The 115,343-nt window shown below is 52.8% G+C and carries 112 protein-coding genes, 3 tRNA genes, 4 pseudogenes and 1 riboswitch (2 of these 120 only partly in view); of the genes and pseudogenes, 34 read left to right on the top strand and 85 right to left on the bottom strand.

Features of this window, described 5'->3' with window-relative positions; genetic code table 11:
- The 12 genes from thyX to AT687_RS05300 all read left to right on the top strand — a co-directional run.
- Window positions 1–565, top strand: the 3' portion of a protein-coding gene (gene thyX / locus AT687_RS05355; protein ID WP_014319014.1) for an FAD-dependent thymidylate synthase. The gene continues 152 nt to the left of window position 1, outside the view; 565 of the gene's 717 nt are visible here — the last part of the coding sequence; its start codon lies off the left edge, out of view; the stop codon is at window positions 563–565.
- Window positions 565–936 carry a beta-sandwich lipoprotein gene (locus AT687_RS05350; protein ID WP_014319013.1) on the top strand — a complete coding sequence of 124 codons (372 nt, stop codon included), beginning with the start codon at window positions 565–567 and terminating at the stop codon, window positions 934–936. Before thyX ends, AT687_RS05350 begins: the two co-directional genes overlap by 1 nt.
- A complete protein-coding gene (locus AT687_RS05345; RefSeq protein ID WP_041740500.1) occupies window positions 936–1,205 on the top strand; it encodes a hypothetical protein in 270 nt (89 codons plus the stop codon). Before AT687_RS05350 ends, AT687_RS05345 begins: the two co-directional genes overlap by 1 nt.
- Window positions 1,206–1,470: 265 nt before the next feature.
- Complete coding sequence (locus AT687_RS05340) at window positions 1,471–2,820, top strand: IS256-like element IS1132 family transposase (protein ID WP_014319011.1); 1,350 nt, start codon at window positions 1,471–1,473, stop codon at window positions 2,818–2,820.
- A gap of 230 nt (window positions 2,821–3,050) precedes the next feature.
- Window positions 3,051–3,236, top strand: coding sequence for a hypothetical protein (locus AT687_RS05330; protein ID WP_014319010.1), 186 nt, complete (start codon window positions 3,051–3,053; stop codon window positions 3,234–3,236).
- The gene (locus AT687_RS13280; RefSeq protein WP_014319009.1) at window positions 3,229–3,363 is read left to right on the top strand and encodes a hypothetical protein; all 135 of its coding nucleotides are present in this window, start codon (window positions 3,229–3,231) and stop codon (window positions 3,361–3,363) included. Before AT687_RS05330 ends, AT687_RS13280 begins: the two co-directional genes overlap by 8 nt.
- A complete protein-coding gene (locus AT687_RS05325) occupies window positions 3,360–3,761 on the top strand; it encodes a hypothetical protein (protein ID WP_014319008.1) in 402 nt (133 codons plus the stop codon). The genes AT687_RS13280 and AT687_RS05325 overlap by 4 nt, the downstream gene beginning before the upstream one ends.
- Window positions 3,762–4,017: 256 nt before the next feature.
- Window positions 4,018–4,422 carry a hypothetical protein gene (locus AT687_RS05320; RefSeq protein ID WP_014319007.1) on the top strand — a complete coding sequence of 135 codons (405 nt, stop codon included), beginning with the start codon at window positions 4,018–4,020 and terminating at the stop codon, window positions 4,420–4,422.
- 100 nt (window positions 4,423–4,522) lie between these two features.
- The gene (locus tag AT687_RS05315) at window positions 4,523–4,906 is read left to right on the top strand and encodes a hypothetical protein (RefSeq protein ID WP_014319006.1); all 384 of its coding nucleotides are present in this window, start codon (window positions 4,523–4,525) and stop codon (window positions 4,904–4,906) included.
- A 9-nt stretch (window positions 4,907–4,915) separates the two neighbouring features.
- The gene (locus AT687_RS05310) at window positions 4,916–5,155 is read left to right on the top strand and encodes a hypothetical protein (protein WP_014319005.1); all 240 of its coding nucleotides are present in this window, start codon (window positions 4,916–4,918) and stop codon (window positions 5,153–5,155) included.
- Window positions 5,156–5,243: 88 nt separating this feature from the next.
- Window positions 5,244–5,408, top strand: a complete 165-nt coding sequence (locus AT687_RS12610; protein ID WP_167596964.1) for a hypothetical protein — start codon at window positions 5,244–5,246, stop codon at window positions 5,406–5,408.
- Window positions 5,405–6,199: an AcrVA2 family anti-CRISPR protein gene (locus AT687_RS05300; RefSeq protein ID WP_014319003.1), complete on the top strand. Its 795-nt coding sequence runs from the start codon at window positions 5,405–5,407 to the stop codon at window positions 6,197–6,199. The genes AT687_RS12610 and AT687_RS05300 overlap by 4 nt, the downstream gene beginning before the upstream one ends.
- A gap of 50 nt (window positions 6,200–6,249) precedes the next feature.
- Here the strand turns inward: AT687_RS05300 and AT687_RS05295 are convergent, their stop codons facing one another.
- The 29 genes from AT687_RS05295 to AT687_RS05165 all read right to left on the bottom strand — a co-directional run bounded on the left by AT687_RS05295 (window position 6,250) and on the right by AT687_RS05165 (window position 39,151).
- Window positions 6,250–6,612 (bottom strand): hypothetical protein, encoded by a 363-nt coding sequence (locus tag AT687_RS05295; RefSeq protein WP_016830334.1) that lies wholly within the window; start codon window positions 6,610–6,612, stop codon window positions 6,250–6,252.
- Window positions 6,596–7,033 carry a hypothetical protein gene (locus AT687_RS12410; protein WP_041740497.1) on the bottom strand — a complete coding sequence of 146 codons (438 nt, stop codon included), beginning with the start codon at window positions 7,031–7,033 and terminating at the stop codon, window positions 6,596–6,598. The genes AT687_RS05295 and AT687_RS12410 overlap by 17 nt, the downstream gene beginning before the upstream one ends.
- Before the next feature lie 5 nt (window positions 7,034–7,038).
- The gene (locus tag AT687_RS05290; RefSeq protein WP_014319001.1) at window positions 7,039–7,401 is read right to left on the bottom strand and encodes a hypothetical protein; all 363 of its coding nucleotides are present in this window, start codon (window positions 7,399–7,401) and stop codon (window positions 7,039–7,041) included.
- A 2-nt stretch (window positions 7,402–7,403) separates the two neighbouring features.
- Window positions 7,404–8,867 (bottom strand): GH25 family lysozyme, encoded by a 1,464-nt coding sequence (locus AT687_RS12990; RefSeq protein WP_014319000.1) that lies wholly within the window; start codon window positions 8,865–8,867, stop codon window positions 7,404–7,406.
- A gap of 78 nt (window positions 8,868–8,945) precedes the next feature.
- Window positions 8,946–9,737 carry a hypothetical protein gene (locus tag AT687_RS05280; RefSeq protein ID WP_014318999.1) on the bottom strand — a complete coding sequence of 264 codons (792 nt, stop codon included), beginning with the start codon at window positions 9,735–9,737 and terminating at the stop codon, window positions 8,946–8,948.
- Between the two features lie 94 nt (window positions 9,738–9,831).
- The gene (locus AT687_RS13490) at window positions 9,832–10,074 is read right to left on the bottom strand and encodes a carbohydrate-binding protein (protein WP_041740495.1); all 243 of its coding nucleotides are present in this window, start codon (window positions 10,072–10,074) and stop codon (window positions 9,832–9,834) included.
- Between the two features lie 6 nt (window positions 10,075–10,080).
- Window positions 10,081–12,036 carry a phage tail fiber repeat family protein gene (locus tag AT687_RS12985; protein ID WP_014318998.1) on the bottom strand — a complete coding sequence of 652 codons (1,956 nt, stop codon included), beginning with the start codon at window positions 12,034–12,036 and terminating at the stop codon, window positions 10,081–10,083.
- An 18-nt stretch (window positions 12,037–12,054) separates the two neighbouring features.
- Window positions 12,055–12,945 carry a hypothetical protein gene (locus AT687_RS05270; RefSeq protein WP_014318997.1) on the bottom strand — a complete coding sequence of 297 codons (891 nt, stop codon included), beginning with the start codon at window positions 12,943–12,945 and terminating at the stop codon, window positions 12,055–12,057.
- On the bottom strand, window positions 12,938–13,357 hold the full coding sequence (locus AT687_RS05265; RefSeq protein WP_014318996.1) for a phage gene 29 protein family protein: 420 nt from the start codon (window positions 13,355–13,357) through the stop codon (window positions 12,938–12,940). Before AT687_RS05265 ends, AT687_RS05270 begins: the two co-directional genes overlap by 8 nt.
- On the bottom strand, window positions 13,357–15,012 hold the full coding sequence (locus AT687_RS05260; protein WP_014318995.1) for a Gp37-like protein: 1,656 nt from the start codon (window positions 15,010–15,012) through the stop codon (window positions 13,357–13,359). The genes AT687_RS05265 and AT687_RS05260 overlap by 1 nt, the downstream gene beginning before the upstream one ends.
- Window positions 15,012–15,887, bottom strand: a complete 876-nt coding sequence (locus AT687_RS05255) for a hypothetical protein (protein ID WP_014318994.1) — start codon at window positions 15,885–15,887, stop codon at window positions 15,012–15,014. The genes AT687_RS05260 and AT687_RS05255 overlap by 1 nt, the downstream gene beginning before the upstream one ends.
- Complete coding sequence (locus AT687_RS05250) at window positions 15,888–20,651, bottom strand: transglycosylase SLT domain-containing protein (protein ID WP_014318993.1); 4,764 nt, start codon at window positions 20,649–20,651, stop codon at window positions 15,888–15,890.
- Between the two features lie 10 nt (window positions 20,652–20,661).
- Window positions 20,662–20,820 carry a hypothetical protein gene (locus AT687_RS12405; RefSeq protein WP_014318992.1) on the bottom strand — a complete coding sequence of 53 codons (159 nt, stop codon included), beginning with the start codon at window positions 20,818–20,820 and terminating at the stop codon, window positions 20,662–20,664.
- Window positions 20,821–21,085: 265 nt separating this feature from the next.
- Window positions 21,086–21,505, bottom strand: a complete 420-nt coding sequence (locus AT687_RS05245; protein ID WP_014318991.1) for a hypothetical protein — start codon at window positions 21,503–21,505, stop codon at window positions 21,086–21,088.
- A 147-nt stretch (window positions 21,506–21,652) separates the two neighbouring features.
- Window positions 21,653–22,609, bottom strand: a complete 957-nt coding sequence (locus AT687_RS12785) for a hypothetical protein (RefSeq protein WP_014318990.1) — start codon at window positions 22,607–22,609, stop codon at window positions 21,653–21,655.
- Window positions 22,610–22,619: 10 nt separating this feature from the next.
- On the bottom strand, window positions 22,620–23,078 hold the full coding sequence (locus AT687_RS05235) for a phage tail termination protein (protein ID WP_014318989.1): 459 nt from the start codon (window positions 23,076–23,078) through the stop codon (window positions 22,620–22,622).
- The gene (locus tag AT687_RS05230) at window positions 23,075–23,392 is read right to left on the bottom strand and encodes an HK97-gp10 family putative phage morphogenesis protein (protein WP_014318988.1); all 318 of its coding nucleotides are present in this window, start codon (window positions 23,390–23,392) and stop codon (window positions 23,075–23,077) included. Before AT687_RS05230 ends, AT687_RS05235 begins: the two co-directional genes overlap by 4 nt.
- On the bottom strand, window positions 23,389–23,772 hold the full coding sequence (locus AT687_RS05225; RefSeq protein ID WP_014318987.1) for a hypothetical protein: 384 nt from the start codon (window positions 23,770–23,772) through the stop codon (window positions 23,389–23,391). Before AT687_RS05225 ends, AT687_RS05230 begins: the two co-directional genes overlap by 4 nt.
- Window positions 23,765–24,178, bottom strand: a complete 414-nt coding sequence (locus AT687_RS05220) for a head-tail connector protein (RefSeq protein ID WP_014318986.1) — start codon at window positions 24,176–24,178, stop codon at window positions 23,765–23,767. The genes AT687_RS05225 and AT687_RS05220 overlap by 8 nt, the downstream gene beginning before the upstream one ends.
- Before the next feature lie 22 nt (window positions 24,179–24,200).
- Window positions 24,201–25,403 (bottom strand): major capsid protein, encoded by a 1,203-nt coding sequence (locus AT687_RS05215; protein ID WP_014318985.1) that lies wholly within the window; start codon window positions 25,401–25,403, stop codon window positions 24,201–24,203.
- Window positions 25,404–25,418: 15 nt separating this feature from the next.
- The gene (locus tag AT687_RS05210; RefSeq protein WP_014318984.1) at window positions 25,419–26,273 is read right to left on the bottom strand and encodes a hypothetical protein; all 855 of its coding nucleotides are present in this window, start codon (window positions 26,271–26,273) and stop codon (window positions 25,419–25,421) included.
- A 274-nt stretch (window positions 26,274–26,547) separates the two neighbouring features.
- Window positions 26,548–27,666, bottom strand: coding sequence for a phage minor capsid protein (locus AT687_RS05205; protein WP_014318983.1), 1,119 nt, complete (start codon window positions 27,664–27,666; stop codon window positions 26,548–26,550).
- Entirely contained in the window at window positions 27,663–29,393 is a 1,731-nt protein-coding gene (locus tag AT687_RS05200; RefSeq protein ID WP_014318982.1) for a phage portal protein, read from the bottom strand. Before AT687_RS05200 ends, AT687_RS05205 begins: the two co-directional genes overlap by 4 nt.
- A 9-nt stretch (window positions 29,394–29,402) precedes the next feature.
- The gene (locus tag AT687_RS05195) at window positions 29,403–30,683 is read right to left on the bottom strand and encodes a PBSX family phage terminase large subunit (RefSeq protein WP_014318981.1); all 1,281 of its coding nucleotides are present in this window, start codon (window positions 30,681–30,683) and stop codon (window positions 29,403–29,405) included.
- On the bottom strand, window positions 30,680–31,198 hold the full coding sequence (locus tag AT687_RS05190; RefSeq protein WP_014318980.1) for a helix-turn-helix domain-containing protein: 519 nt from the start codon (window positions 31,196–31,198) through the stop codon (window positions 30,680–30,682). Before AT687_RS05190 ends, AT687_RS05195 begins: the two co-directional genes overlap by 4 nt.
- Before the next feature lie 201 nt (window positions 31,199–31,399).
- Window positions 31,400–35,836 carry a hypothetical protein gene (locus tag AT687_RS05185; RefSeq protein WP_014318979.1) on the bottom strand — a complete coding sequence of 1,479 codons (4,437 nt, stop codon included), beginning with the start codon at window positions 35,834–35,836 and terminating at the stop codon, window positions 31,400–31,402.
- Between the two features lie 92 nt (window positions 35,837–35,928).
- The gene (locus AT687_RS05180; RefSeq protein WP_041740491.1) at window positions 35,929–36,573 is read right to left on the bottom strand and encodes a hypothetical protein; all 645 of its coding nucleotides are present in this window, start codon (window positions 36,571–36,573) and stop codon (window positions 35,929–35,931) included.
- 18 nt (window positions 36,574–36,591) lie between these two features.
- Entirely contained in the window at window positions 36,592–37,185 is a 594-nt protein-coding gene (locus AT687_RS05175; protein ID WP_148265457.1) for a hypothetical protein, read from the bottom strand.
- Between the two features lie 1,750 nt (window positions 37,186–38,935).
- The gene (locus tag AT687_RS05165; protein WP_041740489.1) at window positions 38,936–39,151 is read right to left on the bottom strand and encodes a helix-turn-helix transcriptional regulator; all 216 of its coding nucleotides are present in this window, start codon (window positions 39,149–39,151) and stop codon (window positions 38,936–38,938) included.
- 166 nt (window positions 39,152–39,317) lie between these two features.
- Here AT687_RS05165 and AT687_RS05160 point away from each other — a divergent pair, with 166 nt between their 5' ends.
- From AT687_RS05160 to AT687_RS05135, 6 genes are all read left to right on the top strand, one after another.
- The gene (locus AT687_RS05160) at window positions 39,318–39,728 is read left to right on the top strand and encodes a helix-turn-helix domain-containing protein (protein ID WP_014318974.1); all 411 of its coding nucleotides are present in this window, start codon (window positions 39,318–39,320) and stop codon (window positions 39,726–39,728) included.
- A 231-nt stretch (window positions 39,729–39,959) separates the two neighbouring features.
- Window positions 39,960–40,895, top strand: a complete 936-nt coding sequence (locus tag AT687_RS05155) for a tyrosine-type recombinase/integrase (protein WP_158308754.1) — start codon at window positions 39,960–39,962, stop codon at window positions 40,893–40,895.
- A gap of 300 nt (window positions 40,896–41,195) precedes the next feature.
- Window positions 41,196–42,128 carry a DUF368 domain-containing protein gene (locus tag AT687_RS05150; protein WP_014318972.1) on the top strand — a complete coding sequence of 311 codons (933 nt, stop codon included), beginning with the start codon at window positions 41,196–41,198 and terminating at the stop codon, window positions 42,126–42,128.
- 69 nt (window positions 42,129–42,197) lie between these two features.
- The gene (locus tag AT687_RS05145; protein ID WP_003851266.1) at window positions 42,198–43,091 is read left to right on the top strand and encodes an ABC transporter substrate-binding protein; all 894 of its coding nucleotides are present in this window, start codon (window positions 42,198–42,200) and stop codon (window positions 43,089–43,091) included.
- Between the two features lie 57 nt (window positions 43,092–43,148).
- Window positions 43,149–44,093 (top strand): amino acid ABC transporter permease, encoded by a 945-nt coding sequence (locus AT687_RS05140; protein WP_014303312.1) that lies wholly within the window; start codon window positions 43,149–43,151, stop codon window positions 44,091–44,093.
- A gap of 3 nt (window positions 44,094–44,096) precedes the next feature.
- Window positions 44,097–44,864 (top strand): amino acid ABC transporter ATP-binding protein, encoded by a 768-nt coding sequence (locus AT687_RS05135; RefSeq protein ID WP_003851262.1) that lies wholly within the window; start codon window positions 44,097–44,099, stop codon window positions 44,862–44,864.
- A 568-nt stretch (window positions 44,865–45,432) separates the two neighbouring features.
- Here AT687_RS05135 and coaD read toward each other — a convergent pair.
- Genes coaD through AT687_RS05100 form a run of 7 tightly spaced genes read right to left on the bottom strand, consistent with a single transcriptional unit; the run spans window position 45,433 to window position 52,194 of the window.
- On the bottom strand, window positions 45,433–45,912 hold the full coding sequence (coaD, locus tag AT687_RS05130; RefSeq protein ID WP_014303311.1) for a pantetheine-phosphate adenylyltransferase: 480 nt from the start codon (window positions 45,910–45,912) through the stop codon (window positions 45,433–45,435).
- A gap of 7 nt (window positions 45,913–45,919) precedes the next feature.
- Window positions 45,920–46,498: a 16S rRNA (guanine(966)-N(2))-methyltransferase RsmD gene (gene rsmD / locus AT687_RS05125; protein ID WP_014303310.1), complete on the bottom strand. Its 579-nt coding sequence runs from the start codon at window positions 46,496–46,498 to the stop codon at window positions 45,920–45,922.
- Window positions 46,495–46,716, bottom strand: coding sequence for an acyl-CoA carboxylase biotin carboxyl carrier protein subunit (locus AT687_RS05120; RefSeq protein ID WP_003851253.1), 222 nt, complete (start codon window positions 46,714–46,716; stop codon window positions 46,495–46,497). Before AT687_RS05120 ends, rsmD begins: the two co-directional genes overlap by 4 nt.
- Window positions 46,717–46,743: 27 nt before the next feature.
- Entirely contained in the window at window positions 46,744–48,858 is a 2,115-nt protein-coding gene (locus AT687_RS05115) for an ATP-dependent DNA helicase RecG (protein ID WP_014318970.1), read from the bottom strand.
- A 4-nt stretch (window positions 48,859–48,862) separates the two neighbouring features.
- On the bottom strand, window positions 48,863–50,479 hold the full coding sequence (locus tag AT687_RS05110; RefSeq protein ID WP_014318969.1) for a DAK2 domain-containing protein: 1,617 nt from the start codon (window positions 50,477–50,479) through the stop codon (window positions 48,863–48,865).
- A 54-nt stretch (window positions 50,480–50,533) separates the two neighbouring features.
- Window positions 50,534–51,202: a uracil-DNA glycosylase gene (locus AT687_RS05105; protein WP_010934828.1), complete on the bottom strand. Its 669-nt coding sequence runs from the start codon at window positions 51,200–51,202 to the stop codon at window positions 50,534–50,536.
- 2 nt (window positions 51,203–51,204) lie between these two features.
- A complete protein-coding gene (locus AT687_RS05100; protein ID WP_003851243.1) occupies window positions 51,205–52,194 on the bottom strand; it encodes a thiamine-phosphate kinase in 990 nt (329 codons plus the stop codon).
- A 91-nt stretch (window positions 52,195–52,285) separates the two neighbouring features.
- On the opposite strand from AT687_RS05100, the gene AT687_RS05095 reads away from it, so the two are divergent.
- Window positions 52,286–53,224 (top strand): DUF3515 domain-containing protein, encoded by a 939-nt coding sequence (locus AT687_RS05095; RefSeq protein WP_010934826.1) that lies wholly within the window; start codon window positions 52,286–52,288, stop codon window positions 53,222–53,224.
- 6 nt (window positions 53,225–53,230) lie between these two features.
- On the opposite strand, the gene AT687_RS05090 is transcribed toward AT687_RS05095, so the two are convergent.
- Both AT687_RS05090 and AT687_RS05085 read right to left on the bottom strand, forming a co-directional pair.
- On the bottom strand, window positions 53,231–54,328 hold the full coding sequence (locus AT687_RS05090) for a D-alanine--D-alanine ligase family protein (RefSeq protein WP_014318968.1): 1,098 nt from the start codon (window positions 54,326–54,328) through the stop codon (window positions 53,231–53,233).
- 22 nt (window positions 54,329–54,350) lie between these two features.
- Window positions 54,351–55,346 (bottom strand): NAD(P)H-dependent glycerol-3-phosphate dehydrogenase, encoded by a 996-nt coding sequence (locus tag AT687_RS05085; protein ID WP_010934824.1) that lies wholly within the window; start codon window positions 55,344–55,346, stop codon window positions 54,351–54,353.
- Window positions 55,347–55,540: 194 nt separating this feature from the next.
- On the opposite strand from AT687_RS05085, the gene AT687_RS05080 reads away from it, so the two are divergent.
- Complete coding sequence (locus tag AT687_RS05080; protein ID WP_014318967.1) at window positions 55,541–56,551, top strand: NUDIX hydrolase; 1,011 nt, start codon at window positions 55,541–55,543, stop codon at window positions 56,549–56,551.
- Between the two features lie 78 nt (window positions 56,552–56,629).
- Here AT687_RS05080 and leuD read toward each other — a convergent pair whose 3' ends face one another.
- Window positions 56,630–57,220 (bottom strand): 3-isopropylmalate dehydratase small subunit, encoded by a 591-nt coding sequence (gene leuD / locus AT687_RS05075; protein ID WP_010934823.1) that lies wholly within the window; start codon window positions 57,218–57,220, stop codon window positions 56,630–56,632.
- 11 nt (window positions 57,221–57,231) lie between these two features.
- On the bottom strand, window positions 57,232–58,674 hold the full coding sequence (gene leuC, locus AT687_RS05070) for a 3-isopropylmalate dehydratase large subunit (protein WP_003851230.1): 1,443 nt from the start codon (window positions 58,672–58,674) through the stop codon (window positions 57,232–57,234).
- 89 nt (window positions 58,675–58,763) lie between these two features.
- On the opposite strand from leuC, the gene AT687_RS05065 reads away from it, so the two are divergent.
- Entirely contained in the window at window positions 58,764–59,489 is a 726-nt protein-coding gene (locus AT687_RS05065; RefSeq protein ID WP_003851228.1) for an IclR family transcriptional regulator, read from the top strand.
- A gap of 10 nt (window positions 59,490–59,499) precedes the next feature.
- Here AT687_RS05065 and AT687_RS05060 read toward each other — a convergent pair whose 3' ends face one another.
- Window positions 59,500–60,057, bottom strand: a complete 558-nt coding sequence (locus AT687_RS05060; protein WP_010934822.1) for an HD domain-containing protein — start codon at window positions 60,055–60,057, stop codon at window positions 59,500–59,502.
- A gap of 80 nt (window positions 60,058–60,137) precedes the next feature.
- On the opposite strand from AT687_RS05060, the gene bioB reads away from it, so the two are divergent.
- Window positions 60,138–61,130: a biotin synthase BioB gene (bioB, locus tag AT687_RS05055; RefSeq protein ID WP_014301802.1), complete on the top strand. Its 993-nt coding sequence runs from the start codon at window positions 60,138–60,140 to the stop codon at window positions 61,128–61,130.
- Between the two features lie 43 nt (window positions 61,131–61,173).
- Window positions 61,174–61,563, top strand: a complete 390-nt coding sequence (locus AT687_RS05050) for a zinc ribbon domain-containing protein YjdM (RefSeq protein ID WP_014318966.1) — start codon at window positions 61,174–61,176, stop codon at window positions 61,561–61,563.
- Between the two features lie 9 nt (window positions 61,564–61,572).
- Here AT687_RS05050 and ppc read toward each other — a convergent pair whose 3' ends face one another.
- The 6 genes and pseudogenes from ppc to AT687_RS12960 all read right to left on the bottom strand — a co-directional run bounded on the left by ppc (window position 61,573) and on the right by AT687_RS12960 (window position 68,112).
- Window positions 61,573–64,326 (bottom strand): phosphoenolpyruvate carboxylase, encoded by a 2,754-nt coding sequence (gene ppc, locus AT687_RS05045; protein ID WP_014318965.1) that lies wholly within the window; start codon window positions 64,324–64,326, stop codon window positions 61,573–61,575.
- 132 nt (window positions 64,327–64,458) lie between these two features.
- Window positions 64,459–64,531 (bottom strand) — tRNA-Glu (locus AT687_RS05040).
- A 323-nt stretch (window positions 64,532–64,854) separates the two neighbouring features.
- Entirely contained in the window at window positions 64,855–65,019 is a 165-nt protein-coding gene (locus AT687_RS12600) for a hypothetical protein (protein WP_162096463.1), read from the bottom strand.
- 203 nt (window positions 65,020–65,222) lie between these two features.
- Window positions 65,223–66,683: pseudogene (locus AT687_RS13395) on the bottom strand (cutinase family protein).
- Between the two features lie 165 nt (window positions 66,684–66,848).
- Window positions 66,849–67,559 carry an MMPL family transporter gene (locus AT687_RS13595; RefSeq protein WP_420911443.1) on the bottom strand — a complete coding sequence of 237 codons (711 nt, stop codon included), beginning with the start codon at window positions 67,557–67,559 and terminating at the stop codon, window positions 66,849–66,851.
- Between the two features lie 142 nt (window positions 67,560–67,701).
- The gene (locus AT687_RS12960) at window positions 67,702–68,112 is read right to left on the bottom strand and encodes a hypothetical protein (RefSeq protein ID WP_003851210.1); all 411 of its coding nucleotides are present in this window, start codon (window positions 68,110–68,112) and stop codon (window positions 67,702–67,704) included.
- Between the two features lie 98 nt (window positions 68,113–68,210).
- Between AT687_RS12960 and AT687_RS11885 the strand changes: the two genes are divergently transcribed.
- The gene (locus AT687_RS11885) at window positions 68,211–68,399 is read left to right on the top strand and encodes a hypothetical protein (RefSeq protein ID WP_003851208.1); all 189 of its coding nucleotides are present in this window, start codon (window positions 68,211–68,213) and stop codon (window positions 68,397–68,399) included.
- Between the two features lie 76 nt (window positions 68,400–68,475).
- On the opposite strand, the gene AT687_RS05015 is transcribed toward AT687_RS11885, so the two are convergent.
- The 4 genes from AT687_RS05015 to gltX all read right to left on the bottom strand — a co-directional run bounded on the left by AT687_RS05015 (window position 68,476) and on the right by gltX (window position 71,444).
- Window positions 68,476–68,548 (bottom strand) — tRNA-Glu (locus AT687_RS05015).
- Between the two features lie 33 nt (window positions 68,549–68,581).
- A tRNA-Gln gene (locus AT687_RS05010) sits at window positions 68,582–68,653 on the bottom strand.
- 101 nt (window positions 68,654–68,754) lie between these two features.
- The gene (locus AT687_RS05005; protein WP_041740484.1) at window positions 68,755–69,792 is read right to left on the bottom strand and encodes a CE1 family esterase; all 1,038 of its coding nucleotides are present in this window, start codon (window positions 69,790–69,792) and stop codon (window positions 68,755–68,757) included.
- A 158-nt stretch (window positions 69,793–69,950) separates the two neighbouring features.
- Window positions 69,951–71,444, bottom strand: coding sequence for a glutamate--tRNA ligase (gene gltX, locus AT687_RS05000; protein ID WP_041740482.1), 1,494 nt, complete (start codon window positions 71,442–71,444; stop codon window positions 69,951–69,953).
- A gap of 29 nt (window positions 71,445–71,473) precedes the next feature.
- Between gltX and AT687_RS04995 the strand changes: the two genes are divergently transcribed.
- Window positions 71,474–72,607 carry an isochorismate synthase gene (locus AT687_RS04995; protein ID WP_014318960.1) on the top strand — a complete coding sequence of 378 codons (1,134 nt, stop codon included), beginning with the start codon at window positions 71,474–71,476 and terminating at the stop codon, window positions 72,605–72,607.
- On the opposite strand, the pseudogene AT687_RS04990 reads toward AT687_RS04995, so the two are convergent.
- The 17 genes and pseudogenes from AT687_RS04990 to AT687_RS04920 form a co-directional block, all read right to left on the bottom strand.
- Window positions 72,588–73,231, bottom strand: a pseudogene (locus tag AT687_RS04990) (class I SAM-dependent methyltransferase). The gene AT687_RS04995 and the pseudogene AT687_RS04990 sit on opposite strands and share 20 nt — an antisense overlap.
- Before the next feature lie 22 nt (window positions 73,232–73,253).
- The gene (locus AT687_RS04985) at window positions 73,254–74,051 is read right to left on the bottom strand and encodes a fumarylacetoacetate hydrolase family protein (protein WP_003851198.1); all 798 of its coding nucleotides are present in this window, start codon (window positions 74,049–74,051) and stop codon (window positions 73,254–73,256) included.
- A gap of 73 nt (window positions 74,052–74,124) precedes the next feature.
- Window positions 74,125–74,458: pseudogene (locus tag AT687_RS13390) on the bottom strand (hypothetical protein).
- A gap of 45 nt (window positions 74,459–74,503) precedes the next feature.
- Window positions 74,504–74,704, bottom strand: coding sequence for a 3'-5' exonuclease family protein (locus AT687_RS04975; protein WP_014310345.1), 201 nt, complete (start codon window positions 74,702–74,704; stop codon window positions 74,504–74,506).
- Window positions 74,701–74,874, bottom strand: a complete 174-nt coding sequence (locus tag AT687_RS11880; protein WP_003851193.1) for a putative nucleotidyltransferase substrate binding domain-containing protein — start codon at window positions 74,872–74,874, stop codon at window positions 74,701–74,703. The genes AT687_RS04975 and AT687_RS11880 overlap by 4 nt, the downstream gene beginning before the upstream one ends.
- 138 nt (window positions 74,875–75,012) lie before the next feature.
- Complete coding sequence (locus AT687_RS04970) at window positions 75,013–75,354, bottom strand: DUF294 nucleotidyltransferase-like domain-containing protein (protein ID WP_003851191.1); 342 nt, start codon at window positions 75,352–75,354, stop codon at window positions 75,013–75,015.
- Window positions 75,355–75,559: 205 nt separating this feature from the next.
- Window positions 75,560–75,658 (bottom strand): annotated as a pseudogene (locus AT687_RS12950) (CBS domain-containing protein); the annotation flags it as partial.
- A 24-nt stretch (window positions 75,659–75,682) separates the two neighbouring features.
- Window positions 75,683–75,922 carry a CBS domain-containing protein gene (locus tag AT687_RS04965; RefSeq protein ID WP_014310342.1) on the bottom strand — a complete coding sequence of 80 codons (240 nt, stop codon included), beginning with the start codon at window positions 75,920–75,922 and terminating at the stop codon, window positions 75,683–75,685.
- A 9-nt stretch (window positions 75,923–75,931) separates the two neighbouring features.
- Window positions 75,932–76,246, bottom strand: coding sequence for a Crp/Fnr family transcriptional regulator (locus AT687_RS04960; RefSeq protein ID WP_014318956.1), 315 nt, complete (start codon window positions 76,244–76,246; stop codon window positions 75,932–75,934).
- Between the two features lie 81 nt (window positions 76,247–76,327).
- Window positions 76,328–77,347, bottom strand: coding sequence for a 3-isopropylmalate dehydrogenase (locus AT687_RS04955; protein ID WP_010934811.1), 1,020 nt, complete (start codon window positions 77,345–77,347; stop codon window positions 76,328–76,330).
- Window positions 77,348–77,488: 141 nt separating this feature from the next.
- Entirely contained in the window at window positions 77,489–79,084 is a 1,596-nt protein-coding gene (gene serA / locus AT687_RS04950) for a phosphoglycerate dehydrogenase (RefSeq protein ID WP_010934810.1), read from the bottom strand.
- A 162-nt stretch (window positions 79,085–79,246) separates the two neighbouring features.
- On the bottom strand, window positions 79,247–80,677 hold the full coding sequence (locus AT687_RS04945) for a hypothetical protein (RefSeq protein WP_003851186.1): 1,431 nt from the start codon (window positions 80,675–80,677) through the stop codon (window positions 79,247–79,249).
- Between the two features lie 106 nt (window positions 80,678–80,783).
- The gene (locus tag AT687_RS04940; protein ID WP_014318955.1) at window positions 80,784–82,592 is read right to left on the bottom strand and encodes a GmrSD restriction endonuclease domain-containing protein; all 1,809 of its coding nucleotides are present in this window, start codon (window positions 82,590–82,592) and stop codon (window positions 80,784–80,786) included.
- Between the two features lie 52 nt (window positions 82,593–82,644).
- Complete coding sequence (locus AT687_RS04935; protein WP_014310340.1) at window positions 82,645–83,595, bottom strand: cation diffusion facilitator family transporter; 951 nt, start codon at window positions 83,593–83,595, stop codon at window positions 82,645–82,647.
- A 122-nt stretch (window positions 83,596–83,717) separates the two neighbouring features.
- Entirely contained in the window at window positions 83,718–84,731 is a 1,014-nt protein-coding gene (ilvC, locus tag AT687_RS04930) for a ketol-acid reductoisomerase (protein WP_014318954.1), read from the bottom strand.
- Window positions 84,732–84,850: 119 nt separating this feature from the next.
- Window positions 84,851–85,375, bottom strand: coding sequence for an acetolactate synthase small subunit (ilvN, locus tag AT687_RS04925; protein ID WP_003851182.1), 525 nt, complete (start codon window positions 85,373–85,375; stop codon window positions 84,851–84,853).
- 15 nt (window positions 85,376–85,390) lie between these two features.
- On the bottom strand, window positions 85,391–87,349 hold the full coding sequence (locus tag AT687_RS04920; protein WP_014306813.1) for an acetolactate synthase large subunit: 1,959 nt from the start codon (window positions 87,347–87,349) through the stop codon (window positions 85,391–85,393).
- Window positions 87,350–87,735: 386 nt separating this feature from the next.
- Here AT687_RS04920 and AT687_RS04915 point away from each other — a divergent pair, with 386 nt between their 5' ends.
- Both AT687_RS04915 and ilvD read left to right on the top strand, forming a co-directional pair.
- Window positions 87,736–88,221, top strand: a complete 486-nt coding sequence (locus tag AT687_RS04915) for a PH domain-containing protein (protein ID WP_003851180.1) — start codon at window positions 87,736–87,738, stop codon at window positions 88,219–88,221.
- A gap of 288 nt (window positions 88,222–88,509) precedes the next feature.
- On the top strand, window positions 88,510–90,351 hold the full coding sequence (ilvD, locus tag AT687_RS04910) for a dihydroxy-acid dehydratase (RefSeq protein ID WP_003851179.1): 1,842 nt from the start codon (window positions 88,510–88,512) through the stop codon (window positions 90,349–90,351).
- Window positions 90,352–90,427: 76 nt separating this feature from the next.
- On the opposite strand, the gene AT687_RS04905 is transcribed toward ilvD, so the two are convergent.
- The gene (locus AT687_RS04905; RefSeq protein WP_014318953.1) at window positions 90,428–91,555 is read right to left on the bottom strand and encodes a DoxX family protein; all 1,128 of its coding nucleotides are present in this window, start codon (window positions 91,553–91,555) and stop codon (window positions 90,428–90,430) included.
- Between the two features lie 79 nt (window positions 91,556–91,634).
- The gene (locus tag AT687_RS04900) at window positions 91,635–92,321 is read right to left on the bottom strand and encodes an HNH endonuclease family protein (RefSeq protein WP_003851175.1); all 687 of its coding nucleotides are present in this window, start codon (window positions 92,319–92,321) and stop codon (window positions 91,635–91,637) included.
- Between the two features lie 137 nt (window positions 92,322–92,458).
- On the opposite strand from AT687_RS04900, the gene AT687_RS04895 reads away from it, so the two are divergent.
- The gene (locus AT687_RS04895) at window positions 92,459–93,541 is read left to right on the top strand and encodes a glutathione S-transferase family protein (RefSeq protein ID WP_014306811.1); all 1,083 of its coding nucleotides are present in this window, start codon (window positions 92,459–92,461) and stop codon (window positions 93,539–93,541) included.
- Window positions 93,542–93,551: 10 nt separating this feature from the next.
- Here the strand turns inward: AT687_RS04895 and AT687_RS04890 are convergent, their stop codons facing one another.
- Window positions 93,552–94,433, bottom strand: a complete 882-nt coding sequence (locus AT687_RS04890) for a LysR family transcriptional regulator ArgP (protein ID WP_010934801.1) — start codon at window positions 94,431–94,433, stop codon at window positions 93,552–93,554.
- Between the two features lie 70 nt (window positions 94,434–94,503).
- Here AT687_RS04890 and AT687_RS04885 point away from each other — a divergent pair, with 70 nt between their 5' ends.
- A complete protein-coding gene (locus AT687_RS04885) occupies window positions 94,504–95,190 on the top strand; it encodes a LysE/ArgO family amino acid transporter (RefSeq protein WP_014310338.1) in 687 nt (228 codons plus the stop codon).
- Window positions 95,191–95,218: 28 nt separating this feature from the next.
- On the opposite strand, the gene AT687_RS04880 is transcribed toward AT687_RS04885, so the two are convergent.
- From AT687_RS04880 to AT687_RS04850, 7 genes are all read right to left on the bottom strand, one after another.
- Complete coding sequence (locus AT687_RS04880; protein WP_014303281.1) at window positions 95,219–96,316, bottom strand: aldo/keto reductase; 1,098 nt, start codon at window positions 96,314–96,316, stop codon at window positions 95,219–95,221.
- Between the two features lie 105 nt (window positions 96,317–96,421).
- Window positions 96,422–97,927 carry an Asp-tRNA(Asn)/Glu-tRNA(Gln) amidotransferase subunit GatB gene (gatB, locus tag AT687_RS04875; protein WP_003851164.1) on the bottom strand — a complete coding sequence of 502 codons (1,506 nt, stop codon included), beginning with the start codon at window positions 97,925–97,927 and terminating at the stop codon, window positions 96,422–96,424.
- A 107-nt stretch (window positions 97,928–98,034) separates the two neighbouring features.
- A complete protein-coding gene (locus AT687_RS04870) occupies window positions 98,035–99,063 on the bottom strand; it encodes an ATP-dependent 6-phosphofructokinase (protein ID WP_014310337.1) in 1,029 nt (342 codons plus the stop codon).
- A gap of 199 nt (window positions 99,064–99,262) precedes the next feature.
- Entirely contained in the window at window positions 99,263–99,970 is a 708-nt protein-coding gene (locus tag AT687_RS04865) for a hypothetical protein (RefSeq protein WP_014310336.1), read from the bottom strand.
- 107 nt (window positions 99,971–100,077) lie between these two features.
- On the bottom strand, window positions 100,078–101,142 hold the full coding sequence (locus tag AT687_RS04860; RefSeq protein WP_014310335.1) for an ABC transporter substrate-binding protein: 1,065 nt from the start codon (window positions 101,140–101,142) through the stop codon (window positions 100,078–100,080).
- An 11-nt stretch (window positions 101,143–101,153) separates the two neighbouring features.
- Window positions 101,154–101,951, bottom strand: coding sequence for an ABC transporter ATP-binding protein (locus AT687_RS04855; protein ID WP_010934796.1), 798 nt, complete (start codon window positions 101,949–101,951; stop codon window positions 101,154–101,156).
- Window positions 101,951–102,991: a FecCD family ABC transporter permease gene (locus tag AT687_RS04850; RefSeq protein WP_010934795.1), complete on the bottom strand. Its 1,041-nt coding sequence runs from the start codon at window positions 102,989–102,991 to the stop codon at window positions 101,951–101,953. The genes AT687_RS04855 and AT687_RS04850 overlap by 1 nt, the downstream gene beginning before the upstream one ends.
- A 53-nt stretch (window positions 102,992–103,044) precedes the next feature.
- Window positions 103,045–103,242, bottom strand: a riboswitch (cobalamin riboswitch).
- A 148-nt stretch (window positions 103,243–103,390) separates the two neighbouring features.
- Between AT687_RS04850 and AT687_RS04845 the strand changes: the two genes are divergently transcribed.
- Window positions 103,391–103,726, top strand: coding sequence for a hypothetical protein (locus AT687_RS04845; protein WP_010934794.1), 336 nt, complete (start codon window positions 103,391–103,393; stop codon window positions 103,724–103,726).
- 58 nt (window positions 103,727–103,784) lie between these two features.
- Here AT687_RS04845 and AT687_RS04840 read toward each other — a convergent pair whose 3' ends face one another.
- Window positions 103,785–105,200: a DHA2 family efflux MFS transporter permease subunit gene (locus tag AT687_RS04840; protein ID WP_010934793.1), complete on the bottom strand. Its 1,416-nt coding sequence runs from the start codon at window positions 105,198–105,200 to the stop codon at window positions 103,785–103,787.
- A 63-nt stretch (window positions 105,201–105,263) separates the two neighbouring features.
- Between AT687_RS04840 and AT687_RS04835 the strand changes: the two genes are divergently transcribed.
- Window positions 105,264–105,755: a GNAT family N-acetyltransferase gene (locus AT687_RS04835; RefSeq protein WP_003851148.1), complete on the top strand. Its 492-nt coding sequence runs from the start codon at window positions 105,264–105,266 to the stop codon at window positions 105,753–105,755.
- Window positions 105,756–105,856: 101 nt separating this feature from the next.
- On the opposite strand, the gene gatA is transcribed toward AT687_RS04835, so the two are convergent.
- Window positions 105,857–107,341, bottom strand: coding sequence for an Asp-tRNA(Asn)/Glu-tRNA(Gln) amidotransferase subunit GatA (gene gatA, locus AT687_RS04830; RefSeq protein ID WP_010934792.1), 1,485 nt, complete (start codon window positions 107,339–107,341; stop codon window positions 105,857–105,859).
- The gene (gatC, locus tag AT687_RS04825; protein WP_003851146.1) at window positions 107,341–107,640 is read right to left on the bottom strand and encodes an Asp-tRNA(Asn)/Glu-tRNA(Gln) amidotransferase subunit GatC; all 300 of its coding nucleotides are present in this window, start codon (window positions 107,638–107,640) and stop codon (window positions 107,341–107,343) included. Before gatC ends, gatA begins: the two co-directional genes overlap by 1 nt.
- A gap of 249 nt (window positions 107,641–107,889) precedes the next feature.
- Here gatC and AT687_RS04820 point away from each other — a divergent pair, with 249 nt between their 5' ends.
- A complete protein-coding gene (locus AT687_RS04820) occupies window positions 107,890–108,552 on the top strand; it encodes an ACT domain-containing protein (protein ID WP_003851145.1) in 663 nt (220 codons plus the stop codon).
- A 62-nt stretch (window positions 108,553–108,614) separates the two neighbouring features.
- Here the strand turns inward: AT687_RS04820 and ligA are convergent, their stop codons facing one another.
- Window positions 108,615–110,648 carry an NAD-dependent DNA ligase LigA gene (gene ligA, locus AT687_RS04815; protein WP_014310332.1) on the bottom strand — a complete coding sequence of 678 codons (2,034 nt, stop codon included), beginning with the start codon at window positions 110,646–110,648 and terminating at the stop codon, window positions 108,615–108,617.
- Window positions 110,649–110,744: 96 nt separating this feature from the next.
- Between ligA and AT687_RS04810 the strand changes: the two genes are divergently transcribed.
- A complete protein-coding gene (locus tag AT687_RS04810; protein ID WP_014301770.1) occupies window positions 110,745–111,449 on the top strand; it encodes a 3'-5' exonuclease in 705 nt (234 codons plus the stop codon).
- Between the two features lie 43 nt (window positions 111,450–111,492).
- Here the strand turns inward: AT687_RS04810 and AT687_RS04805 are convergent, their stop codons facing one another.
- Together AT687_RS04805 and mnmA are read right to left on the bottom strand one after the other, a co-directional pair.
- The gene (locus AT687_RS04805; protein ID WP_014310331.1) at window positions 111,493–112,560 is read right to left on the bottom strand and encodes a uroporphyrinogen decarboxylase/cobalamine-independent methonine synthase family protein; all 1,068 of its coding nucleotides are present in this window, start codon (window positions 112,558–112,560) and stop codon (window positions 111,493–111,495) included.
- Window positions 112,561–112,588: 28 nt separating this feature from the next.
- A complete protein-coding gene (mnmA, locus tag AT687_RS04800) occupies window positions 112,589–113,689 on the bottom strand; it encodes a tRNA 2-thiouridine(34) synthase MnmA (protein WP_014310330.1) in 1,101 nt (366 codons plus the stop codon).
- 156 nt (window positions 113,690–113,845) lie between these two features.
- Here mnmA and AT687_RS04795 point away from each other — a divergent pair, with 156 nt between their 5' ends.
- Window positions 113,846–114,694: a spermidine synthase gene (locus tag AT687_RS04795; protein WP_014310329.1), complete on the top strand. Its 849-nt coding sequence runs from the start codon at window positions 113,846–113,848 to the stop codon at window positions 114,692–114,694.
- On the opposite strand, the gene AT687_RS04790 is transcribed toward AT687_RS04795, so the two are convergent.
- Window positions 114,691–115,343 carry the 3' portion of a cysteine desulfurase family protein gene (locus tag AT687_RS04790; protein WP_014310328.1) on the bottom strand. The gene runs 484 nt beyond the window's last position, so only the last 653 of its 1,137 coding nucleotides appear in the window; the start codon falls outside the window, past its right edge; the stop codon is at window positions 114,691–114,693. The two genes, AT687_RS04795 and AT687_RS04790, sit on opposite strands and share 4 nt — an antisense overlap.

The following is a 115,343-nucleotide window of genomic DNA, read 5'->3' as shown; positions in this document are numbered from 1 at the left end:
CGTTGAAGCAACCAACACCACAGAAAAATACACTGCCAACACCCTCTTCAACCGAGGGCACTGGTCAATCGCAGAACACGCAAGCGCAACGTTCTACATCACCGGCGTATCACGAGCCTTCACACACGAACTCATCCGCCACCGCCACCTCTCATTCTCTCAGCTCTCCCAACGATTCGTTGATGAATCAAAACCAGGAGTAGTCATCCCACCAGCACTCAGGGACTACAAAGCGGGACTTGTCGCCCGAAACGGCGAGGAACTAACCGCAGAAGACGCATTGCAATGGATTTCCGAGAAGTGTGCGTTGAACTACCAAATTCTCACAGATGCACTCACCGAAGAAGGATTGTCACGTAAGCAAGCCCGCGAAGCAGCCCGTGCGGTACTGCCGAACATGGTGGAAACCCGCATCGTTGTGACCGGCAATATGCGCGCATGGAAAGAGGTTATTAACCGTCGCACGCAGCCGGATGTGGATGCTGAGATGCAAGAAGTCATGGGGATGATAGCAGATCAACTCGCCACCATTGCGCCGAATATTTTCCCAGCTAAGGAGCAGTAATGAAGAAAGTTATCATTCCGCTAATCGTCGCAGCCGTCACACTGACAGCGTGTGTTAATGATTCCACAGTGGTGAATCACAACATCACACAGGATGCTGAGAATTTCAAAATTGCCCGCCGGATTGTGTTCGTCAATGGCATCACTGACAAGTATTTGTTGTCGGTTGAGGGTTATTGCAACATCAATGATGATCAAGGCCAGTTGGAAGTGATTTGTAAGGATGGTGGGGAGTTTAAGAAGCATTTCCTTGGGTTGTCGGACAATGTGACTTATTTTTCGGAGCAGATAAGCGGCGCGAATGTGTCTGATAATTTCTACAAGGTGGTGTTCAAGCCATCGGTTATTGTCCCAGATGTTGAGGTGCATTGATGACGGCGCCAACTAGGCATTTGGTTTCTGGGAACATTGTTCTGATGGCGATTCGGTTTGGGTTGCCACGTCACGGTAAAAACCTTCAAGACACGATTAATCTTGTGAAGCGGGAGTGGGAGAACTTTTCCCTCGTGGAAAAGATCGCTATTCAAGATGACGTCCTTGTTGAGGTTCTTTACCGTGAGAAGACCCCAGAAATGTATAAGCGTGAATTAGAGCGCTTAACCGGGCTGTGCAAGTGGGTTGGGCGGAGGGTGCCATTGTGACAGTCTCCTGCCCCACACCTCATAAGCAGGGGTTTAAGTCGCGGAAAAATGCGCTGGTTCGTTTGCGTGAGGCGTGGCGGACTGGGCGGTATAAGCATTTGCCGATTCGGGCGTATAGGTGCCCGTGCGGTAAGTGGCATCTTACAAGTAAGGCGCGTAAGGGTTAGTGCAGTCGTAGTTGTGGGGCGCTTCGTGTGATACTTTCCGGGGAGGGTGTCAGGTGTTTTGTGTGTGAGGCTCTGATCCAGAAGGAGTTTCACTGATAATGACTACCGTGTCACCGAGGAAAGGTCATGACCCGAACAGGGTCAACGAGATCAGCGCTAAGCTGATGGAAAATCCGGAAATCGCCGAACTGATCGGCGAGTTGTCGACTTCCACCGATGATGCCAGCGACCTGGTCAAAGGTCTTTTGCAGGCATCGATCAACGCTGGTCTGCAGGCTGAAATGGACGCGCATCTGGGATACGCGCACTCTGATCGTACGGCGAAAGCCCAGCTGGGCACCCCGGATGGTGGCAATCACCGCAACGGGTCGTACACCAAAACCGTCAACTCTGGCTACGGCACCTTTGATGTGACTATGCCCCGGGATCGAGCTGGCACGTTTACGCCGCGGATGCTGCCTAAAGGCACCCGCCGTCTGACGGAGCTTGATGACATGATCATCTCCCTGTACGCCGGTGGGATGACCGTGCGCGATATTCAGCACCACCTCGCCACCACCCTCGGGGTGGATATGAGCCCAGATACGATCAGCACCATTACCGACGCGGTGTTAGAAGAGGTCATGATCTGGCAAAACCGCCAGCTCGACGAGTTCTACCCAGTGATCTTCCTCGACGCGCTGCGAGTGAAGATCCGCGATGGCCACCGCGTGGTCAACAAGTCTTGCTACATGGCGGTAGGCGTCGACATGGACGGCATCAAGCACATCCTGGGATTGTGGATCGCAGACAATGAAGGCGCCAGTTTTTGGGCATCCGTGTGCGCTGACCTTGCCAACCGTGGGGTCCAAGACGTGTTCATCGTCTGCTGCGACGGGCTCAAAGGCCTGCCGGAAGCCGTGGAGGCAACCTGGCCGAATTCCATGGTGCAGACCTGTATCGTGCACCTGATCCGGGCGGCCAACAGGTGGGTGTCCTACCAAGACCGCAAACCCGTATCAAGTGCGCTACGGGAGGTCTACACCGCACCGACCGAGGACACCGCCCGCGCCGCCCTGGACGCATTCGAGGCCAGTGAACTGGGCCGTAAATACCCGCAATCGGTCAAAGTCTGGCGCGACGCCTGGGACCGGTTTGTGCCATTTTTGCAGTTCCCGCCTGCGGCACGGCGGGTACTCTACACCACGAATTCGATCGAATCGCTGAATGCTGAGCTGCGGAAAGCCACCCGCAACCGCGGCCAGTTCCCGAACGATACCGCGGCGCTGAAAACGCTGTGGCTGATGATCTGCAACATCGAGGACAAGCGCGCTGCCCAGCGAGCGAAGAAAGCGAAGCGCGCCATCGAATGCAACGGCTATATTGAAGGAGCGAAAGCCACCGGGTGGAAACAAGCCATCAACCAACTAGCCGTGGCTTACCCCGACCGATTCGCGGACTACTTGTAAACCAAGCCCCCCCCGCACACAAACAATCGGACACTCTCCTTTCCGGGTGGCGCGAGGCGTTCCGCATCATTCCCCACCCTGTTGTAAACAAAACCCATGCTATACTGGTGTGTCTAAAACTATTTTGCAACACTATTTCCTCTTAGTGTAACAGGCAGCACGCGGGGCTTTGGTCCCCGAAGTCTAGGTTCGACCCCTAGAGAGGAAGCCACCCCCAACACCACACGGACATGGACCAACAACAACTTGAGCAAGAAATAAACGACCTCAAAACCACCATCAAACAAGCCCTCCACACCAGCGGAGCAATAGATGCCTGCCCATGGTTCAATTGGGACAACACCACCACCCACATCATGACAGAACTCGACAAACAAGGCTTCCTATATCTCAACGACGAGAACGACAATGGATAACGCCACAATCACCAACAAAGAACTCGCAGCCGTACTCAACTACATGGCGGCAAACGCCCCAGCCACCGACCATACCTACCTCAAACTCGCAGCAGAACGCCTTAACAAAATCGGAGACAACCAATGAACTTCGGCACATATGACGAACTCAAAACAGCCATCGAAGACACCATCGACGAGCTAACCGAAACGCCAGGCTTCTACAACCCAAACGCCATGGCAGCCGCAATCGGAACCCGCCAAGACGATGGCTCATGGGAAATCCCCGACGCCCTCACCGAACAAGAAATCAAAGACCTACTCGAAGAAAACATGTACGAGACGTTCACTTGTGGAGTTGAAATCGGCCCCGATTTCCTTGGTGCGGTTGTTTCGAATCCTGATGGCGGGTTCGTGGAAGAATTTGAGTTCCCCGTTACCGACGATGCCAGCCGGTCAAAGACTTTAGTTTCTGGGCTGTCTTCGCATGGTTATCATGTGGTTGATTCTTCGCAGCCGAACATTTTGACGTTGAAGTTAATGTAATGTTTTATGACCGCTCCCCATGTTGTGTGGGTGGGCGGTTTTTTATACCCACAATACTACAGGTTGGTGGTATCATCAGATATTATTTCTAAGAGTTAATTACATAGGGCATTAGAAAAGCCCCACCACATGGTGGGGCGCACCCTGCTAGTGCAGGGAATGTTGAGCTTTAACATCCCGGTAGAGATATTAAAAGGGCTCACCCCCGCTTAGTGCGGGGATAGTTAGTAGATTACATCAAGACTTGGAGAATGTCATGAAAAAAGTTCGTTTCCTCAAAGCTGGAACCATCGAAGGGAAAACCGTTGCGGCGGCAGCACGCAAAGTCTATGGTCGCAAGGTGAATGTGAAGCGGAACCCAAACCCTTCATCCGCCGAGTGGGGAATGGTTGTTTCCTCCGCCGCCGAGCCACATGAGTTTAATGTCCACGACAATGTGATTAGCGTGGAGGATTTCGACGCTGGTGACGCTGACGAGCTGGAGGATATTCGCGATCTTGGCGAGCGTATCAGAATCGCTAAGGCGACATTGAAGGGGCTGGAGGATGAGATGAAAGTATTAATGACTGATCCAGCGTTGAAGGGTGTTAGCGATTATGCGATGGCGAAGGCTTCCAGGTATTTGGCTCCTCGGGTGCGTCGAATTAGGGACGGCAAATAATTTTTCCCAATCAACTTGCACTACTTTAGTATCACATGATACTATTTACATGTAAGCAAGAAGCGGAGGCCGCAACCTCCATAAGCCAAAGGAACACATCATGGTCAACACAGGAACCTGCAAGTACTACCTCGGAATCGTCATGCTAGCGGAAGCCGTCTACCTCCTCCGCGCCTGCGATAACCACGCAGCAAAACGCCCCGAAAGTGAAACACAACGAGAAGCTATCTTATGGGCGGAACGCTACGCCCGTGGCCTCGCACTCCGTGAAGCGCTCAACGTCGAAAGCAAAGCACGCCACAGCTACATCCCAACAGTCCTGGGCAATGAAGGTTTCACCAAATTCGGACACGATTTCTTTAGCAACGATGTCATCGTGTGGACAGTCGCGGAAATGCTCAGACTCACCGACGACCCTATGAGCGACACCGACAAGAAAACCATCACCGAATACATTCTCGCCCACTACGGCTACACAATCTAGGAGCACATTATGTCAAACGCAGCAGTTATCACCGCCACCATCACCGACCGTACCAACGCCCCGGTCATCCGTAAGCACCTCAAAGACGCTCTCCTCACATGGCACCAATCAACACGGCAGTGGGTGCATGTATCCCCGCTGGGGGCTATGGAAACCCGTACGATCCTTGAGGATGTGAAAAAGATCAAGGGTATTGAATACCAGATTCTTTCCTCCGAGCAATGGCAAGAAATTTTAAAAAATTCCTAAGCCTCCCACTCGAAGTAAGGTAAAAACCGCACATAACCCATATGGCTGACTACCTGAATTAGCCAGCCATATGGGCCTCCATAAAACCATGATCACTATAAAAACCGATCACTTCGCATGGTCGGGCACCCGCGAAGAGCTACGCCAGCAGTTCATTGAGCTTATCCCGCAAATTCCTGATGACGGCAAGCTCCTAGAGCTTGCAGCCGTAGCACTCGACTGCCAGACACTCGACCTCATCATAGAATCATGAAAATAAAAGACCTACCCTCCCTACGTGGCAAAATATCCAGACAATACTATATCTACGATCCCGCGCTGGCGTCCCAGATCGATGAGATGGCACTGTGGTGGATCACAGATGATATGTGCACCCTAGCCGCAGGTGCCGCTGAGTCCCTGCCGGAATGGTCCCCCACACAGGCTATGCCTACCCCCAGTGGCTTTATGTGGATCGATGGGGAAAGCCCCGCCGTGAAATCAATCATCACAAGCAAGATCGCCCCGATACGGGCTATCGGGTGGACATACAATCACGACAAAGATTCCATCACCGCTGTCACATGGTACGGGGAAGGCGGCGACCTTACCGAGGGGCTGATGTTCGTGTTCCAGGCCTCGCAGATCATGACAAGGCGCTCGAAATTCGAGAAAATGACACCCCTGCCGACACGGGACGGCGACGAATTCGCTGCGGTGCAATTCCTCGGATCAATCTGGTTACTATCGCAGCAGCCAGGAGTAGCTGAGGAAAAGACAGTCAATAAATCCTCACGCCGCAACCGCAGCAGCGGTAGCAAAACACAGCCTCCTAGCGCCGTGCGGGTGATCAACGTTCGCGGCGGCGGGCGTACCGGTGATCATACTAGCGGCAGCAGCGAAAGCAGCGGGGAGCGTCACCTATCAGTGCGATTTATGGTGCGCGGCCACTGGCGACAGCAAGCATGCGGCCCAAAGCACGGACAGCGCAAGCCGCTTTTCATTCAGCCTTTTATGAAAGGCCCCGATGATGCCCCAGTACGCCCCACAGTAAGAAAGCTATAAAACGCAAAATAAGCCCCCTACCAGCAGTTACGCCAGTAGGGGGATTATTTTTAGAAGTCTTGTTCCAACTCATCAGGGACGGGGTGCATCGTGCGAGAATCAGGAAAACTCAAATGCAGGGTACGGATGTAGTGAATCGCCACATAATAGCGGCTTTTCCACACCTCCAACTTCTCCCTAAGCTCCCCCACCTCCACCTCAAGTTTTGAAATTAAAACATCCCGTTCTTTCAGCTGGGCATTCGTCCAATCCTTCATCTCCTGCACATATGCCTGCCACTCAGGGCCCTTAGCCTCCACCTCAGCAGACTCCTTTTGGGCGCGTGCTGTGACACGGGCCGTGAAATAGCCGATGATCGCGACCAACCCACCACCGAGCAGAAAATTCAGAATCGGGTTAGTCAACTCCTCCACGGGGATCCTCCCTCCGATCACCCAGATCAATCCGCACAGTGGGGTAGGCGCGAGAAAACGCCCACAACACCAGCAGCGAGGTAGACCCATAGCTAATCGCAGTCACCCACGCCCTAGAAGACTCCCCAACCAGCGTCTGCCACGTAAAAGACAGACACCACGCGGCATGCATAGAGACAACCAAGCCGACAGCTACAGGTATGACCCTATGGCAAAAAATAGCCACGACCAGCATAAAAGCAATGAAAGCCCACACCCCGCCCCACACCATCGGGGTAGTCAATGATTCCAGCCAGTGCACCGGACGACGCTGCTGATCTACCTGCCACGGAGCATAAGACCACGCCCGCAGCATCGCAGAGGTCGCCAAAATCAGCAGACCAGCACGCGTAGACCGCACCGCCCTACCAAGAAACTGCATACCACTCACCCCTGTGGGTAGATAGATCCGAACGGCGCGCCGGGTGTTTCTGGCTTCGGCTCGTCGCCCCGTCCGGCGTTGTTGACGACGTTTTGTACAGCCTCGGATAGACGGTCAATCTTCTTGAGCGCCGCGTCTAGATCGCCTTTTGTGGTCTTGTCATCAGACCCTTCGTGGGTTTTCGCAGACGCAAGCGCCAAAGACAATGACGCGAGCACACCGATAATCGAATCGAGGTTAGCGGTCACCCCGTCTGCCTGCTCTTGGGTGATGATCCCGAAAGCGACGGCCACGCCGAGCGCGACGGCTAGCGCACCGTAGATGAGCTTACGCTGAACCCACGCGGACTTGATATTAAACTTTTTCACAGTTATTTTCCTTCCAATTGTGCGTTGATACGCTTAATGGCCTCGCCTTGCTCAAGCTGGGCAAAAAACACCATTACCAGCATTTCCACAAGTGTCAGCGAGCCCTTTTCCGCGAGCTTTTTCTCAGCAATGCCCTTGAGACTTTCCATGTCCCAGCCGTTGAAAGTGGGATTGCCTTTGTTGTCGCGGCCCGCGCCTGCGAGCTGCTCAAAAGTGAGTTTCTGAAGATCAATATCCATATGTTTTTCCTGCTTGATTCGGATTTTTGTCTTTGAGTAGGCGTACCCCTTGGGGACGATCAGCGTGCAGAATTGATCAAAGCCGATCCAGTATCCGTAGGGGTAGAAGCCTGAGTCTGCGATCCAGAGTCTGCGGCCGCCCGCGTCGGAGTAGCCCATCACCGCGATGTAGTGGTAGACGGTTCCGCCGGCGTAGGTGGGGCTGATCGTGGACGGGGGAACCGCCTTGGGGTAGTTTGATGGTGGGGCCACGATGTTTGCGATGACACCGCGACCGGCGTTAATTGAGTTGGTGATCTCACCCCAGATGACGTTCTTTGCCTCTTGATTGGGGTATGCGCCTACGTCACGGTGCGTGTATTCCCCACCCTCAATAAGAGTGTTAAGCACTGCCGGAAACTGCCCGATATAGTCGGTGCCGTTAATCGTGGTGCCGAGCTTCCTAGCCAGATCAGACTCGGGAATCATCTTCCCCGTAGCCGCTGCCACCACGGTCTGAGTGGATGCAGGACCACAGTAGTAGCCGGTGTCTTGTGTGATTTGTGAGCGTGGGTAGTCGAGGACTTTCTCCACGACCGCCTCCTTTCTACTATTGAAAAGTGCTTGTAGGCGGGTGACATCGCCGCGAAACGCGTTAGCGTCCACGCCACGTACCCAGCTGGATACCAGCGCAGATGACGCGTACTGCCACAGCTCAACGGGACGGCCACCCATGGACTTATCCCACTGGGGGTGCCGGTCGCCGCCATACAATTCGGTGTGTGGAAGCGTGCTGGTGCGCGGATATGCGGCACCCCACAGGTGTGCGAATTCGGTGGTGTCGCCCCCGTGCTGCTGCCACCACGGCCAATAGGAATAAACCCCCAGCACCGTGATCCCAGCAGCCTCAAAAAGGCGCTTCACCTCACGGATATGCCCCATGGCCAGCCCCGCGTTTGTCTCGCAGTCCAGCCATATCGGTAGCCGCCAGCGATCCCCCATCACAGCTAGAGCCGTATCCACCTGTGCTTTCAGCGTGGAACCCTCACTGGGGTTACGCAGGTAGGTGTAGGCGGCGAGAGCTGCGGTACTCCTGCGTGCATCATCCACATGCGAGCGATAGCAGCGATCCCTATAATCGCCGTCATTTGTCCGCATGATCACGAAAGACAAATCGGATTCGCGCACCGCACGCAGCAGGTTCATCCCCGACTGGTGTTCGGAGACGTCTATGCCAAATAGCGTCAATTTTTATGCTCCTTGGGCATACAGAAAGCCCCCACCGTGGTGAGGGCATAAAAAATGCACCCTACGTGGGGTGCTTGGTTAGTCGAGTCGCTTCCAGCCGTCGGGGTAATCCGCCGGTGAGAAGGCATTCATCTCCATGACGTTCTCATAGACATGCCCCTCGAATCGGATTTTCTTGCCTAGTGGGTAGGCGTCATACTGACCAGTCGGTGGCTTGAAATCCTCAACAGTATTAGGGTCTTCCCATGCGTCATCCTCCCCGAATTCATCCTCTGGGGTGGCCTCCTCATAGAAATGCCCAATCAGCGTATCTGGGGTGTGGGTGGGGTCGAGGGTCTCTACATCACGGGTCACCTTGTAGAGTTTCCCGCCGTGTGTGGTGTACTGGCCTTCGTGTAGCTCAATGCCGGCTCGCCACGGGATCGGGTTTTTCACGGTGCCGGCCTCAACCTCGTGACCCGCCTCGTCTGTGATTTTGGGGATTGGGGTGATGTCCAGCCAAATCGTCGGCAGTACATCGGTAGCCCCTGGCTGCCAGTGATTCAACCCGTCGAATTGCGACAGGTAGATTTTTTCACCGACGCGCACAATATCACCTCTGCGATACATGGACGCATGATCGGTGTGCGGATTTGCCCACTCTGGTACATCCGTGAGGTCCTCCGGAAGCTTGTCTGGATCGGTGAGCGCATCGGGCTTGGTCAGTTTGCCCTCGTCTTGTAGGGCTTTCACCACCTCGGCCTGTGCTTCGTCCACTAAGGGCTGGGCTTTCCTACGCGGGTACTCGACTGTGCCACACCATGCGAAAAACTCCGTCCACTCGTCGGTGGTGAGGTTCTGTACTTGGTTTTGTAGTGTCTCAACGCTCATAAAATCTCCTCCATGTCATATTTTCCGTTTATTTTTGCTTCCACGGCTGGGGCCTTGGACTATTGGGCTTTGCGAGGCCAGCGCTACCTATTTATTAAATAGGTATCCAGAACCCACGGGTATAGGGGGTATATTCCGCATTTGATTTATGAATCTGGGTGCATTGGTAGGCCCTACCTCCGTACAGGACTACGTCACCAGGGTTGTAGTATTTTCCAGGCTCCCATGCTGGGATCTCAGGCCAGATCTTCGTAGCCCCGTAATACACCTGTCTTACCGAAGCTCGTCCGTAGTAAATCTTGCTGGGGGTTTTATCCCCGACTCTCAGTTTACCCATCACCAATCACCGAACCAGATAAATAGTCGAGTTATCTGGATGTGTCGGCATCTGCGAAACCACCATTATCTTCGGGGCAGCGTTCACCGTGGCCTGCAACTGCTGCACCTCGTGCTTGCTGGCCATGCCAGCGATCTCGCTTTTATCAGCCTTTTTACCAATCTCAACCCTACATTCGTTTATCATCCCAGTATGTTTACTGAGAACTTTTTGAAGCGCAGTTATATCCGCTATTTTGTGGGTGTGTGAGGAGCTGGCCTTATCCTGCAGCATCAAATCCAGACCACTTATGTCGCTGGTGGAATGGTAGTGGGATTCAGGGTGGAATGAGTCTGGTTTGCCTGTGATCTCAGACCACGACGTAGCAGGCTTCGGCAGGCTACTAATCTTGCCGTCCACATAGGCCTGCGTGGTCTTTTCATCCAAAGCGTCTTGCAGCCCAGTCACATCAGCAATTCCATGCTTATGTGTCTCAGGTGGGAACTTCGCGGGCTTTTCTTGCAGCTCACCCCACGTATTGACCGGCTTAGGGATGGCCTTGATTTTCTCATCTACCGTGATTAGATCGGCTTTCGCCTTGAGAGCTTCATCTAGACCAGTTATTTCTTTTGTGGCGTGGGTGTGCGCCGACGGCTTAAAATCCGCGGGCTTACCCTCCAGCCCCTCCCACGTGGGTTTCGGGATAGCGGAGATCTGCTTAGCTACATCCGCAGAATCAGCCTTCTCCCCTAGCTGCTTCTCCACCACAGCCTTATCAGCCTTCTCAGCCAACTGTGCTGTAACAGTAGCCAAATTAGCCTTCTTCGCTAATCCCTCCGTGACAGTACTTTGATCCGCTTTCGCGTCGATCTCACCACGCAAATCCTCCGTAAGCATCGACTTCTTCACCGTGTCCGGTTTAATACCAACCACCGCTGACTCAGCTGCTTGTTCAGCACGGTTAGCCTCCGAAGTTGCCTTCTCCGTTGACTTTTTAACCTCTTCACGAACCTTATCCGCCGCTTGTGTAGCCGCAGAACCAGCAGCCTCACCAGCGGCACGCTTCGCCTCATCCCGTGCCTGCTCAGCACCAGAACGCGCTTCCACAGCGCCATCCCGTGCCTGCTCAGCACCAGAACGCGCTTCCACAGCGCCATCCCGTGCCTGCTCAGCACCAGAACGCGCTTCTTTCACCCCCGCTAGTGCTTCCTCAAGACCAGCTTTAGCAGCCTTCGCCCCCTGCTCATACGCACTAGCTTGTTCTACAGACCAGGAAGCAGTCTTCGCATTCTCCCCCGCAGCACTTTCCGAAGCCAGCGCTTTATCACGCGCCAACTCCGCTGCTCGCTGTGCTTTCTGTGCCGCAGACTCACCACTCTTAGCCCCAGACGCATACTCTTTTGCTAGCTTCTCAGCCTGCAATGCTTTCTGTGCCGCAGACTCAACCGAAGTCTTTGACTCACGCACCTCATCATTGATCTGCGAGAAGCGCTTCTCAAGATTACGCCCAGCCGCATCCGCCGCCTGCATAGCCGCTTCACTTGCTGCCTTCTTAGCCTCCGAAGCGCTACGCGCCACAGCTTTTTGGGCTTCCTTCGCCGCTAACGCATTCTGCTCGGACTCACCACGGAACCCTGCCACATCACGCTTTGCAGCGTTGATGAACTGCTGAATCTCGCTTAAAACTTGCGGCTCGTAGCGGTAGGACTTCTCCAAAAGGTCAGCAAGAGTAACCAGCCCACTATCGGGGACAACCACACGGAATGGTTGAGAATCCTGAAAATTACGGCACCGAAACTCCACCATCAAAGGACCAGGGTGTACCTCAATGGTGGCCCCGCCTTTGGAAACATCCGCTGTTTGCGGTGCGGTGGAGACTACTTGTGACCCGTTTTTTCTGAATCGTGGCGCATAGTAGATGATTTTGTCACCGGGGCGGGTTTTGATACCTGCGTCGGCAACATCGATTGAAACAGTTGTCATATGCGTGTTGCTTTCTCATTAGGTCCGCGAATTGGAAAGTGGATCGGATTCTCCGTTGCCGTTCGACCAATCGCCGTGAACGCTTCTGCTGATGTGTTGAACGGATAGGCGATTACGTGAGGGCCCGGATAGGACACCACGACTGCTTGCGAGAGTGTCCACCTCAACAGTGACGTAGTAACCAGAATCTGGGACAACAACAGATGACACAATGGTTTGTGTCGTGTTTTCAGAGGCATAAAAAGTGGACTGTTGGAAAGAATAAAGCTGACCATCAGGCCTGTGGACATTAACCGACCACGTTGCCCTGGAGGTGGAGATGACAACCCATGAAAAGGTCACCTGTGCGCGAATATCCCAAAGGCCTTTATCAAGGAAGCGGATACCGTTTCTATACATCTCGCAACCTTGCATAGGCCCAATCTGTGTAGTCATTGGTAGCACCTGCGGACCGTTGACCTCTTTGCCCCTGTCCATATAAACAGACCCGTAGTCTTGGATCGGGGAAAGCAGGTCAACACGGCTATTGAGTTGTAATTGCCCGTCACGGATGTTCTTCGTGGCGTTGCCAATCTCTTTGAAGATTCCGAAACCGCCACCAGTGATAGCGCTGGCAATACCACTAATCAGGGCTGCAATCCCTTGCCCGATGCCTGCGAGAATGCCGACACCTAGTTGGACAGCCCCGCCTAAAATCTTGCCAATGGTGCCAAACAAGTTCTGGAAAAAACCACGATTGCCCATGAACTGCTCATCCAGTTCCTTACGCAACTGTGCTTTCAACGTGCCCTCAGTTAGACCACTATCGAGTTCTTTAACCTCAGTGGTGGTTTTACGGTGGCGGGCATCCTTGGAATTCGGGTCCTTCGCAGGGTTGTTCCCGTCAAGAAGGAACATCTTGTCACTCATCTGTAGCATCCTTTACGGTCGCATGGTTATCAAGTGGTTTTGCGTGTTCTGCGGTGTAATCCAGCTCGGATTGCAATTGCTGCATGAGCAGGCGTTTCTCATCAGCACTGAGGTGATCGGTGTTCGGGACGGTGTCTTTAGCGTCGAGTACTTCTTCAATTGGCACCCACCGGCCTGCCGCCCCCATCACCCAGTTATCGGTGCCATGTGGTGGCACATATTTGATGGTTTGCAGCTCATCATGGTGACGGAAACCGCACTCATAAAGGTGCTGCGACCATTTCCGCATAATCCCTGTTGGAACCAGCAGTGGTGCTTGGGCTTGCGGCCCAGCTAACCCCACGAGCGCCCAAAGAAAATGCTCTTCTGGGTTCTCATCATCTAAATGCCCTTGTAGTGGCAGACCGGCCATTAAATCACTCCTAGATCGTGTGCGGCGGATTGAACTTCTTTCACTTGGGACAAAACCTGCTCCAATGGGGAATGCTGGGATGACAAATCACCACAAACACACGACCAGCCGCGTTTTGTTCGGTTGAATTCATAAACCAATTCGGTGACTTGCTCCACTACGACGATGTCTTCACCGAGGCCTTGGATTGTGGCCCCGATTCGGTCGCCGAGGAAGTAGTGCCCTTGTCCTTGGTCGCCGATAAACCATGGGGCACCGTCGGCGACGTTGATTTTGTGGGATATTTTTTCGCGTGTCTCCCACATGCCACGGCGTAGCGCTAGAACAGCGGAAATGGTGTAGGCCTTATCAGCCCCATCAACAAAGTGCTCATAGTAGTGTGACCAGCCCAGTTCCCTTGACCTGTTGCTGGAATAACTGGTCATCCACGCAAACAAGGTGTCCGCATAAATCGGCTGTAGGAATGTATCGGCAATAGCGCCCAATGTTGGGAGCAGAATGAAGTTACCGATGTAGTTGCCAACAAGTTTCACCGTTGCGGAAATAGCTTCGTTGACACCATAGGCACTATGCCCACCTGTTACGACTTGGGTACTAGTAGCTGGTTCCCACGCGTATTCGGAGGATTCCACACCTGTAATCGGACCATCGTTGTAAACAACATAAGGGTAGTTGGGTGCTGTACCCAACCAGTTGCGTTGACGATACTGGGGAACATCACGAGGCGCGGGCAATACCGTGTTACGGGTATCAAGATCACCACCACCGAACACGGTTTGCAGGGTGCGAACAAAACCACTCTCGCGGCTACCCGACAACACAGTGCCGTCTTCCGACCAATAGCCCGACTTGTCCACAATATCGATCACCAAACACCCGTGCCGAATACGTGCACCCGGCCACGGCTCAGGATCACCCGTTAGCCAGCGCCTACACTCAACGGATAGTTGAGCATCAGCAAGTTTTTGCTTCGCCATTTCATGCCATGACTTCATGCGGGAAGAAATCACAGTCCACGGTGAAGCATCCGACGACAAGGGGCTATTGGGGGCAACCTGCACACCCCAGAACTCGGTTCCAGACACCCCAACCCACGACTTACCGTCGAGGGGGTCTTCTGGGAACGAGAAGGCTTTGCCGGCAAGACGACGAATGTTGAGCATCAAAGCGACTTTCAACACCCAGCGTGTAGGACCAACGAGGGTGAAACTGCGTGGGAACTGTACCGCCGATGGCAGATACGGGTTCGGCCACACATACACATGTTTGACTTCCTCGTAATCGTGGAGGAAGTGCAGTTCGACGAATCGTTCACCATTGGTGTCTTTTTTCAGCAAGACTTGGCAGGCGCGACCCGACCAGCGTGCACCGTCTTTATCCATCGTGACGTGAATGTTCTTCTTGCCACGGTTACGGTGTTGGATTGCCCACTGTGCGAGCCGGTCATCAATACGAAGTTTCAGGAAACCAGAACCAGTGTCGTTAAGCTTCCACTGGAACTTGCCTTCCATTGCGTCATTGACACTGCCAACAAAGTTCCAATCACCATCCCATAAGCGAACCTGTGGGAGCGCACGGCGTGCTTCAATACGCTCTTCGCGTGCACGCTTACCGTTCTCCCACAGTCGGATGATGTCATCTGATGGTTGTCCCATTATGCCCCCATCCCGTAGGGGCGTTGCCAATACTGAACCATCCGCACCATGCATTCAGCATTACGAGAACCACCCGACACACTCACAGGTAGCTCAGTTTCTGGTGTATGCGGTGGCACAGGGTGAAGGAAATCCACACCACCGAACAAACCAGCAATGTTACTGCCATCGTCGGCAACATACCGTTCCGTTCTCGGATACGTGTCAATGGTCAAGTGCTGCCCCGATGACAACCGCGGGGTGGTAATCGTGCGGCGTGCCTTTGAATCATTCTTGAAGGAATAATCCGGCAGTTTCCATGTACCAGGTGCGGTCACGGTCCACTGCAACCACATGGGCAAATCAGTGGGATTAGAGATTGTGACCGAGCCGCTTCCGGTTCCACTGGAGGCTTTAAACGAACTTGCCCACGTGTCACCTTCCCAGAAAGGATGAGGTGCACGAAGCATGACCTGCATCTTCGAATACTGTCCAATACGGGGATCATGCTTCGATTTCGTGATCGTGCGAGAAAGCTTCACCACGTCCAACGACCGCGACGTTCCCGTTTCTGGGGACGTCACACGAATCTTTGAAGTGTCCACCGGATCAAACGAACCGTAGAAACGCCCCTCAACATCCTCCCAATTGGCCCCATCTTCGGAGGCGAAAATGTTGAATGTTAACGCTAAATCCAGTGGTTCCCACGTGACACCCGTAAGTGTTGCGCCTTCTTCAAAAGCAGAAGATGACCAAATGCCCTTAAACGGTGCTTCACTGTGCAGATCATCGGGGCTGATGTCGAGTTCGACACCTTCGGCACCCATGCCGTTGCCGGACACAGTCCATATTTCGCCATGGGTGCCAATAATTTCGATCAAAAGGGGTTCTGCCATTTAGCGTGCTCCTCTCATAGAGAAAACTTGTTGCTTAGCGTGCATTTCAGCCAAACGCAGCCCCTCATCCGCATTGGACGCTTGAATCGTGTAGTTGATCTTCACATCACCAGCGTGGTGAGAGGCATTATTCGTGGTGTTGGTGAATGCCTTGTTCAGAGAGGCCGCGAAACCGGGATCGGAGTTCATGGCGGTGAGCAGTGGTCGGGCTGCGTGCGCGCTTGCGGCGTTGTTCACGAATTCGCCGTTGGATAGCACGGCTGGGATGAGGTCTTGGCGTGAGCCTCCCTTACCCCAGACGCTGCCACCGTTGGCGTATCCGTGACCTTTACCCCATACCCCAGTGAGGTCGAGGCCGTAGCGGGATTTGAAGTAGCGGAGTGCTGCGTTCATGTTCGCCCATGGGTCACGGCGATCATTCGGGAGTGTGGGGTCACGGTGTGCCGCGAATGTTGATGGGATGATCTGCAACAATCCCACACCGGCGGCGTCGCCCGTGCCGTTGATGTCAACGATTTGTTGAGCAATGTTGGGGTTACCACCGGATTCGGATTGAATCTGTTTGACCATTGCGTCAACTTGTGGCTTCGAATTGTTCAAACCAACATGCGCGATGGCTTGTGCTGCCATTGGACGCCACTGTTCCGCACCACCAGCAGGGTCCCACACATGGTGAATTACATCCCCGCCACGGGTGTTTGTTGCTACTGGTTGCAGATCAACCAGTGAGCCACCAGTGACGGTTTCGGTTTCCGCATCGGGGTTCTCACGAAGGAACCTTGCGGATTCTTGCTCCACCTCAGAGATACGGTTAGCTGCTTGTGCAGGGTTGGTTTGCTTCTTCGCTTTGATACGCGCTTTTTCAAACATTTGCCATGCTTTGAACACTGGTGGAAGTTCAGCTTGCCCCACGAGGGCATTCGCAGCGTCATCAACCCAACCAGTCAAGGCTTCCAACCCGATCTTAGACATGGATTTCAGCCACGAGGAACCCAACTCGCCAAGGGTGGTTGGTGATGATTCCCCTGTACCGTCTTCCGCACCGTAAGACATGGGGTCGGATGCTTCGGATTCACGGAAATTCACGAGGTCTTCGGAGGAATCACCACGACCGAATTCCAACCCGCCCATCTTTGGAACCTTGATCGGTTTAAACATTTCAGCCGGCAAGTGCGCATGATCGGTGAATTGTGGATCGTTAGCACCGGCTGCTGAGCCGCCGAACTGGCCGTTACCACGACCACCACCCATTTCCACATTCGTGCCGCTAGGCAGTGTGCCCGCGGTGTGACCACCCCACGGGCCACCGTTGAACCAACCAATGGTGAGAGCACCGGGGCCGCCTTTGCCGTTGCTGAATCCCATGGCGCGGAGGGCGTCGCCTTCATTGCCGGTGGCGAAGCGCCCGCCGAAAGGATCAAGACCTGCCGCGTAGCGACTGATGGCGGACATGGAACCGGAGCAGTCACCCCAGTTAACGCCACCCCACACGTAGGGTTTGCCTTCGAGACCACGGGCGAAATTGTCCATGTCTTCGACGGTGATGCCACCATCAGCGTAGGCGTGGATTCGTTGGGCTGGGCGTGGGCTAATGTTCGTGCCGTCGCGTTGGACACGTTGCCCTGTCCTGTCAACTACGTCGTAACCAAAAATGTCGGCTGTTTGGACAAGGATTTGGGTTGCGCGTCCGCGTTTGGATGGTGCGTGTGGGATGAAGGATTCGCCTTGGGTTTCGTCTTCGGCCCACACAACCCATTCGCCACCGCGGGCGATTTGGGCTTCTTGCTTCGACTTTCGTGGAACACCACCATCCGCGTATGCGGTGATGCCACCATCGGCGTAGGTGGTGTAACCGCCGTAGGCTTGTCGTCGCCCGCTGCCTCCACTGAATGGGTGACGGAGGCGGTTAATTTTGTCGTCGAACCAGTTGGATACCGACGCCCACGCTTGTTTCATTCCTTCTTGCAGGCCGTTGATGATGTTTCGCCCGGCGTTCTTGAGCCATTCTTTGGCGTTGTTGAACACTTCCTTGACTTTGGTGGGCATCTGTTTGATGGCCTCATGGAAGTTGGAGAAGCGTTGTTTCGTGGAGTTCCACCACTCAACGACTTTTGTTTTGGCATGAAGGAACGCCCCAGCGAGTCGGATAACAAACGTTTTTGCCCCGTCAACTGCCGACATGAACCCTGCTTTAAGGTAGGCGCCTAGCTTGTTGACGGCATTGCGGAATGCTTCGTTGTTCTTGTAGAGGTTCACGAACGCCAGAACCAGTAAGGTTCCCACACCAATGATAATGCCAATGGGACCCGTGAGAAGTGTCATGGCGGTTCGTAGCACTGTGAACGCTGTTTTAGCATGTTTCAGCACTGAGGTGACCTTGAGAAGCATCCCCACGAATGAACCAATCGGGCCAAGAACCACTGCAATAACCGGCGCAATTGCTGCTAACGCTGGTATTAGCACTGGCGCGAGGAACGCAATAATCGGGGCGATTGCTTCCAGAATGTGGGCGAATGCCGTTGCTAATGTGCCAATAGCAGCGCCCAAGATTGGTGCGACTGGTTGCAGGGTTTGCCACACATCACCCAAGGTTTGGAATGCGTTGGTAAGCCCCGGCCCTGCTGCCACCGTAAGTTTTTCGAAGAATGGGATGACTTGTGTAGCGAAGATGGTTCCTATGGCACCGAATACGGGCATGAGCGCGTTAATGGCGTTGCTAGCGGAGGTGAACATGGCGACGAGGGTTTCTTGCCCTTCGGCACTGTTGACCCATGCATCCATGTTTTCGACGGCCGCCCCCATCATCCCAAGGAATGGGACTCCGGCTTGTGCTGCTGCACCGAAGAAACCAGACAGAAGACTCCATGTGGTTTGGATTCCGTGGCCTAGGCGTTTAAAGGCTTGGATTCCCTGTTCGATGTTTTCGGCGAGGCTCCCATCTTGTCGCATTTGGTCGACTTTGGTTGCCCACCCACCCAAGGTTTCATTAATAGCTGCACCGAGGCGTGGTAGGTATGCGCTGCCGACTGTGGCGAAGTCTATCCAGATGTTGGATAGTGGCTTGGCTGCTTCTGCGAGTTGCGCGAACATGCCGCGTGCGTTGTTCAGCGTGGTGCTGAAATCAATGGCGGCGGTTTCTTTCGAGAACTCTGCGATGGCGTTGCGTAGCCCTGTGTTTATCTCCCCCGCAATGTTGGATAGTCCCGTTTTTAGAACTGGGAGTTGCACATTTGCCAGTGTGGTGACTGCCGCACCGAGGTCTTCGAAGAGTCGGTCTTGGGTGGCGAGTTTGAGGTCATTCCACTGGTCGCCTAAATCGCGCATGGCAAGGACGAATTCGCGGGCGTTTGGGGATAGTGCCGCGAGGGCTTCGGCGAAGGGGTCGATGCCGCCTGCTGCCACGCTGGCTGCATCGCCAACGGCTGAGAGGGCGTCTGCTAGTTGCCTGTTGGCTTCAACGAGCCGGTAGTTAGCGTCTTCGAGTTGTTCGGAGGCTTTGAGTTCGTTGTATTGGGCGTCTTCGACTTCTTTTTTCGCGTTGACGACTTTTTCTGATCCTTCAACGCCTTGTGCGTTGGCTTTGGCGGTGGATTCTGCGAGTTTGTCGTTTTCGTCTTTGACGCGTTGCAGTGTGCTGATGGATTTACGGTAGGCAAGGTCAGCTTCTGCGATGTCGAGTTCGGAGGATTTGGAGGAGGATTTGGTTTCTTGGAGGCGTTGGTAGGCGCGTGCGACTCCAAGTGTTGCGTCTTCTTCGTTGAGGGCGGCTTCTCGGAGGCGTTCGTTGAGGTCTTTGAGCTCTTCTTTTGCTTCTTTGCGGGCGTTGGTGAGGTCTTTTTGCGCTTGCCGAGAGCGTTCTTGTGCTTGGGCGAGGTTGCGTTCAGAGTCACGGATTCCTCTGTTTGCTTCGACGATGGCGCGTTCTGCGGATTCGACGGCGCGTTGGGTTTTCTCCATGGAATCCCCCGCAGATGAGCCTGCACCGGATGCTTGTTGCCCCATTGCCCCGAAAGCTTTGCCAACACCGCCAACACCGACAATGAGAGCACCGAGCCCTGCGCCCATTCCTGCGAGTGCTGCGGGTAGGACTGCTGCAACACTAGAGGCCTGCACTAGGAGAGCGACCATTGCAGATAGTGGGCCGATGGCGCCGGCTGCAAGTGCGCCGATACCACCGATTGCTGCGCTGATGACACCGAGTTTGAGGCCTGCTGCATGTAGGGCCATGATTTGTGCCCTGAGTGCTGTCAGTTTGGCTTGGGCTGCGGTGGTGTTGAGTCGCGCAATGAGGGTGACGACACGGGTTCTTGTGAGCGTCGCTAGGCGTGTGGCTGCTGTTGCAAGGTCAATGTTGACAAGGATTCGTGTGCGCCGTGTTCGGGCTGTTTCGATTATTTTGGTGCGGGCTTTGGCGGTGTCTGCGTCCACGTTGACGGTGGTGCGTCGGTCGTGGGTGGCTTCGACGATTTTGGTTTTTGCTTCGAGGGTGTCGGCGTCAACGTTAATGGTGGCGGTTTTGTTTTGCGCCGCTTCGGCGATCTTCGTTTCGGCTTGTGTGGTGTCAGCGTCAACGTTAATGGTTGTGGTGTGGGCTTGGGCTTCGAGTTCTGCTTTGAGTCGTGCCGCAAACGCCCCCATATCAGGGGTGATGTCAACGCTATAGTATTGATTTATACGTTGAATTTCGGCGCGGAGCTTTTCGGCGAACTTAGACAAGTCTGGTTTGATTGTTACGCTTGCTGAACCGGCACTGTAGTTCGCCATCGTGTTTTCCTTACGCTTCTGGGAAAAGTTGCGACTCAATAAAACTAAGTCGTTTCTTGATCTGCGTCCGCTTCACCCTCTCCATGGCGGTTTGCGGGCGTGCTACGGGCATAGGCAATTCACCTGTTTGACCAACCACATTGATAAGAACCTTGAGAAGGTCTTTCACATCGGCTAGATCACTTCGTTCATCTGTCCAACCAGCAAGTGACGGCCGGTACTGGGGATCGGGTTCCCCGAACTTGTCATAGACAGCTTGGGCTATCTCATCATCATTCTGGGCACTAGAAACATAATGGCTTCCCTGCGGAAGAAGGCCAGCGAGTTCATAGAATGTTTCCCATGAGCGCCGCCCGGTAAAGAAATCATCAATATCAATTCCGAGATAGTGGTGGAAGTCGTACCGGAGTTCTTTACCGTAGCGGTCGATGAGGTCATAGGATTGCGCGAAACGATTCTGCTGCTGCGTCTACCCCGTAGAAGTGTTCGAAGTAGGAGATGACGATTCCGGTGATGATTTCGTCACCACTGACACCGGTTTCACGCTCATATTCATCGATGACATGGAAGACACGGTTAATGTCATTCATTAGGACAAGGCGGAGAACTTTACTTACATCGCCGTTGTTCATCGCCTCAGACAGGTTGAAGCGAAGTGTGAAGTTCGGTTTCTCAATGACCACAGGAGGATCAAAGCCGTCCTCTGGGCCGAGAACGAACGGCTCATCTGTGACGATGCTGGGGGCGTTAGAGGATCGTGTGGTTTTGAGTGCGCGATCACGGAACTCTTCGAAGGATGCGATCTTCTTTGCGACGCTGGCCTTTTTAGCGGCGGCGGATTTGGTGGTAGCCATTGGCAGACTCCTTTGTAGTTATGGATTGGAAAAGCGTGGCAGACATAAGTAAGTGGGGTGCGTGGTGTCTGCCAAATCCCAACGCACCCCACTGTGGAGAGAGGGTTGTATTTGTTGCCCGCCCGACCCCAAGGCGGGGCATACCAATTATGCGACGGTGATGGTGTGCGAATCACCGCCAGACAGCGACGTGCCGGTGCCGGTCAGATTCCCCTTCACACCGGTGAGCCTGTATGGGCCACCGGCAGAACCGGTTCCCTTAATACCGGTAACATTGTTTAGCTTGTTCAAAGCGGCTGCAACGGCCGTACCGGTAGCGTCGTGCGCAATTGGGGCAGTCGTCTCACTACCCAGCGTCAAGGTAAACGTGCCGCCTGAAATGCTACGTGGAAGGGTGACGGTCTTTGTCGCGCCCTCTTCCTCTTCCTCGCTGTCGTCTGTGAAGAAACCAGCCTTACGGGCGAGTTCAGGCCAGCCTGGGCCGGCAAGCCCCATTTCGAACATCTCACCTTTTTCTTCAAACACGGACATGGTCATTGGAAGTCCCATTTCTTTGGCCTCCGCGAGGGACATCTTGCCCTTCTTGTTGAGAGATACCTTGGGGAACTTCCAGAATGGGAACACGTCGTTGGATTCATCAAGGCCGATGAGAGCGATTGACCAGTACTTCACACGGGAAGCTGCACGCTTCTTAATACGGGTGGCCTTGCCGCTGTTTTCGACGTCTTCGTCTTCGAAGCTCAGCCACATTTGCAGGCCAAGCTTTCGAATTTCTTGAAGGACAATGTCAATGTCGAAGTTTTCCTCAGTGACGAAGATACGGCGTTGTGCACGAGAGCCGTAGCCCATAACACCTTCGGTCTTCATGTCTGGGGTGAGGTCAACGCCTGCTTGCTTTTGGATTTCACCAAGGCTGAATGCACCGGATGGCATTGGTAGAAGGTTGCCGGTGGAATCATCAACGATCGATCCGAGGTCAACACCGTATGGCGCTGCAATGACGGCCATATTCGTACATGCAAGAACTAGGTCGTCTTGCTTGTCTTTGATGAGGCGGAATTGTTGCGCATTGGTTAGTGGTGCGCTTTTTGCTGGTTCTGGCATCGAAATGCTCCTAAAGGTTAAGTAGTCGCGTTGTGACCGTGAAGAAGGCCTGCGCGGTTCTGTGGTCTAGTTGGGGTGCAGGGAGTCGCTGCGGGCCTTGTGCGTCGCTGATGTCTTGGATGGTGACGTCGCCTTCGGGGGTCGTGACTGTCCCGTTGAAGTTGGTGAGTTGCCTGCGGAGCCACTGGAGCACGCGTGTTGAGTCGGACCGGTAGGCGGTTGTAACTGTGACGAGTACACGTGGGTGGTCTTGGGTTCGTTCCGCTACCCCACCAAATCCTGTTGCTGTGGCGATACAGTGTCCTGCGTTGATGAGTTGTTCTGCGTCGGCTGCGCCGGGAGGGATGATGTAAGCCCTGCCAGCTGGGGTGAGTTTTTGCAGAATGGTGTTCATTACAGTGACCATGAGGATTTCGACATCTGGGAAGCGTTGATCGTCTGGGACTGTGATGTGTGGGGGGGTTGTCATTGGGTTTCTGCTTCGACTGTTTCGAGGGCGTAGCGGAGGTTGTGTTGTGCAGCCATGCGGGATGTTCCGAATTCGACGTATGCTGCGTAGTGGGTGCCGGCTTCGTTAACGGGGTCGATGGTGAGGTGGAGAATTTTCCCGTTGGTGGTTTGTTCTGGGGTCATGTGGGCTGATGCAACCATGGCCCCGGTGCGTCGTGGCGCTATGAGGTTAAAAACATCCCAGATTTGGTTGGCCGCTTCGGTGATTGCTTCGAACACTTCTGGGCTGTCGCCGATTTGTGTTTCGAGGGCTGGTTCTAAGGTGATGTTCATGTGTTCGTCTCGTTTACCGGTGTGTATCCGGCGGTGGCGATGGTGAACTGTGTGAATGGTTCCCACCCAGTGAAGGGGTTTTTGGGGCGTATCGGCGGGTTGATGATGATCCCGTATGCCCCGTTGGGAAGGTAGACCCTGTCGGTTGCTATGACGTCGCTTTGTGGTGGGGCTTGAATGTCGATGGTTCCTACCCAGCGGTTTGTGCCGTCGTCTTCCCAGTTGATGCGCCCGTTGGTGGAGACAATGGAGCAGGGGCCGATGGTGTGTTCGCTGGTGGTGTTGATGCGATCCCCGAGGCTGTCGTAGGCGATTTTGCCGACTCGTTTGATGGTCAGTGTTGCACCGTTGGGGAAGTCTAGGGGTGTGTGGTCATCCAAGGTATTTGACCGCCTGCCTGCATAATCCGACTTGTTTTAGTCGCATGATTGCGGCGTCGCAGAGTGTGTTTGCTGCGACGCCGAGTTGTTCGACGGTGAGTGCACCGGCGTAGGAGACGCTGCCTCCGGGTACGGATTGTGAGGCGATTTGGGCTTTTTGCCCGGTGTATCCCTTAGTTGGGTCGAGTCCGGAGGTTGCCCACATTGTGATTTGTGAGCAGACGGCGTCTCGGAAGGCGTCTTCGATGTCGATGTCTGTGGGGTATCCGTCTTCGTCGACTGTGTAGACGTCAAGGCGTGTTGCTTGTTCCACCATGAGGGAGGCGTGTCGCAGTAGCGATCTGATGTTTTTGGGCGGTTCTTCGATCCACTGTTTGATGTTGGTTTCAGTTGCGTATATGCGCACGTCTCCCCCTTGGGTTATGTGGTTACATCACGGTGATGCCGGTGGACGACCCACCGACAAGCGAGGTACCGGTGCCGGTGATCTTTTGCTTCACACCAGTGACGGTGTATGGGCCACCTGCGGAGCCGACAACCTTGGCGCTGGTGACGTTGGACAGGGCGTTGAGGGCTTCCGCTACGGCGTTGCCATCAGCGTTGTATTGGATTGCCCGGGTGGTTTGGCGACCAACGGTCAGGGTGAAGGTGCCAGAGCTAACACCGCTAGGAAGGGTGATAGTGGAAGATTCGGCGGCTGCTTCCTCTTCCTCGTTTGCGCCGCCCTTGAGCAGAACAATGCGATCTGGGTCGAGTACCTTCGCACCGAACAGGATGTCGATGGAGATGATGTCAGACTTGCGGTTGATGTCGTATTGGCGAACAACACGCAGGAACAGGCCATTGTGGGAGGCGATAGCACCTTCTGCACCAGATGGGATTGGTAGGGATGCAGATCCGAATGCGAGTGCGGACTTGTGGAAGGCTGCACCAACCTCGGTGCCGGTACCAACACCACCGAGTTCTGGGGTGACGTTTGCGGAGCGGTAGGTTTCGAAGCCGAATACGTCACGACCGAGGGATGCGCGGCGTAGCGCTTCGGTGGTGCCGGACTTCTCAGCGTTCTTGAGGTGGATGGAGTTGTTCCAGTAGGCCTTCATCATGGGGCCGATGACCGCTGCACGGTCGACCATTGGGACTTTCTTCTTGTCCAGGAGTGCGCCTGCCATCAGGAGGCATTCTGGTTGGTTCCACATAAAGTCTGGCTTGTCGCCAACGGATTGGGTTGCGCCCTTGATGAGGGTTTCGAGCAGTGCCTTGTCCACACCTTCGGTGATGGCTTCCATTGCTGGGGTGAGAAGCTGTGCGTCGAAGTCTGCGATGTCGAGGGCAAGTTGCTCGGAGGTGACTTCGAAGGAGGTATCGAGGAAGGTGTCCAGTTTGACTGGTACGGAGCCCTCGGATGGGGTTTGGATTTCGATACCGGAGGCGCGGTTGAACTTGTTGGCTTTGAATACTGCTGGCTTGCGGACGTTGATGGTGTCACCAACGCCGGCGTTGGTGAATTCTTGGGTCAGGTCGGTGTAGATGAGTGGTTTGACCGTGAGGGATTCGTAGAGGGTGACTAGTGCTTGGTTGGCGATGGTTTGGGTGGTGATGAATTTGTTGGTGTTTGCACCGGAAGCGGGCATTTGTTGTGTCCTTTGTTAGTTGATGTTGACACCGCGTCGTTGGCGTCGTTGTCCTAGGAGAGATTCGAAGCTGTTGTCTGCGGTGATGGTGTTGGCTCCGGCGCTGTAGTCGGTTCCGGAGCGTTGTGTGCGCTTGGGTGCGCGGTTTGTTTTTGCGGCGTACTGGTTGACGAGGTTTTGGATGCTGTCGTCGTAGTCGCCGTCTTGTGGGTTGAGCTTGGCGAGCTGGTTGTTGAAGCTGATGGAGTCGGTGAGTTCGCGGGGGTCTACGTCGGCGTTTTGGGTTGCTTTGTAGATGGCGAGTTCTTGCCGTGCTTGTTGTGCTTGCTTTCGCTCGGTTTGGAGAGTTTGGTTGAGCTTTTCCGCTAGGTCGTTGGCGTTGTCGGCTTCGATTCCGGCGGCTTGTGCGAGTTGGGTGACGAGTTCTTGGTATGCGGTTTCGACCTTGGTGGTCATTTGTTCGCGCATTTCTTTGTTTTGTTTGCGGCGGTGGAGGTTTTCGCGACGAAGTTTGTCAACGTATTCCTTGGGGAATGTATCGGCGGTGTCTTCGTCGGGGGTGTTCTCTTCGGCGCTTGTGGTGTCTTCGGCGTTGGTGTCGTCGGGGGTTTGCTCTTGATCTTCGTCGTCGTCGAAGTCGTTGAGTTCGTCGATGTTGAGCCATTCGATGTCGTCGTCGAAGTCGTCGAGTTCGTCGTCTGTTTCACCGTCTGTGGTGTCGCTGGTGTCGTCGGTGTCGTCGTCGTTTTCGCCGTTGGTGTAGTTGGGTTCACCCGATTCGTTGTCGGTGTCCTCTACTTCGACTGCGGGGCCAATAAGTTTGTCCTCATCGTCGTGATTGAGGGTGTCCTTGTTGGTTTTGTTGCTCATTTGGGTTCTCCTTTGTGTTCATGACTGCACCTGGCCTGTCATGTGCCCGCTCCCGGCGTGGCTATTTTGGGGGTGGTTAGACATGCGTTTAACCCCCTAAACGGATGTTGCTGTTTCCGCTTAGGGGGTGTGCTGTTTGATGTGTTCACCTATGTGGTGTCGTGGCCTTTCGGCTGGGACATTTTGTTCAGCATTCTTGCATTAAACGCACGTATGCCCCATAAGCTGCAATGTTAGACCGCCACGAGCGGTAATGCAACGCCACGGGCGGACATTACAACGCCTTAGCAACCTGTTCCCTATACCTATTCCTCACCACCCCCGTTTTATGTACATGTTCACGGATTTTTTTCTGCGATAGACGGATACGGGCTCGCGCTTTGGATTGTGCTTCATCTGTGACCGCACCAGCTTCTGCTCTCTTCCACCGGCGGACTTCCCTTTCCAACCTTCGTAGCGCTTGGGAGGCTTCGTAGTCGCCGTGGTCGATACTGTCGGGTTCTACGAAGGGGTCGCCTTGTTGCCAGTGGTAGATGGTGTGGCGGCATCCGATGTGACGGAATCCGTGGGCTACTGCTTCGGAGACGGTGGCCACGACTTTTTCACCACCAACATGGGTTGTTTCCCCCGTGAGGGACAGTAGGCGCCCTTGGTAGGGCTGGCAGTATGGGTGACAGTTCGGCATGACGGTAACGCGCACAACATCAAGGCCTGCTTTGAGCATTTCTTCCATGTGCGCTGCGAACGCTAGGTCACCTGCTGCTTTACGGGTCGCCATTTCCACATAGGACACAAGATTCCACCGGCGCCCTGCCTTATCCACGTACCCCGTGATTCCTTTATCCCGTAATTGGTCAAGAACGGTTTGGGCTATGCGACGGCGTGCTGCTTCTGATTCCGGCGGGTTTTCCACAATCGCTAGCACAACCTCATCGAAGAGAGCCGATCCGGAGCCAATGAGGGTATGGGCTAGTTGTTGGAAAGTGTCATCAAGGGCTTTGGGGGTTCTGACAGTCGTTCCAAGGTCAACATTACGGGGCGCTTTGGGTGCTGGAAGGCGTTTATTTTGGGGCATGTGCCCTATTTTGTGTTGGGCGGTTTTCACCCCAAGTTTTTCAGCTTCTTCAAGGGTTTTCCGCCCTTTCCCGGTGAGTATCCCCACCCCGTAACTGACAATGTTGGTGAGGATACTAATGAGTTTGTTGCGGTTGGGGTTGGGTTGGATGGATTGGTGTTTGACGGCTTCGATAATGCGGCGTTCGAGTGCTGATGCGGTATCAACAACGGTGTTGGTGAGTCCGTCGAGCATGTCGAGGTGGAGGCCACGGGTGAGGTCGAGGGCGCGCCATCGTTTCCGTTTCTTCTGTGGGCTGGTTGCTGGTTGTTGGATCATTTCTGATTCTCATTGTTGATGCTGTCGAGGTCGTCGGCGAGGTTTTCCCAGTCGTCTCCTACTTCACGAGGTTGTGGGTCGCCTTCGTCGTAGGTGGGTGGGGTTGCTTCCCCACTATCGTCAAGACCTTTACCGAAAGAGAGTCGTGTTTCGCGGAGCTTGTCTTCTGCGATTCGGTCGAGTTCTGCCATGACTTCGTCGTCTGTCCAGTCGGGGTGGTCTTGGCGTACTGCCGTTTCGGTGGAGAGGAAGCCGCCTTCTTTTTTGGTTCGGATGGTGGTGGCTTTTTCACTGTCGGATTGGGTGGCTTGTGCTGGGAATCGGACGTTGGGGCGGTCTGTGAGGTTAAGGCCGGTGTTGAATTGGACGGAGTCGAGTTCCATGCACATTTCGACGAATTCTGTGATGCCTTTGCGCCAGAAGTTGATTTTGGCTTTGCGGGTGTTTTCGCTGGTGGCGCTGTTGGCGTTGACTTCGGTTGCGGTGACTTGGGTGGATAGGCGCCCGTCGTTGAAATTTTGGGCGCTGATGCCAACGTTTTGGAGGATGGTGGTCAGTATTTCTGCTTGGACTTGGGAGTATTCCTGCCAGCGGATGGAGAGTTGGACGGATTCGATGGGGCGTGATCCGTCTTTTGCCGATCCCATGCCGGGGGCAAGTTTGACGTAGGCACCTTGGTCTTGGTCGAAGGTGGCGCCTTTGCCTATTCCGTCGTCGCGTAGGAGCATTTCGTCTACGAAGATTTTGGAGGCGCCGTCTCTTACGTCTCGGATGAGTCCGGAGGCGTTTTCGTCGATGGCGTCAAATTCGGATTCGATGCCGTCGTAGTCGGAGCATCCGAGTGGGGCTAGTTGGTTGATGCCGATCCATGCTTTGTTGGGTTTTTTGTTGGGGATGTAGACGACGTCGAGGCGTTTGAGGCCTGTTTCGATGATCCCTGTTTCGTCCTCTTGGAGTACCCATGCGGTATCTGGGTGGTGGTCGAGTGGGATTTGTTCGCCGAGGGTGTTGGATGTTCCCGCCCAGAGTTCGTGGGTGATTTTGCCGGGTGTGTGGTGTTCGAGGTGGCGGAGGGTGCTTGTGGTGTAGGTGGTGTTTGTGGGGTCTGGTTGTAGTTCATTCCAGAATGTGACGGATGAGAGGATTCCGAAGCGGAATGTGGGGATGGCGCGGTCTGCGGTGACGTGGGTGGGTACGACGTGTGAACGTAGTTCCCTGTCCCACCATGCGGTGAGGTAGGTTCCACCGAGTACTGATGCCCATTGTGCGGCTTCGTTGAGTAGTGCTGGAAAGTCTGCTGGGTCGAAGATGGTGGCGAGTCGGTCGCCTAGTTTTTTGCGTTGTTGGTTGCGGTTTTGGGTGTCGGTATCGAGTGGAATTTCGTCGCCTGTTGTGGGGTCTTTGTCGGGTTTGGTGGGTTGGTCGTTTTCGCCGAGGCGGACGTAGGGTGGGTTGGCGAAGAGTAGGTCGGCGCTTGCTCGTGAAATATCGGCGGGTATGGGTAGGTGGCGGCGTTTGCGGGCTTGTGGGTTGGGGCGGCCCCAGAAGTAGGTTTCGCCGGTTGTTTTACCGTTTGCCCCGTTGGGGAGGATGATTTTGGTATGGCCTTGGTGGGCGTAGATGCGGGTGAGTTCGTCGGTGTTACCGGCGTACCATGCTTTCCATGTTTCCATGTCTTTGATGGCGATGTCGTAGGGTGCGGGTGGCCATTGGTTGGGGTTGTTCATTGGTGTGTCCTAGAGGTTGATGTAGCGGCGCCAGAAGTTTTCGGTGGTTGCGACGGCGTAGCGGAGGGCGTCGCAGGAGTGGTCGTTGACTTTGATGACGGCGTCGATGCCTTCGCGGGTGGCTTTGGGGTCCCATGTGTAGCCGCTGATTTCTTTGATGAGTGCGGCGCATCGTTCGTTGATTTTGAGTTTGTCTGCGGATAGGAGGCTTGAGATGAGCCTGATTCCGTAGAGGACGTCGTTTTCTGCGTTGTAGGGGTAGATGCCTTCTTGTTGGAGTTGGACTTTGAAGGATGCTGCTGCGGGGTCAACGACTATGGGTGTGTCGGTGGCGTTGGGGTTGTGGGGGTCGTGTTGGATGCTTGCCCAGGTTTTGATGGAGTCAACGAGTTGGATGTCTGTTTTTCGAACTTCTTTGCTGGTTGGGGTGTATCGCCATTCGTCGACGGCGTAGAGGCATCCGTCTGTTCCGAGGCCTAGGAGGATGGCAGCGGTGGCGTTGGTGGTGCCGTAGTCGATTCCGATGGAGAAGTAGCGTTCGATGGTGGGCATGGCTTCGTTTCTTACGATGTGGCGTTCTGGTACCCACATGTCGTAGACGGCGCCTTCTGCCGCTACCCAGAGGCCTTCGATGAAGCGTTTGTAGAACAGTCCGGTGAATTCGGATTTGATGCTGTTTTTGTAGTCTTCGCTGAGGTTGGGGTTGTCGTCGAGTCCGAAGTGCCATGATCCCCAGTCTTGGAGTGGGTTAATGGGGTCGTTGATTCGGTCGAGGTAGATTTCTTTAAGCCAGTGGCTGGGGCTGTCGGGGTTAGTGGTGAAGAATGCTTTTGCCCCGTCGACGGACATGCGGCCTAGGAGCTGGGTGAAGAAGTGCTCGGAAAGGATTGTTGCTTCGTCACCGTAGGCCCCTGCGAGTGTCATACCACGGATGGCTTTTTCGGCTTTGGAGTCGTGTGCTCCGAGGATGTGGACGCGTTTTCCTAGGATGGTGGCGTAGGGGGCACCGGATGTGTAGCGGACTTGGTCTGCGAGGTCGCCGAATACTTCTGGGTCTTGCATGGGGGCGATGACGTTGCGGTAGAGGCTGTCACGGGTTCGTCCGACCATGAGTAGCTGTCCACCACTGGGGGCTTCTCCCGCGATGTACATGAGCCATCTGAGTTGTGATGAGAAGGTTTTTCCGGAGCGGATGGCACCTTCCCAGACGTTGACACGATAGTTGGATTCTGCGATGGAGATTGCTTGGTTGAGGCCTAGCCCTATTCCGGGTGCGATGAGGTCTGTCATTGGTGTTGTTTTTCTTTCATGTCGGTGACGAGTTTGGTGATGCCTTCGCGGAGTTTGGTGAGAGCGTCGGAGCTTTCTTTGGTGGTGCTGTCTGTGTCGATGTTTGCGGTGAGGTCGTCGACCATTTTGACGAGTTTTTGGAGGGCGGATACGCCGTCGTGTTGGTCGCGTAGTGGTGGTTCGTCGAGTTCGACGTGTTCGACGCCGTCTCCGGTGCCGAGGTAGGTTTCGTAGGGTTCCCAGATGCGGTCTCGGAGGGATTCGATGTCGTCCCAGAGTTGTTCGGCGAGGTCTAGTTTGAGTTCGTCGAGTCGGCGTTTGCGGGCGATGGTGGCTTCGTGTGTTTTGCTGCGGTCTATGTCGGCGCCGGCTTTGTGTAGGTATTTGGAGACGGTTGCTACTCCCCAGCCTTTGCGTTTGGCGATTTGACGTACTGAGTAGCCGTCGGCGTGAAGTTTGACCATGTCGTTGATTTCGTCGGTGGTTGGTGGTTGCCATCGTCCGTGGATGTTCATTGTGTTTCCTTTGTTGTTTAGGGGGCAGGTCGGGGGTGTTGTAAAGGTGTTTGCAACAGTGTGTTATTATTATGGTGTTCCCTTCTTTTAGGGGACGCTTCGGGCAGGCAGTGATGCTTGGCTTTTCTTCTTTCGGGTGTCGAAGAACCCCACGTCCCTTTTCTGGTTCGTGGGGTTCTTTTTATGCCCTGGTGTGGGGTTTTACATTTCGTCGTTTTGGAGGATGTCGATTAGGAAGGAGGCTTCTGATCGTGTCATCTTCTTCAATTCGGTTTGTGTTGGGTATTTGTAAGTGAAGGAATCCAAAAACAGATTCTCGCCTTCTATCACCCCGTAGTTTCGGGAGTGTCGTGCAAGCAGTTTGTTGATGAACGAGATTTGTTTCGATGTCACAGGGCTGGTGTTAACTTTGTGCTCCTTGGCCTTGTTGGACATTGGTTGTGGGAGTTCTTTCCCTATCTCGCGGGCTTGCTGGTTCAGCGTCACAGGCGGGGTGCCGGGGACACCGTAGGTTGTGTCATCAACTGTGGTAACAGAGCCGATGTAGACTTTCTTTTCTTCCCCGTTCTTTTTGCGGACTATGATGGTTTGGCCGCGTTTGATGTCTTTACCTGCGATCACCCAATCGCCGTTGATGCGCCTAAAGTACCCTTTGCCTCCTTCGGTGAGCTTGTCGAACTTTTCTTGGCGTTTCTTTTCGTCTTGTTCGATGCGGCGTCGTAGTGCTGGGTCTTCGGCTTCGGCTTGTTTGATGCGGTCTTTGTGCCACTTGTAGAAGGGGCGGTTGTCGTAGCCGCGGTCGTAGAAGTCGGGTTCGCCTAGGTAGCGTTCGATCATCCGTTCTGTCCAGCCGCGTTCTTTTAGCGCTGTTCTACCCCATGTGTTTTCACTGGTTGCTGGGGTTTCTGCGAGTGGGATGAGGTGTGCACGGTCCCCTACTGCTTTGGCGATCTTTTTGTTGGTGGCTTCTACGGCTTCTACTTCCCGCATGGAGTAGGTGCGCTTGTTGGTGCCTTCTGGGACGTCTTTTAGTTTCATGACGTCTTCGAGGTTTTGCCAGATCATGTCGCTGGTCCAGCCTCGGGCTTTGAGGTCATCGTGGTGGATGCGGCCTTGTGGGATTCCGTCGTTCCATGATGGTGTGTCGGTGGTGGTTCCGGTGGTTTCGAGGATGGTTTCTAGGTTGATGCGGGTGTTGGCGTCGATTTTGCTTGTGGTGTGGAGTGTGCCGTTTTTATCTGTCCATAGTGGTGCTCCTGCGTCGATGCGGTCGCGGAATTTGAGTAGGTTGTTGGTTTCTTTGGTGTTGTGGGTGTTGGCTAGTGCGATGTTGATTAGTTCGTTGGGGTTGGTGATGTAGTTGTTGTCTTTTCCTGCTCCGTCTCCTTTGTAGGTGGTGACTTTGTAGTTTTTGTGGGGTACGAGGATGTCGTTTTCGCGGATGTAGTCGGCGTGTGGGTCTTTGGCGGCGGCTATGAGGTCGTCGTCAAAGGACATTGCTTTTTGGGCTTTGCGGTTGGTTTGTTCGGTGTTGCCGAGTCCGCGGCGGTTGATTTCTTCGTGGATGGTGGGGAGTGCTTTTTGGACTTTTGCCCAGTCTTCGGGTTTGTAGTTCTTTTCGAGGGTGTTGATGGTGTTGTACCAGTCGGTGAGTTCGGTGTCGTTGAGTTTAGTGAGGGCTTCGGGTCGTCCGATGGCGATGCTGTTGACAACGTTGGCGTTGTGTAGTTTCGCCTGGTGGGCTTTTCGTTCCCTTTGGGCGTTCATTTGGGCTTCGGTGGTGCCGTTTTGTCGTCCTTTGTTGAGGGCGTTGAGTTTGAAGCCGCGTTGTTTTAGTTCATCTTTGATGCTGATTTGTTGGGTGAGGGTTTTATCTCTGTTGGTGATGGCTTCTCGTTGTGTGTAGGTGCTTCGGGTTTTGAGGTGGTGTTCCCAGTATTTCATGTCTGCTTTGAGCCCTTTGTAGGCGGTGATGAGGTCATTGTCACTGAGGTTGCGGGCTTGGTTTTCGAGTGGTGTGTTGGGGTCGTTGGTGGTGAGGTTGGTTTTCCAGTTGGTGCGGGGTGGTTCTTTTCGGGTTGGTTTGGGAGTCTCGGAGTATTTAGCGAGGTTCTTTTCAGCTTGCTTGGAGACTCTTGTTGCTGATTCTAGCTTTCCGTTGACATATTCAAGGTCTTTGTCGGTGGCGCCCTCCATTTTCAGGGTGCGTTTTTGTTCTTTCCAGAAAGTTTCGAGCTGTTTCCTTAGTTTTGCTTCGTGCTGAGCTCCCTCGAGTTTGAGTTTGCGTACTTCTTCTGTGCTCTCACTTCCTAGATTTTTGGAGGTAAGTTCTCTGAGTTTTTTGCGTGCTTCCCGCACTTTGACCCCTGCTTCTCCTCGCCGGATATGCCTCGTGGCAGTGTTGCTTTCTAGGTCTTTGAGTTTCTTTTTCAGGTCAGCGTTGGGGAATCCTCCATTTTGTTCGACGGCGTTGAGCCAAAGTTTGTCTGTTAATCGGCGGAGGGTTCTATTGGGTGCGATAGTTGCTTGGGATCTGTTGCCTTTCCAGTATTCTTTCGCGTCATTTTCGATGATTTTGGCGGCTAGTTCTTCGTAGTTTTCAACGGGGTGTGTTTCGTTGAATTGCTTTCGCGCTTTGAGGCGTTCTTCACCTATTGGCATTGTTCTAAGGTTTTGCAGGCGGTGAACAGCTCGGAGCGTTTTAGCTACTGACTTTTGGTCTGCTTGATCGCGGATGGGATAAGTGGGCCGTTTACTTGCGAATGGTTTCTTGCCGGTGGTGGCTTGTTCCCTTGCGGCACGAAGTGTTTCCGCGTCGTATAGTTTGTTGCTTTCGATGTAAGGGAGAAGTCTTGGGTCGTCTACGGTCTCGCTGATTTCTTTTTCGGGGCGGCCTAGCCAGTAGTTGTTGGGGTCGACACCGGGGAGTTTCATGTCTTCGGCGATACGGTCTACTGCTGCTCGGGCGTCGTTGAGGTCTTCGGGGCCGGTGTTGGTGCGGTAGTTGTAGGTGAGGTCTACAGGTTTGTCGCGTCCGGGGACTTCGAGTTCGTAGCCATTGTAGCCTCTTTTGATTTTGATTCCGTTGCGGATGATGCCGTCTCGGTTGAAGGTTTCCCCATCTGTGGTGTGTTTACGCATGATGCGTTCGTTGCGTTTTGGTACGGGGATGGTGGGTTTTGTTTCGGTTTTGTGGGTGGCTTTTGGTGTTGTGGTGGCTGTTTTCTCGTATTGGGGGTTGCCTACTGCTTTGGGGAATCCACCGTTTTCTTCTGCGGCTTTGGCATATATGGCTGTGTTGGAGGGGTTAGTGGGGCGTCCTTTTTGGGCGTTGATGGATACGGGGGCGTGGTTGCCTTGTTTGTAGTTTTCCCATTCTGTGTCGAGGATTTTTTGTGCTAGTGGGCGGTAGGAGTCGATGGGGTGTTCTGCGTTGAATTTGGCTTCGGCGTCTTTGGTTTCTTGGCTGAATCGGGAGCGTTTGCCTAGTTGTTGGTCGCGGTGGGCGTGTTGTAGTGCTTTGGCCGTGTCGTCTTGGTTGGCTTGGTATTCGTCGCGTTGGTGGGTGGCGCGTCGGTTGATGATTCTTTGTTTTTCGGTGTCTTTTTTGGCTTGTGTTTCTTGTTTTCGGATGGTTTGTTGGTCGGCTTTGAGTGCTGCGAGGTCGCGGGCGTCTGTTTCTTGTTTGGTGCGTTTTTGGCTGATTTTGAGGCCTGCGCGTGGGTGTGGTTTAGGTTGGCCGGCTTTATCGCGTTCCATGTTTCGGCGGGATGGGAGGTAGCCGAGTTCTTGTTCGATGAGTTGGCGTAGTTCGGGTGTGGCGGTTTGGAACATGATGGGGCTGATCATGGTTTTGTGGGGGTCTTTGCCGCCGTTGAGTTCGGTTAGTTTGGTGTCGAGTTCTTGGCGGTTTGTTACGCCTAGTTTGGTGCCAAGTTTGTCGAGTAGCCAGTTGTCGTAGGTGGTGTTGAAGGCTTGGGTTTTGCGGAATTTGGGGTTTCCGGCTTGGACTCCGAGTTGGTTGATGGTGTTTTCGTCGGTGATCCCGTAGTGATTGGCTAGGCGTTTGAGCTGGAGCGGGGTGAGGTTTTTAGCTTCTGTGTGGATGATTCCGCCGGGTGCTGCGGGGTTTTTGCGTTCTTGTTCTTGTTGTTGGGGTGTGTAGGTGCCGTTTGTTTTGGGGTGCCAAGGCTGTTTAGGGGTTTTGGTGGTGGTGTTGGCTGTTTTGAGGCGTTGGTCTAGTTTGTCGAGGTATTTGGTGACTTTTTTGGGTGTGTTGAGTGTGTTGGTGCGTTCGGTGAGGCGTTCTTTGGCGAGTGGTTCTTGGGTGATTTTTTGGGTGTTGAGGTAGTGGGTGGAGGCGCGATGTCCACCTGCTTTGGTGCCGTTCGGGTTGTGGATGGTGTTGGGGTTGGGTGGTGTTTTTGGTTTGGTTAGGGTGCGTTTGGGTGTGCTGATGGTGATTTTATGGCCGGTGGTTTTATCGATGCCGTTGGTTTTACGTCCTGTGGGTTCTGGTTTGTCCCAGTCGCTGGTTGGCCCTAGTTTTGCGGCGAGGGCGCGGGCGATTTTGGTTCGGGTTTCTGGGGTGATGATGCGTTTGCGACTGGTGTGTGGTTTGCGTGGTTTTTTGGCCATGGTGGGCTCCTTGTTTCAGACATGAAAAACACCACCCGCATGTTGGGGTGGTGTTGTGTACTTTTATTGGACATAGTTCAGCCCCATGTGGGTTAGTCTATGGCAGTTGGGGTGTTTTTTAAAGCTCCAAAGTGGCTGGCAAGGTCAATGATTTCTGTACCCCACCACATTGTTTGGCAGTATCCGCACCGGGCGAAAACTTCATGAACCTGTAGGGCGGTTGTGATGGCGTCCCCGATTTTGGCGGTGTGTGTGCCACATTGTGGGCATGCGCCGATGACTTCGAACTTTGCGGGGTAAATGATTGTCCATGCGTGTTGTGTGAGGTGGTCGAGTTGCTTCTCAAACCACTCCACCATGGATTCCTGTGGGTAGTTACGGATAGCGTACTTAACAGTTTGCCCCACGGTTTTCATGGACATGTTATGCCCATAGGCGTACTCAATGGCGTTAATGAGGCTGGTTTCCCAGTCAAGCGCTGCAAAACTTAGGGGTGCACTGCCTCCAGTGGTAGACGCTCCACCACCGGAATGATCCATCTGTTTAGCCTTGAGTTCCCCGATTTGATCAAGGATTGGTGGTAGAACGTAGTCGTTTCCGTCGAGGTTAGTGATGGTTTGTGGGGTGGTGAGTATGCCAAGTTTCCGTGTGAGTATGTCGGTGTGCATGTGATGGACTCCCTTGGCTTCAATGAGTGGTGCTGTGAATTGTTTTGCAACACCATCATAGTGTGCCACATGGTGATTATTGGATTCCTAGCCGGTGATCGTTTTCCACCACTTAGTGAATGCAGGGTTGGAGGCTAGGTAGAGTTCGAGGATTCTTCCGGCGCGCCTCCCCTCCGAGGGGTCTACCCCATCAGTTTCCCCGATGACCGCACAGTTTTCTATGAAGACTTGGCGTAGGCGCGGGTATTGGCTTATAAGTTGAAGAAACTGCTCCCTCACCAGTGAATCCTGAAACGACCCAATGAAGCGGAAGATGCTCTCACAGCCATATTCTTTCGCCTGGTCGGTGATGAGGTCTTCTTCCGGCATGTAGGCGGTGATGTGCCCGAATGGGTCAGCATCGGGTTTGAACCCTGTAAGTTCGAAGTATTTGCCCACCACGCGGGCGCGCTGGGCCGGATGAATACTCATCCAGAAACATGCAAGACCTTCGGCAGCGCGAAACCTGCACATTTCCGCCTCGAACTCATCATTCGTGTCATGACAGGTGAATTTAGCGAGCGCGAGTAGTTCTTCTTTCACATCGTTGAGATGTAGTGATCGGTTCATGGGGGCTCCTTCCATCACCCAGTCGATGAACTTAAGCCATGGCATGTGGCAGTCCAGTGTTCGGTAGGTCATCGACATTGTTTCTCCTTTGCAGGGTGGTTTGGGCATTGGTGTGATCTGTTACCCACACCAAGTGTTGCATAATTTTGGGCTAAGTGTTGCACTTTAACTTTCGACACCTTTTCACAGCATGAACGGGGGCATGCATTGCAACACCCACACCGTTTTAGGGCACTTTTCGTTAAGAAAACTGTCGTATCACGTCCCGAACCTGCGGGTCGGCGTCGAACCCAAATTCGCGCTCTCCACACAGTACCCACACACGTGTTCGATGTATATCCCATGCCAAAATATGGGGGTAACCGAGAACCTTTTTCAGGGCTTTTAAGCGTAGTTCTCCGGGGGTTCATGCGGATACCGCTGCTAGATGTGTGCGCGCCCGTGACGGGTTGAACGAAGGCGATTCTTGCGGGGTTGTTGTGGGGTTGTGTTTTTCGAATGTTTGTTTGTTTGTGGGTTGTTGTGTTGGTGAGGTTTGGGTTGTTGTGTGGGCGGTGGTGTGTGGTTTGGCGGGTTGGTTTTTGTCCTGTGCGGCGTTTTGCGGGGTTGGATGTTGGGTTTGGTGTGATTGGTCGTTTTGCACGTTTTGGAGCTCCTGCGGGGCTTCTGGGCGTGTTTTTGGGCTAGTTTGGTGGTCACATCGGTATGCGTATGGGGTTCCGTCTGGCCTGTGGGCTGTGATGAGGCCGTTGGTGTCACATTGGTCGCATTGGTCGATTTGTTGCCGCCTTTGGGCTTTGATCTGGTTTTTTTGTTGTTTGAACCATGCTTTGACGTTGGCGCATTGGCGACATGGTGGGACGTGTTGGCTTGGGGGAATGTGTGCGTGTTGTTCGCAGCGGGGGTTGTCTTCGTTGCACCAGTGGCTTGGGTTGTGATCTGGCGTGTAGCCGTGGTGGGCGCTGGGCGGGGTCGGGTCGGGCGGTTGTTCGGTGATGGTCTGGCGTGGCGCCGCGTGAGCGTGCGCCCATGGGCTGGTTTGGGTTTGAGTTTTTTGGGGTTGAGGGGTCGCGTATGTGTGTGCGCCAGTAGTGTTCCCTACCTCCGTAACCCCCTCTTGCTTGTTGTTAGTTGTTAGTTGTTTGTTGTAGGGGGTCATTTCTTCATACAACTCTGGGATTTTTTTATACGACTGTGGGTTGTATGACGGATACAACGAAAGTTGGTTTGGGGATTGAATGATGGGTGAAGTTTCAATTGAATTGCCATTCAATCGTTCATTCAATTCTAGCTGGGCATATTTATATTCATCTGGGTGTATTTCGCGATTAAGATAGCCCTGCAACTCCTTGGATTCCAGCCCTTTTCTGATGGTTTCCTCATGTTTTGCGCGTTGTAGCTCCCGAATCACAAGCGTTTTAAGGTTCCTAGAGGCGATCATCTTGATGGATTTTGCGACCGCCGTACCCATATTCCGGGAGCGTAAAACGGTGTCATTTCTGACGAATGAGCGGACTAAAAACTCTTCCGTTTCCTCATCGACATAAACGAATCGTGAGGTTTGGAGTTCGCGTGAGGCCCACACAATGTCGGCTTTTGTGGATTCTCCTGCAAGGACCGCGAGGCGTGCGGGGCGCCAGTCCCCCACTCCCGCGTTGCTGAGTGTCGGGTGGGATAGGAGCAGGAGGTAGAGGCGTTGGGCGCAGACGGAGAGGTTTCTAAAATCATCGTCGTCCCATATACGTAGGTGGATTTGTGCGTATTCACGCAAGGTGTTTCTCCTAGGCTTTTCGAATTTCCGTTCGATGTGTTTTTAGGGTTTTTAGGATGCTTCATAGGCAAGACTTGCAATGAATCCGTCGACGTCTTCCGAGCGCCAGCGAAGGGGGCCACCTGGGCCGCCAACTCGGATTGCTTTGAGGTTCATGAGTGCGTGCCCGCCGGCCTGCCGCCAGTTGCGTAACGTGCGTTCTGAGACGCTGAGCCGGTCTGCAACTTCTTTGATCGATAGGAGTTCTAAGGTATTTGCGTTAGCCATTTTGCCTTCCATTACGGTTCAGGGGGTTGCAAAACTATTTTGCAACACTTACGGCCAATTGTGCAAACTTTACTTTCCAGTAGCCCTTTTTTGCTTTTTGTGTACTACGATTTAGGGTGTCGAAAATTAGGCACTAAACCCAACACACCCCAGAAAGGACAACACCATGAACGCCTACAATGACGCAGTTCCCGAACCTTGGGCATCTGCGTTCCGCAGAGCAGGCTTCGTAAGCCCAGTCACAAGCGAACCATCCTTGCGCGCCCTACAACGCGACACAGGCCTTCACCCTTCTACCGTTGGGCGCATCATCCGCGGCGAAACAAGACGCCCACAAATCGCCACCATGCACACCCTCGCACAAGTCCTAGATGAAGACATCTCCACCGTCACCAAGTGGATTCGTGAAGCACTCCCCTTCAAACCCCAACAATGGACACCACCAGAAGAAGCGAAGCTGCTCACGAAAGCACAACGTAAAAGCCTCAACGCCATGATCAAGTCCATGGCGGAAGCAAACGTTGTTTCCGGCGCCATGTCCCAGAATGGCATTGAATACGACCCACGGCATAAATAACCCCACCTAGCACCACCCAAAAGAAGAATCATGCCCAGACCACCATTAGAACCGGGCACATTCGGCGAAATCACCGTCCGGAAAACGCCCAGCGGCTCACATCTAGCCAGCGCCCGATACCGTGACGCGGACTGTGTAACACGACGGGTTACCGCCACGGGGAAAACCAGTGCAGAAGCGAAACGTCGACTCCGTAACAAATTGGTTGATCGCCCCATTTATACGGCACAAATGCCGTTTGCAACTCTCGTTGACGCATGGGAGAAGCACCTAGAGACTTACGATGCGACCCGTAGGCAGTCCCTTGCGAACTACAAGCGCGTTATGCGGAACCACATTGTGCCAAGAATCGGCAATCGCCCGATTTGGACACTGAACGCTGGTGTCGTGGAAGACATGCTGAATGAAATTTATGCAGATTCCCCCGGCAACTATGGCAATGCTTTTACAGTCATGTCAGATGTGTCGCGGTTTATCTTGCGGCGTGGACTGGGTGTGGATTTGATGGCTGGCTCAAAGCGTCGTAAGGAAGTGCGGAAGAAAGCTGTGCGGTCTTTGACGGCGGATGAGTTGGTGCGGTTGCGTGGCAATGTGCGCCGGTGGCAGGAGCGCCCGATCACGAATCAGCCGTTGTTAGATGTGGTGGATGTATTGATGTCGACGGGTGCTCGCATTGGTGAGGTGTTGGCATTGCGGTGGGAGGATGTGGACTTTGCGAAGAACACTGTCCATATTTCGGCAACACAGGTGTTCATCAAGGGCGAGGGTATTGTGTACCAGCCAATCAGCAAAGGTAGTAAGGATTTGCTGTACCCGTTGACTCCCACGGCGGTTCAGATGTTGCGGCGTCGGTTACGTCAGAGGAATGGTGAGTGGGTGTTCGGTTCTCGTGGGGGTGAGACGATGATTTCTCGGGCGAATTTGAACCGTGCATGGCGTGTGGCGCGTGGTGATGATTTTGGTTGGGTGTCGTGGAAAGTGTTCCGTCAGAGTGTCGCTACGATTGTGACGAATACTGATTCTTTGGATGCTGCTTCGAAGTTGTTGGGGCATTCGGGGGTGTCGATCACGAAAAAGCATTATGTGGAAAGTACACCGGAATTGGTGCCTGATGTGACTGCGGTGCTTGAAATGTTTTCGACCAATAAAAGGCACACCGATGGATAGTTTTTACTATTGTCGCTGGTAGTGGTTTTATACTCACACTTGATAACAAACCCGTGCAGTGTGAGTTCGAGTCTCACCAGGGGCACCAATAATTACGCCTTGTTATTAGCATTTTGCTAGTACAAGGCGTTTTAGTTTTTCTACTTAGCCCCTCCAATAGACAGGCTCACATCGGAGTGTGCCTTCTTAATCCCGTCACAAATTTGATGGGATTTCACAATAAAAAGAGGTTCTCTTAACGCAGTAGGTTACAGTGGAGAGTTCATTCAACCACTCTCTTTGAGACGAGAAAGTAGAACCATGACCTCCCCTGTGAAGGCCAATACTAATAAGACTCGCCCCATCAACGCAGTAATCAATGTGGTTTTTGGCGCATTGATCGGACTCGCAGAGTTGGTGCCAGGCGTTTCTGGTGGCACCGTTGCTTTAGTCGCCGGCATTTATGAACGAGCAATTCACAATGGCAATGCTCTTGTCCATATTGTGCGTGTCCTAATAAGCGATCGATCCCAGCTTAAAACTTCTATCAAAAGCGTGGAGTGGGGATTTTTAGCATCGGTAGCTGTGGGCATGATCGGCGCTGTTTTTACTATGTCTTCCGTGATGCATCACTTTGTTGACCACCACCCTATAACAGCGCGTGCCCTGTTCCTAGGAATGGTTTCGGTATCAATAGTAGTTCCATTGCGTATGATTCGGGCTGAAAGCTTGAGCTCTCAGAAATTGCCGGCCCTACTTCTTTTTATTATTGGCGCTATTGCAACTTTCTTTGCCACAAGCATGACCTCAGAGCCCAAGACTGACCCATCGCTTTTGATTGTTTTCTTTGTAGCAATGGTTGCCGTGTGTGCACTCGTCCTACCTGGCGTATCCGGCTCATTTATTTTGCTGGCACTGGGTTTTTACGAACCAATTATCCAAGCGGTAAGTGACCGTAACTTCACCATCATCGCAGTGTTCGCTGCCGGTGCCATTACAGGCTTGGCATGTTTTATCAAGGTTCTCGATGTTCTCATGACCCGCCACCACACGCTAACTTTGGCCACCATGGCCGGTATGATGCTCGGTTCGCTTCGCGCACTGTGGCCTTGGCAAACGGACAATGCCGATCTCCTTTGGCCGCCAGCTGGTTCAGGCACAACATTTGGTTTTATCGCCTTGGGTGCAGTAGTTGTAGCTTGCGTAGTGCTCGCGGAAATTTTGCTTGAGCGTAAGAATTCACACCACAAATAGCTACCCCGTTTTGCGGATACCTGCGGCAGGGATTCTTAATATTATGAAGATCACGGTATTATTTTAAGAATGACAATCCGCTCTCACGTTGTGGCTATATGCGCCACGGTCGCGTTGGCATTACCGCTTACCGCGTGTGTTACCAACGAAGAACAAGGACATCCGGATTCTTGGGTGGAAGTAACCCCAGCCGCTGTCCCCGAGATCGCTGCCATGGTTCCGCAAGATCTAGCAGATCGCGGCACTTTGGTGGCAGGTGCTAACCCACCGTTTGCACCATTCGAATTCAAAGACTCCAACCACAACATTATTGGTATGGAAATGGATTTGATGCGGGCAATATCTGCGGTAATGGGTCTAAAATATGAGGCTCAGCAGCAAGACTTCTCATTGATTCTTCCGTCGTTAAGCGCAGGAACAATCGACGTGGGCGCCTCCGGTTTTACAGATAACGACGAGCGTCGTGAAAACTATGATTTCGTCGATTTTTTGTATGCCGGCATTCAATGGGGTGTACAAAAGGACTCTTCAGTCTCTCGCGAAAATCCCTGCGGCCTGACTATCGCAGTACAGCGCACCACTGTGGCAGAAACCGATGATGCTCATCCTTTGCGAGAAAAATGTATCGCCGAGGGTAAAAAACCAGTCGAAATTCTTCCTTATGCCACCTCTGACCAAGCGGCTACCGCACTAGTTCTAGGGCGCGCAGATGTCTTTTCCGCAGACTCCCCCGTGGTGGGATGGGCTGTCGAACGTGCAGAGGGCAAGCTCACTACTACAGGTGAAATCTTCGATGCGGCTCCTTACGGATTTGCTGTCCCTAAAGGCTCACCTCTGGGCCCAGCTATCGCCGCAGCTTTGGAGCATCTCATCAAAACTGGCGATTACCAAAAGATTTTGAACATGTGGGGAGTCAAAGAAGGTTACGTTGAGCAAGGAATGATCAACGAAAAACCTATCTAACTCGACGCTTTACGTGTATCTTCCCCGTTTATTTCCCCTCGTTAAAAGGACTTATCCATGATTTCCCCACAACCTATTCAGGCAAAACCATTGCGGCATCCGGGCCGCTGGGTCGCTGCCATTATTATTCTCGCCCTGTTTGTTTGGTTTCTTATTAGCGCTGCCACGAACGATGCATACGGCTGGGATATTTATCGCCAGTATCTTTTTGATACTCGTATTGCTTCTGCTGCAGTGCATACGCTAGCTATTACGATCTTGTCGATGCTCATGGGTGTCGTTTTAGGCTGCATAGTAGCAATTATGCGCATGTCGCCAAACCCTGTTTTGCGTGGTATTTCGTGGTTCTATTTGTGGATCTTCCGAGGTACCCCGGTCTACGTTCAGTTGGTGTTCTGGGGACTATTGGGCTCTATTTACAGCGGCATCAACTTGGGCTTTACCGAAATTTCGTTGGAAAACCTGCTTTCCAACATGTTTATTCTTGCAGTCGTAGGTCTTGGGCTTAACGAGGCTGCTTACATGTCTGAGATTGTCCGCTCAGGTATCCAAGCAGTTCCCGAGGGACAGACAGAAGCATCTAAAGCTTTAGGTATGAGCTGGTGGATGACCATTCGTCGTACTGTATTGCCACAAGCAATGCGTATCATCGTCCCACCTACTGGCAATGAGTTTATTTCATTGCTGAAGACCACCTCACTGGTTGTGGCAATCCCTTACACCTCTGAGCTCTATGGTCGTGCAACCGATATCGCAGCAGCGCTTTTCGACCCAGTACCACTTTTGCTCGTTGCGGCAACGTGGTACCTAGTGATTACCTCGTTGCTCATGGTGGCCCAACACTACTTGGAGAAGTATTACGACCGTGGCGCAACGCGCCAGCTCACTGCACGTCAACTCGCGGCACTTGCTGACGCTGAAGGCACTCTTCCCAAAAATGTTGACATCATTGCAGAAACACCCAAGCCGCACACTCCCCGCACTCCTAAGAAAGGCGCCTAAGCCATGACGGACAATCTCATGATTGATGCACAGAAACTGTGTAAAAACTACGGCCAGTTGAGCGTGCTTAAAGGCATCGACCTCCAGGTTCCCCAAGGAACAGTGACGTGTCTTATCGGCCCGTCTGGCTCGGGTAAGTCCACACTGCTTCGCTGTGTGAATCACCTCGAGAAGATCTCCGGTGGTCGCCTTTATGTTGACGGTGAACTGATTGGGTATCGCGAACGCGGTGGAGTTTTGTACGAAATTTCCGAAAAAGAAGCTGCCCGACAGCGCTCCGGTATCGGTATGGTGTTCCAAAACTTCAATTTGTTCCCGCATAGAACAGTCATTGAAAACATTATCGAGGCACCCGTGCATGTTAAGGGCGTTTCGGAATCGGAGGCTCGTTCTCGCGGAATGGCGCTGCTCAAGCAAGTGGGGTTGGAGCATAAGGCAGACGCATATCCAGCCCAGTTGTCCGGTGGCCAACAGCAGCGCGTAGCAATTGCCCGTGCAGTTGCTATGGAGCCAAAGCTCATGCTTTTCGACGAACCCACTTCTGCTCTTGATCCTGAGCTCGTTGGTGAAGTACTTCGCGTTATGAGAGAACTAGCTCAAGGTGGAATGACCATGCTTGTGGTTACCCATGAGATGGGTTTCGCACGCGAGGTTGCCGATACCGTAGCTTTCATGGATGGTGGCGTCATTGTGGAACAAGGCCCAGCAGAACAGGTCATTGATAACCCTCAACACGAGCGCACCAAGGCATTCCTTTCAAGCCTTCTGTAAGTTTAGAATCTATAAAAGCACTAGGGTGCCCCACGACTGTTTCTGTCGTGGGGCACCCTTTCTTGGATCCCCGTTAATCCGCGAACAACAGCGGATACCCCGCCACCTGTAGCTAGGAGCAAAGCGAGCTTTCGTGCGTGAGTTCGGCTCACCATTTTCGAAGCCCTAGCGCCGAGACTGATACCCAAAAACATTCCTGCAATACCTAGGATCCATATCCATGCTGATATCTGCGTAATTGTTCCTGCACCTGCGACAATTTTTACGATGAAGGATACAAGCCCCGAAATAACAAATATGGGTTGTAGAGTTGCAGCGAAGCGCTATTGATCCCACTTTAACGCTTGGGCATACACAGTGATCGCAGGACCTGCGGCCCCTGCAAGGGTATTCATAAACCCACCGGCGATACCCGCCACTATTGCGGGAATCTTTCCGCGTGTCGGTGGTAGATAAGTTGCGCCGAATACCACTAATGCCAATGCGACTAGGAGAAGAAGTCTTACTAGAAGTTGAAGTAAACAACCGATTATTACGATTATTAAGACAACAAGTGCAAATCCTATACTTAGCTTTTTACTTTCTCCACAATCGCTGCGGCTACAGCTGGTGGCAACATATCTGAGACGTCCCCACCATATTTTGTTACTTCCTTACAGAGTGTAGAAGAAATGTAACCATATTGTGGATCTGTCATCAAAAACAGGGTGTCCACACCAGATAGCTTTCGGTTCATCTGAGCCATGGGTAGCTCATATTCGTAATCCAGTGCCGTTCGAAGCCCTTTGACGATTGCATCGATACCGTGGGCCGTAGTGTAATCAACAAGGAGTCCTGCCCAGTTATCCACTTTGACATTCACAAAATGCGCAGTGGATTCTTTAATAAGGGCAAGGCGTTCATCGACGGTGAACATACCTGAGGGCTTATTGGGGTTAGCAGTCACTAAAACAGTGACCTCGTCGTATTGCTGGGCCGCCCTTCCGATGATGTCAAGATGCCCCATAGTCACTGGGTCAAAAGATCCTGGGCACACTGCTTTACGCATGATGTTTTTACTCCTCTACGAGCTCAGCATGGAAAACGGCCATGTCCATTCGTGCAATCCCGAATGTGCGTTTTTTTAGCTTCTGAGTGGTAGGCACGAAGCATGCTGGCCATGCCGTTTCGGGAGAATCACGGTGTCGTTCAACCACTATTGCTGCCCCATCTACCAGCGTAGGAATGAGCGCATGAAGCATTTCGACGACTGCCTGATCGTCAAGATCATAGGGTGGGTCTGCTAACACCATATCGAAATGATTCTTCGGTGCTGAAGCGACATAAGTGGATGCCTTCATCTCTACGACATCAACGTGAGGGTGTCCAACAACGGCAATATTATGACGGATGACAGCGACAGCCTTCGGGTTGTTTTCTACCAAAACAACCGACTCGGCACCTCGGCTAGCAGCTTCTAGCCCCAATGCACCAGATCCCGCAAATAAATCAAGGACACGTGCACCAGCAAAACCAAAACGTACTTGAAGTGAGGAAAATAGGCCTTCACGTGCTCTATCTGATGTGGGCCTCGTCCCGTGCTCTGGAACTTTAATAGTTCGCCCACGGGCTTCACCTGAAATGATACGGGTCATGGCTTCTCCTGACTCACGACTCGGAGGAGCACGTCTCCCCCAACAACATCGTCAAAATCGCTACTCGTTATTTCAGCAACGATACCTGGCCCCGGCGCGATGATGGGTGCTTCGAGTTTGGTTGCTTCGACGGAGGCGAGTTCTTGTCCGGTGGTGACTGTGTCTCCTAGGGAGACTTTGTAGTGGACTATTCCGGCGAACGGGGCGCAGATTTTCATGTTTGTTACTTTATCGCATGGGGGTGGTTATGACTTATCAATGTAGGTTTGGGTGGTGTCGTCGATGTCGGCGACGAGATGGCGTGCTAGTTGGGGGTTGTGTGTAACGATGTGGGTTGCGTCGTTGTTGGCGCGTTCGATGAGGTCTTTGTCGTGGATGAAGCTGATGATTCTGTTGGTGTGCCCGGATTGTTGTGTGCCGAGGATGTTGCCTTCGTGTCGGTAGGTGAGGTCGATTTCGGCGAGTTCGAATCCGTCTGTGGTTGCGGCGACGGCTGTGACTCGGTTGTGGGCGGGAGTTGTTGGTTGTGCGGTTGTGTGGAAGAAGCAGATGGATTCGTTGCCGCCTCGTCCGACTCGGCCGCGGAGTTGGTGGAGTTGTGATACGCCGAAGTTTTCGGATTCGCGGATGAGCATGACGGTGGCGTTGGGGACGTCGATTCCGACTTCGATGACGGTGGTGGCTACGAGGACGTCGATAGTTCCGGCGGCGAAGGCTTTCATGGTGGTGTCTTTGTCTTCGGGGTGCATGGCTCCGTGGAGCATGGCGATGCGGTAGTTGGCGAGTATGCCTGTGGTGAGTTGATGGGTGGTTTCTTCTACTCCCCCAGAGTCTTTGATTTTGGGGCAGACTATGTAGATTTGGTGGCCTTTGTCGATTTCTTCGCGTATGCGTTCCCACATGCGTGTGGTCCATGTGGTGTGTTGGTGGTCGATGACGTAGCTGTGTATGGGGCGTCGTCCGCCGGGGAGTTGTTTGAGGGTTGAGACGCTGAGGTCACCGAAGGCGGTCATGGCGATGGATCGTGGGATGGGGGTTGCTGTCATGACGAGGACGTGTGGGGTGTTGGTGTCGCGTCCTTGGTTGCGGAGGTGGTCGCGTTGTTCGACTCCGAATCGGTGTTGTTCGTCAATGACGCAGAGTGCGAGGTCGAAGAATTCGATTCCTTCTTGGATGAGGGCGTGGGTTCCGATGATGAGGTTTGCGTCGCCGGAGATGATGTTGAGGAGGGCTTTTCTGCGTTGTTCGGTGGGTAGTGATCCGGTGAGGAGGGTGACGTTGATGTTGATGCCGGCGTTGGTGAGTTGTTGGGTGATGGATGTTGCGTGTTGTGCTGCGAGTACTTCGGTGGGTGCGAGTAGTACGCATTGTTTGCCGTCGTCGATGACTTGGAGCATGGCGAGGAGTGAGACGATGGTTTTTCCGGAGCCTACTTCGCCTTGTAGGAGGCGGGACATGGGGGTGGGTTGTGCGAGGTCTGCGCTGATTTCAGTGAGGACGTTGTGTTGGCCTTCGGTGAGCTCGAATGGGAGGTGGCTGAGCATGTGCGCGCGTAGGCCATCGTTGGTTGGGGGCATGGGGTATGCGTGTCGACGTTGTGTGTCGGCGCGTCGTAGTGCCATGACGAGCGCGAGGGTGAGGGCTTCGTCGTATTTGATGCGTGTGATGTAGGGCTGGGGGCCGTGTTCGTCGGGTTCGTGGATGCCGCGTAGTGCTTGATCGAAGCTAGGGAGGTCGTGGGGTGCGAATTCGTGGAGTGGATCTTCGATGTGTGGGGTGTGGGTAAGGATGTTGTGGACGGCGCCGAGGATGCGCCAGGTTGGGATTGCTTTTTTGGCTGGGTAGACCGGCAGGTAGCTCATGGCGACGAGGATGTCGGTGATGTCGTCGAGTTCGCCGGTGGTTGATAGTGCTTGCATTCCGCCGGTTCCGGTTGCTTTTTTGCCTTTTTCTGGGAAGAGGAAGAAGTCGGGGTGCTGGAGTTGTGGGGTATTGCGGAAGAATTTGAGTTTACCGGTGAAGATTCCTTGTGCTCCGCGGGTGAGGACTTTTTTGATCCATGTGGCACGGAAAAATGTGGCGGTGCTGCGGGTAAAGCCGTCGGAGATTACGACGGAGTAGATGCTGTATCCGTTGCGATCGGGTTGCTCGTGGGTGTCGACAATGGTTCCCACGCAGGTGATGATGTCGCCTTCTTCTGCGGCTTCGGCTGCGAGTCCAGTGCCGTGGGCTGCGTATCCGCGGGGAAAGTGTTGGAGTAGGTCTTCGACGGTAGTGAAGCTGAAGTGTCGAGAGAACGCTTTTGCTTCTTTGGCTGGCAAGAGTTGTGCCAGTGGTCGTTGGTCGTGCCAGCCGAGCATGGTGTTATTCCACTCCGATTTCGATGAGAGCTCCGAGACGATCTACATCGTACTGATTGATCTCTACATCGGTGTGTGGCCCAGTCAGTGAGTGATTGTCGGGGGTAAGGGCTAGTTCTTTGCGTGCGAGGATGAGTATTTGCTCACCGCCGATGTCGAGGAGGCGGCGGCAGGCAATTCGGAGTGCTTCTTCGGGTTGTTCCGCTACGGCGATGGGTTCGGTACCAAGGTGGACGAGAAGGTCGCCTTTGGCGCAGGCGCCGGCTGGGGTGAGTGCTGCATGTTCTGCGCGTTCGATGACTGCGGTGCGCATTCCGCTCATGGCTTCGGTCATGGCATAGGTTGCTACGGCAAGGCTTTGCTGTGGGTCGTGGACGGATAGTGCCGCGAGGCCGCGTACGAGGCTTCCAGTGGGCAGCATAGTGATGGATTGTTTGAAGGCTTGGCTGGAACGCTCAACGGCTGCCATTTCTTGGGTGGTCAGTAATCCGTTGGGTAGGAGTATGACTTCTTGTGCCCCACTTTGGTGGGATCGTGTGACGAGTTCGTTCACAATCTCGATGCCGTCAGCAAGTGGGGTTTCGGCTTGGCCTAAGTTGGTGCTTCGGGCAATGGCAAAGTGGTGCCCGTCGCGAACAACGACAAGGGCTCCTGCGTCGGTATAGAGCTGAGCGAGGTCGCCTGGTGGGGTAAGCGCGAGAACGATGCGTTTGGGGTGAACAACCTTAGGGGTTTCGGGGAGAACTTCGATATGGAGATCCGTGATCGTTCCTGTTGCGTATAGCGTTGAAATTACGGTAGCCGCGTCGGTGGAGTGGATATGTACGGTTGCCGAGGTATCACTGATCGGCCCGATAACAAGGCAGTCTCCGAGAGGTGCTAGCAGGTCATGGAGGTGGGATACTTCTACCCCAGTGATAAAACACATGACTTCTAGGTAGCCACTGGTTCCGTGAGATTGCTGTTGTTCTGTTGTTTCGATTATGTGGGGGTCGTAACTGGTTGCGGTACCGGTCACGACGTGTTCGAGACAGTCAAGGAGAATGACAAGGCCTTGGCCACCGGCATCGACGACTTTTGCATCACGGAGGACTTGTAGTTGTGATGGTGTTTCTGCCAAAGCGATGCGCGCAGCATGGGCAGCTACGCTTACCACTGCTGCGAGGCTTCGGTCTTCGGCGTTCGTTGCAGCGATAGCAGCCGCGCGTAGCACGGTGATGACAGTTCCTTCAACGGGATCTGAGATCGCTGCGGCTACGAAGTCGAGGGAGGATCGCAGAGCTTCTTGGATCACGTGGGCGTCGATACGCCCGCTGTCCGCGTGGTGTGCGATGCCGCGTAGTACTTGGCTGAGCACGACGCCGGAATTTCCCCGTGCACCTTTGACTGCGCCTGTGGCCAATGCCATGGCGACTGCTGCTAGGTCGTCTGGGTTGTCAACGCCTTGGGCTTGTTGCACAGCGGCTGTCATCGTGTGTGCCATGTTGGAGCCGGTGTCGGAATCTGGCACGGGAAATACGTTAAGGGCGTTGATCTCGTCCCGGCGCGCTACGAGTTCTGCGGTGGCGGTGGTAGCCCATGTGAGAAGGTCGTGTGCACCGAGGAACGTGATGTTTGGCATGGAAAAATAGTGTAGTGGTTGAAAGCGGGTGGGGGTTGGTTTGGCACAGGGGTTTTATAGTTCCCAGTTGATGGGGGTGGTGCCTAGTTGTTCGAGGATGGTGTTGGCTCGGCTAAAGGGGCGGGATCCGAAGAAACCACGGGATGCTGATAGTGGTGAGGGATGTGGTGAGGTGATGACGGGGGTGTCGCCGAGGAATGCTTGGGTTGTTTGGGCGTCTTTGCCCCACAGGATTGCGACGAGTGGTGTGTTGCGTTGTGCGAGTGCTCGGATGGCGGTTTCTGTGATGGTTTCCCATCCTTTTTTGCGGTGAGAGCCAGCGTTTCCGGGTTGGACGCTAAGGACTCTGTTGAACAGTGCCACGCCTTGTCGCGACCATGCGGTGAGGTCGCCGTCTGTGGGGGCTGGGATGCCGAGGTCGGCGGACAGTTCTTTGAAAATGTTGGCGAGGCTGCGTGGCAGTGGGCGTACGCCGGGTTGTGTGGAAAAGGATAGGCCCATGGCGTGTCCTGGTGTTGGGTAGGGATCTTGGCCAACGATGAGCACTTTGATGTCGTCGAATGGGTATTGGAATGCGCGGAGGATGTCTGATCCTGCGGGCAAGTAGCCACGGCCTTGGGCGATTTCATTGCGGAGGAAGTCTCCCATGGCGTGAATGTTGTCAGTCACGGGCGCTAGTGGTTCTATCCATGAGGGATGAACTGGCAGTGGTGTGTTGTTCATGTTTAAAAGCTCACCCATCCGTCGTCGTATGCTGGTGCTTCGCCGCCGACGAGGACTTCGCCGGCAGCGTGAGTTGGTTGGTTGCTGCGTTTGATTACCGTGCCGATTTTTCGGAATCCGGTAGGTACTGCGTGCGCTGTTGTTCCCATAAGTGTGTGGTCTTCCCCACCGCCTAGGACCCAGTGCCATGGGTCTTCTTCGAGAATTTCGGCTGCTTCACGCATCAGTGCGCTGGGTTGGATGGCGCTGGGGTCCAAGTCTATGACTACGCCGGATTTGCGGGCCATGGTGCGCAGATCCACGATGAGGCCATCGGAGTTGTCGGTAAGAGAGGATACGCCTGCGGCACGTGCGACAAAGCCTCGTCCTTCAGGGACGTAGGTTGCGCAGTGTGCTGATACTAGTGGCATGAATCGTTCGGGGACGCCGTCTCTACCGAATCTGTTGAGCAAGGCTAGTCCTGCGGCTGATTCGCCGATCACTCCACTGGCGATGACAGTGTGACCAGAGCGGGCACGGTCGAGGGCAAGTTCGGGTAGTGATCCACCGAGTTGGCCTACGGCTGTGACGGATAAGACGATCGCGTCGCCGTCGGTGATGTCGCCGCCGACAAGTTCTGCTGAGTAGTCGCTCACGCGTTCTGCGATTCCGCGTGCTAGGTCGGAGACGAACTGCAATCGTGTGTATGCGGGTGCGGATATGGCTAGAAGGGCTGCGACGGGGCGCGCTCCCATCGCTTCGATGTCGGCGAAGTTTTGGGTGATGGCTTTGCGGCCGATTTCTGCTGGGGTGGACCAGTCGAGGCGGAAGTGTCGGTTTTCTACGAGCATGTCGGTGGTGACGACTGCCCTGGAGTTAGCCCCTGCGTGACTAAGAACTGCTGCGTCATCGCCATTGCGGGAGCTTGGTGCGTGTGCTGTGATGACATTGATGGCGGCTTGTTCGCCGACTTCTTTGAGGGTGGGGTTGTTTCGGATGTGTTCTTCAGTCACGGTGGTGGGTACTCCTCGGTGGTGGGGTCCGGTGTGGTTTCGATAGTAGGCCACTTCTTGGCAGGTTCTCTATCTGATCTACTATGTGCTTATGCACTCAGATGATTCTTTTCGCCGCGGTCCGATCGTTATAGCTTTGGTGTTATCCATTGTGTTAGTTGTCGGCGTTTTGGCCGGTGCGAAGCTTGTGTACGACAAGGCGGCGCATCAGCCGGTGGCGATGTCGGATGTGGGTTCCCCGTTGGGTGATTCTGCGCAGTGCCATGATTTTTTGGAGGCCCTCCCTGAGCATGTTTTGGGCCATAAGCGTGCCCAGATTGCTGATCCTGCGCCTGCTGGGGCTGCTGCGTGGCAGTCTGATTCCACTCGGCGCGTTACGATTCGCTGTGGAGTGGACGCACCGTTGCAATTCACCGCATTATCTGAGCGTATCGACGCCGCCAACGCCGAGTGGGTGGAGGTGGGTGATGCCACGCCGGGCTCAACATTACGCACGTGGTATTCGGTTGACCGCTTCCCAATTGTTGCAGTAACTGCAGATGCCGAGGCTCTCGGAGAGCATGAAACTCCTTTGGAGGAGCTTGAGGGTGCAGTATCTGTGTTAGAGAATAAGGAAACGAAGCCGCACCCTATTCCGCTAACGGATCTTCAGGTTCATGCTGGTGAGGAGCACTCTGCGACGTGTCGTGCATTGTTGAAGTCGGTTCCGGATAGCTTTGGTAAAGACATTACATACCGGAAGAACACCACTGTTTCACTTCCTGATGGCAGCGCTGTGTGGACTGCGGCTGGTTTTGAGCCCGTAGTGCTGCGTTGTGGAGTTGAGTTCCCGAAATCGTATAAGGCTGGTGAACGCCTCAACCAGATCAATTCGGTTCCGTGGTTTGAAGACACCACATTGCGTAATGGTACGACCGCATCGACGCACTACGCATTAGATCAAAAAGCTACGGTCGCGGTGAACCTGCCGCATGAGGCTGGTAACGCCGCGCTCGTAGCAATTACTGAGGCGTTGGAGTCGATCCGCTAACGCAAATTATTTGTGCAAGGCCTGCTCGATCAAGTTATCGAGCAGCTGCGCATAACCGATACCTGTTGCCTCGAATACCTGGGGGTACATCGAAATAGGGGTAAATCCTGGCATGGTATTGATCTCGTTGAGCACAGGTCCATGGTCGGTGACAAAGAAGTCCACGCGTGCCAAACCACGGCAGCTTAAAGCTGTGAAAGCCTTCAGCGACAGCTCTTGAATCAACGCAGTAGTTTCCGCGTCGAAGGGCGCTGGAATGTGAGCGGTGACCACATCGTCCAGGTACTTGGTATCAAAACCATAGAAACCTTCGTCACCCTCATCGGTATCTTGCAGCTGGGCGGGAACAGACGCCATCAGGGAACCGTCGATACGCTCAAGCACGCCGCATTCGACTTCTACACCCACAATTTCAGTCTCGACGATCACCTTGGAATCGTGCTCGCGTGCAAGACTCAATGCCGCGTCCCATTCGCTCCAATCAGCTACACGAGAAATACCAATGGATGATCCACCACGAGCAGGTTTAACAAACACTGGCAAACCAAGCTCACGCTTATGTTCTTCAGTCAACGTTTCCGAGCCGCGAAGGATAACTTCCTTGCCAACTGGCAAACCTTCAGCCGCCATGAGTTTCTTAGTAAATTCCTTGTCCATTCCGCAAGCGGAGCTCAACACACCAGTTCCAACGTAGGGCACACCAGAGAGCTCAAATAGACCTTGGATCGTACCGTCTTCGCCAAAGCGACCATGCAAGACTGGGAAGACTACATCGACTTTGGCATAAAGCGATCCATCCTCGAAACGTAGCTCGCCAGCGGTGTTTGGGTTGACCGACAACGATACTTCCCTTGTGAACTGAACCTCTGGCATCACACGGTCGACAGTCTTAAGCCGAGTCGGATCCGGTTCCCCCACAGTCCACACACCGTCGTGCGTGATACCTACTGGGAACACCTCGTAGCGCTGCGGATCAAGGTGCGCCATAATAGCGCCGGCAGACACACACGACACGGAATGTTCTGAGCTGCGGCCACCATAGATGATGGCAACTTTAATACGAGGAGTTTCTGAAGAGTTCTGTGCTGAAAGATTTTGGCTCACAGACGGAAACTCTACCCTGTAGCTACTCAGATTTCTTGGTACGCCCCATCAATGCAGCCACCATGTCGGCAACATTTTGATCACGATGACATACTCCAAATACCGCACGGGTAATGGGCATATCAACCCCCAAGGAATCTGCTAGCCGCGCAATAGATTGCGAGGATATAACTCCTTCGGCTACTTGCCCATTTGTCGCTGCACGGGCTTCGTCTAAAGTCTTGCCTTCACCCAAACGGGCACCAAAGGTGCGGTTACGCGACAACGGCGATGAACATGTAGCTACCAGGTCCCCCAACCCAGCTAAACCTGATAGGGTTCGCGGATCTGCACCCATGGCTACACCCAAACGTGAGATCTCCGCTAGACCACGCGTCATCAACGTTGCCAGAGTGTTCTCTCCTAGCCCCCTGCCAGATGCCATACCGCAGGCGAGAGCGATCACATTTTTGCAAGCCCCGCCGATCTCGCAACCGATGACATCTGTGTTGGTATACGGACGGAAATAAGGAGCCGCCAAAGCATGCTGGATACGCTGGGCATTTTTCTCGTTTGTGCAGGCAATAACGGTGGCTGCTGGTTGTTCCTCTGCAATCTCTCGAGCCAGATTCGGACCTGACAAGACAGCCACTTTGTCAGGTTGCGCACCCGTTACCTCCGCGATTACTTCACTCATGCGCAAAAATGTCTCTTTTTCGATGCCTTTTGCCAAGCTCAGCAACAAAGCATCCTGCGGAATATCCGCACACCATTCAGCAAGATTTCCACGCAATGTTTGGCTGGGAACCGCGAGGACAACCACATCGGCATCGCACAGCGCCTGCGTTGGCTGCGTTGTGGCCGTGAGGGTGTGCGGCAACGCAATACCTCGAAGATAGGTGGAATTTGTGTGCTCGGTGTTGATTTCTCGGGCAACTTCTTCACGACGTGCCCACAAGGTGACATCACAGCCTGCGTCTGAAAAGACTTTAGCCAAGGTAGTTCCCCAAGAACCGGCACCCATCACACCGATCTTCATCACTTGCCTCCTAATTCGCACGGATACACTCCATAAAACTCGTTGTATTCGACTATATCTGTTCCCAGCATCTCCCTATACATAAGACTATTGCTATGCGATGGTATTGGGGTGATGGCAATGCCACCGACGGCGTGATCAAGGCTTAAGATTGTTGAAAACCGCATGCACTGCGAGAAAGGTCACGCATTTTCATGACGTCTTCTAACAAGCTCCACGAAGTAGACAAAGACCAACAGTCAGCTTTCGACATCACAGGCCGCTACCAAACAATTTCGGCTCATCCCACAAAAGAATTTTCCAAGCCAACCCTGGCAGCGGGTGCTGTTCTATGGCGCCACAGCTCCACAATCACGGAAAACCCAGCAGTGGAATTTGCCGTAATCCACCGCCCGCATTACGACGATTGGTCCCTTGCCAAAGGCAAAGTTGATCCAGGCGAATCGCTACCGGTCACCGCTGAACGCGAGATCCGTGAAGAGACTGGCCACCACGTTCACTTGGGAAAGCTTCTCGGGAAAGTGTCCTACCCCGTCGGCGAACGCACCAAAGTGGTGTACTACTGGATCGCCCAAGTCCACGATGAAGCCTTCGAAGAAAATAACGAAGTAGATGAACTACGCTGGCTCCCCTACACCGAGGCTCGAGAACTTCTCAGCTACGACGTGGACCGCCTGGTGCTAGACAAGGCCTATAAACGTCTTGCGTTGCCCACCACTACTCGAGTGATTTTGGTGCGTCACGCTAAAGCACATCAACGTCACAATTGGGCAGGCAATGACAGCATCCGACCACTGGAGAAAAAGGGCCAGCGCCAAGCAGACCTACTTGGTCCCATGCTCGCAGCTTACGGCCCAACAAGTATTCATTCCGCCACCCCGGCGCGGTGCCAGCAAACCGCTGCACCGCTATCTGAGCTTACGGGGTTGGAGGTCGTAGTTGATGATCGTTTTGATGATGAGGCGTGGCTATCGCGTATGACGGTTGCGCAGAAGGCTTGTGAGGAGCTGATTGCAACTCCTGGTACTCATGTGGTGGTCAGCCAAGGTCTTTTTATTCCTGATGCTATTGCATGGTTGTCCGCTCAGGGACGTTTGCCGTTAGAGACCATTGAAGCGAAGAAGGCTAGCGCTTGGGTGCTGTCTTTCCACGAGGGCAAACTAACAGGTGCGGATTATTTGGTGAGCCCCTTGGGCGTGAAGTAATCGCTTTCCTGGCATAGTTGTGGGGCCTCGTAGAGTTGTTCGCTCTAGGAAGCCCCACTTTTCTTTGCGGCTGAGGTGTTATTGCGTTACCGGTTTGAAGGATGGCCGGCGTGCTTCAAAGGCTGCAATCTCGGCTTCTTTGCGCAGGGTGAGTCCTACGTCGTCAAGGCCTTCCATGAGGCGCCACCGTGTGTAGTCGTCGACGAAGAATGGGTAGACGTTTCCTTCGCAGGTGACGGTGCGTTCTTCGAGGCTTACGGTGACCTGCGCGCCGGGTGTTTGTTCGAGTTGTTTCCATAGCAGCTCGATGTCGGTTTGTTCCATTTGGGCTGCCAGTAATCCGGCTTTTCCGGCGTTTCCGCGGAAGATGTCGGCGAATCGTGATGAGAGGACGACGGCGAATCCGTAGTCTTTGAGTGCCCATACTGCGTGTTCGCGTGATGATCCGGTGCCAAAGTCTGGTCCAGCCACGAGGACGGATCCATTGCGGTAGGCTTCGTTGTTAAGGACAAAGTTGGGGTCCTTGGTGCGCCAGTTATTAAAGAGTCCGTCTTCGAATCCAGTGCGGGTGACGCGTTTGAGGTAGACGGCTGGGATGATCTGGTCGGTGTCGACGTTGGAGCGGGTCAGCGGTACGCCGACACCGGTGTGGGTGGTGAATTTTTCCATTGTTTTCTTCCTTAGTCCAGATCGGCGGGGCTTGCCAGGGTTCCCTTGATTGCGGTTGCGGCGGCAACTGCTGGTGATACCAAGTGGGTGCGTCCGCCTGGGCCTTGGCGGCCTTCGAAGTTGCGGTTCGAGGTGGATGCACAGCGCTCGCCTGGGGTGAGTTGATCGGGGTTCATTCCTAGACACATGGAGCATCCTGCGGTACGCCATTGTGCGCCGGCTTCGATGAAGATCTTGTCTAGGCCTTCTGCCTCTGCTTGCTCTTTAATCATGGTTGAGGATGGGACGACCATCATGCGCACGGAGTCGGCGATGCTTCGGCCGCGCAGGATGTCGGCTGCAATGCGGAGGTCATCCATGCGGGCGTTGGTGCAGGATCCGAGGAAGACTGTGTCGATGGCAATGTCGCGTAGTGGGGTTCCTGGGGTTAGTCCCATGTAGGCGAGTGCTTTTTCGGCTGCGACTTTTTCGTTATCTCCTGGGAAGTCCTCTGGCGAGGGCACGACGCTTGACAGCGGTAGGCCTTGGCCTGGGTTTGTTCCCCATGTGATAAATGGTGTGATCGCGGAGCCGTCGATAGTGATTTCGGTATCGAATTCGGCTCCTTCGTCGGTGGGCAGGGTCTTCCAGTAGGCCACGGCGTCGTCCCAGTCTTGGCCGGTGGGCGCCATTTCGCGGCCTTTGATGTAGTCGAATGTGGTCTCGTCGGGGGCGATCATGCCGGCGCGAGCACCTGCTTCGATGGACATGTTGCAGACTGTCATGCGCGCTTCCATGGACAGTTTTTCGATTGCTTCACCGCGGTATTCGATCACGTGGCCTTGTCCGCCGCCGGTGCCGATGGTTGCGATGACCGCCAAAATGAGGTCTTTTGCGGTGACCCCTGGTTGCAGCTCGCCGGTGACATTAATGGCCATGGTCTTAAATGGTTTTAGCGACAGCGTTTGTGTTGCCATCACATGTTCTACCTCAGAGGTTCCGATACCAAAGGCCATAGCACCGAAGGCTCCGTGCGTGGAGGTGTGCGAGTCGCCGCACACGATGGTCATGCCTGGCTGGGTGGCACCTAATTGTGGGCCTACCTGGTGCACGATGCCTTGTTTTTTATCGCCCATGGCGTGGAGGCGCACTCCAAATTCTTCGCAGTTTTTCCGCAGGGTTTCTACCTGGGTGCGTGAGACAAGGTCGTTGATTTCTAGCAGGGAGCCGTTGTGGATTCCCTCGGTGGGAACGTTGTGGTCTTCGGTGGCTAGGTGCAGTTCTGGGTGTCGCAGTGTACGTCCGGCCATGCGCAGACCGTCGAAAGCCTGAGGTGAGGTGACTTCATGCAGTAATTGAAGGTCAATGAAGATAAGATCTGGTTGGTCGCCTTCTCCTTGAGAAACGACGTGGTCACGCCAGACTTTTTCAGCGAGCGTGAGTTTTGAATCCTTCGATGTCATGGGGCTGGTCATGAATCGAATCACCTCTTCTACATAAATTTTCCACTACATCAAACGACCCACAGGTGAATCCCGCGCAATGGAATGCTAATATTCATCTCATGGGAAAGATTAACACAGATCCTGCTGCAACAAGCGGCATTAAGGTTCTCGACCGCGCTGTCTCCATCATGCTCGCAGTCGCGGAACGTCCACTATCGCTCACCGAACTGTGCGACGTGACCAATCTCCCCCGAGCCACAGCACACAGACTGGCCACAGCGCTAGAAACCCATAACATCCTGACACGTACCTCCGATGGCAAATGGACCATCGGCGCAGTCTTGAGCTCGCTCGGGGCCGGTAGCTCCACCAAGCTTATCGACGTAGCCACCCCGATCATGACTAGCCTCATGAACGAAACTGGCGAATCCGTGCAGCTGTACCAACTCGCAGGCGCAACCCGTGTATGTATTGCAGCCCAAGAGCCCACCATTGGACTACAAAACACCGTCCCCGTGGGCACACGACTACCACTGACCGCTGGATCCGCAGCAAAGGTCTTTCTTGCCTACTCCTCCCCTACATTGCGCGATGCCATGCTGGCATCGGGGGCGCAGTTTACCCCCGAAGACCTTGAAGAGGCCCGCGACCGCGGCTGGTCGGAATCGATTAGCGAACGCGAAGTTGGCCTCGCAAGTATTTCTGCCCCCGTCTTCGACAGCGAAGGTCTTTTCATCGCCGTACTGTCTATCTCCGGCCCCACCGAGCGCCTGCGCCCATCACCTTCCACACTATGGTCACAGCAACTAACCGAAGCTGCGGCACATCTATCGCAATCACTCTAGGCATTACTCATTACGCCTTAGCAAACATGCTCAGCAGGCGGGCATAGTCCGCCACCCCTGGAAAATCTTTGCCAAGCCTGCGCTCCAGCACATCCCACACGCTGGAATACCACCATAATTGGCGATCTTTTCCGGCATTAAACCGCGCCCACAAAGCATCACCCACAGCCTCATAATCCGCCACCATGGACATGAGGTTGTGGGTTTTATCAGCTAAACACACAATGAGTGCCTCATGGCTAGCGGTTTCGAGGTGCGTTAAGTAGGAATCCGCACGCTCTTGCCACATGGACAAGCTCGAATCTTTAGTCACCTCCTTCACGATAGACACCACTCGGGGGCCAAAATCGTTGAGCATTTCATGCTCGGAATACTCCTCGGCCGCGTCTTCGAGGACGTCGTGAAGCAACGCTGCGATAAACACGTCCTCATCGCACGTACAGCTTTGGGCTATCACCATCACCGAATACGGGTGACAGATATAAGGGATGCTGGTGGCTTTGCGTATCTGATTGCGATGGGCATAGGCGGCAATGGAGATTGCGTGGGCGAGTCGCGGGCTGATCATGAGATCATCCTAAGCTAACGCGTCGAACACCACAGTCGTTACAGCAGATCTTTGCGATTGAAAGGTGTTCAATAGGGACTATGACTGCCACATTGAACACAGTTCAGGATCTCGAAGCATCAGTACTTGCCGGCACCGCCATCACGCGAGACGAGGCCCTCTCGCTTATCGACGCACCCCTTGACGAACTCAGCGCAGCAGCCGACCGCATCCGCGCCCAGATGTGTGGCGACGGATTCGACATGTGCAGCATCATCAACGCCAAATCCGGTCGATGCCCAGAAAACTGCACCTTCTGCGCGCAAAGCATCAGGTACCCCACCATCAGCGTGGACTCTTACCCGCTGATCACCGCAGACGAACTCGTACGACAAGCACAAGAAAACAAAGACAAAGGCGTAATCCGATTTTCCATCGTCACCTCCGGCCGCAAGCTACGCCGCGACGAGGTCCGCCACATTTGCGAGGGCGTACGCCGAATCAAACAAGAAGTCGGCATCGAAGTATGTATCTCCGCAGGTTTACTAAGCGCCGAAGATTTCCAAGCTCTCCACGATGCCGGTATTTCTCGCGTGCACTGCAACCTAGAAACCTCCCGCGCATACTTCCCGAGCATCTGCACCTCACACACCTTTGACGATAAAATCGCAACCCTACAAGCAGCACGCGACGAAGGCATGAGCCTATGCTCCGGCGGAATCCTAGGGCTTGGCGAGTCCATGGAAGACCGCATCGACATGGCACTATCCGCCCGTGAGCTCGGGGTCAACTCATTCCCCGTCAACGTACTCGTGGCCATCGAAGGCACCCCGCTGGCTGGAACCGAACAATTACGCCCCGAAGAAGTACAACGCTGCGTAGCCATCTTTCGTTTTATCCTCCCCCAAGCGGCAATTAGGCTCGCCGGCGGCCGCGAACTACTTGGCGACGACGGCAAGGCCTGCTTCCAATCCGGCGCAAACTCCGCCATCAGCGGCGACATGCTCACCACCACCGGCACCACCATCGCCAGTGACATGGCACTAGTCAAAGATCTCGGATACACCGTCACCTTGGACCACTCTCACAGTTAAGAAATAGCAACTTTGGCACGGTGATGTTTTAGGATGTTTCCTCGTGACTGATACCCAAGCCCAAGGTCTAGACACCTTGCCACCGTGCCCAGAGTGCGAATCTGAATACACCTACGAGATGCCACCGCTGATCGTATGCCCCGAATGCGCCCACGAGTTTTCTACCGACACTGCCACAGCTGACCCAGAAGAAACCTCCACGGTGATTGTCGATTCCGTAGGAAACGTTCTAAGCGACGGCGACACCGTCTCCATCACCAAAACCATCAAGGTCAAAGGTGCCCAACAGCCACTTAAATCCGGCATGAAAGCCCGCAACATCCGCCTCAAGCCGGAAGTAGGTACCGGCCCTGAGGATCACTACATCGAATGCAAAATCGACGGCTTCGGCCAGATGATCCTCAAACCAGCAGTGGTGAAAAAGATCGTATAGATCCCCTTCCTACCCCGCATTACGCAACGCAGTGGCCAAACCATTCATGGTGACCTGAATAGTCTTAGACACCAAGAATTGATCATCGCCACCACGATAACGCCGCAGCAACTCCAGCTGAATGGCGTTAAGCGGTAGCAAATACGGGTAACGCCGCTTAAGTGAACGGGCTTGGCGCTGGTTTTCCGACACCAGTGCCTCATTACCAGTAATAGCCAAATATGCACGACGCGTAAGTTCAAATTCTTCTGCAATCAACGCATAAATCCGGTCAGCAACCTCGGGATCATCCACCAAATCGGCATACAACCTTGCCAGCGAGATCTCTGCCTTGGCCATAACCTGAGCCATATTTGACATCACCGAGCGGAAAAATGGCCACGTTGCATACAAATCACGCAGCTCCTGCCACCGTGACTCTCGGTCCTTCTCCGGCACCGCCGATACAAAACGGCTCACCGCGCTACCAACACCAAACCAACCAGGAATATTGGTCCGCGACTGCGACCACGACAACACCCACGGAATAGCACGAAGATCTGAAATAGCTGTCGTTTGCTTACGCGCAGCAGGACGCGACCCCAGATTAAGCTCACCAATCTCATGCAATGGAGTCGACTGCGTGAAGTACTCAATAAACCCAGGATCTCCCACCAACTCCTGATACCTCTGACCACTAAAGCCAGCAAGATCACGCATAATCGCATACGCACGATCCGGATCCGCAATCGGCTCAGTATCGAGAAGCGACGCCTCCAACGTCCCCGAAACAAACGCCTCCAAGTGACGGCGCGCCGTCTCAGGCGCACCATACTTCGCAGAAATCACCTCACCCTGCTCCGTAATACGAACAGAACCCGACACCGCACCCTTCGGCTGCGCCAAAATCGCATCGTAAGTAGGTCCACCACCACGGCCCACAGCGCCACCACGGCCATGAGCCAAACGCAACTCAATATTGTGCTCACGGCACAACTCCACCAAGCCCAGCTCAGCATCATACAACGCCCAGTTAGCTTGCAGATACCCGCCGTCCTTGTTGGAATCGGAATACCCCAACATCACCTCTTGGATATCCCCACGGGCACGAAGATGCTCACGATAAAACGGATGCGACCACAGCTCGCGCAAAATAGCAGCACCGCAGCGAAGATCGTCGATAGTCTCAAAAAGCGGAACCACATCAACATCACGCAATCCGACTTCCTTCAAAAGCACCATAGGCTCCAAAATGTCGGACACCGTAGCCGTCATCGAAATAATGCAATGCGCAATTGACCGCGATCCGAAATCCCGCACCGCCTGAGCCGCCGCTAAGAAAATCCCCAATTCCTTAGTGGTATCAGCGCTAAACGCATCCTCGACCTCAAGCGCGCCGGGGAACAACAGCGGACGCGGAGTTTGCAGCTCCTGGATAAGCAGCTCAACCTTTTCTGCCTCAGCAAGCTCCGAATAACGCTTACCGCCGGGTACACGACGCGCTGCCGCGAATACCTCCTCGATCACAGCCTCAAAAGACTCAGAATTCTGACGGATATCGAGAGTGTACAAATGGAACCCAAAAGTGGTTACAGCCGAGCGGATACGCGCTAGCCGATCATCAGCGATCACATCATCATTGTGCGCACGCAATGATCGATCAATCACATCAAGATCGCGCAAGAACTCCTCAGGAGTTGCATAAGGCGTGCGTTTCGACGACTTCTTCCCCGCTGTTTTCTCCGGACGCTCCAAAGCGTCCACATTGGACTTCATACGGGCGCGCATCCCATAGACTGCACGACGATACGGCTCATCAACACGCGATTCCCAGTTGTTACCCGAAGCCTCGGCCAACGCAAGCAGCTCCTTGGAGCACGAAGAATAACGATCAGACAGCGACAGCTCGCGTTCCAGTTCACCCAACTGCTCCACGTAATAACGCGCCACTGTCTTGGCGGCCTGACGCGTCGCGTACGTCAAGGTACGAGCATTAACATACGGATTACCATCGTGATCGCCACCAATCCACGAGCCAGGACGCATCACCGCAATATCTGGCAGCTGCAGACCAAACGTCTCCCTCATAGAATGACGGATCGAACGATTCAACGCAGGAACCTGCTCCAAGAGTGACTTCTTGTAATAGCGCAACCCCACATCGATCTCATCCTCCAGCGTTGGACGCGCAATACGAATCAGCGCGGTTTGCCACAAGAGCGTCATCCGCAGATACATTTCCTGCTCAATGACCTGCATATCCCCACCATGATGGGCGTCTTTGAGCAACTGCTTGATCCGAGTCTGAGTATCAAACACCGTACGACGACGCGTCTCCGTAGGATGCGCCGTAAGCACCGGTGCAACCTCAGCACTACGAATCACACTCGCAGCATCAGCTGCAGACACCCCCTCCCGCTTAAGCTTGGCAAAAGTTTTACGCAATGAAACATCCGCCTCTACGGATTCATCATCAAGATCCTCAACCAAATTAGCCAGCAGCGCAAAATAACTAAAAGCACGAGCAACAAGGTTGGTCTTAGTGATATCAAGATCCCTAAAAATCACCATTAAATCTTCAGGATCAGCGTCACCATGAGAAACATCAAACGCCATGCGTCTAGTAGCTTCTACCAGCTCATAGACTTCTTCGCCCTCTTGCTGCGCAATAACTCGTCCTAGTACGCGTCCCAGCAATCGAATATCTTCACGGACACGATCAGAAATGGCAGCAGTCACGAGCTCAGCCTTCCTACAAAAGTGATGGATACAAAGTGTGCCCATCAATGTAGCGCAGATCACCAAGCCTGCTCGGCATATTGGTGCGCATATCCCCCATGTAGGTTAGGTTCGGGGCAGGAAGAGGGCGCCGAGATAAAGAGAAAAGCAGCCAACTTTCGTTGGCTGCTTTATTTGTACCCCGTACGGGATTTGAACCCGTGTTACCGGCGTGAGAGGCCGACGTCCTAGGCCGCTAGACGAACGGGGCATGTTCGACATTTCACATGATGCAAAGACATCGTGCGAAGCGGTGTAAAGAAATAGTAGATTGAGTTCCTATAAATCACCAAATCCACAGGTCAGATAAGAATTAGGCCCCACGTTTACCGTGGGGCACAATATTTACGCCGTTAATTCTCCGTGTCCGATAAAGGTCTCCTCTCTATCGCGTACATCAACGTCGTGTGCGACAAGGAATGCGTCACTATAACTGCGTGTGAGTTCGCGTCTCTGAGCGGAAGTCTCGTAAGCCAGCATCTCACTGCTTCGTCCGCTTCATACCTGTAGGTACGCGGGTGACGGGCTCACTATTTAGTTCAGCATTCCTGCGCAACTGTGAGAAGTTACCGAGAAGATGTTGTTCTTTAGCTTCGGGTTCGCGCATCCCTGGCGCTTGGAATCCCGAATCATGGCAGTGCCGGCGGAAGACTCACCTACGCGGTAACCGTGATGTTCTGGTTGTTCGATTCCTGCCACACAACCTCCTTTTCGCTTGATCGACAAAACGCTGACAAGCGTCACAGTGCCGGTTAGCTCGGATGAAAATGAGTGCTTCCCGTTAGATAGCGGGGATTGTTCGAGCGATCCGATCACCCTGACAAGACCTCATTGTAGGAGGGTTACGCCTGTTAAAACAGTATTTTTGTTGAGACATAACTCTCCTTGACATTGCTCGCAGGTTAGAGTCCGAAGAACTCCCATACTCCACGAGCGGCGTGATTACGCTGACCCCAAATTGAGCTCACAATCCACCAAATCGGCCAGCCCATTTTTTGGATGAACGTATGGCGTTCGCCAAGCGTGACGTAGGGTGCGCGTACTGAAAGGGTGTTTAGATATCCACTAATGAGCTGCGTCATGTCGCTATCGATCCAGTCATCGGCACGCTGCGCGCCCACTGTGCTGACCTCACGGCTATCCCCTGTGTAGCTAAGGTGAACGATCATCAACCCAACAGCGAGCTGAAGTTCCACAAGTCCAGTTTGCTGCTGAACGATTTTTTCCAAGGCAATAAGCCGATCGCGCGGTCCGCCACTACTTAATCCAGTATCACTAGAGCCAACTGCTACCTGATCGCGCCCTTGTTTAAGGTGCCCCATAAGTCCAGCAATTTCTGCACCTACGAGGTGAAGAGTATTACGTTCAGGCTGTGTAAGACGCGGGTGCATGGAGGCGTCGTCAAAGTGTTGTTTGAGCGCAACCGGATCCGAAGCATACAAGTCGCCTCGGATCTTGTTCATGTGCGGTGCAAGCGAAATGAAGAATGAGCCATTGAGCATCATCGTGCGTACAGATTCCACAGGTACGTGTTCAAAATCGTTTTGATCGTTTGCCCACTTCCCCCACGGATGCCAGCAGACCTTTCGGGTGGACCGCACAGGCGGGATCACCACTACTGCAGATTGAGCGAACTTTTCCGGGAAGGTTACTAAATGCCCCCGCTGCACGTGGCCCTGCAATGCCTACAGAACCTGCACCAGGAAGACCGAGGTTTGTTTCGATCAGCACGGCACCGTTTTCGGTCAACGGGCCACTCTTGCCCGTCGTTGTCTGCCCTTGCGTGGGATTCATGAGCAGATCCGAGCGCCCAGGGTCTGCCAAAAGATAAACGCCAAGAACGCGTTCCGGAGTAAGTGCAGGGTTAGTCTTGCCACGAGAAATACGCTCAGCCATATCACCTGCGATGTCCGCCCCTTGGGAAAACCTGCGATCACGAATTGGGTATCTGGACACTTCACAGCCTGATCGGAAAGGTGCGCATCAAGCGCATCAACTCCGCGGTTTTTAGAGACTGCATAGGGCGGGAATTCTTTTTGTTCAGCGTCGTTGTTCGAGGCTGTGATTCCTGCCGATGAGTAATAAGGCAATTGCCACGCGGTAACGTTATGGAATCGCCGCGTCATATTTACCGCAAAGTTGGTTCCCTTGCCAAAGCTGTACACGTCATGGGGATCGTCGTGAATATTTGCTTGAGTTGTTCCACCAACTACTGCAACCTCCACTGCGCTGCATCCATCATGTGGCACGTGATGTGCTACTTGTGCATGCGCAACAGGAGCAATAGTGCTAGCCATTGCGGTGGTCGCCGCCGCAACAAACCCAACCCACGATGAACGAATACCCAACGTCGCACGCGACATCTTCGTTTCCCCTAAAACAGCTGAAATTTTTTGATTAAGACTTTCTCAGTCTAAGGCTCATTCCCTCTAGTTTTTTAATCATGCCTACCCAATTACCCCCCGATGGGCAATGTGAAAGGGCGGCGCCTATGACCAGCATGGACACAGGTGCCGCCCCTTCGGGCGTTACAGATTGCTTATGAGGCAGGCACAGGCTCCATAGAAGCCTCGCGGCTCTCCTGCCCTGGCTTCGCTGGCAGCAGCGCGCGATCGCCTAGGAGGGTAACGATTGCCGGTGCCATGAGCGGTCGGATGATAAAAGTGTCGATCAAAATGCCCAGCATCATGGCCATACCGAATTGGTAGAGCTCGCGGATGGGCTGCGTCATCAGCACGGCAAATGTTGCGGCCAAAACCGGTATCGCATTGCACCGTGAGGGTGATAAAGGCGACGAGGCCGAGCGTTGCTGCAAACGATAGGCCAAGTGTGGCGATGAGATAGATCGGAGCCAGCCACGACCGCAGCAACAGTCCGAGGATCAAAGCGATCACAAAGAAGATCAGTGGCACAAGGAGTGTGAAGTCGTGAGTGACCTCGGCAGCACTATCTCGGGCAGTGGCGGTTTCACCAGCGCTGGCAACTCTCACTTCAGAACCTGCGATCTCACCTGCTTGTTCCGTAGCGCGGTCCAGCATGTCAAAGGCCGTTGTGGAGTATGGATCAGCGTTGAGCACTACGTCGACACGGGCAGCCGAGCCGTCTTCGTTCACGTCCTTTCGAGGCGAAAAGTCTGCGCGCGTGACGTCCTCTGGAAGCTGTTGCGGGAGTTGTTCAGCAATCGCCTTAGCTGCTGCATCCGCGCCTGGGCCAGTGACAATCATGGTGGACGGCGCGATTTCACCTTCACCAAAGTCCTGCGCGATTACCTTCTGGCCAGCGGCAGAATCTTGTCTCCACCAGCGAACACGTTCACGGTGTCAGTAACAATGCCCACCGGACCAGTCACATGGACAGGGGCTGCATCGGTAGTCAGGTCTTCTACCCAAATGCATGAGCGAGCTCGGCACGTAGCGTCTTAATATCGTCACGATATTCGGTCGTCGTGGGATCACCTGTGACTGGTATGACCACTAGATTGGTGTCACCGCTGGTCATTTCTGCAGCGTTAGCGGGAACGCATGTAGGCCTGGGACGCTTGCACGTCGCGCTTATCGACGGCCCAAAGCGGTCAACGTTTTCTCTCACCGAATCGACTGCCGCCAACACTTTGGATACGTTAGCGTCTCTGCCTCGCACCGTCAGGATCGCGGGAACTGCGTCAGCATCAGGAAAATTCTTTTCAATCAGTTGTGCAGCCTGTGTGGATACAGCATCAGCGCCTGCGTTGTTGTTGCCCTTGGTGAGGACGTCGTCGATTGTTGGCGATAGTACAGCTAACACCCCGATCATGATTATCCAGCCGATAACGGTGAAAACGCCCGTTTTCGGCTACCGTATAGCACCTCAAACATGTTTGTCTTCCTCATACTCAACCCAGTCGTGACAGGGTGTCACAATCATGCCCTTTTTGCTACTTAACCCGCGTTGAACTTGCGCAGCTTGGCACCCCGCATATTGAACTCACTGTTGCCACCGTGCGCGCGGTTGTAATGACCGCAATCCAAACCCCCAGTAGCCCCGAAGCCGACGATTACTTCACCGCGACCATCAGTGCCATCATTGACGCTTCCTGCTAATACCCCACCCACCCCAACCGAGGGGCAGTATTTAGAAATAACAAAAGCCTCCACCCAAAAGAGTGGAGACTATTTGTACCCCGTACGGGATTTGAACCCGTGTTACCGGCGTGAGAGGCCGACGTCCTAGGCCGCTAGACGAACGGGGCATAGAACTTTTTCAAGTTAGCGATTTCTCGCTGCTGGCCTACCAGGACTCGAACCTAGAATGACGGTACCAGAAACCGTAGTGTTGCCAATTACACCATAGGCCATTTGTCTACCAGCTTGCTCTTTGCAGGCCCTGCTGTTCAACGGGGTTTAATATAACCACAAGGCAGAGGATCGCACAAATCCGCTGGTAAACGGCAATTTATTATTTGTGCTGACGATGCAAGAACTCCCACGCCAACGTGGTAGCATGCGGAACCCCATTCCACACATGTTTTTGCCCCAGAACTCGGATATGCTCCACCGGCGCAGCACAGCCAGCAAACCCATAATGCTCTGCAGGACCCTCAATCCATCGCGGCGGTAATGCAGGCCCACAGCCATTACGGGCAGCAACTCCCGCCACAACTTGTTCAGCACCAAGGAATGGTGCACCGTGACGCATACCGCCTTGATATGCAATGACCTCATCATGCGTTCCGTGAATGTCGAGAGTTGCCACTGCACCGGGCGCACAATCGGCTACCACAGGCTCATAATAGGCAGCTGACACACTCACAACACCCGCAACGAGATCAGGGGCATGGCACGCAAGAGAAGCCGCCATTCCGCCACCGTTGGACATTCCCACCGCATAAACACGACCGCGATCGATTCGATAGTCAGCATCGACGGCATTCAGGATTGTTCGCACAAAGTGAACATCGTCCCCCATACGGGTTGATGCATACGGGGCACCTTCCCACGCACGCGCGATTCCTTCTGGGTAAATAATGATGGCGTTCGCACCAAAGTCGGTGAGCTCAAATCGCGAGTACTCCGCAAACTTTTCCGGAGTATCTTTCCAACCACCAAAGCCGAAGACCACGGGCGTTAATTCTGGAGTATGTGGCCGATAGTTCGTTCCCACATGAATCAGATAACGGCGAAGGTTCCCATTCCCCACATCGACAAAGCCTTCGCGCAATTCACCCGGTACAAAAGGTGGCTGCGGATTAAAAGTTGGATCAGGATCAACCGGAGCCGGCAATGGTGACTGCTGGCCTGCCCTTCCCAGATCCACATCATGGATCGGTTCGATAGAACCAAGAGCGTCGTTAGGCAAAGAGCCTTGCTGCGCTGGAGCCCCGGCTGGCGCCGGCTCCACCGCTCTCCCTTGGGTGGGGCTAAAGAAAGATGCAACGAGTAAGACGCTAATAAAGACGGCCACCCCCAAAAACGCCGCCCGCGCCGCATCGAACACCACTGCACCTTTTCTTCGGCCACCAAGGCCCACATACCCAAATATCACTTGCTTAACATTAGTCACATAAGCAACATATTCAATAGTTACAACAGTTTTTCTTCCTCAAAACAACAAATCCCCTAGGCCATTAGCCTAGGGGAATGCCTAATGTGAACTTACTCAGCGGCAACCTGATACGGGGTAACCGCACGAGTAGCACGCAAACGAGTCAACGTTGACTCCTTGCCCAAGAGCTCCATCGACTCGAACAAAGGTGGCGACACAGCCTGGCCAGAGATGCCGACACGCAGAGCACCAAAAGCAACACGAGGCTTGAGCTCAAGATCCTCAATCAGCGCCTTATGCAATGCAGCTTCAATAGCAGGAGTGGTCCACTCCTCCACCTCTTCAAGGGCAGCAATACCAGCATCTAGCGCAGGAATTGCCGTCTCTTTGAGATTCTTCTTCGCCGACTTCTCATCCAAGGTGAGATCCTCATCGGCGATCGCTAGGAAGCTCAGCAAACCGTATGCGTCGCCAAGCATCTTGATGCGTGTTTGCACCAACTCTGCGGCGATTGCAAACTTTTCTGCAGGGTAATCTGCTGGGAAGTCCGTGTATTCGTTGAGATATGCACGCAAACGCTGCTCGAAATCCTTGGGCTCAAGAAGACGGATGTGATCAGCGTTAATCGCCTCAAGCTTCTTCTGGTCGAAACGAGCTGGATTTGCCAACACGTTGGTCACATCGAAGTTTTCTACAAGCTCATCAACCGAGAAGATGTCTTTTTCACCAGCGAGTGACCAGCCCAGCAATGCCAGGTAATTCAGCATGCCCTCTGGAATGATGCCGGCATCACGGTGATTAAACAGGTTGGACTGTGGATCACGCTTGGAAAGCTTCTTATTCCCCTCACCCATAACGAACGGCAGGTGGCCAAACTCAGGGGTCTGCTGGGCTACACCGATGGCCTTAAGAGCCTCATACAGAGCCAACTGGCGAGGGGTCGAAGGCAAGAGGTCCTCGCCACGCAGCACGTGGGTAATGCCCATCAATGCGTCATCGACTGGGTTGACCAAGGTGTACAACGGTGCACCATTGGAACGCGCCACCACATAGTCAGGCTGCGTAGAGCTCTTGAACTCGATCTCGCCACGAACCAGATCGTTCCACTTCCAATCCTGCTCCGGCATGCGCAAACGCCACACTGGCTGACGACCTTCTGCCTCAAATGCAGCGATCTGCTCGTCAGTCAGAGTGCGGTCATAGTTGTCGTAGCCCAACTTAGGGTCGCGACCTGCGGCCTTGTGACGCTCCTCCACTTCCTGAGCAGTCGAGTACGCAGGGTAGACAAAGCCAGCCTCTTTCAGCTTTTCCAAGACATCCTTGTAGATGTCCATACGCTGGCTTTGACGATATGGCTCATGAGAGCCACCAACAATAACACCCTCGTCCCAGTCCATTCCGAGCCACTTCAGGGAATCAATAATCGCTTGGTAGGACTCTTCGCTATCACGAGCAGCATCCGTATCCTCAATACGGAAAATGAGCTTGCCGCCAGTGTGACGAGCGTGAGCCCAGTTAAACAAAGCGGTGCGAACCATACCGACATGTGGCGTACCGGTCGGCGACGGACAAAAACGTACACGAACATCAGACATAATGTTCATCGTAGACTAGTGCACTAGACTGGCAAGACATGTGCGCCCATCGACCCGCTACTGCCCCCGATTTTTTACTCTCCCGTAGCCACGGCTCTATCCGTACCCAAGGCGCGGTAGAAACGTTTTCTGATCCTTGGAAAGCAGTAGAGGCCTTACGTAGTGGGCGCATTGAGCTAGTCGTTGGCGCCCTTGCTTTTCGACGCGACCACGCCTGCGCCCTTACGGTTCCCCGCTCCGTCATGCGTGAGGAGGGCCCCTTAGAGCCCCACGCATATTACCGGCAAGGACCCGGCAGCATCGTGAATGCTCAAGTGGAAAAGCTTGTCCCATCACTCGAGGAACATCATGCCCGCATTGAAGCAGCGATCAATACAATCAAGTCCACATCCTTGAAAAAAGTCGTTTTAGCACGCGCGGTAGATATGACGTTCTCCCCTGCCGTTGATCCACGACTTATTGCCGCACGACTGATCGATCTTTCCCGCAACCGCGATGGTTTCATCGCAGATCTCACCCCTGCTGGCGAAGATTTTGCAGGAGCAATGCTTGTGGGCTCATCACCAGAAGTACTCATCAAGAAACAAGGCTCAACCGTGACGGCGTATCCCCTCGCCGGTTCCGCACCCAGAAGCGCGGATGCGGTCACAGATGCCACCAATGCCGAACTTTTACGACGTTCCCACAAAGATCTACAAGAACACTCGTATGTTGTAGAGCATCTTCGCGATGTTTTAGATCCACTATGTTCAAAGCTCAGCATCCCCGCAAACCCTGAGCTCACCAAGACCAACGAAATGTGGCACCTTGCCACTCCTGTTGCTGGAACCTTAAAGGACGCATCACTTACCGCACTTGAATTAGCAATGCACACTCATCCCACCCCCGCCATCTGCGGTACTCCGACTGATGCGGCCGAAGAGCTCATCAGCATCGCAGAAGGCGATCGCCGATTCTACGCAGGAACCGTGGGCTGGGCAGACAGCCACGGCGATGGTGAATTCATGGTGTCTATCCGGTGTGCCGAGGTAAGCGGTGACGGCACCTCCGCACGAGCATGGGCAGGCGGAGGAATCGTCGTAGAATCTGATGCGGCCGCAGAAGTCGAAGAAACAACTGCAAAACTTCACACCATCATGAAAGCTTTAGGCATTACTTCTTACGACGCTTAAGCACCACAACATCATCAAGATGGTGATGGTGGCCATGCCCTCCTACGATCTCGCGATGGCGAGTTTCGTGGACCACGATTTCCCATGCATCACTAGGAGCAAGATCCGCCGCGTCGAAAGGCATGAGAAGATCGTCTCGGCCAAGAAGTGGATGACCCTTGGTGCGAAGCTCATCGAGATTGTGGTGGACATAGATTAGGTATCCCCCGTCAGCTACCTGACGAGCGATGGCACGCCATGCTTCTTCACCAGCGATCGGGATATAAAACCCTGTCACGAGGTCGAAGGGGCCTCCACATTGGTCGAGATCTTGAGGAGCTTGCCCCTGGATGAACGTCGCATTGGAGGAAAGTTCACGAGATCGCTCGACAGCAACGTCCGATGGTTCCAATCCAACAGCTTTCCACCCGAGGCTGGCAAGCCAAGCGACATCAGCCCCTCCCCAGAGCCAATATCTAGACTGGAACCTAGATTAATCCTCAATTCAGGAATGAGCTGCGTCAGTGTGTAGTTGGGATTACCTGACCATGCATGGCCGTGCGAGGCGTGATACAAAGAAGCCTCCCCATGCCCATTATGATGCCTATCAGAGGATGCGGGGAGGCTGTTATGAGTAGTTGACATACCCCAGAGGGTACCGCTACTCCTAGGCTTTAGCTACCGGATTACCTAGTCGGCCAATGCCTGGGATTTCGATTTCAATGAAGTCGCCAGGAACCATCGCCGCGGTACCTGCGGGGGAACCAGTACAGATGACGTCGCCAGGCAGCAATGTAAACGAAGCAGTAATAAACTCGATGATCTCACCGAGATCCATAATCATCTGATTGGAATTAGAGTCCTGCTTAGTCTCCGTGATGCCATCATGTGTCAGGTGTGCTTTGATGGGAAGATTGTCGGTTTCAATCGAATCAATATCCGTCTCAATCCACGGACCTAGTGGCGCGAAAGTGTCAATGCCCTTTGCACGTGCCCACTGCCCATCAGCAAACTGCAAGTCGCGAGACGACACATCGTTGATGATAGTGAAGCCTAAGACTACAGACTTCCAGTCTTCTTTCTTTACATTCTTACAAGGCTTAGCAATAACCATGGCCAGCTCACCTTCGAATTCCACCTTGGTAGCAAACTCGGGAATTCGAATAGCAGCACCTGGCCCCACGACGGCCGTTGGTGGCTTTAAAAACAGCGTTGGTGGCAGATGTTCAGCGCTCTTTTGAAAGACCTCTTTAACATGGTCAGCATAGTTACGGCCAATGGCAACAATCTTGGAAGGTAGCATGGGTGCGAGCAAGCGCACCTCGTCCAACTTCCACTGTCGTCCCGTATATTTAGGCTCGGTAAACGGGGTTCCTTCAATTTCTTTGCAGATTGCTTGGGCATCATCGCCCTCAACAACGCAGAAACACATTCCATCGGGTGTGGCAATTCGTCCAAAACGCATAGAGGCGATCCTACCGAATGCCTGTGATGGTGGTGCAATTTTGCACGCAATCACCCACGATATAAGGGCTTGACTAAAGCTCGTCTACCAGCTTTTTAGCCTCAACTAGCCCCAAACTCGGGTACCAAACGCGGGTTTTTCGAACAGCTTCCACCACACGACCACCAGCTTTAAGTTCACGAATTGTATCTCGTTGCTGCTCAGATAACTCTCCAAACTCACCAAATTGTGCGACCATCTTTTTTCTGATAACGGCGCGTAAGCCATGCCCCTGCCACCAATATAGCTACCGCTCCGATATACAACCATGAGATGACAACATTTCGCCCCGAAATCCACCACCACACCGCAGTGCATAAGTAATACAAACCTGCACCAAAAAGCACTACTCGAAATAGCTTATCCACGCAATCCACTCCTATGTCGTTGCGCCAAATAGAGTTCTGCGCAGGCTAACGCATCACTCGCTGCATGGTGTGAGGTGTACCTGAATCCCCTACTGATTCTTGGGCCTGCACATCATAAACAAGCTGGTAACCCGCCGACACTACCATGATCACGCCATTTTCAACCGGAACCCAGCCGATAGCAACAATGCTTCCGTTACGCGGATCCAAGGAAGTAGTTTCCATATCAACAGCCAATAGCCTCACATCTGCATTGGAAATTGAGCCCCAAAGGCTTGTTGCATTGACTTAATACTATGGAAAGCGTCTTTGAGATGTTCCCTATCCATTGTGGATAAATCAGCAGGATCGAGATGATAAGACGGTTCGTTTCCAACCAACACAGCCTCGGAGTTATGACGTTGAGAAATCATCATAAGAAAATCAAAAGCATCGACGAGATCACGAGCGCCGCGTTCCGAGACAGCTTCACCGAGTCGTGCACGCTGCGTACCATTCCGTGATCACCAAACACGCTGCGCATATCAAAAAATGTTTGGGCATACAGCAATGCATCAGGCTCCGGTGCAGTAATCCAATCGCGTAGTGTCTCGCGCCATTGCGAAATAGGTCAACCGGCAGCGCGGATTGCTCGCCATCATCTCTCCTGGGCAGTACATCTGACCGGTTTGATTAAGCTCCTCGCACAGCACATTTCCAAGCTGCGCAAAATAATCCGAATGACTATCAGCACGGAAATCGTCGCTGATAACAAGTGCATTATCTTGATCGGAAACAAATCCTAATTCTTTGCGCCCATGAGAGCCCACCACGACGAATGCGTATGGAACCGGCGGTGGACCAAGGCGTTGCTCCGCCAACTGACATAATCGCTGAGCAATCGAATCTGCCGTCACGCTTAGCAGTGCACTGACTTCTTTGAGCCGGCGCACCAGGTTGAGCCAGCTGGGCGGCAGTGAGCACCGAACTTGAACGCACGTGCGTCAACTTATCGGCAGTTTTCGCTCGAACTACATCCCGCCCCACAAGCAATGGGTCCTTTTTGAGCAAGCGCATAACGGAACGTGACTCCACCATTCCAACTGGCGCATGCGTCGATTCTTCTACCACCGGCAAATGGTGAAAACCGTACTCCGTCATCAACAAATGAGCATGACTTGCGGGCGTATCGGGATAGACAATAACGCGTTCTTGCGACATCACCTCACTGACTGGATGCTCAACCTACAGTGCTTTTCCAACTACTTTGGAACGAAAATCTCGGTCCGTCACTATGCCGACCACAGTTGCGCCGCGAACCACAATAGCTGCCGAGACTGCGCTGGTATCCATCGCACGCGCGACGTCGTAAAGCGAATCGAACACGGAGACCACAGCCAGCTCACGCGACATGAAGTCAGCACACGGGGTAGCTAGCATTTTCGACGTCGCCCGATGTGCCAATTCTTGGGCAGCCTTACGCATACGGCGAGACTAATGGGAGAAGAAGTCTCGAAACTGCGAGTTTGCACGGCACACGTCAAGGAATGCATCACGATGATTCGCTAAAAGCAGCGCATCTTCGACCACCTCAATGCGATATCTACTGGCATTATCACCAAGGATCGTGGCATAGCCAAAGCACCGTCCTGCTTCACGACGATCCAACAAAACCGGCACAGAATCCGAATCGCCCTCGCTAGAAATATCTACTGCCCCACTGCGAATAACAAAGCAATAATCATTAGATTCTTTCGGAGTCACTACTACAGTGCCTCGGGGTGCATATCGCATGGTAGCAGTAGACACGACATGGCGGATGTGTTGCGGATCGAGTTTACTAAAGGGTTCCTGACAACTCAGGAACCCCGAGATCTCCTCGAGTACGCCTTACCGTTGCAATGCAGCAACGATCCGATCACCCACCTCGACAGTCTTAACCGGTCCAGCAGGCCGCTCTGCAACATCATAGGTTACCGCCGCTTCAATGCGCTGGGCATTAGACTCATCGCCCACATGACGCAGTAACATCGCCGCCGACAAAATAGCAGCAGTAGGATCAGCAATCCCCTGACCCGCAATGTCTGGGGCCGAACCATGAACAGGCTCAAACATTGAAGGATTCACACCAGTGGCATCAATGTTGCCCGAAGCCGCTAAACCGATACCACCCGTTACCGCACCAGCAAGGTCGGTGAGGATGTCTCCAAACAAATTATCGGTCACAATAACGTCATAGCGACTGGGGTCCGTGACCATATAAATAGTTGCAGCATCAATGTGGTTGTAATCGACTGTAACCTCTGGATACTCAGTGGCAATCTCATTGACGGTACGCTGCCACAAACCACCAGCATTAACAAGAACATTGGTTTTATGCACCAGCGTAAGGTGCTTTTTGCGGTTTTGAGCGCGCTCAAAAGCATCGCGCACAACTCGTTCCACACCGTAGCGAGTGTTTTGGGAAACCTCCGACGCTATTTCATGCGGCGTCCCCTCACGCAAAGTACCGCCATTGCCACAATAAAGACCCTCAGTACCCTCACGGACCACCACAAAATCGATATCGCCAGGATTAGCCAACGGCGACGTCGCTGTGGGATACAGCTTAGAAGGTCGCAGATTCACATGATGATCCAATGCGAAGCGCATTTTCAACAGCAATCCACGCTCCAACACTCCTGGTGGAACCTCGCCTGGTGCCCCGATTGCCCCCAGCAAAATAGCATCATGTTCGCGTAAAGATACCAAATCAGCATCTGCGAGAAGTTCACCGTTGCGCAGGTAACGGCGTGCGCCGAGGTCATAATCGGTGACTTCAATGTCATCGCGTACCGCATTGAGCACCTTCAGAGCTTCTGCAGTAACCTCTGGGCCAATGCCATCGCCACCAATAACAGCTAGTTTCATATTATGGAACCTCACTTCCCACTATGTGAACTTTGTACCCGAGTGTAGCAGACCGATCCCCAAAAACTGACGCCAAAGCACAAACGGACCTTTCCCCCAGTACTTTTAGGGGGAAAGGTCCGTTGAACGTCGGTGTATAAATTAGGCATCAAAGTCGACAGCGAAGGCTTCTGCACCAATTCCGGCAGCGATCTCTTCGACCAATGCATCTGGAATAGGCTTGTCAACACGAAGCACCAACGTGGCGCCATCGCCTTCAGAATCCTGAGACAAAGCAGCCGCGTCAATATTGAACCCCTGAGCACCCAATGCTGTGCCAACCTTGCCTAGAGCACCAGGAGTGTCGGTGTACTGGAAGTACACATTGAATCCTTGAGCACGAAGATCCAAACCACGCTTGTTAATGCGAACAATCTTTTCCACATGATTGAGGCCGGTCAAAGCACCAATGACGGATTCTTTAGAACCATCGGCTCCAATCACACAGACCTCAAGCACAGAACGGTGTGTAAGGGATTCGGACGCAGTAGTAACATCCAGCTTTACGCCACGCTCTTCTGCAATACGCGGGGCATTGACAAACGTAACTGGTTCTTCAATAAACGAAGAGAAGACGCCACGCAATGCCGACAGACCTAGGACATCGATGTTTTCCGTCGATAGCTCGCCGCGAGCCTCAACTTCAACAGCTACTGGAGCCTTATCCAAAAGCTTGCCAGCAACCACGCCAAGCTTGCGAGCCAAATCAAGCCACAAAGCAACTTCTTCGCCAACGCGTCCGCCCGAAACATTCACTGCATCTGGGACAAACTCGCCTGCCAAGGCCTTGAGAACAGATGCGGCAACATCCGTACCGGCACGATCCTGCGCTTCTACAGTTGAAGCACCCAAATGCGGAGTAACCACAACCTCTGGACGGTTAAACAGTGGCGAATCTGTGCATGGCTCAGTTGCAAAAACATCGAAACCAGCGCCACGAATCCGGCCAGCGTCAATAGCATCGGCGAGCGCTTGCTCGTCGACAAGCCCGCCACGTGCCGCATTGATAATAATCTGCCCCTGTTTGGACTTAGCCAACAACTCGGCATTGAACATGCCAGCAGTTTCTGCAGTCTTAGGCAAGTGGATGGTGACAAAATCCGCACGCTGCATGAGCGATTCTAGATCCACAAGCTCTACACCCAACTGCGCAGCACGCGCTGGATTAGCGTAAGGATCGTACGCAATGATAGTCGCCTCAAATGCTGCGAGGCGTTGCGCAAAAAGCTGACCAATATGGCCAAATCCGACAATACCAACGGTCTTGCCAAAAATTTCCACACCTTTGAACGAAGAACGCTTCCATTCGCCAACACGAAGCGTTTTATCTGCTGCAGGAATCTGACGTGCAGTAGAAAGCAACAACGAAATAGCATGCTCACACGCAGAATGAATATTGGAGGTTGGGGCATTTGCCACCATCACCCCCTTATCAGTCGCGGTGGCAATATCAACATTGTCCAAGCCAACACCAGCGCGACCGACAATCTTAAGGTTGGTCGCCGCATTGAGGACTTCTTCATCTACGGTGGTAGCGGAACGAACAAGAAGTGCGTCAGCCTCTGGAACCGCTGCAAGCAGCTCTGCGCGATTTGGACCATCGACCCAGCGCACCTCCACGGCATCTCCGAGCGCATCAACAGTTGACTGCGCGAGTTTGTCTGCAATTAGGACGACAGGACGGCCATTCTGGCTCACGATATTCTCCTGGAAATTATCCGCATGTCCACCCCTATCTGGCACGACCGCGTCAGATAGCAATGGGTCCGCGCCTGCTCACTGGCGCGCGACTGCAACACAGTGTAAACGAGACTGCGGAAACTCACCTAGTGCATGACAGAATTAGGGCAAATAATGCAGTTAGTCGCGAATTATTAACCCAAGTCGGGGGGATCTTAATGTGCCAGTGGGTTGGAATGATTCACGTTCGGCGACGAACCAATCATCCCAATATAACTGACTGTTCACGGTCGCGTCTCCGCCTAAATGTTCTCCACGAGCAGGCAAAATTGCCAATCCCAAACCCATAAGCTCTTGGGGAGAAATTCCACATACACCGCCTCGGAGGATGTCTACCCCTTCAAGAACCACGCCTAGCTGATCGCCATTGTGATTAATAACTTCGCTATTCCAATGCATGAGGCGATCTGCAATCCTTTGGCGTGATTGAGGAGATCGTGCACAAACCTGAGCTGCATTCCTCAAAATCACCCCAATTGATGGCTGAGAAACGATTTCCTCGACCGAATCAAGAATCTCATCAGCATCGCGATGAACCGCATCTATTTCGATAAAGACAAATCCATCTTGCGCGTTGATTGCATCGGCCCATGCTTTCCAGTCCTGTTGATCTTGCGAGGACAACGGACGCGCAATGGTACGCACATAATTCGCCCCATAAGGAATATCCGCACGCTTAGATACATAGGAATCATTAAGGTATCGCGCTCTTAGAGTACGCAGAGCAAAAACAAGACCGGTCTTGTTCGGAAGTGCTAACGGCGCACGTTCACCCAACTCGATTCTTTCACTGAGCTGCTGTGACGTTCCAAACTGTGAGCCCAAAGCAATGAGCGGCTGATCGGAAAGCCCAGCAACCGCCCGCATTGATTCCACATTAAGCCGCGGATCCGGAAAACGCATGACGGTCACCGATGCGCCATAAGAACGCGCAGTAGCAACTGCCGCAATGCCAGATTCCTGAGTAGCGATCACTTGCGGAGCTGCACCAGCATCGCGCCTCGACTGCACTGGAAAAGCTGATACTTCCCCATCACTTGGACTCGACTGCACTTTTTCTTGCCGATTAGTCAGCAACCACATGGGATGCGTCCCATCCAACCGAGAGACAGCGGAAAGCGCATTGGAGACGTCGATACGCTGGGTGCGAAACTGCAAAGACGTGAGCTTTCCCAAAGCTGTCAAAGAACCAGAATCTGGAATGACTTTAACGTTTCCGGTGGTCTTTGGCAGGCCCACATCACCAATGGCCAAAATATAGCGAGCACCCAGCCGACCGATTTCTGCTTGAACCGCATCACGATCAGTATCGTTCATAAGAAGCATCGGCGCATGAGCGACCACAGCTATCGACGCCGCCCGCAGCTGGTGGTGAATCTCACGGTCTGAAATCACGACCGTATCCGACTTTTCGAACAACAACTGCGAAACTGCGACGCCTGAATCATTGGGTTCACCCACCACCTGTGGCTCTCTCAAAAAATTCTGTGCCACGTGACGCGTAAGGTTATCCATTCGCGCTTGTTCGAGCTCGGCGTGAGGCAAAGCCATTCGCACTTTATCCCGGCGCGAGGTATCCACGGTGCATCCGCTTGTTCCCATGGCAATAGCCACACTTATAATAACGGCAAGTGTGGCTATCCAGGTCCGTGATGCCTTACTTCTCAAAGGCCAGTGGACCTTCCTCGCCAGCGGTAAGATCGCCTTCGTCGACGTCACGAATTGCGGCTGTTCCCATGGCTTCTTCGATCATGGTGAGGAATTTGCTGCGGCGATCGCTGAAAAACTCCTCTGCTTGACCGGCGAATAGTGCATGAGGATCTGCCAAGTGAGTGGCAAGAACTTGATCGAACTCAGCATCATCCATGAGAGACTTTGACTGTAGGCGAACCAGATAGCGTGCTGGCGAAGCGCCCTCGACCATGACGTGCGTGCGGCGCCCCATCGGGGTGCGGTTGAGTACTGATGAGCTCAGTACTAGATTGATTCCGTGTTCTTCGCACCAGCTTTCTGGGAATACTGGTCGGAAGTGAACTCCTAGCTGTTCAAAGTTCGTGTGATCAAATGCCATACCGGTACGGAAGTCACGGGCACCACGTCCCATCAGCAGCGCATAGATGCCTTTATATAATCCGGATTCTGGGCAGGCGCTAAGAAGTCGGGATTCAACGAATCGAGCGTCTCGGATCGACTGTGGCTTTTCGACGCTCGGGCTCGGGTTGTTGGCATCATCGATCCAGCGGGTGACCTCATCTACGTCTACTCCCATTCGGACTGCCAACGCTGGCGATCCATAAAGTTCGCCAAAAACGCCGCACCAGAACCATTGGTTCAAACGATCCCAGCTGTCTTTATGTGACATGTTTTTCGGATCACGTGCTAATAACGCGATGATTACTGTGAGTGGGATAAGCTGCGCGCTATAAGGCACCTGCTTGATGCTCATGATGCATCGCTCACGCATATAGTGCGCGGCTTCATGGAAAGCTGCTCGAATCAAAGGTGCCGCGTATTGGTAGTCGGCGACGCTGAGTTTCAGGATGTCCTCGCGGTGGCCACTAGCGTGTCCTTTTACTGCGGTGACGTATAACGCGACTGCGGTGAGGAATTCGGTTTGGCCGATCTGGTCAAGCGCTGGGAACTGTCTGAGTACTTCTTCGGTTTTGTGCCAGTCCGCACGGAAATCAAAGTCAGGGTCTTGTGCAGCGAAAAGCGATGTGAGTAGTTCGAATACATCCATCTGCAGCCCACTGGAGTTTGCAGCTGCGAAGATTGAACCAACGCCTTCTTGAGCAGTCTCACGATCCAATCGAACCATTGGCACTGAATACCGCACTACAGGCTTAAGAACAGTGTTGTGGAAGTTCTTGATCCGCTCGCGTGCATCTGGTTCCGCATTTTGCGCGAGGTCGAAAAGCATATCCGTGCCGCGATTTTGCAAAAGCGATGACACTGGCATGCACTGGTGACGCAACATGTCCTCTTCGGTTGCTAACCGTGGAATGTCATTCTTGGCAAAGTGTGATTTCACATCACCGTGCTGGTCTACAGAAATGACGGCCTCATCAGGCATTACCTCAGCTGAAACAGCCTTTTGAATATCTACGAAGAAACGTCGTTTGATCTTTTTATTTCTAAAATCAACTGACTCCACCAAGCCGTCGCCGGTAAGGCATTGGTACAGCGTTGTCAGGCGCTGTTGGCCGTCGAGAAGCAAAAGTCCAGGTGCCATTCCAGTATCTGGGGCACCAAAAAGTGGCCGTGGTCTAAACCGCATCTCTTCCCCACGGGTATCCAAGGCCATAATCGAGCCCATAGGGTATCCGCGCAAAACAGTAACGAGCAGCGCTCGAATTCTATCGACATCCCAGCGATATTCGCGCTGGAAATCCGGAAGTTGCAAATCGCCTCGATCGATCCGGTTGAACAGATAAATCAGGTCGTAGCTTGGAGTAGAAAAACCCATGCCTTTGATACTAACGCGGAATCTCGCTCACAGGTGTTTGGTTCCCCTCACACTAATGTTGGCAAGGTAACTCATGACTCATGTGCGTATCATGTTCCAGCTGCACTGTGACATGGTCAATGCCTGCATCGTGAAAGACTTTTTGTATCCGATCTAGAGTCGTGCAATCTTTAACGTTGACGTTCTCATCGACCACAACGTGGACCGTTGCTATGTCTTGTTGTCCATCAATTGACCAAACATGAACGTCGTGAACGCCGCCTACTCCATCAATTTGCGCAATCCGTGATCGAATTGTCTCAACATCGACAGTCTTGGGAACTCGTTCCATCAAAATACCCAGCGTAGAACGAACTAAGGACAAGGAACGCGGCAAAATTATTACTGCGAGCAATACCGACACAGCCGTATCGCACCACATCCAGCCTGTAGTCATAATCAGCAACGACGAAACGATGACCGCGACCGAGCCTCCCAGGTCCACCAAAATATGAAGGTAAGCGCCTTTGACGTTAACCCCTTCATGGCTGTGTCCATGAAGGACCACCGCCCCCACTATGTTGAATACGAGTCCGATTATGGCAATAACCATTGTGGTTCTCGTATCGATCACAGTATGCGATGAAAGCCTGCGGATAGCCTCGAGGACAATCCACCCAGTAATAAAGGTAACGGATAAAGCATTGACCAAGGCTGCTAAAACTTCAATGCGTTTATATCCATAGGTTGCTTGCGACGTAGCCTTTCTCCGCCCAATCACAACCGCAATAAGTGCGATGATAAGTCCCGTGGAGTCTGACAGCATATGCAGGGCATCAGACATCAAAGCCAAAGATTTGGCTAGTGCACCACCGACGAGCTCAACAATGAAGAAGGCGAATGTAAGGCCGGCAACCAGCAACAAAGCACGGCTACTCGACGGTGCTCCGTGGTGATGGTCATGGTGGTTATGGTGGTCATGGTGATGGTTGCTCATATGGTGCAGCATAGCCCATATTTTCATTTATTACACTTTATTGAAAATAATGTGTACTGATACTCTCTACCTCGCAAGCCCAACATAGAGCAAGGACCTCACCCCAGTTCACAACTGAGGCGAGGCCCTTAACCCCCTAAAATCCAAAACTAGGCAGTCTCATCGAGCGGATTCTTTACCCAGCTCATCAGATCACGCAGTTTCGATCCCGTAGCCCCGATTGGATGCGCGGCGATCTCTTCACGGTAACGCTTGAGCTCAGGCTGACCAGCTTCAACATCAGCAACCATGTCACGGACAAACTTGCCCGACTGGATATCAGCCAACACAGCCTTCATATTCTCCTTGACCTCAGGAGTGATAATGCGAGGACCAGCAACATAACCACCCAACTCGGCAGTCTCCGAGATCGAGTAGTTCATGTTCTCAATGCCGCCCTCCCAGATGAGGTCAACAATGAGCTTCATCTCATGAAGAACCTCAAAGTATGCCATCTCTGGCGCATAGCCGGCTTCAGTCAAAACCTCAAAGCCTTTCATCATCAGGTGCTCAAGGCCGCCACAAAGGACAACCTGCTCACCAAACAAGTCAGTTTCGGTTTCTTCACGGAAGGTTGTAGGAATAACACCAGCACGTGCACCACCGATAGCAGCAGCATAGGACAACGCAAGATTCTTACCCTCACCCTTTGGATCCTGAGCGATGGCAATCAAGCATGGCACACCTTTGCCGTCAACGAATTGACGACGAACCAAATGACCAGGCCCCTTAGGAGCAACCATACCAACGGTAATATTGGCAGCAGGCTTGATTAGCTCGAAGTGGATGTTCAGACCATGTCCGAACAGCAAGGCATCGCCGTCTTTAAGATTTGGCTCAATATCATGGGTAAAGATCTCTGCTTGAGAGGTGTCCGGAGCGAGCAGCATGATAACATCTGCCCACGCAGCCGCATCGGCGTTGGACTTAACCTCAAAACCTGCCTCCTGCGCCTTTTCGGCAGACTTAGAGCCTTCACGCAAACCGATAACAACCTCAACACCGGAATCACGCAGGCACTGCGCGTGAGCATGACCTTGAGAGCCGTAGCCAATCACGGCAACTTTACGGCCTTGGATGATCGACAGGTCTGCATCTACATCATAAAGAAGTTCGATAGCCATAAGGATGGAGTCCTTTCGTATGTTGTGGGCTTCTGCCCTTTATATCACATATTGAGATATTTTTGCTTTTTTATCTCATTAAATGAGACGTTCGTGAATTATTTAGAATTTTGAGTGCCCTAGGAACGTGAACTTTGCGGTGCCATTGTCTTTGATCCTCGGTTCAGTGCGATCTGACCAGAAGAGATCAATTCCCTGATTCCAAAAGGCTCCAAGACGTCAAGCAATGCGCGCAACTTACCTTTATTGCCGGTTGCCTCAATAACCACCGAATCTGGGGCGACGTCGACAACATGCGCACGGAAAATTTTGGCAGCATCAACTACTTGGGGACGATTAGACGCATCGGCCGATACTTTCACCAGCATTAATGCACGCGCTACAGTAACGTCCTCATCAAGGCGCACCACTTTCAACACTGGAATCAACTTATTAAGCTGCTTGGTGATCTGCTCAATATCTTGTGTACTTGCATCCACAACAATGGTGATTCTGTTGATTCCATGCATTTCAGTCTTGCCAGACACGAAGGAAACAAGACTAAAACTACGTCGCGTAAACATTGCAGATACACGAGAGATAATGCCATCAACATCCTGAACCAGAACACTGAGGATGTGCCGAAACGTTTCTTGCTGTTGCATCACAGTGCTCCTTTTCTAGATATTTTCTTTAGGTTCTAGGTGACGTTTTTGCGCCTCAAGTGCGAGAAGCGTTGCCTCATCAATAACATCGTCGATATCCTCTGGAGTCTCAGCAGCAGAGCTTTCTCCGTCGAAAAGCGGACGGAGCCCATGAGCATATTCAATGTCAGAATTGGAATGTCCTGCTGCAACCATTGGCCACACTTGTGCATCTTCACCAACAATAAAATCGATCACCACGGGGCGGTCGTTAATCGCTCGTGCTTTTTCAATCGTCGGAACGATGTCAGTCTCCTCCGTCACACGGAAAGCTGCACAGCCCAAAGATTCCGCCAGCATCACGAAGTCCGGCATATACTGCCCCTGATTGCGGAGCTTGGTATTTGAATAGTTACCGTCATAGAAGAGCGTTTGCCACTGGCGCACCATGCCTAGATTGCCGTTATTAATAAGGGCTACTTTGATCGGCATGCCCTCCACAGCTGCCGTCGCAAGCTCTTGATTAGTCATTTGGAAGCAACCATCGCCATCAATTGCCCAAACTTCTTTGTCTGGGCAACCAGCCTTAGCACCTAGGGCTGCGGGAACCGAATAACCCATCGTGCCCAAGCCGCCAGAATTGAGCCACGTACGTGGCTTTTCAAAGTCAAGGAACTGTGCAGACCACATTTGATGCTGTCCAACACCTGCAGCATAAATCGCATCAGTACCAACCGTCTTAGCAAGCGCCCTAATAACCGCCTGCGGCTCAATCATGCCGTCGTCAGACTTTTCCCAACCACGCGGATAATTGCTCTTCAAACCATTGAGGTATCGCAGCCAACGCTCATGCCGAGGCTGTGGCAGATCCAAGTCTTTGTAGACATTAAGCAACGCGGTCAAAACTTCTTGAGCGTCACCAACAATTGGAACATCAACTGCTCTGATCTTGCCGATTTCCGCAGGATCAATATCAGCGTGAATAACTTTTGCGCCAGGAGCAAATGATGCCAGTGCACCCGTGACACGATCGTCGAAACGCGCGCCGATAGTGATGAGAAGATCGCTCTTTTGCAAAGCTCCCACAGCTGGAACGGTTCCGTGCATTCCAGGCATGCCCATATTGAGCTCATGCGAGCCAGGGAACGCACCCAATGCCATCAAAGTAGTAACAACTGGAATTCCAGTGTGTTCAGCAAATGCTTGAAGTTCTTGAGAAGCATTCGCCTTAATAACGCCACCACCGACATATAGAACAGGCCTACGAGCTTGTGAAATCATCTTGGCTGCTTGTTCAACAGGTCGACTATGCGGAGTAGTCACCGGACGATAACCTGGCAAATCAATAGTTGGAGGCCAATGGAAGTCGATCTCAGCCTGCTGAATATCCTTGGGAATGTCGACAAGCACCGGTCCTGGCCGACCGGAAGCCGCCAGATAAAATGCCTCTGCGATCGCCTGCGGAATCATGTTGACATCCGTAACCATGAAGTTGTGCTTAGTAACCGGCATCGTAATACCACGAATATCGGCTTCTTGGAAAGCATCAGACCCCAAGAGGGAGCGCCCAACCTGTCCGGTGATAGCGACAAGTGGCACCGAATCCAAGTGCGCATCCGCGATAGGCGTTACAAGGTTCGTTGCACCTGGACCCGACGTTGCAATACACACACCCACTTTTCCAGTAGCTTGTGCATATCCAGTTGCGGCATGACCTGCGCCTTGTTCATGACGTACAAGAACGTGACGCAATTTGGTCGATGCATACAACGAGTCATAAAGAGGCAAAACAGCGCCGCCTGGAAGGCCAAAGACCATGTCGATTCCGAGTTCTTCCAACGATCGCACGATTGCGTCTGCACCGGTCATTCGCTCCGGCTTTAATACCTGCGCACGTCGGGCTAACGTCGCTGGTGTGGGCTGATTGGGCTGAGTGGAGGCTGCCACGACATCAAGCTCCTTGTAGTAATTGCGGGGACTGACATGTTGCAACATGTGGCCTCCCGCGACGGGATGTTATCCAATGGTCGAATTAGCACTTCTGCCGAACGAAAGCCAAGGTTTACTTCCTACAGCCAAGTCCTCATGACCTGTGAACACTATTGCCATTTCCGTCAAGTTATCCATCAAGTATGGTGGCCCGATATAAGGAAAGCCCCCGCTCAGCATGTGTGGTGCTGTCGAGGGCGCTTTTCGGAAACGACTTGTAGCCGCTACGGCAAGCGCCGAGTGGTAATCACTACAAGTCGAATAATGTTCATGACACGAGACGATACACCAGCCTTTTTGAGATTTGATAGAATTTGACCGATTTACCCCCATATGGTGCAGGTCACGTCTACCAATCCCCTTCCAGAGCACATGCATTAGGATTACAGATTATGAATTCAGACACGACCGTAGTGTTTCGCCCCGAACGAACCCATCTCCTAGCAGCTGGAGTCATGCTGGCCATCATGTTGCTGGTGATCGGCGCACGCCCAGCGCTTTTATTTTGGCTACCGATCATCCCACTCGTTTTCATCCTGTGGGTACTTCGCTCTTCCACCACCGTGTCTGAATCAGGAATCGAAGCTCGTTACCTCGCCGCCGCAACCAAAGCAGCTCGGTGGGAAGAAATTCAGGGAGTGAGTTTTAAAGGGTCAAAGACAATTCTGCACACCAATGATGGCAGGTCTTTTCCCCTCCCAGCTGTATCTTTTAATTCCCTCCCCCAACTTGAAACTGCATCCCGTGGCCGAATTCCTGATGCACTGACGCAAGGAAAAATGGCGGCAGATGAAAAAATTGTGATCGTTCACCGCGATGGATACCAAGAAATGCTTACGAAAGAGCAATACGAACAACGCCAAGCAGAGAATAAATAACTCCACACTTTAACCGCTAGTATGGCCGCCTTCCCACTGGGGATGGTGGCCATACTGTCCTCAATCCATCACCAAAAACCTCACGATTATGGGACATGATTTCCCATGCAGTAAGATTCACTCACTGGATGGGGGTACCCCCGTTGTTACTTGGCGGTATCCTCCTAAAGCAGAAGCATGTCACCCTACGCTTCACCATTATCTTCAACGAAGAGTCTCACCACCCCGCCTGCTCTTTCCGTCGAAGTTACGCACTGCTATGAATCTGTTTCACAGGATCGAGAAATCATGTTTCCACTTCGTTCACGAGTAACCACTGTTGGCCGCAACGCCGCTGGAGCCCGCGCCCTTTGGCGAGCTACTGGTACCAAAGACAATGAGTTTGGCAAGCCCATTGTGGCTATTGTGAACTCCTATACCCAATTCGTTCCTGGTCACGTGCACCTTAAAAACGTAGGAGACATTGTCGCCGAGGCAGTTCGCGCCGCAGGAGGCGTTCCCAAAGAATTCAACACCATTGCAGTTGACGATGGCATCGCTATGGGACACGGCGGAATGCTCTATTCACTTCCTTCTCGCGAAATCATCGCAGACTCCGTTGAATACATGGTGAATGCACACACAGCGGACGCCATGGTCTGCATCTCAAACTGTGACAAAATCACGCCGGGCATGCTCAATGCTGCTTTGCGATTAAACATTCCAGCTGTTTTCGTCTCTGGTGGACCGATGGAAGCCGGCAAAGCAGTCGTAGCAGATGGCATAGCCCACGCCCCCACGGATCTGATCACCGCAATCACCGCATCAGCCAAAGACAGCGTGAATGATGATCAATTGTTATCCATTGAGCAATCTGCATGTCCCACCTGCGGTTCTTGCTCAGGAATGTTTACCGCTAATTCAATGAACTGCTTGACTGAAGCTCTAGGGCTCTCATTGCCAGGAAATGGCACAACCCTAGCAACGCACACCGCACGTCGAGAGCTTTTTGAGACAGCCGGAAAGCTAGTCGTAGACCTATGCCAGCGCTACTACGGAGAAGAAGACGAATCCGTTCTACCGCGAAACATTGCAACAAAAAAGGCCTTTATCAACGCAATGGCTCTTGATATGGCGATGGGCGGATCCACAAACACAGTGTTGCACACCCTAGCGGCCGCCCAAGAAGGAGAGATTGACTTTGATCTCTCCGACATCGATGCACTTTCTCACCGAATCCCATGCCTTTCTAAAGTCGCACCCAACGGCAATTACCACATCGAAGATGTCCATCGCGCAGGAGGAATACCTGCAATTTTGGGAGAATTACGCCGACGCGATCTCCTAGAAAAAGGTGTGCACACCGTACTGTACAAGGAAATGGATTCATGGCTTGATGACTGGGATATCCGTGGTGGAAAGGCAACAGACAAGGCCATCGAGCTCTTCCACGCAGCGCCAGGCGGCGTCCGCACGACCGAGCCATTTTCTCAATCAAATCGATGGGATTCACTCGACACGGATCAGGCCCGTGGGTGTATTCACGACGTTGACCACGCATACTCGGCCGATGGTGGCCTAGTTATTCTGCGCGGCAATCTTGCCCCTGACGGAGCCGTTGTAAAAGCCGCCGGCGTTGACGAATCGATCTGGACTTTTTCCGGCCCAGCACGCGTCGTGGAAAGCCAAGAAGAGGCCGTGTCGATCATCCTAGACAAGCAGGTTCAACCGGGTGATGTTGTCGTGATTCGATATGAGGGACCAGCTGGTGGCCCTGGTATGCAAGAGATGCTCCACCCCACTTCCTTTTTAAAGGGTGCAGGTTTAGGAAAAGCTTGTGCCCTGATCACCGATGGCCGATTCTCTGGTGGTACTTCTGGGCTTTCCATTGGCCATATCTCTCCAGAAGCTGCACATGGCGGCCTGATTGGACTGGTGGAAAACGGCGACACAATCACCATCGATATTAGGAACCGCAGCCTCAATCTAGATGTCGACGATGCCGTGATCGAACAGCGTCGTGCAGCTATGTTGGAACGTGAAAAACCATGGACCCCAACCAACCGCAATCGACCTGTATCCAAGGCATTGCGCGCGTACGCATCCATGGCAACATCCGCAGACAAAGGCGCCGTACGTCAGTTAGACTAACCCACTAAGTTAAAGGCCCTAACCCTCTCTAATTCCAGAGGGAACCAGGGCCTTTGACTATCTTGTTGTGATAAAACTATGCGAATGGGTTAACTGCTGCTCCAAACCACCACAGCGCTACTGCAGCTGCGACTGCTACGACTACAAATACCCACGAGGATGCAAGTGGACGAATCGCCCACGTGCGAGAAATGTCAAAGGAGTATTTTCCTGGCCCTGTAAATTGCAAAACAACCGCAATAATCAGGAGGAATATGGCAAACCACACTGAGCTTTCATGATCAAAAATATCAATTCCGCCGGCTTTAGTAATACCGTGAAGCGCCATGAATGAAGTGGCAATGATAGCTAACGCGGACGCTACCGGAGTAAGCAATCCGAAGACTAAGAACACACCTGCTGCCAGCTCAAGTGCTGGAATAGCTACCGCTAAAGTGCTGGCATAAGGATAGGCACCAAATTGTTCTTGGAGTGCGTTGATTCCACCATGGGATCCCATGGCAAAAAATACCGTCACTGACTTAAGGATGAGCCAAGTGCCAAAAAATAGGCGCAAAACCAAAATGCCAAAGTCGATAGTTCCACGTCGATGTGGTTCTCCATTGTGCACTGGTTGATTCGAAGCAGTTACCATTGGTGCTACGGCTGGGGCAACTGCTGGAGCGGCTACTGGCGCCGGCACAGGTTCAGCAATAGCAGTTGCAGGCGCTACTGGTGTTGCGGGCGTCGGAGCAAAATCTTCGTCATGATAGTCCGTCACAGGCGCTGGTTCCGGCTCAGCTGGTTGTGGCTGGGCAACGGTATAAACCGTAGTCGGCGCATCTGAAGCTAATGGTTTGCTATGAGGATCGTCGTTGAGCACTGGTTGAGGTGCTACAGCTGGGCGCTCGATGATAGTCGTTTTGTAACTATCTTCTGGCTGCGTATCTGGAGCCACTACTTCAGTGTCTTTTTTATTTTCGTTTTCACTGTTGGCTACCACTTTGGCCGCTGGCCGTTGCGGGCTAATAGATTGCGGTGCAGCACGACCGGCACGAGCATAAATTTCGGCCGCCGAAAGCCCACTGCCTAGCTTTTTAGGTGCGCCCTGATGCGCTGAATTAGGTGCAGACGAAGTCTCTGCGCCGTTGTTTCCCCCACCGTTATAGGTGGGGATGTCATCGTCAAAATCGCTCGCGCGATCGGGGATATTGTTGTCGGCCATGTAGACCAGCGTAGGGGTTTTGCCGAGTTGACGTAGTATTTCCTCGGCGCGCCACCTATTACAAACTGATAACCGTATTTTAGGAGCAGGTTGCCAATGCCTTCATAAGGGCATCTTTTTCACGGCTGGTAACAGTTAAACCGTAGGTAGATTTGATGGTTGTTTGCCGTTGTGCGTACGTGCAGTGGTATTGCGGATCACTAGGCATCCAGCGATCAGCCGTTTTTGCCTTTTTCGCTTGGTTTTCCGCGTGTGTAGTTGCTTGAAGATTGATGGGATCATTGGCAAAGTTGCGGCGAGTTTCGTCATCCCACTGCCATGCACCGGCATACCAAGCATTGCCAAGCGCTACCACGTGGTCAATTTCCACCATGGTCGACGTCTTAGGACCGCGGGTAAATGCTACGTCAACACCCGAGTAGAGGTCGTGTAGATTTCCGGTTGATACGACACAGTTACGTGTCCCCGGCCGGAATACAATGTTGGTGAGGTCACGCTGAAGAATGTCATTTCGGGTATCGCAACCATTGTGGCCGCCAGCTACCGAGACATTATCAGCCCAGTTGTTGCCAAAGTGAGTCCTGCTGTATGCAGGCTTATCACCAAAGGAATCGTCGATAGTTAGAGCATTAAGCGCTATGACGTCCGCACGTGATGGGTCCACTTCGGCAGTTGCCGCAGGACTCAAAACGTCGCGAATGCTGTCTTCCCATCGCTGAGGTTCGAGCCCAGACCATGATCCTTGGATCACGACGGCAGAGGCCATGACCACTGCAAATCCTGCCAGCAGACGACTTGTTTTCCTTATAAAAGATCGGCGACGCGCACGCGCCCGCCTATTTTTCCTTGCCATAGTGATTCATATGCTAGCAATCGCATTCGTTTTCAACACACTTTACTTACATGTCAACAATCACTATAGTTGTTGACATGTCCACACAATATGAGAAGTACACATCCACAGAAAATGGCGGCGAATTCATCCGCGATACCCAATACATCGACGACCGAATCGTCGATAGTGTCTCTGCCCCTACTCCACTAGAAGACGGACACACCCTCTGGCCTGCAGAACCTCGACGTTATCGCCTAGTAGCTGCACGAGCCTGCCCATGGGCACACCGTACCGTTATCACTCGACGACTCAAAGGTCTTGAAGATGTCATCTCGCTAGGCCTCGTCGGACCAACCCATGATTGGCGCTCATGGACCTTCGACCTTGACCCAAACGAAGTCGATCCAGTTTTAGGAATTCCTAGGCTTCGCGACGCCTACCTAAAACGTTTTACGGACTATCCGCGCGGAATTACTGTTCCAGCCATTGTGGAAGTAGCTACTGGAAAAGTTGTTACTAACGACTACCCGAGCATCGTCTGTGATCTCAATGATCAATGGAGCAAATACGAACGTCCCGGCGCACCTGATCTTTATCCAGAGACCCTACGTGAAGAAATTGATGCCATAACCAAGCGGATATTCACCGAAGTAAACAATGGTGTATACCGATGCGGTTTCGCCGGCTCCCAAGAAGCCTATGACAAGGCCTACGATCGACTGTTTACCGCTCTTGACTGGCTAGAAGAACGTTTATCCCACCAACGTTATCTAGTCGGTAAACACATCACGATCGCAGATATTTATCTCTACACCACCTTGGTGCGATTCGACGCCGTCTATCATGGCCACTTCAAGTGCAACCGAAACAAGATCACTGAAATGCCCAACCTCTGGGGTTACCTACGTGATCTGTTCCAGACACCCGGTTTTGGAGACACCACCGATTTCACAGAAATCAAACAGCACTACTACATCACGCATCAAGACGTAAACCCAACCCAGATCGTACCCAAGGGACCAAGTTTAGAAAGCTTCTTTAGCCCTCATGGTCGTGAAAAACTAGGCGATAGCCCCTTCGCGGAAGGCGTGACCCTACCTAGAGAAATTTCCTACGAAGAGCGTCTTAAGAATAAGATCGACGGCCAATAACGAGCACAAACTAGGCAGACAGTGGATGTAGTCCCTCGAGGGCTGCATCCACTACCGCTTGAGTCAACCGCTCTAGGGCTGGAGATTCCAACCGCCATCGCTGCCAATACAGCGGAACTTCGTGCACCTCGCTATCTAGCATCACTACCTCACCAGAATCCAAAAGCGGTAACGCTTGAATATCGGGGAGCATTGCCCAGCCCAATCCCACACGGGCCGCTTCCATGAATGCCTCCGATGAAGGGATCTCATTAACACGTCGCCCTGCCGGAACTTCACCAAGACGACGCTTAATATCACGGTCTTGAAGCCCATCCCGAGGGCCAAATCGCAATACTGGCATCCGCTCCCAATCAACAGCACCGTCTATGGTGTAGCGATCCAACAGCTTCGGACTTGCCACCGCAAAATATCGGAATGCACCTAACGCTATCGAGTCGCAACCAGATACAGGTGTCTTTTCCCCCGTTACAGCGCCAAGGACATCTCCGCGACGCAACAACGACAACGAATGCGACTCGTCCTCGATACGCATATGCAATGTGGCGTTATCCATCTCCGCCACACTTGCCATCACCCGGCGAAACCATGTGGCCAAAGAATCTGCGTTGACAGCTACAGACAATGGAATCCGCTCAATTCTTCCCCGCAACTGAGCGTTTGTTTCGGCCTGCAGAAGTGCCATACGTCGTGCCGATTGCACCAGTACCTCGCCAGCATCAGTTGCAGTGACTGGTGACGTACGGCGTACCACTACTCGACCAGTCTCCCGCTCCAACGCCTTAATCCTCTGACTTACTGCTGAAGGAGAAATTCCTAATGCAAAAGCCGCATCTTCGAAGCTGCCTTCGTCGATTATTGCGAGCAAGGTTTCTAAATGAAGCGGATTCATGAAGCAATTCTAACCCAACCTGAAAGTCTGTTATTTTACTTCAGCATTTCAGAGGAGCATATTGCTTAGTATGAGTATTGCTATCGCTGGATTCCTCATGGGTCTGTCCTTGATCGTGGCCATCGGGCCACAAAATGCCTTGATTATTCGTCAAGGCATTAAACGCGAAGGTCTAATCCCCATTCTGGTTGTATGCATACTCTCTGACGTGATCCTCATTTTTGGAGGCACTGCCGGTGTCGGCGCATTAGTCGATCGTGCCCCCATCGCACTAGTAGTACTGAAATGGCTCGGTGTAGCGTACTTGCTCTATTTCGGATTCACTTGTTTTAAAGAAGCATTTAAACGTCACGGCCAAGCGCTCACAGTCGAGCAAAGCGAACCGGTGGCCTACGAACCAGCGGCTGACGCATCATCCGGAGTGATCACTAAAACACGCACAAAAGCTCAACCCAAGTCAGCGCAGCGCACGTGGGTTAAACCAGTGCTTGCAGCGTTGGCTTTCACGTGGCTAAATCCAGCCGCTTATATAGACGTTCTTGTCATGTTGGGAGGAATCGCCAACCAACACGGTCCCGACGGGCGCTGGATCTTCGCCCTCGGCGCACTGTGCGCGAGCCTGACGTGGTTTCCGTTTATTGGATACACCTCCACACGCTTTTCTACCGTGCTATCTCGGCCAGCCGTGTGGCGATATATCAACATAGCAATCGGAATCATCATGATGATCATGTGCGCACGTCTCATCATGCACTAGGCTCATTGCTCTTTAAGCTACCCCGCCTTTAATCGTGAACCTTCGAGGCAGTAGCACCCGCCCAAATATTAATTCCAGCGTCCTTGGCAACAGTGTCAATATAATTGCGTTCCTCAACGCTGAACTCAAGATTATTAAGAGCTCCCAGATTTTGATCCAGCTGCGCTACCGACGATGCTCCGATCAACGCACTGGTTACCGTTGTGGCCCCATAATCGCCTTGCTCCCGCAGCACCCACGCAATAGCCAGCTGTGCCAACGTTTGGCCACGTCGTAACGCTAAATCATTCAGTGCACGCACCATGTCAAGATTTTTAGCGTTGAGCATCTCTTTACCCAAGGACTTCCCTGCTGCTGCCCGTGAATCCATTGGCACGCCCTCGAGATACCTGTCAGTTAAAAGCCCCTGTGCAAGTGGCGAAAATGCAATAACACCCAGTCCGTTATTCGCCGCAGACTCTAACAGGTTCTCGCCATCTTCACCTGGTTCTTCTACCCAGCGGTTCAAGATAGAATAGCTCGGTTGATGAATCAGCAGCGGGCAGCCCTCACCAGCTAGAATTTCCGAGATCTCTGCGGTTAGTTCAGGTCCATAGGAGGAAATTCCCACATAGCGAGCCTTGCCGGATGCCACGATGTCTCGCAAAGCATATGCAGTTTCTTCCAAAGGCGTATCTGGATCTGGACGATGATGATAGAAAATATCCACGTGATCAAGCCCTAGGCGATCAAGTGAAGAATCCAGTGAATCCATCAAGTACTTGCGGCTACCACCAAAACTGTATGGACCTGCTCCCATGTTCCACCCTGCCTTGGTAGAAATAACGATTTCATCCCGGTGGCGGGCCAAATCTTCTCGGAAGATTCTTCCAAAATTGATCTCTGCCGAACCTTCTGGAGGCCCGTAGTTATTTGCCAGATCAAAATGTGTAATGCCTCGGTCGAACGCGCGACGAACAATGGCGCGCTGATTAGCTAGCGGCTTATCGTCACCAAAATTATGCCAGAAACCTAGGCTAATTGCTGGCAGTCGAAGGCCCGAGTGGCCACACTGCCGGTATTCCATATCCTCGTACCGTTGAACCGCAGGAGTATATACCTGCGCTGCTTGCCGTGAGTAAGTCATACTCCCCTATTGTGCGCGCAACTTCTCACCGCAGCAAGAGATAAAAATATCCCCCTTCAAACGCGCGAATACACACGATAAAAGGGGGCAACCTAATTGCTGAGGTTATGCGAGTTTCTCTGCAATCAGTTTATTTACCTGAGCAGGGTCAGCCTTGCCACGCGTAGCCTTCATCACTGCACCAACAATTGCGCCGGTGACCTTGGTGTTTCCAGCCTTGTATTTCTCAACAATATCGGGATTAGCGGCCAAGGCTTCATCCACTGCCTTTTCAATAGCTCCATCATCACGAACCACTTCGAGGCCACGAGCAGCAACGACCTCATCGACGTCACCCTCACCGGCAAGAACTCCGTCTACAGCCTGCCGCGCCAGCTTATTGGTCAGCTTTCCTTCCTTCACCAGTGCAGCAACGCGAGCTACCTGCTGCGGAGTGATTGACAAGGAATCAAGTTCAACTCCAGACTCGTTTGCTTTTTGTGAAAGGTAAGCAACCCACCACGAGCGTGCCTCAGATGCCGATGCACCAGCTTCGACTGTCTCAACGATCAGATCCAAAGCACCTGCGTTGACCAAGTCACGCATTTCTTCGTCTTTAAGCCCCCACTCTTTTTGAATACGAGCACGACGAATCCACGGAAGCTCCGGAAGGGTGGCACGGATCTCCTCTACCCATTCTTTAGGAGCAATCACTGGTGGCAGATCAGGATCATTAAAGTAGCGGTAATCCTCTGCCGTTTCCTTTGGACGTCCCTTAGAAGTCGACCCATCGGTTTCCTGATAGTGACGAGTTTCCTGGACGATCTCACCGCCATCTTCTAGGACCTGAGCCTGACGCTGCATCTCATAACGAACAGCCTGCTCCACCGACTTCAAAGAGTTAATGTTTTTAGTTTCGGTACGGGTACCGAACTCAACAGTTCCTACTGGACGCAGAGAAACGTTTGCGTCGCAACGCATGGAGCCTTGATCCATGCGAGCATCGGAAACCCCCAAGGCCTTAACCAAATCACGAAGAGCTCCAACGTATGCGCGAGCAACTTCAGGCGCACGCTCGCCAGCACCTTCGATAGGTTTGGTCACGATCTCGATAAGCGGGATACCTGCGCGGTTGCAGTCGACGAGCGAAGCTGTCGCACCGTGGATACGGCCGTCGGCACCACCCAAGTGGGTGAGCTTACCGGTGTCTTCTTCCATGTGGGCGCGCTCGATCTCCACACGCCACGGGGTTCCGTCGTCAAGCACTACGTCAAGGTAGCCGTCATAAGCAATCGGCTCATCGTACTGCGAAATCTGGTAGTTCTTTGGCTGATCTGGGTAGAAGTAATTCTTTCGGGCGAACCGAGAAGACTCAGCAATCTTGCAGTTGAGAGCCAGACCGATCTTGATAGCCCATTCAACGCCTTTAGCATTAACGACGGGCAATGCACCAGGCAAGCCCAACGATACTGGGTCTACGTTGGAGTTTGGTTCAGCGCCGAAATGTGCAGACGGTGCCGAAAACATCTTGGTTTCGGTTGCTAACTCAACGTGAACCTCAAGACCCATTACCGGATCGAACTTCTCTAGGACCTCGTCATAATCCATCAGGTCATACATCGCAGCAGTCATGGTGAAATAGTCTAATGCCTTCTCTTAAAAATCGTAGATTCGGGGGTCTATAACGAAGAAAGCCACTTCCGAAGAAAGCTCTTCGAAAGTGGATTCTCCCCCAATTTTTAGCCAAACAGGGCGCGTGCTGTGCGGTAACGTCCGTCAGGGACAGTCTTTAGCGTATCTACCGCGTCCTCGAGCGGAATCAGATCGATATGTTCACCGTGCAACGCAACCATCTTGCCGTAATCACCGTTGTGGCACGCACGTGCTGCATGAACACCGTAACGGGTTGCCAAAACGCGGTCATAAGAAGTAGGTGTGCCACCACGCTGGATATGCCCCAAAACCGTGGTACGAACGTCATGGCCGAGGCGCTTCTTGATTTCCTCACCAATTACTTGACCAATGCCATTAAACGTTTGGTGGCCAAATTGGTCGACGCCGCCCTCGGCAAAGTCCATCGTGTCTTCCTTAGGCAGTGCACCTTCCGCCACGACGATAATGCCGTACTTTTCACCCATCTGGAAGCGACGTTCCATTGCCTTGCAGATCTCTGCAATATCAAATGGCTGCTCAGGAATGACTGTGTAATGCGCACCGCCTGCCATGCCGGCGTGCAGCGCAATCCAGCCAACGTGACGACCCATAACCTCAACGATCATCACACGGTTGTGAGACTCAGCTGTAGTGTGCAGTCGGTCGATAGCATCCGTAGCAACAGAGACTGCGGTATCAAAGCCAAAAGTGTAATCCGTACCGTTAACGTCGTTGTCGATCGTCTTAGGCACGCCAACTACAGGAATACCATTATCAGATAGCCATTTGGCACCCTTAAGTGTACCTTCGCCACCGATAGGAATCAGTGCATCAATACCTGCATCCTCAAGGTTTGCCTTAATCTGGTCAAGACCAGACTTAAACTTGTCAGGGTGAAGGCGGCCGGTACCCAAAATGGTTCCGCCGCGCAACAGGATACGATCGATGTTTTCATCGTCATATAGTTGAATGCGCTTGTCTTCCATGAGCCCCACCCAGCCGTCTTGGTATCCAACGACGGTCGAGCCGTACTCAGAACATGTGCGGACAATGCCGCGGATCACAGCGTTGAGGCCGGGGCAATCGCCGCCGGATGTAAGAGTCGCAATTCGCATGATTCTCAGTGTAGCGCTTCTCGAGAATCATTGTTGAAGAATGTGTGGGATTACGCCCGATCGGAATGAATTTTGGCGGGAATCACAGTAAATATCCCACACATGAGGGCAGCCAGCTAAACAACATGGATGCACATGCCTGCAACATACAGCAAATGTGATGACTCCAACAAAGCACAGTAGAAAGAAGAGAGACCTTCTAAGAATGAGAAGAAACTCTTTCCAAATTCTTCGCCAGACCACAACCATGCTCGGTAAGTTGCACCCACGCGACGTCTTTTTGCCCAGAAGGCCCGTATTCTTCAAAGACGGACACAATGCCCCGAGTAATAAAAATCTGAGTGATTTTCTGAACAACTTCATGCGATAGCCGAGTTTCTTTAGCTAAACGCGACAGTTTCATTTCCCGAAAACCTACCATACAGCGAGCAGCCCGCAACACTGCTAGATAACTCAGCTGATCATCTGTGAGTTCAATGCACTCATTGGAATCACCACGTACCAATTCAGCCGTATCTTTGAAACCTCCGTACCACGACTGTGCTAGGAAATAAAACACTACCGTCGCGATAACAGCTAAAACCACAGCCCCTGCACGGCTCAGATCGCGAACAATGTTCATTACACTCGGCATTAAAATCGTTATGCCCAAGAAGATTTTGTCATATTTGCGCCACCTAGCAGGTGCATCATCAACTACTTGCCGCCCAAGGCGTATCCCCCACGATGTTTTAATCAAGAAAGGAATAAAAATCGCAATCCACACAAGGAATCCTACAAGGGGATATCCTAGCGCTACCGCGATAAGATCGCAGCCATAAAGTAAAGCAAAAAGAAAAGTGCGCCAAGCATAAGCTCGTTTTAGAGCACTTTCATATTCAAGAAACTTATGGCTCTGGCTGGTCATCTTGACCTCCCGCTAGGATAATGAAAGTCGTTCGTATTAAACGACTTTCATTATATCTATAGTGAAGGTGTGCCTACGATCCCCCAGCCGTAAGCACACCTTATTGTCTACTTGTAGTAGTTTTGGCCTGGCACAGACGCAGGAAGTTCCAAGGAAGGCTTGATTTCAGAGCTTGGAACGAGGCCGAACTTTTCAAAACCCTTGCGCATCTGCTCTGCAGCATCAATGTTGAGTGGGCCAGAAGTCCACATGGCATATGGCAAATTGATAAAGCGGTTTTCCTTGACAGCTGGCAAGTTCTTAGTCGCTGGATTACTGCGCAATGCCGCTATTTTCTCTTCAAACTCTTGGCCTGGGTAATCAACAAAAACAAAGACATCAGGCTTCGATGCAGCGAGGTTTTCCCAGCTCACAGTGGTCCAAGTATCTTCTACGTTTTCAGCACCGTTGCGGCCACCAGCTGCCTCGATAATCGCCTGCGGAGCGCCAAACTTACCCGAGGTAAATACTGTATCGGTACCAGAATCAAACACAAATGCAGTTGGTGCTTTATCGGCTTGTGGAGCCTTCTTCAAGGTTTCTAGACGAGAATCGATATCTTTGACCACTGAGTCTGCGGTATCTGCATGGCTGGTGATCTTGCCGATGTTTGAAATATCCATCTTGACGGCTTCCCAAGGATCGTACAAGCCGCGTTTCTCCGAGCCTTCTTGGCGGCACGATTCACTCAAAATATAGGAATCGATACCTTGGTCTTTCAGCGCATCGGGCGTGAGATTCTTTTCTTCAGAGAAGCCGTAGTTCCAACCGGCAACAAAGATATCAGGGTGTTTGGCAACGATAGATTCCAATGACGGATACTCTTTAGCAACGTCTTCAGCTTTATCGATATCTTTGCCATACTTAGCGTGCAATAGCTCCTTATCGCGCTGAATAGAGCTGACATACTTCACGTTATCTGCTGCACCGGCAGCAAGAGCAATGGAAATGATGTTGCCATCGTTGACAAACAAGTTGTCTGCCTTGGTGTAGGTAACTTCCTTGCCACAGTTGGTGATGGTCACGCCATCTTTGGACTCAGCCTGCTTAGAGGTATCGGCGTTACTACAACCAGCGAAAACGATGGATGCACCGAGCATAGGGACAAGAAGAGGAAAAAGTTTAGATTTCATGAGAACGAGAACTACTCCTTCGGGGATAGATGAGGTTGATGAGATAGGGCGTCGATAAGCAAATGCACACGACGGGCTTGTTCGAGTTGGACAAGCAGTGATTCCACGCCAAATACTTGAGACACAATCTCAGGGGTGAGAACTTCCTGCGGAGATCCAGCAGCGACCACGCCACCGTTGCCCACCACCACGACCTGATCAAAATGCGACACCGCCAGATCAAGGTCATGGATGGTGGCAACGATGGTGCGTCCGGAATCACGAAGCACATGGAGCAAGTGCAATTGGTGCTGAACGTCGAGATGGTTGGTCGGTTCGTCGAGAAAAACGAGATCCGTTTGCTGTGCAAAACCACGCGCCAACAGCACTCGACGCCGCTGTCCGCCAGAAAGCTCAGAACACAACGCTTTACGACGCCCTGCCAAACCGACCAAGTCGAGAGAATGTTCCACGATGTCGCGTTCATTCTTAGAACCCAACTGCCATGACTTGATATACGGCAATCTGCCCAGGGCCACTACTTCTTCCACAGATAAATCCGCAGGTGGTTGTTCCTCTTGGCCCACGAAGGTCAACATCATGGCACGTTTTTTGGCACGGATTTTGTGAATATCATGGCCATTGACCGTTACAACGCCAGCATGAGGTTGCGTGATACCGGCTAGGGCACGCAACAGCGTAGATTTTCCGACACCATTAACCCCCACAATCGCAGTCATCGTGCCCTGATCAACAGAAAAGGAAATGTCTTTCAAAATCGTTGTCTTGGTATCAAAACCACAAGCAATACCCTGTGCTTGGCAATGCATCATGACTCCTGTCCCCCAAAGCGATAGCTCTTACGTCCCATCAAAATTAGGAATAACGGGGCTCCGATAACACCCGTAACAACACCGAGCGGAATTTCTTGAGGAGGTGCTGCAACCCGAGCCAACACATCAACCCACACCATAAACACTGCACCAAAAGCAGCAGCGATGGGCAACAACCGACGATGCAGAGAGCCCACCATCATGCGCGCCAAGTGAGGGATCACAAGTCCCACGAATCCAATTCCACCAGCTACCGCAACCATGGCGCCAACGAGCATCGCTTGGAGGAAAAATAGCCCCTGACGCAAGGCTGGAACGTTGACTCCTAAAGCTGCTGCGGTGTCAGGACCAGCAGCCAGCGCATCCATCTGACGATTAATAAACAGCAAACCAGCAAAAGCCAGTGCTACTACAACGGCAGGAATAGCAAGTTTTCCCCATTGCGCGCCAGCAACCGAACCAAGCATCCAAAACATCACGCCTTGAGCAGCGCGAGCATCTGGACCTTTAAAAACCAGAAAGCTAGCGAGCGCAGAAAAAGCTGACGAAAGCACAACACCTGACAAAATTAATCGCAACGGTGTCAACCCACCTTGAGCAAGGGTAACTGCATACACCGCAAACGTAGCGATAATTGCACCCACTAGAGCTCCACCAGAAAGCGCGTAAAGTCCAAAATTTCCTAGCAAACCAAAAACGAGCACTGCGGTCGCACCCACACTCGCACCAGAGCTAATGCCCAGGAGATAAGGATCTGCCAATGGGTTACGCACCAAGGTCTGCATTGCAACACCGGCGAGCGCCAAACCTGCACCGACAATAAGAGCTAAAACGCCACGAGGTGCTCGCAATTCCCATACCACTGCATCAATCGACTGATCTGGGTAGACGTCTCCGGCAAGATGAGCTTTTACTACCGCCCATACTTGCTCCTGTGGGTAGTCGACAGAACCAAAAGATAAGGAGATGACAAAACTAACGGCCGCCACAATAAGAAGTGCAATAAATAGTACGGGCGTGGTAAGTCGTCTGATCACATGACCAACTTCAACTACATATCGGTCTGCTTACCTAGAACGCGAGGACAGCAGCACATGTTTCTGATTAGGCCGGTCTTCGGACTGGGGTGCTCTACGCGAGAGTAATTGCCTCACCTTCCCAAGAGTTTTTACTCTCAGTGGCTACATTGAAGCACTCACTTGCACCTTCACCGCTGCGCGTCAGCTCTGGATTTTCACCAGATTCCCATGCAGCAGTTCTATGCTGCACCTAATCAATGTGTAACACACTTAAGTATAGCTAACAGGATAGCTAATTATCGAAACCTAACTTCAAAAACGCCTCAACGCCCATTCCCCATTAAAAATGACATAGCAACTATCCAAACCGCTTAGTTTGATAGCGCCGCTGCCGATGGCTCGCTAAGCTGTTGCGATATGACAACATTTATGGGATTTGATGTAAAACCTGCAAACAAAGTCAGTACTGCTCCAGTCGTAGCCACGGGCCTAATTGGCGGCTGGCTTACCGCTCGCGAGACCGGAATTCGCCCACTAGGCGGAGTAGTCCTAGCAGCTGCTGGAATCTGGGCCGGAAGGTCTTGGTGGGCACGCGGTGGTGCTACTCGAACGGCCGCGTTAAGCGCTGTATACATCGCAGCATTCGGCGCCTCTCACCCACTGGCGAAAAAGATCGGCGCATGGCCTTCGGTGGTAAGTGTCACCGCGGCTACAGCTGCCGCAGCGTATTTAATCAACGACGCAGCTCAATAGCACAAAGCCCCACTACCACACTCTCATTGAGAATGATAATGAGACCTTTTTAAAGCGACTAACGGCGGGGCTTATCTTGCGCCAACATCGCAGAAACAAATCCAACCGCTAGCATCACCGCGCCGAGAATAATCGACTGCCCATAAGCAGCACCCATATCCCCCGCCATAATGCGCCACTGCAGTACTGCACCGATCGCAGCAGAACCAATCACACAACCAATCTGTCGTGTCGTGTTATATACGCCAGATCCCACACCCATGTGATGAAGCGGCAAATCACGCATGGTCGACGTAGAGTTTGGCGACCACACAAAAGCATTGCCCAATCCATAAACGATAAATGCCGGAACCAACCACCACAGATTGACATCAATAATCATGACCGCTGCGATCAAAACAAGCCCCATAGCCATCGTAGAAAAACCAAAACCTGCCAATTTGCTAGTCGAATAATGATCAGACCAGCGGCCGATGAGTGGAGAGAAAAACGCCGAAATCAATGCTTGGGGCATCATGAACAAGCCGGCCTGAAGCGGTGTAAGCGAATGAACCTGCTGAAGGTACAGCATGATCGGAAGCGGAGTGCCAGCAATAGTAAAGCCCATCGCAGCAATACCAATGTTTCCGAGAGAAAAGTTTCGTACACGGAAAAGCGAAAGTGGCATAAGCGCATCTTTTCCCTTGGCTTCTGCACGATTTTGCTGATACGCAAACAGTACGCCCACCGCAATACCAACAACCATGACAACCCAAATCCACCATGCCCAGCCAGCAGATTCACCTTGTTGCAAGGCAAACACCAACGCAAAAACAGAAACGACAGAAAGCACCATGCTCAAACCGTCGATACTGCGCTCAGTTGGCTTAAAACGCGGAACAAAGCGGGCAACAGCAAATACAGACACAACGCCGATAGGCACGTTGATGAAAAAGATCCACTGCCAACCGACCCAAGCAGTAATAAACCCACCTAAGATCGGGCCAGCAAGGCTAGCAATTCCGGCAACACTGCCCCAGATTCCTAGCGCCGCACCACGACGTTCACGAGCAAACACACGGTTGATCACGCTCATAGTCTGTGGCGTCAGCATAGATGCACCGATACCCTGAACCGCACGGGCGATAATCAACGTCATCATATTTGGCGCAAAACCACAGGCAAGAGAACTAAGCGTAAAGATCACCATGCCAATGATGTAAATATTCTTAGGACCGAATCGATCCCCTAGTCGCCCTGTGATAAGCAGAGGTACAGCAAAAGTCAGCAAATAGGCCGACGTTACCCAAATAACCTCGTTGTAGGAGGCATGAAGATCCGCTTGCAGCGCAGGAGTAGCAACGGCAACGATGGTTTGATCCAAAAGGATCATAAAAAACCCAATACACAATGCAATTAGTGCAGGCCATGCCTCTTTTTCCGGCAACGGCATGGTGGGATACTGAGTGTCAGATTTAGTTGCTGTGCTCAACATCTACCTCCTAGTTTCACAATCGACTGGAAACACAATACACCTAAAAATAGTAGACTTGTCATCATGTCAGCTTCAGAATTCACATTAGTGCCCACAACTGAATCCGATAGAACTTATATTGCTCGGCTCAATTTCCTTACCGATGTTTTCGGTGATGAACATGCCGACATTGGGGCTGATTTCTTAGAGGACTACCGTTTTTACGTCAAACAATGGGATCCCACCAACGGCGGCCTCATTGCTTGGTCACCTAAAATGATCCCAGCCGGAGGTGCATGGCTTGTGTGGGGAAATAACAACGACCATGGCTATGGGTACGTATCCGAAGACATTCCCGAAGTTGCTATCGCTATCGAACCACGTTATCGAGGCAAGGGCGTAGGCAGTATTTTGCTCAATAAGTCCCTTGAACTTGCACGAACCCTTGGTGCACCTGGACTGTCGCTGTCTGTTGACGACGGAAATCCACGCGCAAAAAAGCTCTACGAACGGCTCGGGTTCCAACATATCCGTCACTCTGATGCTGGATTTAGCATCATGTGCTACCGCTTCTAACAACCATTATTGTTAGCGGAAATACCACAAGGCAGCGCTCACAGTTTTTACGAGCGCTGCCTTTAAGTATTAAGAACTCCTAGCTACGAAATACTAAAAAATTACTTCTGACCAACCTCGAATGCCGCGCCTACCTTGTAAAGACGATCGTCTTGGAAGGCAGGAGCCATAATCTGCAAACCAGTTGGAAGCTGAGAATCAGGTGCCAAACCAGATGGCAAGGACATACCGCACAAGCCAGCAAGGTTGAGCGGCAAGGTGCACAAGTCAAAGTTGTACATAGCCAATGGATCAGATACCTTCTCGCCGAGCTTGAAAGCAGTGGTCGGAGTCGTTGGGGAGACCAACACATCGCACTTGTCATAGGCCACTGCGAAGTCTTGTGCAATAAGGGTACGTACGCGCTGTGCCTGCAAGTAATACGCATCGTAGTAGCCAACAGACAAGGCATAGGTGCCCAAGATGATTCGACGCTTAACCTCTGGGCCGAAACCTGCCGCACGAGACAAGGACATGACTTCTTCCGCAGAGTGCGTTCCGTCATCGCCCTCACGCAAACCGTAACGCATACCGTCAAAACGCGCGAGGTTGGAGGAAACTTCACATGGAAGAATCAAGTAATACGCTGCCAATGCGTCATCAAAGTGAGGGCAATCAACCTCAACGATTTCTGCTCCCTGAGCAGTAAGCTGCTCAACAGACTTGTGGAACTGCTCCAAAACGCCTGGCTGGTAACCTTCACGATCAAATTGCTTGACCACACCGATCTTGGTGCCTTTAAGATCACCGCGAGCACCTTCGCGTGCAGCAGCTACCACAGGAGCTACCGCACGATTAACACTGGTTGCATCGTACTTATCGTGACCAGCAATAACTTCGTGCAGCAATGCTGTATCCAAAACGGTACGCGCAGTAGGGCCACCTTGGTCGAGAGAAGATGCACAAGCCACTAGGCCGTAGCGAGAAACCGTGCCATAGGTTGGTTTGACACCCACAGTGTTAGTCAAGGCTGCTGGCTGGCGAATCGATCCACCGGTATCAGTGCCGATACCCAATGGCGCCTCGCCAGATGCAAGTGCAGCTGAGGTGCCGCCACCGGAGCCGCCTGGAGTGCGCTCGATATCCCATGGGTTCAATGTTGGACCATAGGCGGAGTTTTCCGTAGAAGAGCCCATGGCAAATTCGTCCATGTTGGTCTTACCCAAGATAGGAATTCCCGCCTCGCGGATCTTCTTGGTAACGGTGGCGTCGTAAGGAGCAACATAGCCTTCGAGCATCTTGGAAGCACAGGTGGTGGGTGCGTCGGTAGTAACGAAGACGTCTTTCAACGCTAGTGGGACACCTGCAAGTGCTGATGCTGGGGCTTCTCCCTTATCCAAGGACTCATCGACGGCATCGGCTGCAGCCAGTGCTTCCTCAACACCTACGTGGAGAAACGCATGGAGAGTTCCATCAACGTCATTAATGCGATCCAAGTGCGCTTGGGTAACTTCACGAGAGGTTACTTCGCGGCTGTGGATTTTTTCTGCCAGTTCGGCAGCGGACAAGGAAGTAAGTCCGGAATCTGGTACGAGGTATTTATTCATTAATCTTGCTCCCCCAAAATCTGTGGCACGACGAAGCGCTGCTGGTCGACGGCTGGTGCTTGATCAAGCGCCTGTTCTGGAGTGAGGATCTGTTCAACGACGTCCTCACGCATCGTGGTTTTAATAGAGTGCGGGTGGCTCATAGGCTCCACGCCTTCTGCTGCTACCTGCTGCACTGCGCTCACGTTTCCGATAATTCCGTCGATTTGCTCGGCAAATCGATCCAGTTCTTCATCAGTCAACGCCAAACGAGACAGCTTGGCCAAGTGGGCGACTTCATCGCGCGAAATCTCAGGCACTACGTCGATCCTTAACTCACGTTGGGGTGTTGTTCTACATTCTCAAAGACGCCTTCATTCAAAGACGCATCCGACTTACAACATACTACTGCACCCTCGATATATTCCGACCTTGTACCCCTTGTGATTGCTAAACTGCCCACATACTGTTGTTTAGTACAGATTTTATTAACCCATCTCCAATAAAGTGCAGTGCTCATTTTCTGTTTTATGAATGGTCCACTGCAAAATAAAGGCGCTGATTAACAAATGTCCTATCTCATCCGTGTGCAAATTCCCGATGAACCAGGAAGCCTTGGCCGTGTCGCTGAGGCAGTAGGTCTTATCGGGGGCAACATTTCTTCCGTTGATGTTGTCGAAGCGTTTAGCAACGGTACCGTAACTGATGACATGGTCGTGGAGCTTCCCGCAGGCACCATGGCTGATGAGCTGATCACGGCAGCGCATGAGGTCGAAGGTGTAGAGGTTGACTCCATCCGCCCATTTTCTGGGCGCGTTGATAGGCGTGGTCAAATCGCTATGTTGGCATCTGTCGCAGGAGCTTCAACTAATTCGACACTGCTGGCTGACATGGTTAATAAGATGCCACAGGCCCTCACCTCGTCGTGGGCGATCTTGCTGCGCGCAAAAAATCCCGTCACCCGAGTAACCGCTTCTAATGGAGCACCGGCTGACGACGGCTCCAATCCTTCCGCCCTACCGATCGAACAGGCGCGTATTTTACAACCAGAAAAAGAATCGTGGATCCCTGAGAGTTGGGCCATCTTAGATTCTTCACTCATTGCTGCACCGCTGACCGGAACCGATCTTGTATTGGTCATCGGCCGCGTAGGCGGACCAGATTATTTGTCCAGCGAGATTGAGCACATTGGAAACCTAGGAAAGATCCTCGGCAGCCTGCTCAAACACTAAAACAACTCAGTACGCCCTCCGAAGCACTTTTCATCACTTCGGAGGGCGTACTGTTTTATGTCCTAGACGGTGCCGTTTGCTAACAACTGTTTAAACTCGTCTTCGTTGAGGATGCGCAATCCCAGATCACGGGCTTTCGTTTCCTTGCTACCTGCGTTCTCACCCACTACCACGTAACTGGTCTTCTTGGAAACCGAGCCGCTTGCTTTACCACCACGAGAAACAATTGCCTCTTTAGCGGAATCCCTAGAAAAATCGACCAAAGAACCGGTCACTACAATGGTCAATCCTTCTAGAACTTGGTCAGGGATATCTGCCTCCGAATCCGCCATTGTGACACCAGCATCAGCCCATACTTCTACGATATTTCTGTGCCATGGCACGTCAAACCACTGCGCGAAGCTCTGTGCGATAATCGCACCAACGCCCTCAGTATTAGCAATGTCCTCCACATCAGCAGCCCGTAATGCTTCGAGGCTTCGATAACGTGCCGCAAGAGCTCTGGCTGCGGTTGGTCCAACGTGTCGGATTGACAGTGCAACGAGAACACGCCACAGATCCGTATGCTTTGCAGACTCAAGGTTGGCCAGCAACTTTTCACCAGTTGCGTTAAGCGCACCGGCTTTGGTGGTGTACACCTTGGTGCGTTTAAGATCGTCTTCCGTCAGGTTAAACAGCTGGGCTTCGTCGATAAGCACGCCGGAGGCAATAAGATCCTCAGCTCCTTTTTCTCCGAGGGCTTCGATATCAAATGCGCCTCGTCCAGCTAGATAAGTAAGACGTGAGGACAACTGCGCTGGACATGATTGGGAGTTCGGGCATCGCCAGTCGGCGTCGTCTTCTTTTTGTGGCGCTAGGCGTGTTCCACATGCTGGGCATAGTGTCGGGAAAATAAATTCGCGTTCGCTACCGTCACGTTTTTCAACAACAGGACCGAGAACCTCTGGGATCACTTCGCCGGCTTTGCGGATAACCACGGTATCGCCGATAAGAACGCCTTTTCGTTTTACTTCGGTCTGGTTATGCAACGTAGCCATCTCTACGGTGGATCCAGCAACGAACACTGGGTCCATAACGGCAAAGGGTGTCACCCTGCCGGTACGCCCAACGCCGACCTGGATATCAAGAAGCTTGGTGGTCACTTCTTCTGGAGGATATTTGTAGGCGATTGCCCAGCGAGGCGCGCGGGCAGTGGATCCTAGCGCGCGCTGTTCTGCAAAGGAATCGATCTTGATAACTAACCCGTCCATCTCATGAGTCGCATCGTGGCGATGCTGTGCCCAGTAGGTCACGCGCTCCTGAACTTCTTGAGCCGAGTGGACACGTTTTGTATACGGCGATACTGGCAGACCCCATGCTTCTAGGGCTTTATATGCCTCGAACTGACTATCTGCTTCAAATCCTTCTGAAGCACCGATTCCATGACAAATCATCTTCAACCGGCGTTTACGAACAGCCTCAGTATCTTTTTGTCGCAGCGAGCCAGCAGCAGCATTACGTGGGTTTGCGAACGGCTTTCCGCCTTCTTTTTGGCGTTGTTCATTGACTAAAGCGAAATCTTCTACGGCAATGAATACCTCGCCGCGAATTTCGACAAGTTCTGGCACGGGGTATGCATCAGAATGCTGAAGACGGTGCGGGATGTCCTCAATAACTTTGGCGTTAGCAGTAACATCTTCTCCTACCCGACCATCGCCACGAGTAGCCGCCCGCTCAAGACGCCCAGAACGATAGACCAAATCGATAGACAGACCATCGATTTTAAGCTCAGTAAGATACGTAGCACTGGGGGTTCGCTGCAACCAATCATCAAGCTCGGCAGCGTCAAAAACATTGTCCAGACTGAGCATGCGCTCAAGGTGCTCAACATTGTCGAAAGAACTCTGTTCAACTGGAGCACCGACCCCCAAAGTGGGGCTCTCTGGCACAGCTAATTCTGGATGTTCCTGTTCTAATTGCTGCAGCTGGCGGAAAAGCTGATCAAACTCCGCGTCTGAGATTTCAGGGGTGTGGTTGTAATAGGCATCTCTATGGTGACGAACTTGTTCGGCAAGGTCGTCCCACTGGCGGCGTAGATCAGCAAAATTATCAGTCACGCAGCCCAGTGTAGCGGGGTAGGCAATTGCCGTGTTAACAACGCTTTTCGACGCCCAGTTACCCCCATGTCACGGTTATTCTCTAGGGTAAGCGTTATGAATAACATTGCAGCTCCCGACCAATCTTTTAATCCCGCACATGTCTTGAGTTTCGATTTAGAAACCACCTCTGCCAATCCTTTCGAAGCACGCATTGTCACTTCTGCGTTGGTACGAATTGATAGTTCTGGCGCCCATCCTGTGGAATTGCTAGCTGATCCAGGAGTAGAAATCCCAGAAGCCGCCAGCAAAGTTCATGGAATTAGCACAGAGTATGCCCGTGAACACGGCGAACCACACGAGGCCGTGCTCAAACGCACCGTTGATGAAATCTATGCTGCATGGGAAGAAGGATTCACCCTTGTGGTGTACAACGCACCGTACGATTTGACGGTATTACGCCAGCTCACCGGAGATTTTGTTGTTAAGGGCCCAGTGTACGACCCATATTTGATTGACCGCAGTATGGATCGCTTCCGTAAAGGAAAGCGTACTCTGACCGATTTGTGTTCTGTTTATGGTGTGCGGATGGACAATGCTCATGAGGCAACCTCTGATGCCTTAGCCGCTGCACGTATTGCATGGATGCAGGCGAAGAAACGCTTTAAAGACGATCTAGCGGCCTACTCACATGATGAATTAATGGAGTATCAAGCAGTTCAGTACTACGAGCTGCAAAAAGACATGAAGAAATACCTCGATGGGCTTGGCCGAGATACATCAACTGTCAATTTCGGGTGGCCAATGCAAAATTCGCGCTAACACACGACCATATGGAGCCACCTCGTGTGAAGCGCTGACAGATTTAAAGGTCACCTGCATCTTCACGCAGCATCGTGCGTACCCGCACGATGTGCTGGAGGTGTCGGGCCGCATCGAGGATCGTAGATGGCAGCGTGAAAAGCTGTTGTGTTACAGAACTTGTCTCCAAAACAGAACGGTCAAGCCCCATTTCGTCGATAAGTTTGGCCAGTTGAATAGCAGCGTGGCGCTCTGGGTCCTCAACAAGCTCTCCTACCGGTGTTGGTGTAGACAAACCCGGAGCCGGCAATGCCCATATAGCGCCAACGCCACTCGAGAGCGCATTACCGCAGGCATCGAGAGTCTTCGTGCCACAAAGATCATGAGGATTTATCACCATCGATGTGGCTCCTGACTGTCGCATCAGCTCGATAGCGGCGGCCGTAGATTCAGATTGCGGCACCGCTGCCGCCGAGATTGCGCTAAGCACAACCGCGCTGTGTTCATGCGACTGCACCGAACTCACAAGCGGAGCTAGTACTTCAACTAGATCTTTTACATGGACGGCGCGAATAACATCAAAATCCGTAGTACCTGGCACAGTACCGTGCATCAAGGCAACCGCATCGGGCTCATGAAGCTGCACTACCACCTGTGCCCCGAAACGACGCCTCAGGTCCCCGCAGTGCTCATGGATAGCCTCAGCCATGATGGCTGCGATGTCACGCACAGCCCCTCGATCGGTGACGGCACGGTGCCCATTCGCTAGCTCAATCCGAGTAGCTAGCGACCACGGTCCCATAAGCCTAGTTTTTATTAGTGAAGCATTCCCCCATTGCTGCTCAAGATCATCAAGATCGCGTTCAATCCCATCCCACAATCTACGAGTAGCAATTTGAGGACGAACACTAAGCCGCCACGACCGCGGACCTTTTTCCACAGGAAGTTCTGGCAACAGCGCACAGGTTCGCCCAACTAATTGATCTGTCACACCACGCTGCACCAGCTCAGGCAGAGCCATACAGTCACCAGTCTCCCCCACGATCACATCAGCAGCTTGGTAAAGATCAAGCCCTGGCATTGGACCCAACGCGCACGCGACCGATTCCAAGAAACCTACAGACTCCGCCATGGAGTGACCCAACCTCTTTCCCACTTCGCTACTGGTGTTCAGTGGCACAAATCGTGCCAGATCCTAGGACAATATCGCCATCGTCATCAGGAAGATAGATCACGGCGGCTTGGCCTCGAGCAACACCAGACAACGGGGTATGCAATTCCACTCGCATGGTGTCGTCACTCTCGTTGACCATCACGCTACAAGCAACCACACTGCCATGGGCACGAACTTGGACTTCAGCCTCAAAGCTACCTGTCATAGCTGGGTGCAAGTACTTCAGCCGATCAGCAGTCAACGCAATCACCTTCAAGTTCTCACGCGATCCAACGGTAACCGTTCCCGTTGCAGCGTCAATGTCCGTAACGTAACGAGGCTTACCATCAGCCGCAGGCTGCTTAATGTCAAGCCCTTTACGTTGACCGATGGTGTAATTCCAGGCCCCATCGTGTTCTTTTAGCTCATTGCCATCAGAATCCACAATCATTCCAGGACGTAGCCCAATATGGCGTCCCAAAAATGCCTGGGTGTTGCCATCTGGAATAAAGCAGATGTCATAAGAATCCGGCTTCTTAGCCACCGAAAATCCCATGGCAGCAGCTTCTTCCCTGATCTTTGGCTTCACGGTGTCGCCTACAGGGAACATGCAATGCGCAATCTCATGAGCTCCGAGGACTCCCAGCACATAGGACTGGTCTTTGTCCGGATCAATCGAACGCCTCAGATAGCCATCGCCGCCATCAACCGGCTGAGTCAAACGTGCATAATGACCGGTCACCACCGCATCAAAACCCAAGGCAATGCCTCGCTCTAGGAGGGCAGCAAATTTGATCTTCTCATTGCACCGCAAGCAGGGATTCGGAGTTTCTCCCGCCTCATACGAAGAGATGAAATCATCAATCACATCTTCTTTGAAACGATCAGAAAAATCCCAGACATAAAATGGGATACCAAGCTTGTCGCATACTCGGCGCGCATCAGCAGAGTCCTCCAACGAGCAACATCCTCGTGAAGATTCCCTCACCGTTTGCGGATCTTGAGATAAGGCAAGGTGTACACCCACCACATCGTGTCCGGCTGCGACTGCACGGGCGGCCGCCACCGCGGAATCAACGCCACCGCTCATTGCTGCTAGAACTCGCATGGGTTTCTCTTACTCCTACTTTGTCGGTGCTTGGTATCCAACTAAAACCACCACGGTAGCCTAGTCTTTTTCTCACCGTGGTAACAATTTGCTGTCATGTGCACAGTTACCCCAAAATCCCGTGTTCTAATACTAACCGCGTAGCATCGAGTGATTATGGGAAGAAAAAGCAAGAATAGTTCTCAGTCGCATGCGCACGGCCCAGTTCCTGGGGTGTATCCGACAACGACAGGTGAAGTAGAGCTTCGTGCCGATTCTTTTTTGCCCCATGCGTTCGAGGTTTACGTTAATGGTGTCCCATCCAGCCATATCGCCCAAGATCCTGAGCAATTGGAATATGAATATATGCGTTGGATCGCGGCTATCGTCGATTGGTTTGTTACTACCCATAGCGATCCGAAAAAACTACGCGTAACGCACCTAGGTGGCGGTGCCTGCACACTCGCCCGCTACGTATGCCACCGCTACCCCAATGCGCGTAACACGGTGGTGGAACTCGATGCGACCTTAGCCACGCTGGTGCGGGAGTGGTTTGATTTGCCTCGATCTCCTCAGCTCAAGATCCGTGTTGGCGATGCTTGGGAAGTAGCCCAAACATTTGTGCCCAGCTCCCGCGATGTCATCATTCGCGATGTTTTTGCAGGTAATCAAACTCCCCGTCGACTCACCACAGTCGAATTTTTTCAGCAATGCCACCAAGCGCTTTCTCCTGGGGGACTTTATGTTGCAAACTGCGGCGACCATCGCGACCTCAACGTTGCAAAAGCGGAAGTACAAGGTTTGCGTGAAGTTTTCGATCACGTTGCCTGCATCGCCGACCCTACCATGTTGAAGGGACGACGCTACGGCAACATCATTTTGATTGCCACGGACACCCAACTCCCCACTGACCAAGAACAACAAGCATTAACACGCCTACTTCTCGGCGGCGGAGTACCCGCCCAATTTAAGGGCGACAACTGGACAAAGAATTTCAGTTCCTCATCCACCGCACGACACGATTAAGCCATTCCTGCAAGACGAGCACGCGCAACCACATCAGGAAGCTGAGCAATAAGCGTATCGACGTCCTCCTCGGTCGTGGTGGCACCAAGTGTAAAACGTACCGCGCTTCGAGCAGTAGATTCTGAAACGCCCATTGCAAGAAGCACATGGCTTGCCCTGTTTACTCCGTTGGAGCATGCAGAGCCCGTTGAAGCCTCAAGCCCCAACGAATCCAACAACATGATGAGGCTGTCGCCTTCCGCGCCGGGGAATGACAGGTGAAGGTGGCCTGGCAAGCTATGGCGCGGGGTGTGGACAACGGTGTTGTCGATTGTAGCGACGACGTGATCTCGCAACTTATTAACCAGATAACGCAACCGCGTAGTTTCTTCGTCGACCTCGTTTACCGCTTCTGCCAGTGCGGCCGCGGTTGCCGCCGCCCCAGCTACGTCGACAGTTCCCGAACGAATACTGCGTTCTTGCCCGCCGCCAAACATGACAGGTTGTGGCGCTGGCGAACGCCGTGCGAGTAGTAGGCCAACTCCACGTGGCCCTCCGAATTTGTGAGCACTGGCCGCAAGAGTCGTAGCTCCCAATACATCGAAATTAATGTGCTGGTGTCCTACCACTTGCACTGCATCAACGTGGACAGGAGTGTCTACTTCTTTAG

Source organism: Corynebacterium diphtheriae (assembly GCF_001457455.1).
GTDB classification, from domain to species: domain Bacteria; phylum Actinomycetota; class Actinomycetes; order Mycobacteriales; family Mycobacteriaceae; genus Corynebacterium; species Corynebacterium diphtheriae.
The sequence above is the reverse complement of the archived record's forward strand: the minus strand, read 5'-3'. Positions and strand labels throughout refer to the sequence as shown.

Excerpts from the sequence above, each read along its gene's own strand:
- AT687_RS05350 (WP_014319013.1), top strand. The coding sequence starts at position 565 with ATGAAGAAAGTTATCATTCCGCTAATCGTCGCAGCCGTCACACTGACA.
- AT687_RS05345 (WP_041740500.1), top strand. The coding sequence starts at position 936 with ATGACGGCGCCAACTAGGCATTTGGTTTCTGGGAACATTGTTCTGATG.
- AT687_RS05340 (WP_014319011.1), top strand. The coding sequence starts at position 1,471 with ATGACTACCGTGTCACCGAGGAAAGGTCATGACCCGAACAGGGTCAAC.
- AT687_RS05330 (WP_014319010.1), top strand. The coding sequence starts at position 3,051 with ATGGACCAACAACAACTTGAGCAAGAAATAAACGACCTCAAAACCACC.
- AT687_RS13280 (WP_014319009.1), top strand. The coding sequence starts at position 3,229 with ATGGATAACGCCACAATCACCAACAAAGAACTCGCAGCCGTACTCAAC.
- AT687_RS05325 (WP_014319008.1), top strand. The coding sequence starts at position 3,360 with ATGAACTTCGGCACATATGACGAACTCAAAACAGCCATCGAAGACACC.
- AT687_RS05320 (WP_014319007.1), top strand. The coding sequence starts at position 4,018 with ATGAAAAAAGTTCGTTTCCTCAAAGCTGGAACCATCGAAGGGAAAACC.
- AT687_RS05315 (WP_014319006.1), top strand. The coding sequence starts at position 4,523 with ATGGTCAACACAGGAACCTGCAAGTACTACCTCGGAATCGTCATGCTA.
- AT687_RS05310 (WP_014319005.1), top strand. The coding sequence starts at position 4,916 with ATGTCAAACGCAGCAGTTATCACCGCCACCATCACCGACCGTACCAAC.
- AT687_RS12610 (WP_167596964.1), top strand. The coding sequence starts at position 5,244 with ATGATCACTATAAAAACCGATCACTTCGCATGGTCGGGCACCCGCGAA.
- AT687_RS05300 (WP_014319003.1), top strand. The coding sequence starts at position 5,405 with ATGAAAATAAAAGACCTACCCTCCCTACGTGGCAAAATATCCAGACAA.
- AT687_RS12410 (WP_041740497.1), bottom strand. The coding sequence starts at position 7,033 with ATGCAGTTTCTTGGTAGGGCGGTGCGGTCTACGCGTGCTGGTCTGCTG.
- AT687_RS05280 (WP_014318999.1), bottom strand. The coding sequence starts at position 9,737 with ATGAGCGTTGAGACACTACAAAACCAAGTACAGAACCTCACCACCGAC.
- AT687_RS13490 (WP_041740495.1), bottom strand. The coding sequence starts at position 10,074 with ATGGGTAAACTGAGAGTCGGGGATAAAACCCCCAGCAAGATTTACTAC.
- AT687_RS12985 (WP_014318998.1), bottom strand. The coding sequence starts at position 12,036 with ATGACAACTGTTTCAATCGATGTTGCCGACGCAGGTATCAAAACCCGC.
- AT687_RS05270 (WP_014318997.1), bottom strand. The coding sequence starts at position 12,945 with ATGAGTGACAAGATGTTCCTTCTTGACGGGAACAACCCTGCGAAGGAC.
- AT687_RS05265 (WP_014318996.1), bottom strand. The coding sequence starts at position 13,357 with ATGGCCGGTCTGCCACTACAAGGGCATTTAGATGATGAGAACCCAGAA.
- AT687_RS05260 (WP_014318995.1), bottom strand. The coding sequence starts at position 15,012 with ATGGGACAACCATCAGATGACATCATCCGACTGTGGGAGAACGGTAAG.
- AT687_RS05255 (WP_014318994.1), bottom strand. The coding sequence starts at position 15,887 with ATGGCAGAACCCCTTTTGATCGAAATTATTGGCACCCATGGCGAAATA.
- AT687_RS05250 (WP_014318993.1), bottom strand. The coding sequence starts at position 20,651 with ATGGCGAACTACAGTGCCGGTTCAGCAAGCGTAACAATCAAACCAGAC.
- AT687_RS05245 (WP_014318991.1), bottom strand. The coding sequence starts at position 21,505 with ATGGCTACCACCAAATCCGCCGCCGCTAAAAAGGCCAGCGTCGCAAAG.
- AT687_RS12785 (WP_014318990.1), bottom strand. The coding sequence starts at position 22,609 with ATGCCAGAACCAGCAAAAAGCGCACCACTAACCAATGCGCAACAATTC.
- AT687_RS05235 (WP_014318989.1), bottom strand. The coding sequence starts at position 23,078 with ATGACAACCCCCCCACACATCACAGTCCCAGACGATCAACGCTTCCCA.
- AT687_RS05230 (WP_014318988.1), bottom strand. The coding sequence starts at position 23,392 with ATGAACATCACCTTAGAACCAGCCCTCGAAACACAAATCGGCGACAGC.
- AT687_RS05215 (WP_014318985.1), bottom strand. The coding sequence starts at position 25,403 with ATGCCCGCTTCCGGTGCAAACACCAACAAATTCATCACCACCCAAACC.
- AT687_RS05210 (WP_014318984.1), bottom strand. The coding sequence starts at position 26,273 with ATGAGCAACAAAACCAACAAGGACACCCTCAATCACGACGATGAGGAC.
- AT687_RS05205 (WP_014318983.1), bottom strand. The coding sequence starts at position 27,666 with ATGATCCAACAACCAGCAACCAGCCCACAGAAGAAACGGAAACGATGG.
- AT687_RS05200 (WP_014318982.1), bottom strand. The coding sequence starts at position 29,393 with ATGAACAACCCCAACCAATGGCCACCCGCACCCTACGACATCGCCATC.
- AT687_RS05195 (WP_014318981.1), bottom strand. The coding sequence starts at position 30,683 with ATGACAGACCTCATCGCACCCGGAATAGGGCTAGGCCTCAACCAAGCA.
- AT687_RS05190 (WP_014318980.1), bottom strand. The coding sequence starts at position 31,198 with ATGAACATCCACGGACGATGGCAACCACCAACCACCGACGAAATCAAC.
- AT687_RS05185 (WP_014318979.1), bottom strand. The coding sequence starts at position 35,836 with ATGGCCAAAAAACCACGCAAACCACACACCAGTCGCAAACGCATCATC.
- AT687_RS05175 (WP_148265457.1), bottom strand. The coding sequence starts at position 37,185 with ATGACCTACCGAACACTGGACTGCCACATGCCATGGCTTAAGTTCATC.
- AT687_RS05165 (WP_041740489.1), bottom strand. The coding sequence starts at position 39,151 with ATGGCTAACGCAAATACCTTAGAACTCCTATCGATCAAAGAAGTTGCA.
- AT687_RS05160 (WP_014318974.1), top strand. The coding sequence starts at position 39,318 with ATGAACGCCTACAATGACGCAGTTCCCGAACCTTGGGCATCTGCGTTC.
- AT687_RS05155 (WP_158308754.1), top strand. The coding sequence starts at position 39,960 with ATGCCGTTTGCAACTCTCGTTGACGCATGGGAGAAGCACCTAGAGACT.
- AT687_RS05150 (WP_014318972.1), top strand. The coding sequence starts at position 41,196 with ATGACCTCCCCTGTGAAGGCCAATACTAATAAGACTCGCCCCATCAAC.
- AT687_RS05145 (WP_003851266.1), top strand. The coding sequence starts at position 42,198 with ATGACAATCCGCTCTCACGTTGTGGCTATATGCGCCACGGTCGCGTTG.
- AT687_RS05140 (WP_014303312.1), top strand. The coding sequence starts at position 43,149 with ATGATTTCCCCACAACCTATTCAGGCAAAACCATTGCGGCATCCGGGC.
- AT687_RS05135 (WP_003851262.1), top strand. The coding sequence starts at position 44,097 with ATGACGGACAATCTCATGATTGATGCACAGAAACTGTGTAAAAACTAC.
- coaD (WP_014303311.1), bottom strand. The coding sequence starts at position 45,912 with ATGCGTAAAGCAGTGTGCCCAGGATCTTTTGACCCAGTGACTATGGGG.
- rsmD (WP_014303310.1), bottom strand. The coding sequence starts at position 46,498 with ATGACCCGTATCATTTCAGGTGAAGCCCGTGGGCGAACTATTAAAGTT.
- AT687_RS05120 (WP_003851253.1), bottom strand. The coding sequence starts at position 46,716 with ATGAAAATCTGCGCCCCGTTCGCCGGAATAGTCCACTACAAAGTCTCC.
- AT687_RS05115 (WP_014318970.1), bottom strand. The coding sequence starts at position 48,858 with ATGCTCGGCTGGCACGACCAACGACCACTGGCACAACTCTTGCCAGCC.
- AT687_RS05110 (WP_014318969.1), bottom strand. The coding sequence starts at position 50,479 with ATGCCAAACATCACGTTCCTCGGTGCACACGACCTTCTCACATGGGCT.
- AT687_RS05105 (WP_010934828.1), bottom strand. The coding sequence starts at position 51,202 with ATGAACAACACACCACTGCCAGTTCATCCCTCATGGATAGAACCACTA.
- AT687_RS05095 (WP_010934826.1), top strand. The coding sequence starts at position 52,286 with ATGCACTCAGATGATTCTTTTCGCCGCGGTCCGATCGTTATAGCTTTG.
- AT687_RS05085 (WP_010934824.1), bottom strand. The coding sequence starts at position 55,346 with ATGAAGATCGGTGTGATGGGTGCCGGTTCTTGGGGAACTACCTTGGCT.
- AT687_RS05080 (WP_014318967.1), top strand. The coding sequence starts at position 55,541 with ATGACGTCTTCTAACAAGCTCCACGAAGTAGACAAAGACCAACAGTCA.
- leuD (WP_010934823.1), bottom strand. The coding sequence starts at position 57,220 with ATGGAAAAATTCACCACCCACACCGGTGTCGGCGTACCGCTGACCCGC.
- leuC (WP_003851230.1), bottom strand. The coding sequence starts at position 58,674 with ATGACCAGCCCCATGACATCGAAGGATTCAAAACTCACGCTCGCTGAA.
- AT687_RS05065 (WP_003851228.1), top strand. The coding sequence starts at position 58,764 with ATGGGAAAGATTAACACAGATCCTGCTGCAACAAGCGGCATTAAGGTT.
- AT687_RS05060 (WP_010934822.1), bottom strand. The coding sequence starts at position 60,057 with ATGATCAGCCCGCGACTCGCCCACGCAATCTCCATTGCCGCCTATGCC.
- bioB (WP_014301802.1), top strand. The coding sequence starts at position 60,138 with ATGACTGCCACATTGAACACAGTTCAGGATCTCGAAGCATCAGTACTT.
- ppc (WP_014318965.1), bottom strand. The coding sequence starts at position 64,326 with ATGGGCACACTTTGTATCCATCACTTTTGTAGGAAGGCTGAGCTCGTG.
- AT687_RS12960 (WP_003851210.1), bottom strand. The coding sequence starts at position 68,112 with ATGATCGGGGTGTTAGCTGTACTATCGCCAACAATCGACGACGTCCTC.
- gltX (WP_041740482.1), bottom strand. The coding sequence starts at position 71,444 with ATGAACATTATGTCTGATGTTCGTGTACGTTTTTGTCCGTCGCCGACC.
- AT687_RS04995 (WP_014318960.1), top strand. The coding sequence starts at position 71,474 with ATGTGCGCCCATCGACCCGCTACTGCCCCCGATTTTTTACTCTCCCGT.
- AT687_RS04985 (WP_003851198.1), bottom strand. The coding sequence starts at position 74,051 with ATGCGTTTTGGACGAATTGCCACACCCGATGGAATGTGTTTCTGCGTT.
- AT687_RS11880 (WP_003851193.1), bottom strand. The coding sequence starts at position 74,874 with ATGATGATTTCTCAACGTCATAACTCCGAGGCTGTGTTGGTTGGAAAC.
- AT687_RS04965 (WP_014310342.1), bottom strand. The coding sequence starts at position 75,922 with ATGCGTAAGGCTGCCCAAGAATTGGCACATCGGGCGACGTCGAAAATG.
- AT687_RS04955 (WP_010934811.1), bottom strand. The coding sequence starts at position 77,347 with ATGAAACTAGCTGTTATTGGTGGCGATGGCATTGGCCCAGAGGTTACT.
- AT687_RS04945 (WP_003851186.1), bottom strand. The coding sequence starts at position 80,677 with ATGGCTTTGCCTCACGCCGAGCTCGAACAAGCGCGAATGGATAACCTT.
- AT687_RS04940 (WP_014318955.1), bottom strand. The coding sequence starts at position 82,592 with ATGGGTTTTTCTACTCCAAGCTACGACCTGATTTATCTGTTCAACCGG.
- AT687_RS04935 (WP_014310340.1), bottom strand. The coding sequence starts at position 83,595 with ATGAAAATATGGGCTATGCTGCACCATATGAGCAACCATCACCATGAC.
- ilvC (WP_014318954.1), bottom strand. The coding sequence starts at position 84,731 with ATGGCTATCGAACTTCTTTATGATGTAGATGCAGACCTGTCGATCATC.
- ilvN (WP_003851182.1), bottom strand. The coding sequence starts at position 85,375 with ATGCAACAGCAAGAAACGTTTCGGCACATCCTCAGTGTTCTGGTTCAG.
- AT687_RS04920 (WP_014306813.1), bottom strand. The coding sequence starts at position 87,349 with ATGTTGCAACATGTCAGTCCCCGCAATTACTACAAGGAGCTTGATGTC.
- AT687_RS04915 (WP_003851180.1), top strand. The coding sequence starts at position 87,736 with ATGAATTCAGACACGACCGTAGTGTTTCGCCCCGAACGAACCCATCTC.
- ilvD (WP_003851179.1), top strand. The coding sequence starts at position 88,510 with ATGTTTCCACTTCGTTCACGAGTAACCACTGTTGGCCGCAACGCCGCT.
- AT687_RS04905 (WP_014318953.1), bottom strand. The coding sequence starts at position 91,555 with ATGGCCGACAACAATATCCCCGATCGCGCGAGCGATTTTGACGATGAC.
- AT687_RS04900 (WP_003851175.1), bottom strand. The coding sequence starts at position 92,321 with ATGGCCTCTGCCGTCGTGATCCAAGGATCATGGTCTGGGCTCGAACCT.
- AT687_RS04895 (WP_014306811.1), top strand. The coding sequence starts at position 92,459 with ATGTCAACAATCACTATAGTTGTTGACATGTCCACACAATATGAGAAG.
- AT687_RS04890 (WP_010934801.1), bottom strand. The coding sequence starts at position 94,433 with ATGAATCCGCTTCATTTAGAAACCTTGCTCGCAATAATCGACGAAGGC.
- AT687_RS04885 (WP_014310338.1), top strand. The coding sequence starts at position 94,504 with ATGAGTATTGCTATCGCTGGATTCCTCATGGGTCTGTCCTTGATCGTG.
- AT687_RS04880 (WP_014303281.1), bottom strand. The coding sequence starts at position 96,316 with ATGACTTACTCACGGCAAGCAGCGCAGGTATATACTCCTGCGGTTCAA.
- gatB (WP_003851164.1), bottom strand. The coding sequence starts at position 97,927 with ATGACTGCTGCGATGTATGACCTGATGGATTATGACGAGGTCCTAGAG.
- AT687_RS04870 (WP_014310337.1), bottom strand. The coding sequence starts at position 99,063 with ATGCGAATTGCGACTCTTACATCCGGCGGCGATTGCCCCGGCCTCAAC.
- AT687_RS04865 (WP_014310336.1), bottom strand. The coding sequence starts at position 99,970 with ATGACCAGCCAGAGCCATAAGTTTCTTGAATATGAAAGTGCTCTAAAA.
- AT687_RS04860 (WP_014310335.1), bottom strand. The coding sequence starts at position 101,142 with ATGAAATCTAAACTTTTTCCTCTTCTTGTCCCTATGCTCGGTGCATCC.
- AT687_RS04855 (WP_010934796.1), bottom strand. The coding sequence starts at position 101,951 with ATGCATTGCCAAGCACAGGGTATTGCTTGTGGTTTTGATACCAAGACA.
- AT687_RS04845 (WP_010934794.1), top strand. The coding sequence starts at position 103,391 with ATGACAACATTTATGGGATTTGATGTAAAACCTGCAAACAAAGTCAGT.
- AT687_RS04840 (WP_010934793.1), bottom strand. The coding sequence starts at position 105,200 with ATGTTGAGCACAGCAACTAAATCTGACACTCAGTATCCCACCATGCCG.
- AT687_RS04835 (WP_003851148.1), top strand. The coding sequence starts at position 105,264 with ATGTCAGCTTCAGAATTCACATTAGTGCCCACAACTGAATCCGATAGA.
- gatA (WP_010934792.1), bottom strand. The coding sequence starts at position 107,341 with ATGAATAAATACCTCGTACCAGATTCCGGACTTACTTCCTTGTCCGCT.
- AT687_RS04820 (WP_003851145.1), top strand. The coding sequence starts at position 107,890 with ATGTCCTATCTCATCCGTGTGCAAATTCCCGATGAACCAGGAAGCCTT.
- AT687_RS04810 (WP_014301770.1), top strand. The coding sequence starts at position 110,745 with ATGAATAACATTGCAGCTCCCGACCAATCTTTTAATCCCGCACATGTC.
- AT687_RS04805 (WP_014310331.1), bottom strand. The coding sequence starts at position 112,560 with ATGGCGGAGTCTGTAGGTTTCTTGGAATCGGTCGCGTGCGCGTTGGGT.
- mnmA (WP_014310330.1), bottom strand. The coding sequence starts at position 113,689 with ATGCGAGTTCTAGCAGCAATGAGCGGTGGCGTTGATTCCGCGGTGGCG.
- AT687_RS04795 (WP_014310329.1), top strand. The coding sequence starts at position 113,846 with ATGGGAAGAAAAAGCAAGAATAGTTCTCAGTCGCATGCGCACGGCCCA.